This is a genomic window from Flavobacterium silvaticum (assembly GCF_012911565.1).
Lineage (GTDB): Bacteria > Bacteroidota > Bacteroidia > Flavobacteriales > Flavobacteriaceae > Flavobacterium > Flavobacterium silvaticum.
Genome location: NZ_JAAMPU010000100.1, coordinates 57,672 through 173,014, shown reverse-complemented (window position 1 = coordinate 173,014; position 115,343 = coordinate 57,672). Strand labels below are relative to the sequence as shown.

The window sequence follows — 115,343 nt, the reverse complement described above, 5'->3', positions numbered from 1 at the left end:
TCGTGCATTTCCCAGAATTTCCCCTGGCGCGCGGCAGCTTCGGTAGCTATGGCGGCAGGTTTTGCCAGCGGATGGATGTTTTCGAGCGGAAAATTCCGGAACACCAGTTTGAGGTTATCCCCAAATTCACGCTGCCATCTTTTCACGATATAATACGCCTTTTGGCAATGCGGGCATTGGTAATCACCGTATTCGACCAATTCAATGGCCGCATGTATGTTTCCTTCTATATGGTCGTCTGCATCGACAGGTTTACGTAAAGCCATAATTATTTGGTATTAAGTTGTTCCAATGCATCAAGAATTCCATCCGCACCGGGGTTTACTCCTTTAGGCGACAGATAACTCCAGGCAATTACGCCTTCTTCATCGATTACATAAAGCGCGCGTTTCGATTCGCCGGACGCTTCGTCGAATACGTCATACAATTTTGCGACCGCTCCTTTGGGTTCAAAATCTGCGAGAAGCGGAAAATGAAGCTTCCTGTCCTGGCTGAATGCCGTGTGGCACCATTTTCCATCCACTGAAATTCCCAACAGTTCCGCATTATGCTGTTTAAAGAATTTGAGCATTTCGTTATAAAGTGCCATCTGGTCGCCACATACAGGGCTCCAATCGGCGGGATAAAAAGCCAGTATGACCCTTTTGCCTTTGAGCTCGGAAAGGCTGAGGAACTGGTCAGGCGTCACAGGTAAAGAAAATTCAGGGGCAATTGATCCGGTTGCGAGCATAATCAGGGTAGCTTTATGGTTTTTCCTAAAGTAGTAAAAAAATCTATCTGCACGTTTACACATTTCCTGTTTACAAAATTTTGTAAACGACACTTCCGTAAACAATGCCATTGGCACGGACTTCCAATCCGTGACAAAAAACTGGCAGTTGATAAATATTCTTATATTTCCAGCATTTCAAAATGCCATCGGCACTCACAATCTATGAAAATCCAATACCAATTCCTGTTACTATGCTGGTGCATGGTTATCGCGCAACATCCTGCAAGGACATCGATCGACCTTTCCGGAAAATGGGAAATGGCGCTGGATCCAAACAATACAGGAACGGCACAAAAGTGGTTCGCCCATACATTGGAAGATACGGTCCTATTCCCCGGGACACTCGATTCCAACCAAAAAGGAACGCGCAACAAAGACACTACCCTGCTCCACCTGAACCGGTTGTACATGTATGAAGGCATTGCCTGGTACAGAAAAAAGATTACCATCCCAAACAACTTCAGGGATAAACACATTGAGCTATTCCTCGAACGCACCAAGTCTTCCAAAATATGGATCGACGGAAATCCGGTGGGTTCTTCGCGCCTGCTCGAGTCGCCACAAACCTTCGATGTCTCTGCTTACCTGACTCCCGGGGAGCATTACATCTGCATCCGGATCAATAACGATTTAAAGCTGACGCCGTACGGAAATGTCCATATCTATTCAGACGACACGCAAACCAACTGGAACGGCATCATTGGGAAAATAGCACTTGAGGCATCGGCGAAAAACCATATCACGAACCTTCAGGTATATCCCGATGTAGAAAATCAAAAGATTGACATCGAACTTTCGGTAAACAAAAAACCAAAGGACAAAACCATTTCGGTCGAACTTTATCTGGAAAAGACACACAACGGCAAAACCGTAAAACTGAATCCAAAGAAGGTCACTGTCCCAAATAGCGACATCATAAAACTCGACTATACTTTCACAGGTTCCGATTTGGATTTGTGGGATGAATTCAATCAGCCGATGTATCAGTTGAAAGTCGTCCTTCCGGATTATCCCGATGACAAGACCGTCTCGTTCGGGATGCGCAGTTTCAAGGCTGACGGAACCAAATTCACTGTCAATGGCCGGACGGCTTTTTTACGCGGAAAACACGAAGCCGCCGTTTTCCCGATTACAGGTTACACGCCGACGGATGTAGCCGATTGGGTAAAGGTCTACCGCATTGCCAAAAGTTATGGGATCAACCACTACCGGTTCCATTCGTATTGTCCGCCCGAAGCCGCTTTTACGGCCGCCGATCAGGAAGGCATCTACATCCAGGTGGAACTTCCGTTTTGGGGCGGGATGGAAACGGATTCTGTAGCCACAATGCAAAAAGAAGAAGCGTTTGCCCTGCTCAAAGCATACGGGAACCATCCGTCTTTCGTATTGTTTTCGCCCGGCAATGAAATATGGAGCGGACACGACAACGTCGAAAAGAACATGGTTGCGATAAAAGCATTTGACCGCCGTCATTTGTATGCGATTGGTTCCAACAACAATATTGGTTATACCGAACCGCGTTCGTATGCTGACTTTTTCATCGGGGCACGGACACCTTACGACGGCGATTCCCAATCGGCACACACACGGCTGACCCACGCTTTTGCCGACGCGGATCAGGGCGGCATACTGAACACACGAATCCCATCGACCGACAGGACTTTCGATTATGCCGTTTCAAGATTGAAGATTCCGCTCATCAGCCACGAAATAGGCCAATACCAGATTTATCCCGATTATTCCGAAATCACCAAATACACCGGCGTACTCAAACCGTGGAATCTGGAAACGTTCCGAAGCAAACTCAAAAAAGCCGGCATGTTGGATCAGGCAGGCGCATTCCAGAAAGCTTCCGGCGCATGGGCTGCGCTGTGCTACAAAGCAGAAATGGAAACGGCCATCCGGACGAAAAATCTCGCGGGCTTCCAGCTTCTGGATTTGCAGGATTTCCCCGGACAAGGCACCGCGCTTATTGGTGTGCTTGATGCATTCATGGCATCGAAAAACGTCATCAGTCCGGAAAATTGGCGGCAATCCTGTGATGCCATCGTGTTGCTGCTTGAATTCCCGAAATACTGTTATACATCGGGAGAAGAATTCAGATCAAAACTCGTCGTCGCCAATTATTCGGCACAAAACATAAATAAAACGGTTCGTTGGGAAATCAAAAGAGCGGATGGAAGCGTATTCAGACAAGGTTTTTTTCCATCGGCCGAAATCAAAAACGACGGCTTGTCTGGACTTGGGGAAATCACGGCAGATCTATCTTCCATTACAAAACCCGAAAAACTGACCGTTTCCGTTTCATTCGGCCAAACTGATATTTCCAACACCTATTCCATTTGGGTGTATCCGAAACCGACGACCGTCCGAATTCCAAAAGGTATTTCGATAGCTGAAAAATTAGATCAATTGACTTTAAAGAAACTGGCTCAGGGCGAAAAAGTCCTGTTGTTTCCCAAAACAGCCGATGTCGCCAAAAATAGTTTCGCCGGACATTTTCCACCCGAATTCTGGAATTACGGCATGTTCAAAAGCATCAGTGAATCGAATAAAAAACCGGTTTCGTCCGGAACTTTAGGATTATTGATGGATCCGTCACATCCTGTTTTCAATTCCTTCCCGACAGATTCCCATACCGACTGGAACTGGTTTTCAATAGTCAAAGCGAGTAATTCACTGATGCTCGACGAGACCGAAAACAGCTATCGGCCCATAATCCAGGTCATCGATAATCTGGAGCGCAACCACAAACTCGGATTGGTTTTCGAATTCCGTGTAGGGAAAGGAAAATTGCTGGTATGTATGTCCCGGCTTCCGGATTTACCTCAAGTTCCTGAAGCGACACAGCTGTATCGTTCGTTGCTCGACTATATGGAATCGGGAAAATTCAATCCGACTTACCAAATTTCGCCTGAGAAACTGTCGCTGGTATTCGGTCACTGATTTAAAATCCGATTCTTTAATTTCCTATCATATTTTGACAATCGAATATCTGTAATTGGCAATCCAATACGGTATTTTTACGATTATGAAAAATATATCGTTTTCGCTGATTGCCCTGTTCCTTGTTTCGGCAATCCACGCACAATTCAGGGCCGATGGCCGTACCGATGCCTTGCCCGATGGAAGCATCACACTTATCGGTGCCGCATCTTCCGTCAGTTACACCACGCCCGATGCTACGATTCGGTTTGTCCTCAAAAGCGGTGACGAGCATCATGCGTATGCCTCGATTGAAATCGACGGTGTCTATTCGGGCCGCATCCGTGTAGAGAAAAACCAAAAAGAATACAGCCTCAAAGCCCCAAATGATGCCAGGGCGCATCTGGTAAAAATCTTCAAGGCGACCGAAGCGACGAACGGGCCTTTGTATTTCATAAGTTCCCCGAATACATTATTGGACGAACCCAAGCCCTTAGGTAAAAAGAAAATCGAGTTCATAGGCAATTCCATCACCTCCGGAATGGGCAACGATGCCGCCGAAATCCCTTGCGGAACCGGCGAATGGTTCGACCAGCACAACGCCTATTGGGCTTATGGGCCTATTTTGAGCCGAAAACTCAACGCGCAATTCCTGTTGAGTTCGGTTTCGGGAATCGGCATGTACCGCAACTGGAACGACGAGCATATAGACGAAGCGATTATGCCCGACGTCTACGATAAATTGTACCTGACCAAAGAATCGACCAAGGCTTTTCCGGACACGTTCCAGCCCGATCTTGTCAGCATCTGCCTGGGCACGAACGATTTTTCAGATGGAGACGGAACCAAGCCACGGCTTCCGTTCAACCGACAAAAGTATATTGCCAATTACATTGGATTCGTCCGCAATATCTATCGCAAATACCCAAAAACACGGATTATTTTGCTTAACAGCCCGATGGTCAGCGGTGCAAAGAATGAGGTTTTCGTGAGCTGCCTCAAAGAAGTCATCGCCGCTTTTGCATCAGATAAGAACCACAAGCCCATAAGTCTTTTCGAATACGGGCCGATGGTTCCGAAAGGTTGCGGTTCTCATCCGGATATCGAAGACCATAAAAAAATGGCGGCACAACTCGAAGCCACATTCAAAAAATTACTCGATGAATAAAATCCTACTGCTTATCGTGATGCTTATTTCCGGTTTTACTGCCGATGCGAATATTGTACTTCCGGCCGTGATATCGGACAATATGGTACTGCAACGCAACGCTACGGCCGCCATTTGGGGCTGGGCACAACCGAATGAGGAAATCACCATAACGACCGGATGGGACAATGCCGTTTACAAAGTCAAATCGAACGCCGAGGCCAATTGGTCGACCCAGATAAAAACCCCGAATGCAGGCGGGCCGTTTGCCATCACGCTCAAAGGCTACAATGAAATCACGCTCAAAAACATCCTGATAGGTGAAGTCTGGCTGTGTTCCGGTCAATCGAATATGGAAATGTCTGCCGATTGGAAAATCGATAATGGCGACCACGAAATAGCGAATGCCACAAACCCGAACCTCCGATTATTCTCGGTTCCCAAAAGATCCGCCTTATATCCGCAGCAGGATTTACAGGCGCAATGGACACTGTGCACGCCGGAAACCATGCGGTATTTCAGCGCCGTGGGTTATTTCTTCGGACAAAGGATCAGTGCCGGACTCAACAATATTCCAATCGGGCTGATCCAATCGGCCTGGGGCGGAACTCCGGCTGAAATCTGGATGCCAGAAGATGCCGTTTCGTCAAATCCCATCGTCAGGGAAGCTGCCTCAAAACTGTCTCCGATAGATTGGGGGCCGACATTGCCGGGACGCGCTTACAATGCCATGATCCATCCGCTGGTTCCGTTTACGATCGCCGGCGCGCTTTGGTATCAGGGCGAAAGCAATACCGGATCTGATGTGTACGACCAAACGCTTACCACTTTGATACAATCGTGGAGAAACGCGTGGAAATCTGATTTTCCGTTTTACATCGTCCAGATCGCTCCGTATAATTACGAGAACAACCCGCACGGAGGTGCAGTCATAAGGGATGCACAACGCAAGGTGGCACAGACTGTCCCGAATACCGGCGTTGTCGTAATCGGAGACGTTTCGCCTTTAGACGACATCCATCCGAAAGACAAAAAAACGGTCGGGTTGCGGCTGGCGAATCTGGCTTTGGCAAAACACTATAAAGTTACCGATGCCGTCGTAAACGGGCCACTCATCAAAAAGGCAACATGGGAAAAAGGAAGCGTCACACTTTCATTCGACAACGCTAACGGACTTTATTTCACGAACAAAAAAAGCCAGTTGTTTGAACTCGCGGGCCAAGATGGGAAATTCTATGTGGCTACTGTGACACTTTCCGGAAATACCATAAAAGTACATTCCAAAGATGTGAAAACACCACTGTGGGCGCGGTATGCATTTAAAAGCAACGACGTTCCCGATTTGTTCAACAGCGACAAACTTCCGGCTTCTACCTTTTTAGTTTCAGTTGAACCCTGATCGCATAATCTTCGATTCAAAACATAAAATATGACCTTACGATATTTCCCCATCATACTGCTTTGCACCCTTATGAACGCACAACAAAGACCCTGGAACGACAAATCAAAAACCATCGACCAACGTATCGCGTTGCTTCTTAAAGAGATGACGCTCGATGAAAAAATCGGGCAGATGAACCAATACAACGGTTTTTGGGATGTCACCGGCCCAGCGCCCAAAGGCGGAACCGCAGAACAGAAATTCGAAGCGCTCAAAAAGGGAAAAATCGGGTCAATGCTTAGTGTCCGTGGGGTCAAAGAAGTACGGGCCGTCCAAAAAATAGTGACCGAACAGACACGTTTGGGAATTCCGCTCATCATCGGGTTTGATGTGATCCACGGATACAAGACCTTATCTCCTATTCCACTTGCCGAAGCTGCGAGTTGGGATATGGACGCCATCCAAAAATCTGCGGCCGTTGCGGCAGATGAGGCCTCGGCGGCCGGAATCAACTGGACGTTCGGGCCCATGGTGGATATTTCGCGAGACGCCAGATGGGGCCGCGTGATGGAAGGTGCAGGTGAAGATCCATACCTGGGTGCAAAAGTAGCAACTGCGCGTGTCAAAGGTTTCCAGGGGACAGATTTGTCTGCGCCGAATACGGTAGCCGCATGCGCCAAACATTTTGCCGGTTATGGTTTTGCCGAAGCCGGACGCGATTACAATACGGTCGATATAAGCAATTCCACCTTATACAATATTGTGCTGCCACCTTTCAAAGCCGCCAATGCCGCAGGTGTGCGTACCTATATGAACTCGTTCAACATACTCAACGGAGTGCCTGCCACCGGGAATTCATTCCTGCAGCGCGACATCCTCAAAGGGCAATGGAAATTCAATGGGTTCGTGGTCTCGGATTGGGCTTCGGTGCGCGAAATGGTCGCCCACGGTTTTGCAAAAGATGGGGCCGAAGCAGCCAAATATGGTGTGACTGCCGGTTGTGACATGGATATGGAAGGAAACCTCTACGTGACCGAATTAGCCAAACTCGTGCAAGACGGCAAGGTATCACAGGAACTGATAGACGATGCCGTGACACGGATTCTTCGCGTCAAATTCGAGCTGGGTTTATTCGATGATCCGTACAAATATTGCAGCGAGGCACGCGAGAAAACCATCGGGCAGAAACAGAATCATGAAGCCGTACTCGATATGGCTAAAAAATCGATCGTGCTGCTGAAGAATGACAACCAACTGCTTCCGCTTAAAAAATCAGGGATGAAGATTGCGCTTATCGGTGCTTTGGCAAACGATAAGAACAGCCCGCTCGGTTCGTGGCGATTGGCTTCGGATGACAATACCGGCGTAAGCGTACTCGAAGGAATGAATGCGTACAAAGGCAACCAGCTTGTTTATGAAAAAGGTGCCGATTTGATCACGAAACCAGCTGCCTTCACCCAGGAGCTGGTTTTCAACGTCAGCGATAAATCTGGCTTCGATGCCGCAAAAAAAGCCGCGAAAGCTGCCGATGCCGTCGTCATGGTACTTGGCGAACACGGCTTCCAGAGCGGTGAAGGCAGAAGCCGGACGAATCTCGATTTGCCCGGATTGCAACAGGAATTGCTTGAAACGATTTATGCCGAGAACAAAAACATCGTATTGGTCCTGAACAACGGAAGACCGCTCGCCATCGAATGGGCCGCGGCACATATCCCTGCCATCGTGGAAGCCTGGCATTTGGGAACCGAAACCGGAAATGCCGTCGCACAAGTGTTATATGGCGATTACAATCCGTCCGGAAAACTGCCGATGTCGTTCCCAAGGAATGTGGGCCAGGTGCCAATCTATTATAACAATTACAACACCGGGAGACCGACCGATGCAGACAATAACGTGTTCTGGTCGCACTATACCGATGTTCAAAAAACACCGTTGTATCCGTTCGGATTCGGGTTGAGTTATACGTCGTTTGCCTATTCCGACTTGAAATCGGACAAGCCTTCGTACAAAAAAGGCGAAACAGTAAACGTATCGGTTACCCTTAAGAATACCGGAAATTTCGACGGCAAAGAGGTCGTGCAATTATACATTCGCGACGAAGCCGGAACGTTGGCCCGTCCGGTAAAAGAACTCAAAGGTTTTGAATTGGCCGAACTCAAAAAAGGCGAATCGAAAACCGTCCATTTCAAACTGACGAATGACGAACTCGGGTTTTACGACAACAACGGAAATTACAAAGTCGAAGCGGGTTCGTTCAAAATCTTCGTCGGCGGAAGCAGCAATGATGTTCTGGAAACGAGTTTTGTCCTGACAGAATAAAAAAATCCGGATTATAATTTCCGGATGTTGCGGTTGTATTTTTTGATGAGTTGCAGCGTAGTTTCATCTGTAGAAAAAACGGCGTTGAGTCCTTGCGGTTCCTGAGGTGGATCGGCGGTAAATGCTTCGCCTTTTTCCCATTTACCGTTTTCGTGGACTGCCCTGCCCTCGCCTCCGTATCCCCAAAAATTGACGGCTTGCAGCGGCTGTTTGTCTTTGATACTTTTGGACAACCGGTCAAAAAACACCTCATAGAAAGCATTGCGGCTGCTGACATCGCTAGTTGGCAACAGGCTTTCATCTCGACGTGGCAACCCGAATTCCTCAATCACGATTGGCCTGTTTAATTTTTGGGCCGCCGAGATATGTTGTTCGATATAGTCAGTGGCTTTCGCGATGGCCGTCGGCAGTGTTCCTTTTTCGTTTTTGTAATCATACCACGACCAGTTCTTGGGCCAGATGTGCATGGTCAGGTAATCTATTTTCGGGTTCTGGTGCGTGCGCTCGAATGCCGCGATGTCATCGTTCGAACCTGCTTTGCCTTCAGATCCGGTACAAATCAAATGATTCTTGTCCAGTGAATCGATAAGGTTCACCGTCTCGTCGAGCCAATTCGTGAAAGCCTTTTCGTTCTCGACTTTGAAAATGCGCGGTTCGTTGGCAACCTGCCAGGCCATGATGGTCGGATCTTCGGTATACTTCGTTTTGGTATAGGCATTCGTCCGGCCAATTACATATCGGATATGCTTTTCAAGTGCTTCCTTACACGCTCCACAGCTGTGGAATTGGGAAACGTAATCCATGAATTTGGGCCAGGTGTTTTCCGGCTTGAGGTTCGGATTCGGGATTTCGCCATATCCGTTCCATTCGAGGTATTGGGACATGCCACCGCTCCATTCCCAGTTGTTGGTAAGATACAATACGGCAACCATATCGCGTTTCTTCATTTCGCTGAGCAGGTAATCGAGTCCGTCGAGGACTGCGGCATCGTACTGTCCCTGCTTTGGCTGCAGCGCATACGGAACGGTATAATCGTATGACCCGCCATCGGCACCGACCAAGACACGCAGGTTGTCCATGCCGTTGGCCTTGAGCTGATCGAGTTCGCGCAAAAGCCGTTTGCGGTCGCCATATTTTTCAGATGCCAATAAAGCACCATACCAGTAATTGGCACCTATGTAATGATAGGCTTTCCCATCGCGCAAAAATTCGGTTCCTTTTACGGTGACAAAATTTTGGGCCGAAGCCGAAAGACAGCCGAGCAATAGCATACAGATACTTTTTTTCATAGAAATCATTGGGTGAATTGATACAGTTCCGGCAGGTTGTTTACCAGCTGCATTCCGGGTTTTATGGAGAAAGATATAAAGTCGGATGCGTTCGGGCTCGACGGTATCGGCACATAATATCCATCTGCCGAATTATTCCAGAACATCACGTAAGCCAGTTGTATGTCGTGCTCATTCATGGCGGCGTACAGATAATCGGTAAACCAGCCATCGACCGGCGGAATCGTATTTGTAACGCGATAACCTGTTTCTGTAAGTGCCGCGATCTTTACTTTTTGATATGCCAATGCAGAAAGATATTCCAGTTTAGCGGCCGCATTCAAAATACCGCTTTGCGTGCCGTTCATATCGCCGTAATTATCCATTCCGAGGACATCGACAAAATCATCGCCGGGATAACGCGTCAGGTAAGCCGTTTCAGAAGTATATGAATTATCGGGCGAAAACGCATACAGCACATTATGAACGCCTTTGACATCACGCAGGTATGTCACCACGAATTGATAGGCTTCTTTATATTGTGCATCGGAACAATAGTCTTTTCCCCACCAGAACCAGTTGCCGTCGAATTCATGGAACGGCCGGAAGATTACCGGAATCGAAACGCCATCCGAGTCTTTTAGGTCGTTAAGCACCTGGGCGACTTTGTCGAGTTTGGCCTTGAACCAGTCGTGATGGATGCCGCCGGGCAGGATTCCGACAAAAGCAGTCTGCTTTTCTTCATCGGTCATATCGGCAGCGTAAAAGGATACTTCGTGGTTCGGTTCGCGCAAATGCCAACAGAAGGTGTTTATCATTCCTTTGGAGTACGCTTGCCTGGCATCTGAAATGATTTTTTGTTCCTGCTGGAAGAACCAATTATTCGGTTGTCCGTTGTTGTCGGCATCTGTGATGAACATGAAATCGGAACCTAACAAAGCCGGATCATGGCCCGTGGTTTTCTTCATATCCGAATCGCCTTCCGCTCCGTAAAAACTACCAAAGGCATCCTGTTGGCCAATGGCCGTATTGACAGCGGAATTTTTTTTCAGGTTGTAGAACAAGGCTGTAGCTTCGGCTGTTGCCGCGGCATCGACCATATAAGTACGCACATTGGCCGGAGTCAATATATCGTCAACAGGCACTACCTGGGTCGGTTGGGATGCAGTGTCTTTGTCGGAAGAACAATTGGCCAAAAACAACAAAGCGATAAGTTGCGGCAAATACGTTTTCATAGCTTCGAATTACAAAAAACAAGATAAAATTTCAAACGATTTCGCTTTTCTCCTATTTTGTCAAAAACAGGTAGTATTTTACCAGATGGTTATTGTGTATCTGTTGTGGGTTTATTTGATAAATGCTACGTTGATGTCATCCGCGAGAAGCGTTCCCTGGCATTGGCTCAAGGCCAGCATGATGCGGATTTTTTTGGTTCCGGCGGGAATTTGGATGACGCGTTCAAAAAACGCCCAGTCGGTAGTTTTGGTAACAGATCCTATGAGTTGATCGGGCATGGTTTTTTGTGTTCCGTCCGATGTCAGCTCGATAATAAAAACACCGTTGTTCCAGGTTTCTTTTCCCTGTCGGATGTTTTGCGCCCTGAGCCAACCGGATACGGAAATGGACTTTGCATCCTGCGGTATGTCTGCAGATTGATCGGACGCGACCCAGTCAAAATTTTCAGACGATACTTCAAGTGCCGACGTACCTTCTTTTTTATCAGACGACAGTTTTCCGTTGCCTGTCCAATATTGTAACCCGTTCTCGAAGTTGCCGTTGGAGAATAGTTTTGAGGCTATCGATGATTCGGATGGAGCTGTAAGTTTTGCATATTCTTCTGCAGTAATTCCCATGGCCCGGATCTCATCGAAATACAATACGCCACTGGTTTGGGCTAGCGCCAGCATGATCCTGATTTTAGACGTATTCGGGGGAAGTGCCACCAGATTTTTGAATTGGGTCCACGCAGAAGTGCCGGAAACCGAACCGATGTTTTTTGTGCCGAGGCTTTTGTCGGATGCATCGAGGAATTCCACAGTGTAAACACCCGTATTGTATGTTTCTTTTCCCACGGCAATACCATCGGGACGAAGCCATCCGCTGAAATTGATCGCGGCGACATTCTTGGGAACAGTCGCGATCTGGTCGATGCCTTTCCATTCCTGACCTACATATTGCTGGATGAAACCGCTGCCGTTTCCCATTTTTTTATCATAAGGGGAAATGGTCGCCGAACCGCGCCAGAAATTCGTATCGGTCTCAAAACCTCCATTGCGGATCAGGTTTTGGGCGAATGCATCTGAAATGGAAATGGTGGCGAGCAACAGGAAAAAGTATTTCATTTTCGCAACGGGTTATAGTTGGGCGATAAGTTCCAGACAGCCGCGTGTGTTATGGTACGGACATTTCCAAAAACCGGCTTTGTCTTTTTGTATGGCGGAATAATCGGCGTTGATTCCCCAGATCCATTCTCCGTTTTCCAGATCGACAAGATACTTTTTGGTGAATTCCCAGTTTTTGAGGACAATGTCGAGGTAAGTCCTGTCACCCGAAATTTTCCAGGCCGTGAAATAGCCAACCTGCATTTCAGATTGTGGCCACCAGTGTTTTTCGGCCATGAGCGTGTGTTGGACTGCATCGTATTCATACCACAAACCACCATCTGAATCGATTCCGGTTTTCGTGGCATCGGCAATCAAAATGGCATTGGTACGCCAGGCTTTTATTAGGATTTCATTGCCGAGGATTTCAGCACAACGCAACAGCAACCAGGCAGCTTCGATATCGTGCCCGTATGAAATGACATCTGGTTTTTCGATCCAGTCTTCGTTGAAAAACAATTTAAAATTGCCGGTTTCTTTGTGGAGGAAAACGGTGTCGAAAAGCACAAGCAGGTTCTCGAGTTTCCAGCCCAATTCCTTATCCGGCCATACCGAATACAAGGTGGCATACGCTTCTGCAATATGCAAATGGGTATTCATGGTTTTCTTTTCGTTGGCATCTTTATCACTCAGCCGTAAATCTGCAATAGGCTGCCAATCGCGCGTGAAGGCCTCAAAGTATCCGTTTTTGGTTTTGTCGAAACTGTGTTCCTCTATTTTTAGGTACAGCGAAATGGCTAAATCCAATGCTTCCGGATTCGAAAAAGCGGCGTAATATTCCGCCAAACCATATATGGCGAAAGCGATGGCGTACACCTGTTTTTTGGTCTCCGCCGGATTTCCATCTGCAGAAACACTCCAGAAAACACCGCCGTGCCATGTATCGTGAAAATGACTTGTGAAATAATCGAATGCCCGATTAGCTGCAATTTTATATTCTTCCTTGGGAAATTGACGGTAAGCCGAAGAAAACGTCCACAGGATACGTGCGTTCAACACGGAACCTTTATCTGCTTCGGGATGTTTTTGGTTGTTGAAATCGATCTGTCCTAAAAAGCCACCGTTGACCGTATCGACCGCTTGCGTCGCCCAAAACGAAAGGATGCGTTTTGCTTCATGGATCAGTTCCGTTTTAAAGACATTGATTTCCGATTGCATCAGCCGTTTTTATTTTTATCGATCAGGTTCAGAATCGATTGTACCGAACCGGCTGAGGTAAATGTATCTTCGGGCGTATTCATGGCGTAATCGACCAGTTTGTCTACAGATGAAACCGCTACGTGCATACGCATATCTGATGAAGCGTAATAGATATAGACCGTTCCGTCCGGATCGTCAATCCAACCGTTGCTGAACAATACGTTGCTGACATCGCCAATGAATTCATCGCCTTCCGGAGCCATGAAATGACCTGCCGGAACATGGGTGACTTTTGATATATCGATGAGATCTGTCATGAAAATATACAAGGTGTATCGCAACCCTGCAGCCGTATTCCGGACGCCGTGAGCCAGATGCAGCCAGCCTTTCGGTGTTTTTATCGGAGCCGGCCCGAGGCCGTTCTTCAATTCGTAAATGGTGTGGTATTTTTTTCCGAAGATGATGTGTTCGTCCACAACGACCGGATTGTTCATATCGGTCACAAAACCAAGCCCGATGCCGCCACCGGAACCTACATCTATAAAACCATCCTGAGGACGTGTATATAAAGCATATTTCCCGTCGACGAATTCCGGATGCAGTACCACATTGCGTTGTTGCCCTGTCTTTGAAACCAAATCCGGCAGTCGTTCCCATTCGAGCAAATCTTTGGTACGTACGATTCCGGCATTGGCGACGGCGGCGCTTGTATCTCCGGGTTTTGCGTTCGGGTCTTTGCGCTCGGTGCAGAAAATACCGTAAATCCAGCCATCTTCATGGTTCGTAAGCCTCATATCGTAGACGTTGGTATCGGGTTCATGCGTTTGCGGAATGACGATTGGCTTTTCCCAAAAACTGAAATTATCGGTTCCGTTAGGGCTTTCGGCTATGGCAAAAAACGATTTCCGGTCGACACCTTCCACACGGACGGCCATGATATAGTTGTCGTTCCATTTCATAGCGCCTGCATTGAACGTCGCATTGATCCCGATGCGTTCCAGGCCAAGCGGATTCGTTGACGCATTCAAATCATAACGCCATTCCAAAGGTGTATGTGCGGCTGTAAGCACCGGATTCTGGTAGCGGGTATAGACGCCGTTGGTAGCTGCCGGGATATTCGGCCGGCCAAGCAACGATTTATGGCTTTTGAAAAGTTCCTCAAAATTGTGAATCTTTTGGGCGGACTCGGTATTCATAGGTTATGTGTTTGTATTAAAAATCATTTAAGCGTTTCCACCATGTTTTTCGCATGACTGCCACAATTACGGCGAGCAATGCCAAAACCAGCCCCAATGCACTCCATTTGGATAGAATGAAATACATGGGCAGCAAGGTGAGTAAGATTTGTCCGGCCATGCCCAGCCCGACATTGAACATGTTGATCTTGAAATTTTTGTTTTTTTCAAACGACGGATCTTTGGCTACTGCCAGCTCATGCACCGGTTTCCAGAATCCCCACGGACGCACCGTTTTGTAGAATTCAAGCAATGTTTCCGGATTTGTAGGAGGTGCCGAATACGAACCGATAACACAGGCTATAAACTGGATGAGGATGAAAACCGGGAAGAAATACAGCATCCGGGTTCCATCGAAATAATTCGTGATGCCGCTGACCGAAAGAGCCGGCGGAATGGCACTGGCGATGATCCCGAACAGCATTCCGTAGAAGAATCCGTTGGCATTGAAGCGCCACCAATACCATTTGAGGACATTGGCACAAACGAATCCGCCATAAAGACCTGCCGTGATGATGTTGAAAATCATGTTCACATCGCGTATCATCAATCCTAAACCGACACCCAGGATAACCATGACCGTTCCGGAAATATATCCCATGTTGATGATTTGTTTACGAGACGCATCGGGCTTTACGAATTTGAGGTAGATGTCGTTCACGATGTAAGCCTGTCCCGCATTGAGCGTTCCGGAAAAATTACTCATGAAAGCCCCAAGGAATCCGGCAAGCACAAGGCCCACAAGCCCGACAGGTAAATAGTTGTTGATGACGGCCGGCATGATGCTTTCGAAATTGACACCGTCGGCGGTTTTGTGCAAATCGAGTTCGGCGAAATAGATGATTCCGAGCACGCAAAGTCCCATGGTCATAAAGTATCGGATCGGAAGCAGTATTATCGATATGAAACCGCTCATCTTACTGGCTTCTTCCGGCGATTTGGTACTGAGGATTTTTTGGCAGTCATAATTCGGAGCCGGACCTGCAAGACTTTTGAGTACGCCAGAAAAGAACATCATTCCAACAATCGCCATAAATAACTTGTAGCCGTCTTTGCCTAACTTGACCGAGGCGTCTTTGAGGATTCCGTCCCAATTGAGCCCGAGTTCCGTACCGAACAAGGGTGTGTCCCAACCAGTAGGCACTTTATCCATGATGTTGATTCCGGAATGGGCCAGATGCGTCATGGCAATCGTACCGACACAAATGGAACAGAAAATCATAATCATATATTTGATGAAATCGGCCAGGACGATACCGTGCATTCCGCCGACGATACTATAAAAAGTAGCTACAATACAAATGCTTACACCGTAAAACTGGGCCGTAGCTGATTTGGCTGCCGATAAAGCCGTTTCAAATTCAGGACTTCCCGGAACCATCGTTTCCAGGTGCTTATCCAAAAACGGCACGACTTCTTTTACCGATTCATATGGGATAAAAATCTCAAGGAATTCACCTACTCCAACAAAAGCATATGCCATATAACCCACACACAACATCAACGCGAACGCAACGACTACCGCATGGCTTTGACGCACGCCTTTGTCTGTAAGCCCAAAACGTGTCCCAAGCCATTCCGCTCCTGTCGTGGCATTGCTCCTGCGCAGCCATTTGCTGAGGAAAACCATGAGGAAAACCTGGTTGAAAACGGGCCACATCCATGGAATCCACACACTTTTGAATCCGTACAAAAAGGCCATGCTCACCAGCAGCATAGTTCCTGAAATATCGAACATATCACTCGCATCGCTGAGTCCGAGCATATACCACGGCAGTTTTTTTCCGCCCATGAGATAATTGTCTTTGCTCTTTTTTGCGCGGTTTTTCATGATGAATCCAATTACGATCATCAGGACAAAATACGCGGCGATTATGATAAGGTCAACGGAGGCTAATTTCATAAGCGATGGGAAAATCAGTTCCCGTATAATTTTTGTTTGGCGACATCTTTTTCGAATAAGATATGGCCGGTTTTATAAAAATCGATAAAATCCTGTTGGGAAACCTGGCCTTTGAAAGGCGCGTAATAATGCATTCGCGGCGGATCCATATATTCGTTCCAACCGTGGTTTCTCCATACGAGTACATAAGACAATTTATAATCGCCAATAGCTTTCAACAACGTTTGCGTCCACCATTTTGGTTCGGGGATCGCTTCAAAACCGGTTTCGGCAATGGCGATTGGCTTTTTCTTTTGTAATGCGATTTCGTCCATGTCGTGAAGTTGTCGCAAGGTATTTTTTACGAATGGATCTTCGGCTGAACTTTTCATCTGGTAACAGTCGAAACTGAGCATATCGGCCGCATCGTCTCCCGGATAATACTCCAGAAAATCGGCTTTGTCCTTAAAATCGGACGTATTGTAAACATAGATAAGCTGATGGACATTTTTGGATTGCAGATACGACATGGTAAATTTCCACAACGCCTTGAACTGATCCGGCGTACCGTTGTTTTTGCACCACCAGAACCAGGTTCCGGTTAGCTCGTGGTATGGCCGGAACAGCATCGGGATTTTTTTTCCCTGATCGTCCGTAAGTGAATTCAGATACACAGCCGCTTTATCCAGCCAAACTTTAAAAACATCATGTTTGCTTCCGCCGGGAAGCACCGAAGCAAGTGAATTTGGAGTAGTATCCCACGCATTTTTCCCTGTGAACGGATTATCCATATGCCAGCTCATAGTGATGATTCCGCCACGTATTTTGCCTTCCTGTATAAAACGGCGCATATCTGAAAACGGAATTCCGTCGATATTTTTATCAGAGTCTTTTTCCAGTCCGCCGAGATCCCAACCGTAAACAGCGGGATAATCTCCTATGGCATCTTTTACATCGCTGCGATCCTTTTCATATTTCCAGTTGACGCCGTAAGCCAGATCATCCTGATGACCGAACATGATACCTTTTTGAGTCAGTTTTACCAGATTATTATAAAGTACGACTGTCTCAGCAGTTGCCGATTTGTCGCAAAGAGCATTTTGAGCCGAACACGAATACGTCAGCATAACCACTAAATTGAAAATGACGTATCGCATAGTGTGAAGTTTTGCGGAACTGTTCTGAAAATATAAATTATACATCAAACTTGAAAAAAAGACAAAAATCAGAATCAATAAATACATATATAATTATTGGACATAACTAAAAATGATGATTTATCAATTTCAAATTCCAAATATAGCCTTACTAGTGCGTGATGATTAATATTATTTTATCAAATATATATGTTATAATTGCACAAAAATCCACATTATATGGCTGCAGCAAAGAATTTCTATCGTGAAGTCGCCCCTCTTTCCGCGGGTGACAGCTTCCTGGTTTTTGACCGAGTGAAGGAAAAATTCGACTTCCCGATACATTACCATCCGGAATTCGAGCTCAATTTCATACTCAATGCCAAGGGTGTCCGAAGAGTCGTGGGCGACAATATAGAAGAGATCGAAGACGTGGAATTGGTACTCATTGGCCCTAACTTATACCACGGATGGGAACAACATAAATGCAAGTCAAAAACCATCCATGAAATAACGATACAGTTCCACAACAACCTGTTCAGCGAAAGCCTTTTGTCACGCCGGATCATGTATCCGATACGCGACATGTTCAACCGATCCGTGCATGGCATATTATTCTCAAAAAAGACAGCTTTGGAACTCAAACCACGGTTCGTCCGCATATCTAAATTAGACGGAATGGACTATTTCCTGGAACTGATATCCATACTATACGACCTTTCCAACTCCCGAAACCAAAGGCTTTTATCTACATACACCGTCGATTCGGAAACATTTGAGGACAGTGATAAAATGAAACTCGTGTATGATTATGTCCAGAAAAATTTCTCTGGGAAAATCTCTCTTGAAGAAGTATCAGATCTGACCAACATGAGTCCGGTTTCATTTAACAGATTCATAAAAAAAAGAGCCGGAAAAACCTTCGTCAATTACCTCAATGACATCCGCGTGGGATATGCTTCGCGCTGGCTTGTGGAGAAAGACCTGAGCATTTCTGAAATCGCTTTTAAATCTGGCTTCAACAATATTGCGAATTTCAACCGCATCTTCAAAAGCATCAAAGGAACAACACCGAGCCAGTATCGGGAAGAATTCTACGGAATGAAACGTTTCCTTTAACTATCAGGCAGTTACCAAACGCCTTCAAACCTCTGTTCGGACTCATTTTATAGTGATACGATTTTATCATATTCTGTCAAAATAATTACGAAATCGATAGAGAAAATAGTATCGCGAGATGATAAAATAATATTAACTTTTGGTTAACAGGCCCGCTAAATTTGATTTTCAGAAATATTAATCTGATATAATTGTCTATATCGGAAAATTAAAGGGTTTTTATTTCAGAATAACTAACTAATAACAAAACAAATTATGCATGAATTAACTCACCCAATCGGAGGTGGCGGCATCAGGAGGCTGCTCACCCTGATTACCTTTCTGTTTGCCCTTTCTGTTTCTTATGCGCAAAACACAATTACCGGAACTATTTCTGAAAAAGGAGGAGTCACTATTCCCGGTGCCAATGTGACCATAAAAGGAACAACCAAGGGCGTAACTACGGATTTCGATGGTAAATATGCCATTCAGGCCGGCCCACAGGACATTCTTGTAGTGACCTTTATAGGGTTCAAAACCCAGGAAATCAAAGTGAACAACAGAACGTCTGTCAATGTACAACTTGAATCTGAATCACAAAGTCTTGACGAGATTGTAGTGATTGGTTACGGATCACAGAAAAAAGAAGATGTAAACAGTTCCGTTTCCTCTATCAGGAGTAAGGATCTTGAAAACATCAAACAGGTTAGCGTGGATCAGATGATTCAGGGCAAGGCTGCCGGTGTTCAGGTTTCCAATAACAACGGACAACCGGGTAGTGCCACTTCAATACGGGTTCGGGGAACAACTTCGATAAGCGGTACCAACGAGCCTTTATATATCATAGATGGCGTGCCGATTTCTGGAGATGCACAAAACATCGCCTTTAGCGGACGCCCTATTTCCGGTAACGATTTTTCTTCAAACGGAGGTGCGGGTAACAATGCGGTTAGCCCGTTGTCTATGATCAATCCTAACGACATTCAATCCATCGACATACTTAAAGATGCTTCCGCGACCGCAATCTACGGTTCGAGAGGCGCTAACGGGGTTATCATCATCACCACGAAATCTGGAAAAAAAGGTACCGGAAAAGTGACTTATGAAGGATATTCTTCTATAGCCAACGTCTACAAAAAGCTGGATGTGATGAACCTTCAGGAATATGCTGTCCATCAAAACAAGCTTACTGAAATATTTGGCCTTGATGCACAGGTGCGTCCTGAATTTCAGCATCCGGAATTGCTTGGCCCCGGAACCAACTGGCAGGACGAAGTGTACCAAACCGGATTCGGACATAGTCACCAGCTCTCTTTTTCAGGGGCAAACGAAGTGACGAGCTATTATTTGTCAGGCGGTTTCCTGGATCAGGCAGGTACGGTTCTGGGATCTGGTTTCAAACGCTATAACATGAGGCTCAATCTCGATTCTAAAGTAAAGGACTGGCTGCGTGTGGGCGGAAACATCACCACAGGGATTACCAATGAAAAACTTACGGTCAACCAAAGCTTCAACGGTCTTATATCAGGAACGTTGCTTATGGCTCCGGACGTTCCGGTTCGCAATGCGGATGGCAGTTTTGCAGGACCTACAGACGGACAGACAGGAGGTACTTACTACAATCCGGTCGCTCTTGCCCTTAGCCGTGACAATACCCTTTCACGTAAAAATTTCCTTGGTAATATTTATGCCGAAGTCAACTTATTCAAAGGACTTAAGTACCGTGCGGAATTTGGTGCCAACACGGAATTTTCTTCTCACACAGATTATCTCCCATCTTATTATTGGGGCGCCCAGTATAATGCATCCGGGGATTTGAATGAGCGCCGTCAGAACTGGTATTCGACTAACCTCAAGAATTTACTCACGTATGACCGTACTTTCGGAAAACACCATATAACATTGGTTGCAGGCCAGGAAGCCAATGACTCTCATTGGGAAGGTATTTATGCGTATGCTACCGGTTTTCAGGCAAATGACCCACACACCATAAACCTGGGAGATCCGGCCCAGAGTACTGTTTCGGGTTATAAAGGAAGCTCTTCCCTATGGTCTTATTTTGGCCGACTTATCTATGACTTCGATGATCGCTATAGTGTATCTGCTTCTTTCCGGGGCGACCGATCATCCAAATTTGATCCAGCCATACCGAATAATCAATGGGGTTATTTCCCTGCGGTTTCAGTGGGTTATAAACTATCTTCTGAAAAATTCATGGAAGGTACCCGCGATTATGTAGATAATATCAAGTTCCGTGTCGGATATGGGGAAACAGGCAATCAGCAAATTCCGAACAATGCGTATGCGGCTATGCTCAACCAACAGAATTCAGGTCTGGGTTCAGGATTCCTTGTACAGAATATACCAAACCCTGCCCTAACGTGGGAATCGATGAACCAAACCAACATAGGCCTTGATTTCACGCTGTTCAAAAACAGATTGTCTGCAACGATTGACTGGTACAAAAAAGAATCTACAGGCTTTTTATTCCAGGTTCCTTTACCGGGATACCTTACTGGTGGAGGCGCACAATACGGCGGTATCAATTCACCATACTCGAACATTGGGTCAATGGAGAACACCGGATACGACGTTACCCTGACATACAATACCAGAGGAAGCGGAGATTTCAGCTATAATGCAACCCTCGTACTTTCGCAGTACAAGAATAAGCTGACAGAAATCCAGGCAGGCCTGCCACTTACGATGGATATAAACACAAACGGATATATTCCGGTACCGGTTACCAATACCCTGGTGGGCTCTCCTGTAGGTACTTTCTACGGCTATAAAACCGATGGTCTTTTTACCAGCCTCGACCAATTGAACGCCGCTCCACTTCAATTCGGGCAAACAGTTGGTACCAATGCCGGTCAGACTTATTTGGGTGATGTTAAATATGTAGACTTAAACGGAGACGGAGTAATCAATGAACTTGACAAAACTAATATTGGAAATCCGGCTCCAAAATTCACCTTTGGGTTTACCAATAACTTCAAGTACAAGAATTTTGACCTGTCAATTTTCCTACAAGGTGTAAGCGGAAACGATGTGCTTAATCTTACGGAAAGGATGGGTACGAACAACGCCACATTGTATCAGAATATGCTGGTTTCGGCATCTGATTTTTATAGTGCAGACAATCCAAACTCATCCAATCCGCGACCTATCAACAGTTTAGGAAATCCGAATCTCGAGATTTCCGACAGATATGTAGAAGATGGTTCGTACCTTAGAATACAAAACGTCACCCTGGGATATAGTCTTCCGACAGACATTATATCAAAACTTAAGATGTCACGTGTCCGTTTGTATGCCACGGCCCAGAACCTTTACACGTTCACGAATTACTCCGGCTACGATCCTGAGATTGGTTCTTTCAACCAAAGCGCACTATTATCTGGTATTGACAACGGCCGATATCCATCTCCACGCACTTACACCTTTGGTGTCAACGTTGAATTTTAAAAAAATTGAAAATGAAAAAAAGAATAGTTAAACAAATGCGTCTGGCCGTTGCTGTCGGTGCATTGGGGTTAGGTTTACTGTTTTCGTGCAGCGAAGACTTTACAAACAGACCTTCTGAAGACGGGATAAGCCTTGACGATTATTACAGCACGAACGAACAGGTTGCGTCTGCTACAAACGGTATGTATGCCAGAACCTGGTTTCAGTTCCACAACAAGTTTTTCTTTGCGGTTGCAGAAGTCGGATCAGGTAATATGTACACCAATTCAAGCGATGTCAATTCCATGAGAAACTTCTCTATCACCGGAAGCGATCCTGAATTGTATAACGGATGGAATTCTCTTTGGGCGAATGTGGCACAGTCTAATGCAATCATCAATTTTCTTCCGGACAGAGTCGGGCCGGCCGTTTCTGAAGAAGTGCTGGACAACACCATAGGAGAAGCCTATTTCATGCGGGCGACAGCTTACTTTTATCTGGTAAGGCTTTGGGGGCCGGTTCCTATCATCGAGAACAACCTTGCCCATGTAGATCAGCCTCAATTGAACACCAATCGCGTTGAGGATATTTACACGCTCATCATAAACGATTACCAGACGGCTATAGAAAAACTTGTCGAGAAAAACCGGGGAGCCAACTACGGAGAAAACGGGCACGTGTCAAAAGGTTCCGCGAAAGCCATGCTGGCGAAAGTATACCTCTATCAACAGAATTACACCATGGCAAAACAACTTGCCGAAGAAGTCATCAATAGTGGCGAATTCAAATTGTTAGGAGGATCGGCAGTTCCCGGAAAGAGTTTTTCAGACTTGTTCACGTATCCGAATAACAACAACGAAGAGTCAATTTTTGCTTTACAGTGGATAACAGACGGTAATTATGGATCTGCAAGCAATTGCAACACGCAGTTTGGCATCAGTACGGCTGCAATAACGACATCTAATGCCAGCTATGGTGGCGTCTTTGCTCCTTCTCAGGACGTTCTTTCCCTGTTCGGTCCTGGTGATGTAAGACGCAAGCAAACCATTATGCTGCCCGGCGATGAATATCCGGAAATCAAGGTAAAACTGGGCGAAGATGACGGTACGCTGATAGTACCTGCCGCCGACCAGATTGGAGGTCAGGGAGCCGGTGCGGCAATCAAGAAATACTGCATTGGTATTGAGAACGGAACCACCACAGGCCCTATTGATGCATGGGCCATGATGGAAAACAACACCTACATCATGCGTTATGCAGAATTATTGCTGATACACGCCGAAGCCGTACTTGCCGGAGGAGGTTCATCAAGCGATCCTGCTGCTTTGGCATCGTTGAACGCCGTAAGAAACCGTGCCGGTCTTGAAAGTGTCTCTTCGTTTACATTTGAAGATCTGTTTACAGAAAGGCGCAAAGAGTTATGCTTTGAAGGTGATTATTGGTTTGATTTGGGACGTATCCCACGTACACAGGCCATCAATATAATGGCTGCCCAGAATCGCGGCAATCAATGGGGTGCAGAGTATTTCACACCGGAAGACTCAGACTTTTTGTTGCCGTATCCAAGCACCGATGTAGCTAAAAATCCAAAACTGCTGGAACCTCCTGTTCCATATGAATTCTAAAAAAAACGACTATGAAAATTATTAAAAACGTTAGGTTGGGTGTAGCCGCAGCAATAGTCATGCTGCTTGGCATAACTGCGGTTTCCTGTACTGATTCAGACGAGAAAGTCATTGGTGAAGTCGCTTCGCCCGAAATTGAAAATGTATTGGTTGCCGATACACTTGACATAGTTCCGGTGACAATAGGCTATGCAAATAATATGTATATCATTCGGGGAAAGGCATTTGCCACGACTCAGAAGGTTTATTTCAATGATGTAGAATCCTATTTCAATCCGGCTTTGGGTACAGACACATCCATTTTTGTAACCATAGATGTAAACACGCCTTACGAAAACGCACCGAACAAGCTTCGTGTGGTTACTAAATATGGTGTTGCCGAATATGATTTCGTAGTGGCTCCTCCTGCCCCTTCGGTCCATAGTTTCAATCCCATCAACACGGCAGACGGTGGCGAAATAACTATCTACGGTTCGTTCTTCCTCGATCCTGTCGTAACTGTAGGCGGCACTCCGGCTGAAATTGTGTCAAGCAGCCTCACGGAAATCCACGCCATATTACCGGTTGGTTCACAATTGAAGAAGGTAGAGGTAACTACAATTTCCGGTTCATCTGAATACGGAACGGCCGTAGGGACAGCCATATATGATGATGTATTCTACAGCCCATGGGACATCGAATCCTGGAACAACCATGAATACGTAAACAATCATGCGTTGGCTGCCCAAGGAAATGTGTACATCAAAAAATCTATAGACGGATGGGGTAACATCCAAGGTAATTGGGGCTGGAATGATCAGCTTTCAGGCTATACCGGAATCCATTTCTTTGTGCGTTCAGATGATGAAGGCAAACTGGTCTGGATCTTTAACGGAAACGGATGGGGAGATTCGACCCATGTGATCAATACAACGCCTCAATGGCAGGAAGTCCGGTTGAGCTGGGCTGATTTAGGCAATCCGGCAGCAATCCAAAACCTTTCTTTCCAGGAATTCACCGGAAGCACACACGTGTATTACCTCGATAATATTGGATACACGGTAGATTAAAAATAAAATTTGGGTTAGTTTTATTGATTGACAAGCCTCGGAATAATTCCGGGGCTTGTTTTTAACATACACAACTTCATAAATGAAATATTTAGCAACACTGATTACGGCCGCGACGGTTTCGCTTGCATCGGCACAGGGAAACACACACAAGCAGGAATCCGGAAAATTCGAAGGCCTGGCCATGACTCCGCCTATGGGTTGGAATTCCTGGAACAATTTCGAAACAAATATCAATGAAAAACTCATCAGGCAAACGGTAGACATCATGGTCTCGTCCGGATTGAAAGATGCCGGTTACAATTACGTGGTACTTGATGACGGATGGATGACGAAAGAACGCGATGCGAACGGAAACCTGGTTCCGGATCCGGAGAAATTCCCATCGGGTTTACCAAAACTAATCGAATACGTACATTCCAAAGGACTGAAATTCGGATTGTATAATTGTGCCGGCACCAAAACATGCGGCGGTTATCCAGGAACACGCGGTTATGAATACCAGGATGCGCGTTTTTATGCCTCCCTGAACATTGATTATCTCAAATACGATTGGTGCAATACAGAAGGCATCACCGCCAAAGAAGCCTATACCACCATGAGCAACGCCTTGAAGACGGCCGGCAAACCGATTGTTTTCAGCCTTTGTGAATGGGGCGACAACCAACCGTGGGAATGGGCGAAACCTGTCGGGAACTTGTGGCGTATTTCGGGTGATATCTCTCCATGTTTCGACTGCGAGGACAATCACGGATCCTGGTCTTCATGGGGTTTTCTGCGCATTGTGGAAATGCGTAAAGATATCCGCAAATATTCCGGACCGGATCATTGGAACGACTTTGATATGATGGAAGTCGGGAACGGAATGACAGCAGCCGAAGACAGGTCGCACTTTGCCATGTGGTGCATGATGGCTTCACCCCTGTTCTGCGGGAACGACTTTGGAAAAATGACACCTGAAACATTAAAGACGCTTACCAATAAAGAACTCATTGCCGTCAATCAGGACAAACTCGGAATCCAGGGCTTTAAATATTCAGATGAAAACGACATAGAAGTCTGGCTTAAACCTTTGGAAAACGGATGGGCCGTCACGTTCCTTAACCGATCTGATAAACCTCAAAAAATCAACTTCAAGTGGAGCGACAAGCAGTTCAAGGATCCTGATTTTGGTAACGAATTGAACCTGACGACCACAGCGGTGAACGTCCGTGATCTGGGCCAGGGTAAAAATATCGGCACAACCAAAAAAGACTTTGCATCTGCCATCGGCGCCCACGATGTCATCACATTAAAAATCGGGAACTGATGTATTTTTCCAGACTTTTTATCGGCTTACTATTTTTTGCAGGAACATCGATGCAGGCCCAGTTTGTCACAAAACACGGAAAACTTCACGTTGAAGGCACGCAACTTACCGATTCGAAAAACAGTCCCGTCGTGCTTCGCGGTGTCAGTTTTGGATGGCATTCATTCTGGCCTCGGTTCTACAATGAGCAAACGGTGAAATGGTTGGCAGACGATTTCAAGGCAACGGTTGTCCGTGCCGCGATAAGTGCCGAGGTTGGCGACAGGAATTACAAAGACGATCCACATTTTGCCACCCAAAAAGCAAAGGCCGTAATCGACGGTGCGATTAAAGCCGATATTTACGTGATCGTCGATTGGCACAGCCATAACATCAATCTGGAAAATGCGACCCTTTTTTTCGATGAAATTTCAAAACAATACGCCGGCAAGCCCAACATCATTTACGAAGTGTTCAACGAACCCGATGAAGAAAGCTGGCCACAGGTTAAGGCATATGCCGAAAAAATCATAAAGACCATCCGGAAAAACGACCCCGACAATGTCATATTGGTAGGTTGTCCGCATTGGGATCAGGACATCAATTTACCGGCTGCAGACCCGATCCTCGGGCAAAAAAACCTCATGTATACCATGCATTTCTACGCTGCGACCCATGAAAAATGGCTTCGCGACCGCACCGACGAAGCCATCGCGAAAGGATTGCCAGTTTTCATTTCGGAATCTGCAGGAATGGAAGCCACCGGCGACGGGCCGTTGAACAAAAAAGCGTGGCAGGAATACATTGACTGGATGGAGCAGAAAAAACTGAGCTGGGTTACGTGGTCGGTATCGGACAAACTGGAAACATGTTCGATGCTGAATACTTCTGCCTCATCTACAGGAAATTGGAAAGATGAAGATTTGAAAGAGAGTGGAAAAATGGTGCGGACTTACCTGAGGTCGTTTGCAAAAAATCCAGAAAAATAATTAAATTGTCAATTTCATTCAAGCATATTCTGTACGATGACAGCTAGTTTTCAGTTTTTTACCTATTTAATATGAGGCGGTAAATCATCGGCCGCAGCCTCATCTGCCAGCCAGATCAATTCTCCCGAAACAGGTTTTAAAAGTTGCGACGGATATTTCTCCGGATTATATGCTCCCGCTATAACCTGTCCGAAGGCCTGGGCTTTGTTCGCCCCAAAAACCAACACCACATTTCGTTTTGCCTTATTGATCAAAGGAGCCGTGAGTGTAATGCGAAACATATGCTGCGACGCCAGATAGTAAGCGGCAACCCATTTTGTTTTCTCGTGCAGCACTTCGGTTCCGGGAAACAGTGAAGCGGTGTGTCCGTCTTCCCCCATTCCGGAAAGGATCAGGTCGAATTCCCCCGAATCTCCCAAATGTTTACGCAGCAATTGTTCATAATGTTGCGCCTGCTCTTCAGGTTCCAACAAGGCTGACCACATAGGAAAAACATGGTCGTTAGGAATATTTATCTTATCCAAAAACACTTTATTGGCCATTCCGGCATTGCTTTTTTCATCTTCTATAGGAACCCACCTTTCATCACCCCAGAATACAAACGTCTTTTGCCAGTCCACTTTGTCCCGATATTCTGGAGCGGATAACAATTCATATAGTTTTGCCGGGGACGAACCGCCTGTCAGTGCCACCGTAAATTTTCCTCTTTTGGAAACGGCTTCGTGTGCGGCGGAAACAAAAATTGCTGCCGCTGCCTCGCTCAGTTGAACGGAATCTTTAAATACCTGGATCATCATTGTGTTTTTTCTGTGTCGTATGTGCATTAAGCGACCACACATGTCCTTGTCTTGCAATCAATGCCTCGGCACTTTCCGGCCCCCAGGTTCCTGCAGCATAATTTGGAAAATCGAGTGAATCCCGTGTTTCCCAGGCCTCGAGTATTGGCGTAATCACATCCCAGGCTTCTACGACCTGATCGGAACGCATGAACAACGTAGTGTCACCGTGCATCGCGTCCTGCAGTAAGGTTTCATAGGCTTCCGGTGTCTGGGTCGAACAATCGTCATAATCAAAAATCATTTCCGCAGGATTCAGGTTCATTTCAAGGCCTTGTTTTTTGGACATGAAACGCAAACGTATATCCATGGACGGTTGGATATTGATCGTCAAGCGATTTGCCATCAGGCTGTCTTCCTGTGTCTTTGAAAAAGTCGAGTGGGGCACCGGACGGAACTGGATGGTAATGGAAGATATCTTTTCCTGCATCCGCTTTCCGGTACGCATATAAAACGGAACATCCTGCCAGCGCCAGTTGTCCAGATAGAATTTAATCGCAGCGAAGGTTTCTGTATTCGAATTGGGATCGACCTGGGGTTCATCGCGATACGCCTGTACTTTTTTACCTTGTATCCAACCCGCATCGTATTGGCCACGCACAGCATACCGATGCACTTCTTCCGGACGGATTCTTCGGATGGCACGCAACACATCGACCTTTCTGTTCCGGACTTCTTCTGCATCGAATGAAACCGGCGGTTCCATGGCGACCATGCATAAAATCTGCAGTAAATGATTCTGGATCATATCGCGTAAGGCCCCGGCACCTTCGTAATAGCCGCCGCGTTCTTCCACACCGACTTCTTCGGCTACGGTAATCTGGACATAATCAATGTAGTTCCTGTTCCAAAGCGGCTCGAAAAGCGTGTTCGCGAAACGGAAAGCGAGGATATTCTGGACTGTCTCTTTCCCTAGATAATGGTCGATACGATAAATTTGTTGTTCCTCAAACGTCTTGACAAGCAGTTCGTTCAGGGCAATAGCAGTTTCCTTGTTGTGACCGAAAGGTTTTTCAATGATGATACGATCGGTTTTTGGATGATCGGCGAGCTTTGACTTTTTGATGTAGGTGGTTGCGGCTTCAATGAACTGTGGCGCCACCGATAGATAAAACAGTCGTTCCGCGCGCAAGCCCCATTCTTTATCGATGGAATCCATCTTAACGGCAAGTGCCTTATAGGATTCAAGGTCATTGATGTCAGAAACGAAATAACTGACCGATTTCCGGAAAGTTTCCCATTGTTCTGATTCCGGTTTTCCTTTGCGCGAAAATTGGGTCAGCCCTTCAAAAAGATGCGCGGCATAATCGTCATCGTGCATCTTGGTTCGCCCGAGCCCGATCAAAGCGAATTTCTCCGGCATCCAGCCATCGAGATATAGATTATAAAATGCCGGAAGCAATTTGCGGTTGGCAAGATCTCCGGTGCCGCCAAAGATGACGATGATAGTTGGGTTGGTATGTTTAGCAGAAGCCATTGTTGTGTCTGTTGGTTTAAAATGTGGCGGTTATTCCCAGATGGTATGGAAGAAACCTTCTTTGTCGATGCGTTCGTAAGTGTGTGCGCCGAAAAAATCGCGTTGTGCCTGAATCAGGTTCGTCGGTAAAACCGCGCTTCTGTAGCCATCGAAATAACTGATCGAAGACAACAAGACTGGAACCGGAATGCCTTTATCGATGGCGAGTTTCGCGATGTCGCGTGTGGCTGACTGACGATCGAGGACTAATCTGGCGATATTGGCATCCAATAGTATATTCTGCAATCCGGAATCTGCGGCAAATGCTTCACGGAAACTTTCGAGGCAAGCGGCGCGTATGATACAACCGCCTCTCCAAATCTTGGTGACTTCTGACAGGTCGATTTCATATTGATATTCTTTGGAAGCAATGGCCAACTGGGCCAATCCCTGTGCATAGACGTTTATCATTGCAAAATAATAAGCATCCTTAAGCGATTGGCTGATGGACGAAATGTCGGTTTTCGAATCCGGAGAAACGTTACCGAGGATTTTGGAAGCTTCAAGGCGTTGCTCCTTATGAGAAGAAAGATTCCGCATGGTTACGGCAGAATCAATGGAAGGAACCGGTGCCTGCAAATCCATCGCGTTTTGTGAAGTCCATTTTCCGGTGCCTTTGGATCGGGCCCAATCGGAGATTACATTCACAAGCAAATGACCTGTTTCATCGTCCTTGACTTTAAGTATTTCACCAGTGATTTCTATAAGGAACGATTGGAGTTCGCCCTGGTTCCAGTCGGCGAATAATTCCTGTATATCGGTATCTGCCACACCCAATCCGCGTTTGAGCAGATCGTAGATTTCGGAAATTAGCTGCATGATGGCATATTCGATTCCGTTGTGCACCATCTTGACATAATTCCCAGCCGAACCATTGCCCATATAAGCTACACATGGTTCGCCGTTTACTTTTGCCGCAATCGCCTCGAATATCGGACGCAATCTTTCATAAGCCGACTTATCGCCTCCCGGCATCATGCTCGGCCCGAAACGCGCACCGCTTTCGCCACCGGAAATTCCCATCCCGAAAAAATGGATGCCTTTTTCTTTGAGTGAGGCAAACCTGCGGTTGGTATCGGTGAAATACGAATTGCCGCCATCGATTACGATATCGCCTTGTTCCAGGAATGGCAACAGGCTTTCGATGGCAAGATCTACCGGTTTTCCTGCCGGAACAAGCAGCATAATAGCGCGTGGTGTTTTGAGTGATTTGGCAAAAGCCTCGGCGGAAGTGGTTCCAAAAACAGATTGACCCGGTTGTCCGGCGGCTTCAAACGCAGCGGCTTTTTCCGGACTTAGATCAAGACCGGCGGCAGCGAAACCATGGTCGGCCACATTGAGCAGTATGTTGCTGCCCATTACGCCTAGACCTACGGTTCCAAAATCATATTGGTTCATGTGATGAGATTTATGTATTAGGGTTGTGTTTGTTTTCAAGTGCGACGACTTTATCGAGCCTTCTCTGGAAACGCTCTCCACCGTCGTATTTTGCATGGAGGAATGTTTGTATGAGTTCGAGAATCAGGGCTTGGCCCAAAACGCGTCCGCCGAGGCACATGAGGTTCATATCGTCGTGCTCGACGCCTTGGTGGGCCGAATAATTCTCGGTAATCAAAGCCGCACGTACGCCTTTGATTTTATTGGCTGCTATGGAGACACCAACGCCACTGCCGCAAATGGCAATTCCTTTGTCAGCTTCACCTTTGGAAATCGCCTGGGCGAGCGGAACTATGATATCCGGATAATCATCGGCCGCATCATATGTAAACGCACCGTAATCAGTAACGTCGAATCCGGCGTCGAGAAGTTGTTTGAGGATACTTTCCTTTTGTTCGAATCCGGCGTGATCGGCAGCGATTCCTATCTTCATTTTTTGTTGATTAGACAGCTTTGTATGTTTCAATTGTCGCTATCATAAAAATTGTCCTGCATCAGAGATCTGTCAAGCAGAAAGCCTATTTACCGTAACGACTATTCTATCTTCCAAATTTAAGACTTGCTTTGGTGAAATGCACAACGTATTCCGACAAATTTCAGACATGTTTGTTTTGTTTACGTAAACATTTAAAACTACGGACGAATGGATGATTCATAACATCATATTGTCCTATGAATTCAACGAATCTTTATCTGTACAAAAGACCAAACCACTATAGACTTAAAGCCCATAGTGGTTTAGTTACTGATCATGAAGAGAAATGACTATCTTAATATGCGATTAATGTTTTTCGGTCAATGTGTCAACCTAAAAGGTATAACCCAGGCCAAGTGAAATGGATTGGGCCGACATTCTATAATTGTCTTTATCTCTGTCCAATACATTAAAACCATATTTGCAGGTGGCATTTACCTGTAACCGCGAACTGAGTTCGTAACCGATGTTGGCGGCAAGACCGTTTGAAAGGCGCTTCATTTCTGGTTTCTGTCCGTTATACTTTTTGAAGACATCGATATCGCTTTCTTTGTATTTTCCGGAGAAGCCGAATCCGAAATATGGGCCTGTCCCAACAAAGAAACGTCCGCCAGAAAGTGTTTTCCATTTTACCATCAGATAGATAGGAACTTCGGTCCCAAAATATTGAAAGGTATCTTTCACCCCGTTGTTTTCCAGGTCCGAAGTATGGTAAACAAACATAATGTCTTCCTGGATGGCAAAATGATCGGAAACATTGAAACGTATAATGGTACCGAGTGCTCCGCCTGCACCAAAGTCGCTTTTCAAAGCGGGATTTTTTCTGATAGTAAAATCAGAGGCACTGCCTTCCACTTTTACACCAAGGTCAAGTTTTTCTTTAATTTTTTGAATGGTACTTTGCCCATTGGATTGTTGGATACCTGCACACAAAACCCCTACTAAAAACAATAAATACTTCATACTTTTTGCATTCTAAATTTTAAGTTTATAAAATCCCGCAGTGTTATCATCCTTATTCTTTTCTGAAAACATCTGCACCAATCTGAATGGCAAAAGTAGATTGCAACCCAAATGTACGACAGGTGTGAAATAGATATTATTGTCCATTATTAGCTTTTATGATACCGGAAATAATGTTTTAGAGGTATATTTAGTCTTTTATTAGATATGCCATGAAAAATATACTTGCCTATAACCTTTTTGAATCTTTGAATAAACGGGAAGATGTTTATAAGATCGAGAATGAGATTTACATATCTGAAACAGGGCAAATCGACTCGAACGGATTATCCTATCCGCTGAAAACCAAATACACCGTATGCTGCATTTGCATCAAAGGTGAATTGACTGGAAAAATTGATCTGAAGGAATACCATATAAAAGCTCCCGGCATGGCCATTTCATTACCCGGACAAATCCTGGAACATGGAACCAGCAGTGCAGATTTTTTGGGAATATTAATTTATATGTCTGAAAGTTTCACCAAGAATTTCAATCTTCTTATGGGGCATTCCATAGCCATTTCCATAATGGACCGTCCTTATGTAAAACTGACTGATAAGCAGCTCGAGGCAATGCTGGCTTATTGTGATATGGCGAAGAGTGTGATGCTTACCAAAGACAATCCACATAAATTAGCTACGATAACTCATTTAACAATAGCCTATTTTTATGGCATTGGTTATTTTTTGCACCAAGTCGACGACGTGGAATCTAAATCCAACGATAAAATAATTACCGACAGGTTTCTGCATGAAGTGAGACAACACTTTAAAAAAGAACGCCGGGTAGAGTTTTATGCCGAAAAATTGCAGCTGAGCCCAAATTATCTATCCCATAAAGTGAAAGACGTAACTAACAAAACTGCCGGTCAGTGGATTGATGAGTACATCGCATTAGAAGCGAAGGCACTGCTTAAATCAACCAATATGACCATACAGCAAATTGCCGATGAACTGAATTTCCCTTCCCAATCATTCTTTGGAAAATTCTTTAAGCGTGTTGTTGGCATCTCACCGAAATATTATAAATGAGTAACAGTTGGTTTATGCCATGTTCTTTTCTAAATCTGAATGCCTTCTGCATCATACATTCGGGAAATCCAAAACCTCGCGTTCAATTAATAGCCTTTGAAACCAATAGCCACCTGAATTTCAGGTCTTTCGGCTCAAGTCATAAGGCTCGATGCAAAGCGAAAACCCACCAAACTGCGATAGGCCAGTTTGTTTTGGCTTTAAACCCATAACTTTGCGATAGCATAATTTTAATATATGGAGGTTGATATTGATATCTTTTTAAAATCAGTCAGGGCAATTTGTCCTCATATATCAGATTTTGAATTGTCTCAATTTGCTTCACAACTAACCATCAACGAATTAAAAAAGAAAGCGTATTTCCTTGAATCAGATACTGTTCAGGCAGCGATAGGCTTTATTACAAAAGGACTGGTTCGTTCATTTTATATTGATGCTGACGGAAATGAAATAACGGTCGGCTTTTATCCTGAAGGTGATTATGCTACACACTTTGCTTCTTTTATCAAACAGGAACCCAGCAAATATTCCATTCAATGTTTAGAAGATACGACCCTGGTGTGTCTTTCTTTGGAAGGCATGAATTGGATATATCAGCAAGCCCCTGTGTTCGAAAGGTATGGAAGACTTATTGCAGGAGGAATTTTAACCCGCCAACAAGACCGTATTGAGAGTTTTATATTTCAATCGTCAGAAGAGCGTTACCTTGACTTTATCAATAATCACCCAGGACTGTTCAACCGAATATCGATATCGCATCTCTGCAGCTACCTGGGAATTGAAAGACAAACGCTTACCCGCATTCGTCACAAATTAGCACACCAATGATTTTTTGACACATTTGTGTCAGGTACCCCCTCTTCATATTTAAAATCTTTGCTGTATCAAATTAACGGATACAGCAATGAAAAATATTTTAGTAATACTCGGTCACCCTTCTGAAAATTCATTTTGCAAAGCGTTGCTTGACGCTTATATGGCCGGAGCCGAAAAAATGGGTGCACATTGTCAGGCAATTTATATTTCCAGACTCACTTTCAATGTAAATCTTGCCGATGGATATAGATCCGGGGAAACACTGCAATTAGAAGAAGATCTCGCCAAATCTCAGGAACTTATCAAATGGGCAGATCACGTTGTCATGGCCTTTCCAAACTGGTGGGGCTATATGCCCGCCATCACAAAAGGATTCATAGACAGGATGTTTCTACCGGGATTCGCTTTTAAAAATCATTCAGGGAAAAATTTTCCAGAGCAGTTACTCAAAGGAAAAAGCATGAGGGTATTCGTAACCATGGACACTCCTAAATTCTGGTTTTATCTCGTACACCGCGCATCGCTTTACCGTATCCTTAAAAAAGTCGTATTCGGCTATGTCGGCTTCAAACCTATCGGCTTTTCCACTTTTGGATTTATGAGAAAAACTACCGATAAACAACGCAAAAAGTGGCTTAAAAAAGTGGAACTGTTAGGCACCCAGTTTAAATAAATAGTAATTCTAAAAATCAGAAATCATGACACATGCAACACGCAGCAATGCTGTACACTTCAATCCTAAAAAAGCATTCAGGATACACTTATTGGTTATCCTTTTGACGACACCCTTTATCTGGATCATTTGGCACCTGACCGAAAAAAGCTATCCATGGCCAATTTGGCCAACACTGGGATGGACACTGGGAATCATTTTCCACTACCTGGGAATAACTGTTTTCAAAAAAAATCCAAACAACTAAATAGATAGAAATCATGGACAAACAAAAAACATTCAGACGCATTGTAACAGGGCACAATACTGATGGCATGGCAATTATCATTTCAGATGCACCGCCCGTACTTTCGCAACTTATAGGCGGACAGGGCGGCCCAACGTTCTTCGAAGTATGGCACACACTGGAAACACCTGCCTTAATCCATACCCAACCAGATGACACAGACGAGAAAGCTTTAGTCCTGCCCCCACCTGCCAATGGAACACGCATGCGGATAATCGAATTTCCTCCTGAAGGAGATGAAATCCGCAACCTTACTTCTGCAGACGCTGCCGCTAAGTTCAAATCAATGGGAGATGAAAAAGCGTCGACATCAAATGAAGAAGCACCGCATCCATTAATGCACAAAACCAAAACTGTCGATTACGGAATTGTGCTCGAAGGAGAAATAACATTAGTACTTGACAAAGGGGAAACAACCATTCAGGCAGGTGATGTTGTTGTCCAAAACGGCACCAACCACGCCTGGGCTAACCGTTCAGGTAAAATTTGCCGCATGGCTTTCATACTGATTGACGGAGAATTCACGGGAGATTTTAAAACCAATTGAAAGGCATCATGAGACTTCAACCTTTATCACCCGAAACATTAAGTGCCGAAGTACGATACGTACACGATGAGATTGCGAATCTTATTGGTAACAGTCAAAGCCAGGTGAATATGATGAATGCCGACGGCGCATTGTTAGGCCCTTTCATTCCAATGCTACATTACCCTCGATTTGGCATACCTGCATTAAGTTTTATAAGGACACTCGATATTCACGCGACACTTCCAAAATCTTTACGTGAAATCGCCATCCTGACAGTTGGTGGCTTTTACGGAGCCCGTTTCGAATTGTATGCCCACGAGATTATGGCAAAAGTATTCGGCATTCCACAAGGCACAATTGCAACACTGGCAAGCAGTGGACACCCGGCTACATTAAATGTTCAGGAAATCATTGTACATGATATAGCTTATGCATTGATTACGGGACGTGTTATCCCCGATTCAACCTACAGCTATGCCATTGAACTTTTTGGGCAGGAAGGCGTGGCCGAACTCTATTTTCTTATAGGCGGATATTCCCTGATTGCAATGATGCTGAACGGATTTGACATCCCTGCGCCCGGTCATCTGGAAGGCTGAAATCACCAATTATAGAAATAATAAAAACGGAATAGCCGAACACCGTACAAAAAAGTAGGCAGTAAATTAAAACTCAATAAAATGAAAAAAACAATTTCTTCGCTGCTGACTGCGGTATTCGCATTTACAGCATTCGGATTTAACTCTACTGATGAGAGCACAAATTCAAAACCCCAAACCTATGTTTTGGTACATGGCGCCTGGCAGTCTCCTTATGTTTGGGATACGGTTCGTACCAATTTGGAAAAAAAGGGAAATCATGTTATTGTTGTCGAGCTTCCGGCTCACGGAACTGATGCAACACCCGTACACATCCTAAGCATAAACGCTTATAGGGATAAAGTCATTGAAGCCATTTCAAATGTAGATGGAAAAGTCATCCTCGTTGGGCACAGCATGGCTGGAGCAGTCGTAACCGCTGTGGCTGAAAGCATACCATCGAGAATCACCAAACTGGTTTACATTGGCGCTTTCTTGCCTGCATCAGGGCAATCCATTGGTGATTTAGCGATGTCTGATCCGGATTCAAAATTAGGTCCGTCTCTCGTAGAATCCGCAGATAGGTTGACACTCGATGTAAAAGCAGATCAGTTGACCAATCTGTTCATAGCAGATGGAAATGCATCGGTTAAACAAAAAATCATCGATAATTATCGTGCGGAACCTGCTATCCCATTCGGCGATAAAATTATCGTGACTGAGAAAAATTTTGGCAGTGTACAAAAAGCCTACATCAAAACACTTCAGGATGTAGTTATTTCGCCACGGCTTCAGAGCCAGATGATTGCCAATGCCAGGATTACAACTGTTTTTGAGGTCAATACAAGCCATTCCCCGTTTTTATCACAACCTGAAACAGTGTCCGATTTGCTACTTCAGATTGGAAAATAACCCTGTGCCAATCATGAAAACACAAACGAAAAATCCTGTGATTGTTTTGTTCATTTTGGCTTCAGTATTTCTATTATGCAGTCCATTTATCCGCGCACAAAATTCACCAGTCGCTAGTATAACTCGCTTCGACGTAAAATCGGAATATCAGGAACAGTACAAAAAAATTCTTGGCAATTATGTCCTAAACGCTCTTTCGTACGAACATAATATTATGTCCGAGGCTTATGTTGAGCAGGAAAACCAATCGGTAATTTGGTTGTTCGAACGGTGGGATAGCAAAAAGGAATTTGATGCATTCCGGAAAACAGCTACTCCTAAAGCTTTAAATGCATTAGCGAAAACGGCGTTAACAAAGCCTGAAAAAACTATTGCAGTAAACGATTTGGAGCCAATTACCAAAGAGCAATGGCGAACGGCTTCAAGAAAAGAAGACAGTCAACTTACGGTCATGCTCTTTGTCGATGCAAAATCCGGAACTGAAGCAAATTTTATAGAGATATATCATGCTGCGATGCCCGAATTCAGAAGTGAGCCGGGAGTAGTGACCTACCAATTATCCCAATTCGAAGAAGACAAAACACAATTCGTCACCTTTGAAAAATTCCGAAGCAAGGATGCATTCCAATATCATCTGAACTTCCTTCCGATTCAACCGGTAATTGATTACCTGAATACGAGTATAAAGAAACAACCATTTCAGGATGAGCTTCACTCCCTTATTGAATTCGCTCCGCTGATACGCGAGTAAAAAATAATTATTAAAAAGTAAAAAATGAAAACAAGTAAAAACTTCGTCATCGCAGGTATGTTAAGCTTACTTGCCGTCGTAAATGTGATAGGTCAAACCGTTGTAAAAACAAAAGAAATGAATGCAAATTATGTCTATGAATTAGAGATCGCAAATAAATTGTCAACGCGGTCGGCAGTTGTAAATATGCCGGTCACCCAACTATTGAATGCGCCTGGAAATGAAGGATTACGGGACTTCTTCTTTACACCTGTAAAAAACAAAACGGCGCTAAAAGGTAAAAAGATTGCCGTCATCGTTGCGGATGGATTTGAAGAAATTGAACTCACGGGCCCCGTTTGGTATTTCAGGGAATTAGGTGCCGAAGTAGAAATCGTTGCCCCAAAATTCAATCCGGCTCCGGAAAGATATGGTTTGGTGTATCCTGAAATGTCAAAAACACATATCATGGCAATTCAGTATCTCCAGCCAGTCGGGTGGATCAAATTTGACAAAACAGCTGATCAGATAAAGGTCGATGATTATGACGCGGTATTTATTCCTGGCGGTGCGTGGAATCCGGATAATTTACGTGCCGACGAAGACGTCATTAAATTCATCCAGGATTTCAACAAGTCAGGAAAACTAATTGCAGCTATCTGTCACGCTCCCGTAGTACTGGCCTCTGCCGATATCCTGAAAAGCCGGAAATTAACAGGATATTGGAACATTCAGTCAGATCTCAGAAATGCTGGTGGCATTGTTACAGAAGCATCAGTTGTGACAGATGGAAACATCATTACAAGCAGGCATCCTATCGATGTAGCCGACTTTTCAAGAGCGGTTGAAATCTGGCTTGCCAAAAAGTAATTAACGTAAGTTCAGATATACAAGAAGTGTAAAATCTTCATTTTCTGAACTACCTGATTTCTCATGGATTTCCAGACGATTCGGTGTCTGTTGAGACTTCATTTCCACAAACACCGAATGAGAGACCTCGAAAATTGAATTCAGTTGGTATTATTTGAATTCAAACCAAACAAAAAACCCTCTAAATCATACGATTTAAAGGGTTTCGGTGTGCTTTAGAAGCTATTCAGCGGAGAAAGAGGGATTCGAACCCCCGGACCTGTTACAGTCAACAGTTTTCAAGACTGCCGCAATCGACCACTCTGCCATTTCTCCAATTGGTCTGCATCCCTTTCAGAATGCGGATGCAAATATAGTAAGGCATTTTGGTTTTCCAAACAATTTCTGGAAAAATAGGATATTGATTTTTAGTTGTAAAATAAAAGGTTGTTTATCAACCTTTAACATATTGTCTTTTTCAAAAAAAGTAACAGTATTTATATCATGGACGAGAGACATGTAAAAGAAAAGTCTATTCCATAGTTTAAAATTTAATTTTAAAGAAAGCAAAATCAGATAGGTGATTTTTTATCCTTAAAAAACTTATCTATCTTCTTGAAGCTATCGTATACGTATTGAAACCTGCTGTCGATATTCAGGTCGTAAGACACTACGCCGCGAACCACCCAACACTCTTTGATTTCCTGGTCAAGAAGAGTTATATCTGTAAAAAAATCATTTTCACTTCTCAATGAATAGTGTCCTTCTGAAAAAGAAGATTTTTCGAGCCTGTTCAGGAATATGCCTTTATTGTTTGTAACCACAAGGGCTATTTGTCCATCTTTTATGGATTCGAGTGACGATTCTTCGCAAAGCACGAAAGAATTCTCAACCAGTACCGGATACATATTGCTACTGACCACTTGGAATGCAAGGGTATTGTGAGATGTCAGGAAAGGAAAGCTGAATTTAGGAACGATTTCCATAAGGTTTTCCCTGTCTGCGCCCGATGCATATTGGAACTGTACTTCACGGCTAATAAGCGGAGTCTGGGAAGTGGCACAGGTAACAGGCTTTTTATCAAGGAAAAGTGCATTCAGATCGAGTTCGTACAACTCGCAAATAGATATGATTGTCTCATAATCCAGGCTATTGCGCTTTTTCCATGTAGATATGGTATTGGGCTTGATATTGAGTAGTTCGGAAAGCTCAATATCAGTCTTAACTTTCAGCAGCGATTTAAGTCTTTTTATGACGTTATTCGCATTTTGTGAATTATTTTCTTGCATATTCGCAAAATATCATTATCTTTATTTGGCAAAATAAAAATATGGTTATGAATTCCTACAAAATTCGCCGTATCAATTGTTTCGTCTGGGGCTGAACAATTCAATATAGCGGCTGGTCATATAAGGCCTTGATTATCAGAATGTCGTTTTTTCACATTAATTCACAATATGCGAACTAAAGGTTGTTTTTGAAATATGGGATACAAGGATTTTTCGTGGTAAAAATCATCAAATCCATACAAATATAAGATTTTACACATATAGCAACTATAAAGATTACTTAAATATTATAAAAAAACATGGAAATTATGTAAAAGCTTATCCTCAGTTGATCCCCCAATTCTTGTTTAACTAACACTTATGCTTATGAAACTAAATTTTACATTTAAAAAAATGTACGGATTTAAGTATGTTTTTTTGGCCATTTTACTGCTTTATTTTTCGCAGGAAATACATTCTCAATCGGTTAGAGTTTATGCACAAAGTATTTCATCTCAAAGTAATACCGATAACGCCTCCAATGCTACAGATGCTAATTTAACTACCCGCGCAAGGGTTCGTGCCAGTTCCGGTCTTGCTTTAGGTATTGGAGCGTATTCCGGCCATCTGGAGCTTCAGTATCCTGCAACAGTACCTGCCAACACCACATCTTATATCAAGATACAGACAGATGACGAACTCCTTCCGTCATTGTTAGGAGGAAGTCTTGGCGGTTTACTCGCAAATGTAGCCGGCGCGGTCCTTATCGGAAATCAGGAATTTACGATCCAGGCCAAGAATAACTCGACCGTTGTACTCCAGGGTGACAGCCAGGATATTGGAGAGTTTTCCACGAACCGGCTTCGCATCGTTACTGATCCTACAGGTGATTATTACATTGCCATCACGCCAGCACAGGCATACAACCGCGTTCGGTTTACCAATCGCATAGGGAGTTTACTGGGGCTTTTCAATGTGCGTAACTTGGATGTATATGATGCCTTCTATATATCTTCGGCAGACAATTGCGGCAGGCCATCCTACACTTCTTATGACGGAAGTGGAATTACGCTCGATTTGCTCAACCTCAGCGGCGCTGGTGTAACCAATGCTCAAAATGCCATCGACACTAATCTTAACAGTTATTCTCAGTTAAGCCTCGGCATCCTTGGCGTTGCGGCATCAATAGAACAAACGGCTTATTTCGATGGCCCTTCAAATGCCAACGACCAGTTCAACATCCGCATGCGGCTTGATCCTTCCTTGCTCGAAGTCGGAGTAGCTAACAGCATTCAGCTTGTTGCGCAAAACGGACCGAATACCGTGCAAACAATTACTTTAAGCTCTTTACTGAACGCCGAACTTCTTACCCTTTTACAAGGAAATCAGATTGTAACCATACCGTTCCAAACCGTTTCACCCGCCAACAAAATTACGGTGCGATATAATGGATTAGTGAATATCGGTTTGAATCAAAGCCTCGATTTGTTCGACATAAGCCGCGTACCTCGTCCGCCGGTCATAATAGATGCTTTTACACTTGACCCAAAAATATGTTCCGGAAGCACTGCTTCACTCATTGCAATGACAAGTTCCGGCTATGAATTACAATGGTTTTCCACTGCTCAAAGCGGTTCGCCGTTAGCCACGACACAATCGGGACAACCTTTTGTTACACCGGCGTTGAACTCTGATACTTCTTATTACGTGGCGGCTATCCGCACTGGATGCACAGAGTTGTCAAGCCGCATCAGGGTTCGCGTCCACGTGGTTACCGTTCCGACTGCTGCAGATATTTCCGTCTCGAGTCCATTATCTGCCTGTCAGGGAAATATCACCATATCGCCTACCACCAGTTTGCTGAATTCGTCGATAAAATATTTCACAAGCCAGGATATGACTCAGGAAATCACGACTGGCTATTCCGGAAATCCGGGAGTTACTTATGTTAAGAATACAACGACCGGAACGCTTTCGATAAGCGGACTCACATCTGCCAATTCCCCATATCATTACTTCGTGGCGCTTCAGGTTGAAGGGCTTTGCACGAATACAGCCGGGACTTTGAAAGAAGTTGTCGTCAATTATTCCCAGCAGCTCGTAGTCAGTGTCAATTCAAATTTACAGGGTTGTAATTCGGTAAATCTTGCTGATGCGATCCTGAATTTCGATCCGAATAACACCTACACTTTCTATAATGGGTCGGGAACCGCAATTACTGCCGAAGCCGCAGCATCTATCACAACCAGCGGAAACTATTCCATACAGGCTCAAGGCCCTAACGGAACCTGTGCTTCTACCCTGACTCCTGTGATCGTAACAGTAAACCAACAACCGCAGATTACTTTGTCATCGAATGCTTTGGTCACTACGGTTGGGAACAGTGTCACGCTTAACGCCACCACATCTGCCGGAACAATTGTTTGGTATAATGCGTCAGGTATTGCGTTAGCGTCAAATACAACCCCAGTATTTACAGCCACCGGTGTCTATTCATTTACCGCGGTTGCAACCAATGCCGGATGTTCTTCAAGTGCCGCAATAACAGTCACCGTACTTGATCCGGCCAGTTGCCCGCCACTCACACAACCTGATTTTGCCACTATGCAAAGCTGGAGTTCGATTCTTACGGGAGGCGTTTCGAATGCCCCGAGTGCAGTCGATGCCAATCTGCAGACCTATTCCACAATTACAACAGGCGTCGGATTGCTCGGCGTGGGAACAACCTGGCAAACGCTCCAATGGGAAGAAACCATTGCTGCCGGGACTCCGGTCACTATTAAACTGGGGTCACAATACAGCGGGTTGACGCTTATTGGCGGATTTTCGGTGATCGGAACCAAGCGGAATGCATCGGGAGTACCACAAACCATAGGAACACTACAGGCCGTATCTGGCTCGCTCGTCGATCTGCTTCCGGGACAAAACACGTTTGAGTATACTTTTGTTCCTTCAAACACTTCGGGTCCACAGGCTTATGACGGCGTACGAATCGTAATCGGCTCAACCGTCAGCGTGGCCCAGAATGCAAAGGTCTTTGATGCATATTACTACACAGCCGCGACACAAGTAGCTTGTGGAGACGATGTGAGAGACGTTCTTTATGGTGCTGTAGACCTCGGAGTCGGTGCATTGACCTCTACCGTCGGCGTCAACGATCCGTTCCAGGCCATCGATAACAGCACTACGACTGCTGCTACCATGTATAGTGGTCTTGGCGTACTTGCTGCCGCTGAACTGACCGTAGTGTTCAATACGCCATCCATCCAGGGCGACCAGGTCCGTATGCGGTTGTCAAAACCGGGAACTGTGTTGAGCGCAGGAGTTTTAGCCGGGCTGACAATCCAACCCATGTTAAACAACGCTGTTTCCGGAACCGCGATATCATCTGCGATCCTTTCTGTGGAATTGCTCAACGGCGGACAATCGGCACTCGTGACCTTTACGCCAAATGCTACATTTGATCGTCTCAGAATCCGGTTCGGTGGTGTAGCCGGTGTACTTGAATTTCTCAATGTACACGATGTGGAACGATTGGCCAATACGCATGTTCTCAATGCCGATGTAAATAACAACATCACGGCATGCCAGGGCCAGACCATTTCACTTGAAGCCGCATCTGTACCATGTACGTCATTCATTTGGTACGATAGCGAAACCGGGGGAAATGTAGTGGCTACTGGGAATTCATTTGCTATTCCGGCTACATTGGCTGCGGGGCCTCATACTTTTTGGATCCAGCCGATACGATTCGGGTGTTCGTTCCTTAGCCGCGGAAAAGTGACGGTAAATGTTACCGAAACCGCTCCGGAAAATGCCATACAGTCCATAAGTATCAACGGAAGTGCGCAGACTTCTATTTGTGCGCCGAATGGAAATGTGACGCTGCTTGCGACGCTAAATTCCACACTTACCATAACCAATCCGGTATTCTACTGGTATGCATCCAACGGAACTACGCTTACGCAGATTGCGAACCAAACCGGAAGTTCCTTGCCGCTTACTGGACTGGCACCGGGAACATATACGTATTTTGTCGGCATCAGTTCGAATGAATACTGCCAGACTGCTGCAGACGACAGAACCCAAATCACGTTCACCATTTTGCCGCCTTCCTCAGCTGCTGACATTTCGGTAGCCGATGTGGGAATATGCCTTAACGGAACCGTCGTCATTACACCTACAAGCTCATTGGCTTCTGCCCAATTTACCTACTATTTTTCAAACAATCTTTCTCAATCGATTGCGGATGGACAAGTCGTCGGGACAGCAACATTCGATATTGCCGCCGACGGAAGTTCGCTGACCATAACCGGTCTGTCAGATACGTCAAGCCCGTATACGTTCTATGTAGCCGTGACAAGCGCTTCGACCTGTATCAACCAGGCCGGGAACCTCGCAGATGTAGTCGTAACGGTAGGAAGCCTGCCAACTCCAACCACGAATAGCACGACCCAGAATTTCTGTTCCGGAAACAATCCGACTGTAGCCGATATTCAGGTGAACGAATCCGGAGTGTTGTTTTACACCGCTTCAACCGGAGGAACATTGCTGTCTGCTTCTACACCACTCGTCAATGGAACTACCTATTACGCCTCATTATCGAATGGTATTTGCCAAAGCACGACACGATTGGCCATTACGGTAACTATCGGTAATCCGGCAACGCCTACGACAGAAGCCGCTTCACAAAATTTCTGCGCCGTCGACAATCCGACCGTAGCCGATATACAGGTCAATGAAACCGGAGTCGTTTTCTACAACCTCCCTGTCGGTGGAACAGCTTACGCATCTGCAAGCCCACTTACAGCAGGAACATATTATGCCGCCATTATCGACGGAATCTGCCAAAGTACTTCGCGTCTGGCCATTACCGTCACGATAAGCAATCCGGCAACTCCAACGACTTCGAATACAGCACAGGAATTCTGCGCAGGGAACAATCCTACGGTTGCAGATCTCGACATCAATGAGTCGAACGTGACTATTTACGATATGCCTGATGGCGGACAAGCACTTGCCGCGGAAACACCATTGGCATCAGGAACGTACTATGTAACCCAGGTTGAATCAGCAACCGGTTGTGAAAGCAGCGTACGGCTTGTCATCGACGTCAATGTCACTACTGTGCCAACTCCGACAACTTCAGATGACAACCAGGATTTCTGTCTCGCCAATGCTCCTACGGTAGCCAATATCCAGGTCAACGAAACCGGCGTTGTTTTTTACGATGCGGCAAGTGGCGGGAATTCTTATGATCCGACTGCTCCGTTGGTTTCGGGTATCTATTATGCCGCATTGATCGATGGGATATGCGAAAGCGACATCCGTCTGGAAATCACGGTGAATGTGAATGATCCCGCAACGCCTACTACGGATAATGCAACCCAGATTTTCTGTCTGTCAGATAATCCTACCGTAGCGGACATCCAAGTAAATGAAACGACTGTTGTATTCTATGATGCCGAAACCGGTGGAACTATAATTGATCCGGCTACTCCACTCACAGCAGGAATGTATTATGCCGTAAATGTGGAAAACGGATGCGAGAGTTCGATGCGTCTTGCCATAACCATCGACATCCAGGATCCTGCGACGCCAACGACAGATAAAGTGGTCCAGAATTTCTGTGCTGCAGATAATGCGACCGTTGCCGACCTTGATGTGAACGAATCTAACATAAACATATACGATGTCGAGACCGGCGGACAGCCTTTACCGACCGACACGGTTTTGGTTTCAGGAACATACTATGTTACCCAGGTAGATCCCCAAACAGGTTGCGAAAGCAGCATCCGTTTGGCTATTACCGTCAATGTTACTGCGGTTGGAACACCAACCACGACTGACGATTCCCAGGATTTCTGCCTTATCGATACACCGACGGTTGCCAACATACAAGTCAATGAGGCCGATGTCACTTTTTATGATGCCGCTGTCGGAGGAAATGCGTTCGACACAACCGAACCGTTGATTTCAGGTATCTATTATGCCGGCTTTACGAATGGACTTTGCGCAAGTGACGTTCGTTTGGCAATCACTGTGACCGTGAATGATCCGGCGGTTCCTACGACGAATAACACTACACAGATTTTCTGCCAGGGCGATAATCCTACGGTTGCAGATATCCAGGTCAACGAAACAGCAGTTGTCTTTTATGATGCAGCAAATGCCGGAAACGCAATTGATCCATCGACACCGCTTGTTGCCGGAACCTATTATGTAGCACATGTTGAAAACGGCTGTGAAAGTTCCATCAGGCTTGCCATTGCAATTTCAATCGACGATCCGGGAACACCGACTACGAACAGCCCGTCGCAACATTTCTGCGCCACGGACAATCCGACTGTCGCCTATCTTCAGGTAAATGAGACGAATGTGGTCTTCTTTGATGCAGCCACCGGCGGAAATCAACTTGATAGTAATACACCTCTGACTGACGGAATATATTATGTCGCTTTTGAGAATGTCATCTGCGCAAGCGCCGTCCGGCTCGAAATCAGCGTTACGATCGGTAATCCCGGAACACCAACAACCAATTCCGTAAGTCAGGCATTCTGCGCTTCAGATGCTCCGACTGTCGTTGACATACAGGTCAACGAATCAGGTGTTGTTTTCTTTGATGCGGCTGTGGGTGGAAACATGATCAATCCGACCGAGATCTTGACGAGCGGTACCTACTACGCCTCTATTTCCGATGGAAATTGTGAAAGCAACGTGCGCCTGGAAATTACCGTAACCATCGTCAATCCGGCAACACCGACGACGAACGATGCGTCACAGGATTTCTGTCTGTCCGACAATCCGACCGTAGCCGATCTTCAGGTAAATGAGACCAGCGTTGTCTTTTACACATCGCCAACCGGAGGAACTGCTTTGGAACCTACGGCAGCTTTATCGGCAGGAACTTATTATGTAGCGTTTGTAGAAGGAACTTGTGAAAGTACTATTCGTCTTGAAATTGCCGTTTCAATCGGAAATCCGGCAACGCCTACGACTTCAAGTGCGTCACAGAACTTCTGTCAGGCAAACAATCCGACAGTCGCCGATCTGGACGTAGCGGAAACCGATGTGGTTTTCTACACGACTGCTACAGGCGGAACACCAGTATCCGCGACAGCAGCTCTACTAAGTGGAACCTATTATGTTGCATTGGTCGAAAATGGATGCGAAAGCAGCGTAAGGCTTGAAATAACAGTTACGGTTTCAGGTTCGGCAACGGCAGAAATCACTGGCGGTTCAGCCCAATCCTGTGTTTCTGAATCAGTGACATACACTACTGCGCCGGGGATGATCAATTACATCTGGACAATCATTGGCGGAACCATAACTGCCGGCGGATCCGTATCAGACAATACCGTAACCGTTGAATGGAACGTTGCGGGTACAGCTAGCGTCGCCGTTTTGTATACCGATGCGACTTGCGGCAACACGGCATCTGCCTCGCTTGATGTGACGCTTTCCGTTTGTTCCGATCTGACCATAACCAAAGTCGTCGATGTATTTACGCCCGGTATAGGAGAAGAAGTAACATTTACGATAACAGTGAACAACAGCGGTGTGACACACTTTACCGATGTCATGATAAACGAATTGCTTCCGACAGGTTATACATTGGTCCGCTTCGATGCCACTGCCGGGGTTTATGTTCCGGGAACAGGCATATGGCTCATTTCTTCGCTGTTGGGCAATACTTCTGCAACGCTGACCATTACGGTGATCGTGAATGGAACAGGCGATTATATGAATTCCGTGACCATAGATGATTCCGTACCGGACGATTCCAATGTGCTGAACAACGGGGCTGAAGCCTGGGTTGAACCTATCTGCCTTGTCGTATTCAACGAATTCACCCCGAATGGCGACGGACAAAATGAAACCTTCCGTATAGACTGTATCGAAAATTACCCGAACAGCGTGCTACAGGTTTTCAACCGATACGGCGTACTCGTCTACAAAATGCGCAATTACCAGAACAATTGGGACGGTATGGCCAACCAAAACTCACCGGTGAACCAGGATAAGATGCTTCCTGCCGGAACGTACTACTACGTACTCGAACTGGGTGACGGAACCGAAGCCAAACAAGGATGGGTATACCTCATGCGCTAACAGGAAAATTGTCCAACATAAAATTTGTAAACATGAAACGCAACATATATACAATCAGTATGGCATTTTTCCTCGCGCTGTCGATTAAGGGAAATGCCCAACAAGATCCGGGTTATACGCAATACATGTACAACCAACTGGTCATCAATCCGGCCTATGCCGGGTCAACAGGAAGCCTTGAAGCTATTTTGCTTCACCGCTCGCAATGGGTCGGGATTGACGGAGCTCCTGAAACACAATCGCTCACAGTCCATAGTCCGTTGCGCAACGATAAGCTCGGACTTGGTTTCTCTGTCGTCAATGACAAACTCGGGCCTTCGAGCGAAGTCTACATCAACGGATCATTTTCGTACACCATCAACCTGAACCACGATACCAAACTGGCTTTCGGGCTTAATGCCGGTGCGCGGATAATGAATATCGACTGGTCAAAAGGACGATTCTACGATGAGAATGATGCCTTGCTCAATCAGAACATCGACAATAAATTCATGCCTCAGATTGGAGCCGGAATGTTCCTTTACAAAGAGAATTGGTACGTCGGATTGTCTGTCCCAAGTTTTATCAAAAGCGATTATTACGATGATATCGCGGAAGAAGTCGATCCGGACCGACTCCACTACAATTTATCTGCGGGCTATGTTTTCGATTTATCGGACAACCTCAAGTTCAAGCCTGCTGCCTTGATTCGTGTGGTAACAGGCGCGCCGGTCACCTACAACCTGTCGGGCAACTTTATGTTCCTGGAGAAATTCGTACTCGGAGCGGCGTACAGGTTCAACGATTCGGTTTCCGGATTGGCCGGTTTCCAGATTTCGCGTGATTTTTTCATCGGATATGCTTACGACCATACCGTGACCGATCTCAACAAGTACAACAACGGTACACATGAGATTTTCATCCGATTCCAGATGAACCAGAAATCGTCCCAAATCAAATCTCCCCGATTCTTCTAAATCCCTACCCCATGAAAAAGCTACTTACTTTACTGATGTGCCTCACGTTGCTTACAGCGTCGGCACAATCGAAGCTGAGAAAGGCCGACAAGCTTTTCCGGCAATACTCCTTCACCGAAGCAGCCAGGTTATATGACGAAGCGCTTTCGGAAGAACAGCAACCCGGTGTCGAAACACTCAAAATGGCGGGCGATGCGCATTACAACATCCACCAGAAGCGCGAGGCTTTGACGTACTACCAGAAATTGTACGACATCCAGGGCCCGACCATGCCCGAGGATTATTTCATCCGGTATACCGAATCGCTCAAAGCCGTGCTCGATTACGCCAAGGCAGATAAGGTCACCAAGGAATATCTGTCTGCCAAAGGCGATAACCGGTTGATGACGCTTTATGCCAACCAGAAAAAGCAGATGGACAGCCTGGCAAAGGAGAAACCGTTGTATACAGCGAAGCTTTTGGATGTCAATTCGACCAAATCTGATTTTGGGACGGCATTCTATGGTGAGAGGATCGTCTATGCATCTGCAAAAGACACCACCAAATACAATGAAAAACTGTACAATTGGAACCAGCAGCCATTCCTGGATTTGTATGTGGCCGAACGCAATGTCAACGACGGGACTTTGTTTAATGCACAGCCTTTATTTCCCGAATCGATGACCAGATACCACGATGCATCGGCCGCTTTCACCCCAGATCTCCAAACGGTTTATTACACGAGGAACATCGTCAAGAACAACAAGAAACTGGTCAACGACAAAAGTGGGACGAACCAGTTCAAGATTCTTCGTGCCAGGATCACCGACGGGAAATTGGGCGCTCTCGAAGACCTCAATTTCAACAACACGGCCTATTCCACAGGTCATCCGGCGTTGAGCAATGATGGGAAATGGCTGTTTTTTGCTTCCGATATGCCCGGCGGTTTGGGCGGTTCAGATATCTATGTAGCCGAAGTCGATGCTGCAGGAACGGTCGGGCCGGCACGTAACTTGGGAAGCGTCATCAATACGCCTGGGGAAGATATGTTCCCGTTTTTCAACAATGGCGTGCTGTATTTTGCTTCCGACGGACATTACGGCTGGGGCGGCCTCGACATTTACGAGGCCAAAATGAAACCGGATATGACGTTTTCTGAACCGAGGAATCTTGGCGCTCCCATCAACAGCAATTGGGACGACTTCGCCTACATTGTAGACGCTACGGACAAATACGGCTATTTCTCTTCCAACAGGGAATCGGGCAAAGGCGATGACGATATTTATTCGTTTACGAAAGTTCCGGCTCCATGTGACGAAATCGTGTCGGGAAAAGTCGTCAATGCCAAATCGAAACTTCCGATTTCCGGTGCCACTGTCAGCGTTTCTACCTTGATGGACGATGCGGTTACGGCTGCCAGTACGGACAGTCAGGGAAATTACAAGGTTTCCGTTCCTTGTGGAAAGACATATAAATTCGCAGCTACAAAAGCGAATCACAGCCGCGAGGAAAAACAGATCGACATCGGTAAGAAAAACGGAAACGAGACCAAGGATTTCGACTTCGAGCTGACCAATTACGACGACCTGATCGTAAAACAAGGCAATACCGAAAAGATCGCCATCAACCCTATTTTCTTTGAATACGACAAATGGAACATCACGCCTCAGGCAGCGACAGAACTTGACAAAGTAGTGTTCGCGATGACCAAATTCCCGCATTTGAAGATCAAGATCGAATCACATACCGATTCACGCGGGAAAGATGCCTATAACCTGAAACTTTCAGACAACAGGGCCAAATCTACACGTGATTACATCATATCCAAAGGAATCGATGCCAGCCGGATCGAAAGTGCCATAGGTTACGGTGAAAGCCGATTGACCAACCGGTGTAAAAATGGCGTAAAATGCAGCGATGCCGAACATTTGGCCAACCGACGTTCGGACTTCATCGTTATCGATAAGTAAGTGTTAGGGGACTTACTTTTGGGGACTGAAAGCCGCCTGGCCTGGGCGGCTTTCTATTTTTATAAATTTTCAGGGACAAAAAAATCCGCAGCCAAAAGACCGCGGATTCATTATTAATTGTTCATTGTTAACTACAAAGTCGCCATATCAATCACAAAGCGGTAACGCACGTCACCTTTTTGCATACGGCTGTACGCTTCTTCGATGTCTTTGATGTCAATCATCTCGATTTCAGAAACGATTCCGTGTTCGGCACAAAAATCAAGCATTTCCTGAGTTTCCGGCAAACCGCCAATTCCTGATCCTGCCAAAGATTTACGCCCGCCGATTACGCTGAAGTGATGGACAGGCTGTGCATCTGGTGGAACACCCACCACACAAAGGACACCATCGGTACGGAGTAAGCCAAGGTAAGCGTTGAGGTCATGAGGTGCGGAAACCGTATCGAGAATAAAATCGAAATAACCGCGAACGCTTTTCATCTGGTCCGCATCTTTGGTAACGACGAATTTATGTGCACCGAGTTTTCTGGCGTCGGCCTCTTTGTCTGCAGATGTGCTCAATACAGTGACTTCGGCCCCAAAAGCAGCGGCGAACTTTACGCCCATATGGCCCAATCCGCCCAAACCAACCACGGCAACTTTATCGCCCGCGCCCACTTTCCAGTGACGCAACGGTGAATAGGTCGTGATTCCGGCACAAAGCAAGGGAGCTGTTGCGGCAAGGTCGAGTTTGTCTGAAATCTTTAAGGTGAAATCTTCGTGGACTACAATCGTACTTGAGTAACCTCCGTAAGTTGGAGTGACTTTGTCCTGTTCGGTGCTGTTATAGGTTCCGGAACCTCCGTTCTCACAATACTGTTCGAGACCTTTTTTACAATTGTCGCAGGTGCGGCATGAATCTACCAGACATCCGGTTCCTGCAAGGTCGCCTACTTTGAATTTTGTTACCTTTTCTCCGACGCCTACTACGCGTCCTACGATTTCATGTCCCGGAACCATCGGGAATACTTCGCCTCCCCATTCTCCCCTCGCCTGGTGCAAATCTGAGTGGCAGACACCACAAAAAAGAATGTCGAATTGAACGTCGTAAGGTTTTAGGTCACGTCTCTCGAAAGTCCACGGAGCCAGAGGAGTTGTTGCCGTTTGTGCGGCGTATGCTTTTGCTGTTGTTGTCATGTGCTGTAATTTTTTGTTGCTAATGTACCCGTAAAAATTTGAATAGGCGTTTCCTTAAAAATAAAAATGACCAATTTAATTTATCCCGAAAATTAGCCATAAAAGAATCTTTAAATGTGCATAGATTCAGATAAAAATACCTTACAAAAACACTACAAAGCTATTTTGATTTATTTCCAAACAATTGATTCACAAATAAATGAAACACAAATAATAGGTATTGATTCCACAGACACCACTACAACGCTTTCGTAAACTGACGCGTTTACCTACTTTAGCATAAAATAGCTTATCAAAAACATGAAAAAGTCTTTATTTCTTGCGGCTTCGGCTTTGATTTTCCTTATTGGCTGTTCGAGCAGCAACGATGGCGGAACTCCGGATCCGGTTGATCCTACAGATGATACACCTATTGTAAATGAAGTCGATTTTTGGCTGACACAGTCGAATCAGTCCGTACTTTTGGCTAAACAAACCAATCCGATTGCATTCGGGACTTCAGGAAATACGAACGGTTTTGTAGACATTGATCCTTCACAAACTTTCCAGACCGTTGATGGATTCGGTTATACTTTAACTGGTGGCAGCGTACAGGTAATCAATATGCTGTCGTCTGCAAAAAAACAAGAATTATTACAGGAAATATTCGGGACCGATGGCATTCGCGTATCGTACCTTCGACTCAGCATTGGAGCATCCGATTTAAATGCGGATCCATTCACTTATGATGATATGCCGACCGGTGAGACAGATGAAACACTGGCGAATTTCAGCCTATCGAATGATTCAGCAGTCATCGGCCTTCTGAATGAAATCCTCGCTATAAATCCGAATATTAAAATTATCGCCGCGCCTTGGTCTGCACCTGTCTGGATGAAAGACAACGGAAGTTTTACGGGCGGATCACTTCAGCCACAATATTATGGGGCCTATGCCAATTACTTCGTGAAATACATTCAGGGAATGGCGGATAATGGTATCACAATAACTGCAGTCACACCACAGAACGAACCTGAAAACCCGTACAATACGCCAAGTTTGGTCATGACTTATGAACAACAGCGCGACTTTATCAAAAACAACCTCGGGCCTGCTTTCCAATCAAACGGATTGAGCACGAAGATTGTCATATTCGACCACAATTGCGACCATCCGGTTTATCCAATCAGCATTCTCAACGACGCTACGGCAAAATCTTTTATAGACGGATCGGCATTCCACCTTTATGCAGGAGAAATTTCCGCCATGAGTACCGTACACAATGCACATCCGGATCGTAACGTATATTTTACCGAACAATACACACCTTCAAACGGAGACTTCGGCGGCGATTTAAGATGGCATGTCAAAAATGTAGTGATTGGATCGATGCGAAACTGGAGCAAGGCTACTTTTGAGTGGAATCTGGCAAACGATTCCAATTACGGCCCACACACAACTGGCGGCTGCACCACTTGTAAAGGTGCCATCACCATAAACAGCAGCAGCTCTTACCAGAAAAATGTGGCCTATTATATCATTGCCCATGCTTCCAAATTCGTTCCTGCAGGTTCGGTCAGGATTGGCAGCACCGAAATCGGGACCGTAAGCACGGCCGCATTCAAAACTCCTGAGAATAAAATCGTGCTGGTCGCGATCAATTCTAGCGATGCTACTTCACAGGCATTCAACGTGCGTTACAACGGTGAATGGTTCAGCACTTCACTTGCGGCTGGATCGGCAGCGACATACGTGTTCAATCAGTAAGCTTCGGTAAATAGACTATCAGAAATTTGGACAGTTATCCCGTAAATTCCAAGCCTCATTATCAGATTCTTGACGGATTAAGAGGCGTTGCTGCCATAATGGTAGTCATTTTCCACATTTTTGAAGCACACGCCACAAGCCATATTGATCAGTTGATCAATCACGGTTATCTAGCCGTCGATTTCTTTTTCCTGTTATCGGGATTTGTGATTGGTTATGCCTACGATGACCGTTGGGCTGATATGTCTGTAGGAAATTTTTTTAAAAGACGTGTAAGCCGGCTGCAACCTATGGTAATAATGGGGATGGTCATTGGTGCCATCTGCTTTTATTTCCAGGATTCCGTTCTCTGGCCGGGTATCCATGACGTACCTGTATGGAAAATGTTATTGGTAATGATCATCGGATTCACACTTATTCCCGTACCAAGCTCGATGGATATCAGGGGCTGGACAGAAATGCATCCGTTAAATGGCCCGGGCTGGTCGCTGTTCTATGAATACATCGCCAACATTTTATATGCACTGTTCGTCCGGAAATTTTCCAAAACGCTACTGTCTATTCTCGTTGTGGTTTCCGGAATTGCATTGATCCATTTGGCTGTAACAAGCCCGAATGGAGATATCATCGGAGGCTGGTCACTCGATCCGGAACAACTCCATATAGGTTTTGCACGGGTCATGTATCCGTTTTTTGCCGGATTGTTACTTTATCGTACCGGCAGATTGGTTCGGGTGAAACAGGCGTTTTTGATTTGCAGCTTACTTTTGGTCGTTGTTTTTTCTATTCCCAGGATTGGTGGAGAACAAAACCTTTGGCTCAACGGCATCTATGACAGCCTGACGGTAATTTTGATTTTCCCACTAATCGTTTTTCTTGGAGCAAGCGGTGGCCAGATGCAAAATGGATTCTCTTCTAAAGCCTGTAAATTTTTAGGCGATATTTCGTACCCGATATACATCACACATTATCCGTTGATTTATATCTATACCGGTTGGGTCGCTACGAACAAAATCAGTCTGAAAGATGCTTTGCCAATAAGCCTTTTGCTTTTTATTTCCTGTATTGCCCTTGCCTTTGTCTGTCTGAAATTTTATGATGAACCGATAAGGAAATGGCTCAAAGCAAAGATTGCCGTGTGAAGTTTTATTATCTGTGATAAGTCAGGTGTAAAGATGTAGTTTCCATTTTCAGCGAAACATCAGCCCCGAATTCCAACGCAATATTCCTTCCGGTGCTATGTCCAACAGCCAATCCGAAGACAATCGGGAAATCATATCCTTCAAAAAAATTGAGGATCATTTGGCGAAACGCAAGCTGGATAGTTTGGTCTGTCGGTGACGGATATTCAGCCACCATACAATTACTGGTCTCGTTGTCTTTTACCGGAATCAGGAAATCGCCAAGCAACAAGGCTTTGAGCCTGTCGAATTTGCCCGAGCGTTTCATGGCCCAAAGCATGCGCTCGACACTTGTCAGGTTTTCAAAAACGTCTTCAATCACAAGTATTTTTCCATCGGCACTCATATCGGAATCCGTACCGATTATGGTGTGTAATATTGACAGATTCCCGCCAATCAATTCGCCTGATACTTCTTTGAAATTGTAGCTTTCAACATTGGCAAAAACCTGTAAACGAGACTTTCCGAACAGAATATTTTCCAACGATTCAAAATCGATTTTACTAGCCGTCGCATAAGCAGATAACATCGTGGCATGAACCGTTGCAATGCCAAAATTCTGGTTGATATGAGAATGCAGATATGTGATGTCGCTGTATCCGATAAGCCATTTTGGGGAATTTACAAACGCAGAAAAATCGATCCGGTCGAGAATCTGTACCGTTCCGTATCCGCCGCGCAAAAAGAAAATCGCTTTGACCGATACGTCGTCCAACGCTTTTTGCACATCTGCCAGTCTATTGTCTGCCGTATCGGAAAACTGGCAAAAACCTTTGGCGGTTACCGTTTCGCCAACAATCACCGAAAGCCCCCATGAATTCAGGGTTTTCTCAACAACACCGGCATCGTAAATTCCTTTGCGGGCAATATTGACAAGGTATACGGAATCGCCCTTTTGTAAATGCGGAGGAAAAATCATGTTTCGGTTTAGCTTGATCCGACACAAATGTAACGGATATTTTAGTCACGAAAATAAATGCTTTTTACCGTAAAGCTTTTGGCATTTTTCACAGAAATAACTTTTGCGTCGGGTTTTTCCGGTTTCTTTCACCGTCATTTTTCCACCGCAATCACATTCTTTTTGCGAATAGACTTTGAGATTCTTTTGTAGCTCGTTCCGCTTTTTCCATTTTAGGAAGTCAAAACTGAAATCGCGGACATCATTCAGGAGCTGTCTCAATTTATCTGACGGAATTTCAGAAACGATAGATTCCGGATGGATTTTCGCGAGATACAAAGCCTCATTTTTGATTATGTTTCCAGAACCTGCCACAATATTCTGATCGAGCAACATATCGCAAATCATGGCATCGGGATGATTCTTTATTTTTTTGATGGCGGCAGACCGATCCCAATCATCTGACATGATATCGGCCGACCAATCATAATACGCATTGACATTGCCTTCAAAAAGCTTTACTTGTGAAGCGTAGAAATACAAATCGCCCGTGTTGAAATGCAACCCGAGACGCACTTTCGCTTTTCCTTTTTCGTCAATCGAATAACTCCCGATCATGAGGAAATGCACGCGCACATAAAAACCGTTGAAGCAAATCAGGAAATGTTTCCCCCATGTTTTCAATGCTTCAGCGGTCTTATTATTCAACCTGTCGATGTCGATCTTCGCGTTGCCTGTAGCTTCAAGGACTTTCTTTCCCTCAAATTGGCGCGTTTGTTCCCACAGGATTCTTAAACTCGGACCTTCAGGCATTAAGGCTTGGTTTCGCTGTTAACCTGTTTGATATAGGCATCGGTATCTTCTATGAGCCTGTCATAGATTTTCGGATCGCCTCCAACTCCTTTTGCCTTCTGGAACGCTTCTTTTGCCACACCGTAATGTTTGACCGAATTGGTGTAATCGCGATCCTGATAGAGAAATCTGGCAAGCCCGACTTCGGCATCGCCAACCTGACGATAGGTAGTTTCAGATTTGTCTCCATGATCTACCAGATACCCTAAATCCGTAAGCGCCTGAACATAATTCTCAGGTGTCGGTTCTCCTTTCAAGGCGGCCGAAACCCGGATTTTGCGGCATTTGGAATTGTCCGGATCTTTTACCAATGCCCGTCCTACCGCTTTCATGGCATCCTGGTATTTTCCCTGATCCAGGAAAGTCTGTGCCTGTGTACAAAAATCGGTTCCCGTTTGCGCGAATGACGCCGTACTAAAAGCCAGAAGCGCCAAAACATAAGTCAGTTTCATAAAAATCTATTTGTGTTTATTTAAAGGTAATTCATTTTTCAAATCGTGTATTGCATGTTAACATAGATTTTTAGGGCGCCGCGGCGGAACAAGCTGCTTTCTTGAATTGTAACAATCTGCCGCCGTCTGGTTGACAGTATCAAGCTGGTTATCCAAAATCAGCATTCTGAATAAAAATCGGAAAAAGAATGTACATCAACTTTCATTGGACAATTTGGTTCAGATTAATCCGTAGAAACATGGTAAAAATTAAACCTTAAACCAAAACGCTGAAACAGAAACTGGCCACGCGGATTCGTATATTTAACCGATGGCAAAAAAAAACGAAAAAGCGCTGCTCTGTTTTAACGACAAAGGCATCTATTGTGAAATAGCCAATGTGTATCTCGATCCGTGGAAAGCAGTCGAAAATGCCATCATCACCCACGGCCACTCTGACCATTCGCGATGGGGCCACAAAAATTACATCACCCATCATTTCAACGTACCTATAATCCGTCACCGGCTTGGCGATATCAATGTCGCGGGTGTTGAATGGGGCGAATCGTTTATGGTCAACGGCGTAAAATTTTCGTTGCATCCGGCCGGACATATAGTAGGAAGTTCGCAGGTGCGCGTGGAGTACAAAGGCGAAGTATGGGTTTTTACAGGCGATTATAAAACAGAAGACGACGGAATCGCGACTCCATATGAAGTCGTCAAATGTAATACCTTCATCACCGAATGTACGTTCGGATTACCCGCTTTCAACTGGTTGCCGCAAAAGGAAGTCTTTACCGACATCAATTCCTGGTGGGCCGAAAACAAAGCAGAAGGCAAAACATCTGTCATTTTTGGCTACACACTCGGAAAGGCACAACGCATCATCAAAAACTTAGACACATCGATTGGGAAAATCTTCACCCATGGAGCCGTCGAAAATATGAACCAGGTGATCCGGACGATTACCGATTTGCCAGACACCGAACTCGTCACACGAGACACCAAAAGAGAAGAACTTCTCGGAAATATCGTCGTTGCACCGCCAAGTGCGCACGGTTCGCCCTGGCTGCGTAAAATGACGCCTTTTGTTACTGCTACTGCTTCGGGATGGATGGCATTCCGCGGCGCAAGGACCAGACGGGCAATCGATAAAGGTTTTGTACTGTCTGATCATTGCGACTGGTACGGATTACTTGACAGCATCAAGGCGACCGGAGCGGAAAAGATAATTTCGACCCACGGCTATTCCGACATCTTCTCAAGGTATCTGAGGGAAATCGGATACGATGCCAGAACCGCCAGGACACAATACGAAGGCGAATCGGCAGAAATGGGAAGTTCGCATGAAGCAGATGAATCGGATGAAAAAGCATTTGAGGACGTTTTAAAAACAGAAGCGCCACAGTCAGATCAGGGTGACAGCATCAAATCATTCCTCAAATGAAAAACTTCGCCAACTTGATAAAAGCACTTGATGCCACTAACAAGACAAACGTCAAGGTCGACGCATTGACCGAATATTTTCGGCATGCCAGTGATGAAGATAAAGTCTGGACCATTGCGATTCTGTCCCACAGACGGCCGCCACGTCCGGTAAACACCACTTTGCTTCGGATTTGGGCGAATGAACTGGCGAATATCCCCATGTGGCTTTTTGAAGAATCGTACCACATTGTAGGTGATCTGGCCGAAACCATTGCGCTCATCGTTCCCACGACACGTGAACATTCGGATAAATCATTGACCGAATATCTGCGTGAAATCATCGCTCTTCGAAAAAAATCCGATGAAGAAAAACGGGCTTACCTGCATGAAAACTGGCTGGCCCTTAATTTTTACGAACGATTGGTTTTCACGAAACTGATAACCGGAAGTTTTCGTATCGGGCTGAGCCAGAAATTGATGACAAGGGCATTGTCCAAAGCGGTTTCCGTAGATGAAGACCTCATTGCGCACAAACTCATGGGCGACTGGAACCCGAATACCGTCAGTTTCCGGGAATTGATCCTGGAGGAAAAAAGTTCCGATTATCTGTCCAAACCGTATCCGTTTTATCTCGCTTATGCCATTGAAGGAAATGTTGCCGATCTGGGCGACGCAAAAGACTGGAGCATTGAGCACAAATGGGATGGTATCCGTTCACAGACGATTATCCGTGACGGTGAAATTTTCGTCTGGAGCCGTGGAGAGGAATTGGTTACCGATAAATATCCGGAGTTCCAGAACTTCATTGGTGTCATTCCCGACGGAACAGTAATCGATGGGGAAATCCTTCCGTACAAAGACGATACGATTGGGTCCTTCAATGATTTGCAGACGCGGATCGGACGTAAAAATGTATCTGCATCCGTCCTCAAAAACAATCCGGTAATCATCAAAGCTTATGATTTGCTGGAATGGAAAGGGGAAGATATCCGGACAAGAACGTATGCGGAAAGACGGCATTTGCTTGAAGTTTTGTTTGCCGATATTCCTACGGGGACAATTCCACTGCATTTATCGGAACGCATCTGTCTTAATTCCTGGGAAGATGTAGTTGCCGAAAGAGAACGCTCGCGCGACTTGCATTCAGAAGGATTGATGATAAAGCGCAACGATTCCATCTATCAGGTCGGACGCAAAAAAGGCGATTGGTGGAAGTGGAAAATCGAACCGCTTGCTATTGATGCCGTTCTGACGTATGCCATGCGCGGCCACGGAAGGCGATCGAATCTATTTACAGATTATACCTTCGCCCTTTGGCAGCAGAATGAAAACGGTGAACGTGAATTGGTAACGTTTGCAAAAGCCTATTCGGGTTTGACCGATGCGGAATTCAGGCAAGTCGATAATTGGATCCAAAGAAACACATTGGAACGATTCGGGCCGGTGAGAAGCGTGACGCCTGAATTGGTTTTCGAGATTGGATTTGAAGGGATTTCGTTATCAAAACGACATAAAAGCGGCGTGGCGACACGTTTTCCGAGGATTTTGAGATGGCGGCATGATAAGAAGATTAACGAGGCGAATTCGATTGATGATTTGAAGGCGTTGATTTGTTAGTTGACGATTGAAGTTAAAATTTATGAGATTAAAATTTATGATTTTATACATGAAATCTGTATCTGAGGTATCGGCGGAACAGCTACCTTGTCTGACGGGGAGGGGCCAGTGGTGTTCCCTACAAAATTCTGAAATAAAACTCATACAGAAAATCTGCCGGAATTGTTAAATATTTTGTTTATGTCTTCCCTCTTGACCATTCAATATATTATCGTGAATAATTCACTATCCTGAAGTATACTTTCAATAATAACATGTACGATCCCATCCTCACTTAAGATTTTCACTTCCTAATAGTAATCAGAATTGAACCGAAACCAACTTTTTTCCCTCGCCGAATCCTGGTTTGCTTCCCAAAACTGGACACCTTTCCCATTCCAGAAAGACACCTGGACAGCCTTTCTCCAAGGCAGGAACGGTCTATTGAATGCTCCGACAGGAAGCGGAAAAACATACGCGTTATGGGTTCCAATCATACTCGATTACCTCAAAAAGGCAGAAGGAAAAAAACATAAATCCGGTTTGAAAGCCATTTGGATTACTCCGTTGCGCGCACTATCCGTCGAAATAAAACAAGCGGCCGAACGATTGATCGAAGGTCTCGAAGTTCCGTTTGAAGTGGCAATAAGATCCGGCGATACTTCGGTCAGTGAACGGGCCAAACAGCTCAAAAAAATGCCCGATTTATTGATCACGACACCCGAAAGCCTGCAATTACTGCTTGCCACAAAAGGGTACGAAAACATCCTGAAAGATTGTTCTGCGATTGTAGTTGACGAATGGCACGAGCTTCTCGGCACCAAACGCGGCGTCCAGATGGAACTCGCCTTATCACGAATGAAAACCGTTTGCAAAAATCTTCGCATATGGGGAATTTCGGCGACAATCGGAAATCTCGAACAGGCAAGGCAGGTATTGCTCGGCCCGGATTCAGAAGCATACCACAATTCGGTTTTGGTCAAAGCAGTATTGCACAAAAAAATCAACGTGCAATCCATCATCCCTGAAAAAATGGAGAGCTATCCATGGCGTGGCCACATGGGTTTCCATCTGATAGGCGAGGTCGCAAAAATCATCAAGGAAAGCCGGACAACTTTGATCTTTACAAATGTCCGGTCGGCCTGTGAGCTTTGGTATCAGCGGCTTTTGGATTACGAACCGGATTTTGCCGGCGAGATTGCCATGCACCACGGAAGCATCGACCGTGATGTAAGAATCTGGGTCGAAAATGCCATCCGCGATGAAAAATTAAAAGCTGTCGTATGTACATCGAGTCTTGACCTTGGGGTCGATTTTGCGCCCGTGGAAACCATCATCCAGATTGGCGGCCCAAAAGGTGTCGCCCGGTTCATGCAACGCGCAGGCAGATCCAACCATAAACCCGGAAAGGAAAGCCTGATTTATTTTCTGGCGACGCATGCGATTGAACTCGTGGAAGCATCGGCACTAAAAAAAGCCGTTGAAAAATCTGTGGTTGAAGATCGTATCCCGTATTTGAATTCGTGGGATGTTTTGGTCCAGTATTGCAACACACTCGCCGTTTCGGACGGATTCTTCCCGGATGACATTTTCAACGAAGTCAAAACGACATTCTGCTATCAGGCCATGGACCGCGACCACTGGCAATGGATTTTGAATTTCATCACCAAAGGAAGCCAGAGCCTGCAGGCGTACGACGAATACAAGAAAGTCGAAATCGAAGCTGACGGACGTTACAAAATCAATAAAAAATCGATTGCCACGCATCATCGCATGCAAATCGGGACTATCGTGGGCGATGCCGTCATGCAAGTCAAATTCATGAGCGGAGGCTTTATCGGATCTATCGAAGAATGGTTCATATCCAAATTAAAACCGGGCGATGTGTTCCAGTTCGCCGGAAAACAGCTCGAATTATACCGCGTCAAAAACATGCAGGTACTGGTCAAAAAAGCCAGTCGCAAACCAACGCGTTTCGCTTCATGGATGGGCGGCCGATTGGCGCTATCGGCACAAATGAGCGAATTGCTCAGGCAGGAATTGTACGGTGCCAACCACGGCAAAAAATCGCCGGAACTTGCCGCGATGGAACCAATCTTCAAACGACAGCGCAAAGAATCGATCGTGCCGGAATCGACGGAATTCCTTATCGAAACCTTCAAGACGCGCGAAGGCTATCACGCCATTTTTTATCCATTCGAAGGCCGTTTCGTGCATGAAGCCCTGGCATCACTCCTCGCCTATCGCATCTCGCTTCTCGAACCTATTACCTTTTCGCTGGCTTATAATGATTATGGTTTCGAATTGTTGTCTGATAAGGAAATAGACATGCAATCGGTCATCGACAACGATTTGTTTTCAACTTCCTATGTCCATCACGATTTGCAGAAAAGCCTTAATGCGACCGAAATGGCACGGCGTAAATTTCGTGATATCGCCGTAATCGCCGGATTGGTCTTTACGGGTTATCCGGGAAAAATCGTCAAGGCCAAACATTTGCAAAGCAGCAGCCAATTGTTGTTTGAAGTTTTCAGGGATTATGAGCCCGATAACCTACTTTTGCAACAGGCCTATCGCGAAACGTTCGAACACCAACTGGAAGAAGGCCGGTTGATCCAGGCTTTGGAACGCATACAATCACAGGCAATCGTATGGAAAGCATGTGAAAAACCCACGCCGTTCAGCTTCCCGATCATCACCGACCGTTTGCGCGAAAAACTGTCAAGCGAATCATTGGCCGAACGCATCGCGAAAATGACGGCGTCTTATATGAAAGGGATTTAGGTTGGAAATCAGCATCGAAAAAAATCATTTTGAACTGCATCATTCCGGAGCGATTTTCTGGAAGGAAAAATCGATGTTGCTTATTTCAGACGTCCATCTGGGAAAAGTCTCACACTTCCGCAAACATGGCATAGCCGTTCCGGAAAATGCTTTTCTGGCTAATTTCCGCCGGTTGACTGAAGTCGCCGATTATTTCGGGGCGGAACTCATCTGCTTTCTCGGCGATCTTTTCCACAGCAAAAAAAACAAGGAGTGGGACATCTTTTGTCATTGGACACAGTCGCGTCCGGAAAAAATCCTGTTGGTCACCGGAAACCACGATATCCTGAAACCGGAAGCCTACGCACAGGCCAGAATCATTGTGACATCTGAATTCGTGACCGACGCGTTCCTGTTCACCCACGAACCTGAAATACGCGAAAATCATTTTACCTTTTGCGGACATATTCATCCGGGCGTGACGTTGAGAGGTGTAGGCCGGCAGTTTATGAGCCTTTCGTGTTTTTATCTCGAAAAGCAACAGTTGATTTTACCTGCATTCGGGGAATTCACGGGAAAATGGATTGTTGAACCTCAGCAACATGCGCGCATTTTTGCCCTGACGCCCCGGAATGTGGTGGAAATTACGCTGCTGGAACGAAACGGACGGTAGTTTTTCCGACAATCCTTTTGTATATTTACTTTATGCCGAAAATCCAATTGCGACACATCAACGTCACCAGATACATTCTCCCATTACGCGAAGGCGGTTCATTGCCTGCGTTGGCCGATGGTGACGACGGATTCAAATATGTACTCAAATTCCGGGGTGCAGGCCACGGTGTAAAAGCGCTCATAGCCGAACTCATAGGTGGAGAGATTGCGCGGATTTTAGGGCTTCGGACGCCTGAATTGGTTTTCGCGGATCTCGACGAGCGCTTCGGCCAAAGCGAACCTGACGAAGAAATACAGGATCTTTTAAAAGGAAGTCAGGGATTGAACCTCGCGATGCATTACCTGGATGGTTCCATCACGTTCGACCCGGCTGTAAATACTGTCGATGCGGAAACGGCATCGAGAATTGTATGGCTTGATTCCTATCTGACGAATGTCGACCGGACTTTCCGCAATACCAATATGCTCATCTGGCACAAAGAATTATGGCTGATTGACCACGGCGCGTCTTTGTATTTCCATCATGCGTTCACGGATGTCGAAGGCCATGCAAAATCGCCTTTTGCAATGATTAAGGATCACGTGCTTTTGCCACAGGCATCTGAACTGGAAAAAGCCGATGAAGCCTTCAAAAAAATCCTGAATCGCGAAGTGCTTTCAGAAATAGTAAACCTGATTCCGGATGACTGGTTGCATTGGGAAGAATCCGATATGTCGCCCGAAGCCATCCGCAAAGCCTATCTCGACTTCCTTTCCATCCGACTGGAACATTCCGCCATTTTTATAAAGCAAGCCAATGACGCCCGAACTTCACGTGTATGAGTACGCGGTGATTCGCGTGGTGCCAAGCCCGGAAAGAGAGGAATTCCTCAATGCCGGCGTGATTCTTTTCTGCAAGCGCAAAAAGTTTTTAAAGGCAATCTGTAAATTGGATACAAACCGTTTTGAAGCAGCTTTCCCAAATTGTGATTGTGAAACCGAAGTGATACGGAAGAACCTGGAATCGATCGTAAAAATAGCTGACGGAGAAAAAAATTCGGGGCCGATCGCTGCCATGGAACTATCGGAACGTTTCCGGTGGCTTACTGCCGTGAGAAGTACCATCATCCAAAGTTCCAGGCCGCATCCGGGATTGACCGATGATCCCGAAGCCACACTTCGCAACCTAATGACAAATCTTGCCTGAATCATGAGTACAGCCATACCCATAGACGACCATTTTAGAATAATCGCAGATACCGCACCGGTCTTGATATGGCTCTCAGATGCCGACGGCACATGCGTTTACCTGAACAAAGAATGGCTCACATTTACAGGGAAAACCCTTGAAGAACAACTGCAGAACGGCTGGCAGGAAAGCATTCATCCGGACGATATTTTGCTGGTTACCGAAACATTCCTGTCTGTTTTTGAAAAACGGCAGGTATTCGAAATGGAATTCCGTCTGAGACGGCACGATGGAATTTACAGATATGTCAAGAGCAAAGGCGTGCCCCATTATGGAAAAGAAGGCCAGTTCAAAGGCTATTCCGGCAGTTGCATGGATATTCAGGATCGGTACGAAACGAATGAAATCCTCGAAAAAAAAGTTACCGAACGCACAGAAGAGCTGCGACTCAAAGCCGAAGAACTACGTAAGCAAAAAGATTTCTCCGAAAAAGTCATCAATGCATCCGTAGACATCATGATCGTGTACGATAATCAGATGAACTTTATCAGCATGAACAAAGCAGCCCGGAAATTATATGGGCTCGGAACTGAAATAATCGGCAAAAACCTGTTCGATATTTTTCCGCAGGTGCGCAATTCGCCGGGACATTTGGATACGCTGCGGGCACTTTCGGGCGAAACGGTGCACAATCCGGTCTATAAATCTGCCGTGACTGAAGCCTGGTTCGAAGATTTTATCATTCCATTACTGGATGAAAATGAAAAGATTTATGGCGTACTTGTCGTAGCGCGTGACATCACCCAACGTATCCGCAAAGAAGAAGAACTCAAGTCGCTCAACCACAAACTGATTGACCGGAACAACGAACTGCAATCAAGCAACGAAGATCTGGCATCGTTCAATTACGTCGCTTCACACGATTTGCAGGAACCATTGCGAAAAGTAAATATTTTTGCCAGCCGCATTCTTGAAAATGAGAAAGATACGCTTTCAGATCAGTCGCTCCAGTATTTTGACCGCATCAGTTCGGCCATTGCACGCATGCAGAACCTTATCATGGCATTGCTCGAATATTCACGTACGGAATCTGAAGAAGTCAAACGCGTAAAGACCAATCTCAACCGTCCATTGAAAGAAGCCATTGCCGGTCTTGATGAAGCCATCCGGACAAGCAATGCGAACATCGAATGGGACGACTTACCTATGCTCAACGTTATTCCGTTGCAAATCCAGCAGCTGTTCCACAACCTGATTTCCAACAGCCTGAAATATGCAAAGCCTGATGTTGCCCCGCATATTTCCATTTCTGCAACCGAGTTGGAACTTCCGGAACGCGACAACCAGCCTTTCTGGAAAATAATGGTGACCGATAACGGAATTGGGTTCGATATGGAATACCGCCAGAAAATATTCGAGTTATTCCAGCGGCTCCACGGTAAAACCAAAATCGAAGGAACGGGTGTTGGATTGGCTATATGCCGCAAGATCGCCAACAACCACAACGGATTCATTACCGCCGAAAGTGAGCTTGGAAAAGGTTCTACATTTTCGGTGTATTTACCTGCTAAAATTTAGAGGATACATAACTGAATATTCGATTTAATAGTTATTTTTACGTCTGTAAACTCCCTTTTATGATCCACGAGAAAAACATCGTTGAAATCCTGTTGGTAGATGATGACCAGGACGATCGCAGCATATTCAGCGACGCCCTAAGCGAGTTAAAGATTGAAACGAGCCTGAACATGTTGGAAGATGGACGCGACCTGGTTGCCTATCTCGACGATGCGAAAAACAAATTGCCGGATATTCTTTTCCTCGATTTGAACATGCCGTATAAGTCAGGTGTTGAATGTCTTAAGGAAATCCGTACGATTCCAAAGTACAAAGATTTGTCGGTTGCCATTTATTCGACTTCCAACTCCGAGAAAGATATGGAAGATACGTTCATCAATGGCGCCAACATCTACATTCGCAAACCAAATGATTTCACCCAATTGAAAAAAGTATTGACCGAAGTGTTAAGCATCAACTGGCAATTCCACACGTCAGCACTGAACAAAGAAACCTTTTTGCTCAATATTTAAATTGGTAGCCAAGAATTCAAAAGCCTTTCTGTACAGAGAGGCTTTTTTTATGGAAATCCTGCAAGTGCGAACCAGATTGGTATAATTACAACTGATCAATATGACGGATTTTTGTAGGTGATTTCATATCAAAACATTGTCTGGACGATGTAATGAAAAACAGAAACCGTATCTTTAAAAAAAGCTGGCTCGTTGAATCGCTACGTAAAAAAGAGTCTTAAGATAACTGCCTGGATCATTGGAAGTGTGATCGGGCTTTTTCTGTTGATTGTAGTACTGATCCAGATTCCAGCCATCCAGAATGTCATCCGTGAAAAAGCCGTTACCTACCTTGAGGAAAAGATTGGAACTAAAGTGCGAATCGACAGAATCGAGATCGGTCTTCCCAAAAAAGTCATCATAGAAGGTTTTTATTTTGAAGGGCAGGATAAAGACACCTTGCTTTCTGGCGATAAGATTGCCGTCGACATCAGCCTTTTCAAGCTTATGAGCAATGAAGTCGAAATCAATTCCGTATCGCTCGAAGGCATAACCGCGAAGATTTCCCGAAGCCGCGATTCCGTTTTCAACTTCGATTACATCATCAAGGCATTCGATTCGGGCAAACCGAAAGACACGACTTCGGCTCCTTTGAAAATATCGGTCAGGAACATCAATCTCGACCGTATCAAAGTAGATTTCAATGATGCCGTCACCAAAAACGACCTTGGTTTTACATTGAATCATTTCGATACGAAATTCCGCAAATTCGACCTCGACAAATCCGACTTCGATATTCCGAAAATTGCAATGAACGGATTGAAACTCAAACTCCGTCAAGGTGAGCTCGTACGCGAAATCGGAGAGAATACAGCCAAAGTCGCCGATTCACTTGCCGCAGACTCAGGCTTTTCACTCGCACTTGGGGAAATTGATTTTTCGAAGATTTCCATCGGATACGACAATCAGGGTACAAAACTCAATTCGGGTCTGAGCCTCAATAAGCTAAAAGCAAAATTCAACAAGACCGACATCCGCGGACAACAGATTTTAATCGATAATTTCGAACTCGACGGACTCAAAGGTGGTTTCGCACTGGGAAAAGTCAACCAACCGAAACGGAAGGAAACCGAAGCAAAATCTGCTGTCGCAAACAATCCGAAAGGTTGGGATGTGCAACTTAAAAAAGCAGCCATCACGAATGTCGATTTCAAATTCGACGACCAAAATTCCGCTCCGGTCGCCAAAGGGATCGATTACAAACATCTGGATTTATCGGGGGTTCATCTGTCTGCCAAAAACCTGAAATATAATTCCGAAGCGATTTCAGGCCGCGTCGATTCGTTCGCCATGAAAGATAAAAGTGGTGTCGATATCCAGGAATTCCATGCTGATTTCCTGTATGGGCCAAAGCAATCGTATCTCAAGGATTTCTATCTGCAGACACCAAAAACACTGCTCAAAAATGAACTGTCGGCCGGTTATGAATCGATAGAAACACTGTCTGACAATCTAAAAGACCTAGAAGTCAACGCTAACCTCGACCATAGTAAAGTGGCGTTCAGCGATATTTTGCTTTTTGTACCGAACCTTGAAAACTCCGAACCATTCAAAGGCAACAAAGACGCAATCTTAAAAATCAACGGCAAAATCAACGGCAAGGTTTCCGATTTATATATTCCAAACCTTGAAGTCAGCGGCATCGGATCTACATCAATCGCCGCGAGTGCCCACATCATCGGTTTGCCTGACGCCAAAAAGGCATGGATGGATTTCGATATCAGAAAAGTAACGACGACATCAAAAGACATTTATTCGTTTGTGCCGAACGGAACCATTCCGGACAACATAAAACTGCCGGCGAACATTTCCGTCTCAGGCACATTCAAAGGTAAACCTGACAACCTTAACGCCGATGTCCGGTTGAATACAAGCTATGGCGGTGCTAAAATCAAAGGTTATTTTGACGGACGGAAGAAAAATGCCGAGGTGTATGACGCCATGGTTTCGCTCGATAATTTCAACGTTGGTAAATTAATCAGCAACGATTCAATAGGACGCTTCAGCCTCAACGCGAAGGTCAAAGGAAAAGGCCTCGACCCGAAAACGGCTATCGCTGATTTGAATGGAAAACTGGTCAAGGCGGAATTCAACGGTTATACTTACAAAAACCTCAACCTCAAAGGCGATATCAAAAACGGGAAGTTCAACGTCGTGGCTTCCATGGCCGATCCAAATTTGACCTTCGATATGATCGCGAGCGGAAACTTCAGGGACAAATATCCGGCAGCCGTACTGAAGCTCAATGTAGACATGGCCGACCTGGATAAACTGAACCTGCACGCCGGCCCGATGAAACTCAAAGGGAAAGTCGATGCCGATTTTACTTCAACCGATCCGGACAACCTCAACGGAACGCTGAATGCCTATCATTTTGTAATCGCTAATGAAAAAGACCAGTTCCAGCTCGATTCTATAAACGTCGTCGCGGTTTCTACTGCGGACAGCAATTCCATCAGCCTCAAGTCACAATTCCTAAAGGCGGAAGTCAAAGGAAAATACCAACTGACCAAGCTGGCAGCTTCCATCCAGAAAACCATTTCCAAATTCTACAATACAAAACCGGTTAGCGAAGCACGTGAGGAAGACACCGGAAACCACAGGCTCAATTTTCATCTCACGGTCAAAAACGATCCGGTGCTGGTGAAACTGCTGCCTGACCTTACACGTCTTGAACCGATAGAATTCCGGGGCGGCTATAATTCCGCAACGGATTCTCTTGCTGTTTCCGGAACGATCCCGCGTTTGGTATATGCCGGAAATACCATCACGGGAACCGCGATCGATATTCACACGGAAGCCGATTCACTTGCTTACATCATTGACATCGACCAGGTTGAAAACCAATCCTTCGAGCTGTACGACACCCAATTGTATGGTTCGGTCAAAGACAATAAAGCTTTGTATACGTTGAGGGTACGCGATAAAAAAGGAAAGGAACAATACCTGATTGCAGGTAATTTCAACGCAAAGGATCAAAAATCTGAAATCCACCTCAATAACGATGGATTGGTCCTGAATTATGATGCGTGGAATGTTGATCCGGCAAACCTGATACGCATCGGAAACGGGATTTTTGCAGATAAATTCGACATATCGCGTGAGGGAAGCCAACTATCACTTCAATCTCAAAATGAAAATACCAATGCACCTTTGGACGTGACCTTCAAAGATTTCGAGATCGGTACGATTACAAAAATGATCCAGAAAGAAACCGATGACGGATTTGAGGTTTCCGGAAAAATCGATGGCGGCGTGCATCTGGTCGATTTGATGACGAATCCGGTTTTCACCTCAGATTTGACCATCAAAGATTTAAGTGTCAGCCGGGATACCGTTGGAAATCTGAGTATAAAAGTCGATAACAAAACAGCCAATACGTTCAACGCCGATGTTGCTATATCCGGTTATGATAACTATGTGAAAATTTCAGGAACGTATAGCAGCACCAATAAAGCATTGAACCTTGACCTGAATATGGCTAAACTCCAGATGAAAAGTGTACAGGCATTCACGTTTGGCGCTTTGGCCGACAGCGAAGGTTACCTGGACGGAAAACTCAGAATCATGGGAACTACCGATGCTCCTAAAATTGACGGCGACATCAATTTCAGGGATGTAAAGTTCAAGGTGACCGAAATCAATTCTGCGTTTACAGTCACTGACGAAGTCATACGGTTCAATGAGGAAGGAATCCGGTTCGACAACTTCGGATTGGTCGATGAAGAAGGCAACAAGCTCAACATTAACGGAAAGATCCTCACGCCCGATTACCGAGATTATGGCTTTAACCTCGCTGTTCGGGCCAATAATTTCCGGGCCGTGAATTCGACAGAAAAAGACAACGATTTGTTCTACGGACAATTATATCTTGACACGCGTCTCAACATCAAAGGAACCATGGATCAACCCGTTGTGGACGGCAGTTTGAAAGTAAACGACAAAACCAAAATGACCGTCGTGCTGCCACAGACAGACCCGGGAATCGTCGACCGTGAAGGCGTGGTCGAATTCATAGACCAGGATCATCCGGAACTCAATGAAAATCTCGTGGTCAACGATTCGCTTGTCAAAACCAAGTTCAAAGGATTCGATATAGATGTGAATATCGAAGTCGACAAAAACGCCGAGCTTTCGATGATCATCGATAAATCGAACGGCGACTATCTCAAGCTCAAAGGAGAAGCAAGGCTCAACGGAGGCATAGATCCATCGGGCAAAACGAATCTCACAGGCCGGTATGAACTCGAAGAAGGCTCGTATGAAATGTCGTTCAACCTGATCAAACGCAAATTCGACATCCAGAAAGGAAGTTATTTGTTGTGGACGGGTGAACCAACAACGGCCAATATCAGTATAACCGCTATTTATACGGCAAATACGGCCCCTATTGACCTTATCGGGAACCAGCTCGATACCAAAGGACCTGCAATCCAGAATCAATACAAGCAAGTCCTGCCGTTCCAGGCACTGCTCAAAATGAATGGTGAATTGCTGAAGCCGGAAATTACGTTCGATATTCAGTTGCCGGATAAAAACTATGGAGTTTCTTCTGATATAGTGGATGCATCACGGACAAAGCTCGAGCAATTACGTCAGGATCCAAACGAATTGAACAAACAGGTGTTTGCGTTACTGTTGCTCAATCGGTTCATTGGCGAAAATCCGTTTTCAAGCGAAGCCGGAAGCGTCACGGCCGAATCTATGGCACGCCAGAGTGTCAGCAAGCTTTTATCGCAACAACTGAACAACCTCGCCGGCGATCTTATCAAAGGTTTTGAAGTCGATTTCGGATTGGAATCTACAGATGATTACACCACAGGCCAACGTGAAAACCGAACCGACCTCAACGTAGCTGTTTCCAAAAAACTATTCAATGACCGGTTGAAAGTGACCGTGGGAAGCAATTTCAACCTCGAAGGCCCGCAACAGGCAAACGAGCAAACCACGAATATAGCCGGAGACGTCGCGGTAGATTACATGCTCACACGCGACGGACGCTATTCGGTGCGTGCCTATCGCAAAGACGAATACCAGGTGGCTTTACAAGGCCAGGTCATTGAAACCGGCGTGGCGTTCGTGATTACCATGGATTATAACCTGTTCCGTGAGTTGTTCCATAGGACGGCCGAAGAGAAAAAACTGATCCGCGAGGAAAAACGCCAGAAAGAAAAGAAACGCCAGGCGAAAAAGAAAGCGGCTGAAAAACCTGAATCTAACCCAACAGACGATGACTCCGAGAATTAAAATATTCCTCCTTTTTGGATTTGTCCTTACACTCTGGGCGTGCAGCAACACAAAATACCTGCCCGAAGGTGAATTGCTGTACACAGGTGCAAGCGTCAGGGTCAAAGACAGCACCATGCCCAAAAAAGAGCGCAAGGCACTTGAAGCCCGTTTAGAGGAATTGTTGCGGCCTAAACCTAATAAGAAATTCCTCGGGTTGCGCCCAAAATTATACATCTACAATCTTGCGGGCAAACCTAAAAAAGAGAAAGGCCTCAGAAGCTGGTTGCGCAATAAAGTTGGCGAGCCTCCTGTTTTGTTCAGCCAGGTCAAACTCGATTACAATGCAGACCTGATCCAGAACAACGCACAGAACCTGGGTTATTTCAAGGCTATGGCTTCGGCAGATTCCACGCGTTCCGGCAAAAAAGCGACCGCCGATTACACGATTGAGCCCGGCCCGAGGTATTACATCAAATCGGTTACGTTTCCATCAGATTCTACCGCTTTGGACAGCACGATAGCCAGTTATGGTTCCGAATCGTTACTCAAGGTTGGAGCCGGATATGATCTGGACATCATCAAAAGCGAACGTTCGCGAATCGATGCACGACTGAAGGAAAAAGGCTATTATTTTTTCGGGCCCGATTATTTGAAAGTCCAGGTTGACAGCACGGTCGGGAAACATGAAGTCGACATGATCGTTCGTGTCAAAAACGAAACTCCCGAATCGGCCAGAAAGATTTATAAGATCAACGATATTTTCATCTACCCGAGTTTTACCGTGCGTAAGGATACCGTCGGAATTGATTCTACAGATGTGACCTACTACCGTGATTTTGTCATCATCGATAAACAAAAACTTTTCAAGCCCCGCATTTTTGACCGGACTTTGTATTTCGAAAAAGGAGATTTGTATAACCGCACGGCGCATAATCTGTCGCTGAACCGACTTATCAGCCTTGGGGTTTTCAAATTCGTTAAGAACGAATTCAGGGTTGTCGATGATGAAGAAGGTGACAAACTCGATGCTTTTTACTACCTGACGCCACTGACCAAAAAGTCAATCCGTACGGAGGTTCTTGCCAAAACGAATTCCGCCAATTACGCCGGAACCGAACTCAACGTCAACTGGAGCCATCGCAACGCTTTCAAAGGAGCCGAATTGTTACAGGTTTCTGCTTTCGGCGGATTGGAAGTTCAGTTTTCAGGCCAGAACAAGGGATACAATATTTATCGGGTCGGATCTGACGTAAGCCTGACGTGGCCACGTTTCCTGACACCATTCACCATTGAGAGTTCGAGTGGTTTCGTGCCTAAAACGAAAGCAAGCATCGGTTACGAATACCAATTGAGGTCGCAATTGTATTCGCTCAACAATTTCAAGGCTTCTTTTGGCTATTCGTGGAAAGAAAACATCAGGAAGGAACATCAGTACAATGTTACCGAAATCACCTATGTGAATCCGGGTTTTGTGACCGATGAATACCAGCAGCGAATAGAGGCCGATTCCACCGGGACACTTAAAAGAGTCGTCGAGAAACAACTTATTTTCGGCCCGACCTATTCCTATACGTATACCAATACCATGCAGGCCGAAAAACGAAATACCATCTATTTCAAAGCCGGACTTGACGTGGCAGGAACAATCGCTGGATTGGCCACCGGTGCAAATGTGCGTGACGGAAATGAAAAATCTGTGTTTGGCGTTCCATTCAGCCAGTATGTGAAACTCGAAGCCGAATTCAGGCATTACCTCAGGCTCGGCAAGAATTCCAAACTGGCAAGCCGCTTACTTACAGGCTATGGTTATGCATACGGGAATTCCAAGGAAATGCCTTATATCAAACAATTCTTTATTGGCGGAACCAACAGCATACGGGCTTTCCGGGCGCGATCTTTAGGCCCCGGGACGTTTAGGGAAGATACGGACCCGAATGATTTCCTCGCCGACCAATCTGGTGATATAAAACTGGAACTGAACACTGAATTACGGACAAAGATTTACAGTGTCGTAGATGGAGCCTTGTTTGTGGATGCCGGAAACATCTGGCTCAGGCAGAAAAATCCGGATAAACCCGGAGCCGAATTCAGCAGTGATTTCCTGAATGAACTCGCCGTAGGAACCGGAGCGGGTATACGCGTCGACCTGTCGTTCCTTATCCTTCGCCTAGACCTGGCTTTCCCAATACGCAAACCATGGCTTCCTGATGGCAGTCGATGGGTAATCGACCAGGTTTCGTTTGGTGATTCGTCATGGCGCAAAGAAAACCTGATATTCAACCTGGCGATAGGTTATCCGTTTTAAACCGGAAGGAAAATACAGAACTCCGCCCCTTTTCCGGGTTCGGACGATGCGGTTATGTTTCCTCTGTGATTCTCGGCGATTTTCTTGCACAGGGCCAAGCCGATTCCGGTTCCTTCGTAGGTGGACTTGCTGTTGAGGCGTTGGAAAATGGTGAAAATCTGTTCGGCGTATTTCTGTTCGAAACCAATTCCGTTGTCTTTGATGCAAATGCGATAATATTCTTTCTTTACATCCAATTGGCTCACCGATCCAAGCATTTCCGCATCGGCTTTTGAACAACCAATCGTAATACGTGGTTCTTTCTCGCAGAACTTAAGCGCATTGCCGATAAGGTTGGAAAACAACTGTGTCATTTGAAGCGGAATGGCGCGTAGTACAGGCAAAACATCACACAGGATTACCGCTTGTTTTTCCTCTATCAGCAATTCAAAATCAGATAATACATGGGAAACAATCTGGTTCAGGTCTATGGTTTCGAACTTGTTCTCGGTCTTGTCGAGCCTGCTGTAATTAAGTACCGATTGGATCAAATCACTCATTCTTGCCGCCGATGATTCGATCTTTTCGTAATATTTCGAAACCAATTCGCGGTTATCCAGGTTATCGGCCAGCATTCCTGTAAACATCCGGATTTTGCGCAGCGGTTCCTGCAAATCGTGTGAGGCGATATAGGCGAATTGCTCGAGTTCCTGATTGCGGAATTCAAGTTCGGCCGTGTATTGGCGCAATTGGTCTTCGGCCAGTTTCCTTTCGGTCAGGTCGCGTGTCACCTTTGAAAAGCCGATGACTTCCCCGTCTTCATCATGGATGGCGGTGATGGTGATACTGCCCCAAAAAACAGTTCCGTCTTTGCGGATGCGTTCGCCTTCATGTGTGGCACGTCCCTTTACAGAGGCGTCGCGGATGAGTTTCTCCGGAAGTTTATTCCTGCGGTCTCTGGGCAGATAAAATTCAGTGATGTTTTTACCGACGATTTCATCTTCTCGATAGCCTTTGATCTTTTCCGCTCCTTTGTTCCAGTTCAATATGGTTCCGTCAAGATCCAGCAACAGAATGGCGTAATCTTCCACCTCTTCCGTCATGCGCTGGAAACGCAGTTCACTGGCCTGGAGTTCGCGGTTTTTCCTTTCGAGGCTTTTTGTCCTTCTTTGTACGAGTTCCTTGAGCAAGGCAGCGTGTTCGCGTTGTTCGGTAATGTCGAGTACCATCCCGTACATTTTGATGGCTTCTTCGTTATGGCGTTCCACTTTTCCGCTCAACCGTATCCAATGGATGGAATTGTCGGGCCAGATGATACGGGCTTCGTAAAACAGCGTATCGGTCTTCATGGCTTTTCGTATCGCTTTATCGCGTATGTCGCGGTCTTCCGGATGAATCAGTTCTATAAAATGTTCCTGCCTGAATTTGGTGTTTGGGTCAAGCCCGAAAATCTGGGGTAATCTTTCGGAATAGATAAATTGCGAGTCATTGAAAATCCATTCAAAGCTGGCCATGTTTGCAGCCTCAATTGCCAATTTATTGCGAATTTCATTGGCTTCCTTATATTTCCTGGCAGTGACGCTTTGGGTGATGTCTTCCGCTATGACCATTATTCCCATTACGTTCTCTTTTTCATCGCGAATGGCCTGATAGATAAACTTGACGAATCTATGGTGGGTGACACCGTCGGTAGTTACATCTATCGGCATTTCGTTAGCGATAAATGTTTCACCTGTTGTGAACACCTTTTCAAGAATGGATTTGAAACCTTGGATAGCGGCCTCTGGCAAACCTATAAATAATGGTTTATTGAGGACCATTTCTGAAGTCTTCCCCCATATTTCCAGAATACCGGAATTGGCAAACGTAACCACTAAATCACGGCCAGTAAGTACACACATGGCGACGGGCGCCTGATGGAATATATTGATGAGTTGCGGGCCAAGAGTAGCTTCGCCAACTTGCAAGCCAAACGAATCGGGCGTGCCGGAAATGGAATGATCAGGTCTTGACATGGATTAAGTCAGGACAAAATACGCTCAAGCAACGCCCGCATTTCGCTGATGGACGATGGCTTGACGAGTAGATCCTGAGCCCCTAATGTACGAACTTCATTCAATAATTGGTCATTTGACGAAGAGGAATACATATAAATACGGCTTTTAGCCAAATGCTCCATTTTAGCAATCCGAGCCAGGCATTCCGGTCCGCTCATACGCGGCATATTCATGTTTATGAATATAAAATCGGGGATGAAATTCTCGTTGTCTTCGAGTTTGTTGATTGCCTGGATGCCATCGTCTGCGAAAAAACATTCCATGGCTGGATCAATAAATTTGACGGCTTCGCAAAAGAAATCCTGATCGTCCGCATCGTCGTCTATGAAAAGGCATTGACGTGTGTAATCCATGTGTTTTGTGATGTGGGCGTAGTCGTTGGAAATTCAGTTACCGGCCTCGTGATTTGCCGAAATGCAAAGTTTACGAATAAGCATTGTTACAGTTTACACAATTGTTCAGCTTTGTTACACCATTATCATATAGGTGTTGGAATCGCCGTATATCAAATGGAATTTGCCGCCCAAAAACTATAAAAAAGGTTTAAAATATTATAAAGCATTACCAGCTTTATTGTATGAACTTCATAAAAAGTATTGATTATGAAGGCACTTTGGAAAGGCGGAATCAGCTTTGGTCTGGTAAACATACCGGTGAAATTATACAGTGGATCTGTGACACATAGAATCGATCTGGATATGATCCGCAAAAAAGACCAATGCCAGATTGAGTATGTACGTATTTGCCGCAAAGACGGAAAGGAAGTTCCGTGGGATGAAATAGCAAAAGGGTATAGAAAGGAGAACGGCGATTATGTGGTTCTCGATAAAGATGAAATTGCGAAAGCGATGCCTGAAAAAACACAGACCATAGACATTTTCGAATTTGTCATAGAGAATGAGATTCCGTCCAAATATCTGGAAAAGCCATATCTGATCGAACCTGAAAAGGCTGCGGCCAAAACCTATGCCCTGTTACGTGATGCACTGAAAGAATCCAAAAAGGTAGGTCTGTGTAAATTCATCATCAGATCAAGCGAGCATATCGGCATCCTGAAACCTGAAGAGGATGCGATCCTTTTAATCCAGATGCGTTTTGACCAGGATTTGCGCGATCCGAAAGAACTCAAACTTCCGGGCAAAACAGTTTCCGCCACCAAAAAGGAAATCGATATGGCCATGACGATCATCGACCAGCTCACCGATAAATTCGAACCGGAAAAATACAAAGACACCTACAAAGACGAATTGCTCAAACTCATTAAAAAGAAAGCCGCCGCAAAAGGAAAAAAAGTGGTCGAAAAAGCTGTTCCGGCCAAAAAGGAACGCCATCCGGCCGATGACTTGCTCGATCAGTTGCGGGCAAGCCTGGAAGCTATAAAAAATTAGATTATCCCTTATGTCGCTGACCAAATACAACCAAAAACGTGACTTCAAAAAGACAAAAGAGCCTGAAGGAATCAAAAAAAAATCCAAAGGAGCTTTGCGTTTCGTAGTCCAGAAACACGCGGCTTCCCATTTGCATTATGATTTCCGACTTGAAATCGATGGCGTTCTGGTAAGTTGGGCTGTTCCGAAAGGTCCGTCTGCAAATCCGGCAGACAAGCGATTGGCGATGCATGTGGAAGATCATCCTATGGATTACATCGATTTTGAAGGAACCATCCCGCAAGGCGAATACGGAGGCGGAACGGTCATGGTCTGGGACATTGGAACCTATCATGCCGAAGCGAACGACGATGTTTCAAAGGACAACGCCTTGATGAAAAAACAACATGCTTCAGGTTCGATCAAAATCGTGCTTGAAGGTGAAAAACTCAAAGGTTCGTGGGCGCTTGTCGAAATGCATGGACGGGGTGAAAACCAATGGTTGCTGATCAAGCACAAAGATGAATTTTCGGGTACTGACATTACATATGACCCATATTCAGTTTTGACCGGGCGCGATTTCGATGCCATTTCCAAAGGTGATGACGTATGGCAAAGCAATCGGAAGAAATCATCGTCAACTCCAAAAAAGATCAAAAAGAAAGATGAAAGCGCGTTCTCCGCAGCAGATTTAGCCAATGCAAAAAAACTTACAAAATTCCCTTCCGGCTGGCGGCCGCAACTCGCAACACTGGCCGACACGCCTTTTGATAATCAAGAGTGGCTGTTCGAAACCAAATTCGACGGGTATAGAAGCACAGCCGAAATCCACAACGGAACTTGTCATTTGATATCACGGAATGGTTTGTCCTTCGATAAAAAATATCCGGAAATAGCCGATGCTTTATCAGGGCTGAAACAAAATATGATTCTTGACGGGGAAATCGTCATGGAAGATACCAAAGGCAAGAGCCACTTCCAATGGCTGCAGAACCGCGAAGACAATCCGGACCGAGGCAAACTCAAATTCTATGTTTTCGATATTTTGTACTTCGGCGGATTCGATTTGCGAGGGCTCGATTTGCTACAGCGAAAGAAAATCCTCCAAGCCGTTTTGCCTAAAGTCGATTCGGTGATTTACTCCGATCATGTTGTCGGAAACGGACAACAGGCATTCAAAAAAGCACAGAAGCAAAGCGGCGAAGGCATTATTGCCAAACGCATCGCATCGGCTTACGACACCAACAAACGCAGTAAAGACTGGCTCAAGATCAAAACCGGAAAAGTCCAGGAAATGGTCATTGGCGGCTATACCGAACCTTCCGGAAACCGCATCGGGATCGGAGCACTATTATGCGGCTATTACCAGAATGGAAAACTGATGTATTCGGGAAAAGTCGGAAGCGGTTACACAGACGATATTTTAAAAGACCTGATATCGAAACTCGAAAAAATAGAGCGGCAATCGTCGCCCTTTGAAAATCCGCCAAAGGAGAAAAAGGTACATTGGGTCACGCCGAAATTAGTGGCCAACATCAAATTTTCGGAATTCACCGAAACGAATTCCATGCGGCATCCGGTGTATGAAGGCCTTCGGACAGATAAAGCGGCCACGGATGTCAAACTGGAATTACCGGAAATAACTGCTTCAGAAAAAGACGAACCGAAACCATCGGCTAAAAAACCAACCAAAAAAATGGCAAAAGAAACCAAATCATACACGGTCGCCGATTTGAAGAAATTCTCCAAAAAAGTCGAATTTTCTAATCCCGATAAAATCTTCTGGCCCAAAGAAAAAATCACTAAGGGCGATGTGATTGCATACTATAACGCCATTGCAGATTACATCCTTCCTTATCTAAAAGACCGTCCGCAATCTATGCGTCGTACGCCCGACGGTATCAAAAGCCAGGGATTTTTCCAGAAGAACGTCGCCGGTTTGGTTCCCGATTGGACAAAGACCGCGATAATCAAAGCCGATTCCAAAAGTGAACCTGTCGAATGGCTCATATGCAACAACAAAGACACGTTGCTGTATATGGTGAATATGGGTTGTATCGAAATCAATCCGTGGAGCAGCCGGATCAAAACACTTGATAATCCGGATTATATTATTTTCGACCTCGATCCAAAAGGCGCTCAGATTGAAAATATCGTCAAAACCGCCAAAGTCCTTAAGGAAATCCTTGATGGGCTTAAAGTTCCGGCTTATATCAAAACCTCCGGCGGAAACGGGTTGCATGTCTTCATTCCCGTCAAACCAAAGTATTCTTATGAACAGACGCGTGAATTCTCCCATATCATAAGCCAGATGGTCCACAAGCAACTGCCAGATATCACAAGCCTGGAACGTCTGCCAGATAAGCGGAAGAAGAAAGTTTATCTCGATTTTTTACAGAACGGCCGCGGAAAGACCATGGCGAGCATCTATTCGCTACGACCGCGTGAAGGAGCCGGAATCAGTACGCCTTTGGAATGGGATGAGATTTCGGATGGTTTGAAATTATCAGATTACAACCTGTTCACGATTCCGCAACGACTCAAAGAAAAAGGTGATCTGTGGAAAGGATTTTTTGAGGATGCGATTGACCTGAAATCAGTATTGAAATCAATGTGACGTGTATCAATTTTTATAAAGCAAGCCTGCAAGCCTTTTATCCCGACTATAAATATCATCAAAGAAAGCCACATTCCCATGTTCGTCTGCCCAAGCGGTGAAATACGCGAGGTAAACCGGAATTTTTCTGTTTAAGGAATATTGCGTCTGGTCTTTGGCATGCATGGCTTCATCGATTTTTTCAGACGTCCAGTTTTTATCGTCTTTAAGGATCAGGTTCGCGAGTTCCTTTGCTTTCTGGACACGAACGCAGCCGTGGCTCAACGCGCGTTCCTCTTTGTTAAATAAGGCTTTGGCTGGTGTGTCATGCAGATAAATGTTGTTGGTATTCGGAAACATGAATTTCACAAGGCCAAGCGAATTCTCATCACCAGGTTTCTGGCGGATGTTGCGTCCGTTATTGTAATATTCCATATGGTGTTTCGACAGATAATTCTTGTCTTTTTCGATTCCCGGAAGAATTTCTTTTTTGACGATGCTTTTCGGGATGTTCCAATATGGCGCAAAAACCAGATAGCTCATTTTTCCGCTGAAAACGACAGTTTTATTGAGCTCTTCACCCACGACGACATTCGATTCCAGGGCTGTTTTCGAATCTTTGACGTAATTCAGATGGAACTCGGGAATGTTGACGAAGACATATTCTTTATTTTTTTCAAAATCCGAAGGAATCCAGCGGCAGCGTTCCATATTGACCACAATAGTCTTGATGCGTTCCGATATGGGTATATTCAAATCGGCAACCAAATCTGAATCGATCCCTGAAAATTCACGATGACGACGTGCTTCGAAAGTCGTTATGGCATCAGACAATTCCTGATCGAAAACCGCGCTTCCGGAATCAGACTTCAAGTCGCCCGACAGTGCCAACCGTTTGCGCACCTGTCCGATTACGGGATCTGAATCGCCTTTTTTAAACGCTTTTTTTCCTTTTGAAAAAGCAATGGTTTGCCAGCCGCCTTTTTGCTCAATCGCCCGATATTTCTCCAATGCTTTTCGTAAATTATTGTATTGGGAAAACCGCTCGGCATCTTTCTCCTTGATTAAATCGGGAGATTTGAGCAACGTATCGAGATAAGCCACGTAAGACACTTTATCTCGGGGCAAAAACCAGCCTGTACTTCTGCTCTGCTTCGTATCGACACCCGAAATTGCTTTTTTGGCGTAGAAAAAATACATGGCCGAAATCATGAGGTCGTCTTCGGGTGACGGCTTTTTGGTATCACGCATTTCGAAAATATCGTCGAATTCCGATTTGTATGGCAATGAAACCGGAACACCTTCAGATTCGAGTTGCGCCGTCTGGTCGAACAAGACTTCGGCGAAATCGACTCGTCCGTCCTTATCGTACCATATCATTTTATTCGCGTGTTTGGCGTATAAGGCTTCGAGGTCTTTTTGGTACGGTTTGAATTCCGGATGCTTCTGGAAAAATGGCCGAAGTTCAGATTGTTCAAGCGTGTAGCGGTCTTTTGGATCCGATGACAATTGACCATCGTTTTTTTTACATCCGACGGTTATGAAAAAAAGGGTTACGATTGAAAAAAGGATTTTGGATTTGAGGGCCATATGTATTGATTCTTGGGTGATTAAAGTTTGATGTTACCTTCTATGGAATCATCTATAGTTTTACCAATAGCGGCACCAATGAGGCGTTTGGCAAAAGCGACGGCCATATTGTGTTTCGTATCCCAATAATAACCTTCAGTCGGTTTGAATTGAAGAACGGTAATCCTTGGATCGTCCTTGCCTTCCGTAAACCAGGCTTTCATTTGGGCATCCCAGAGTTCTTCGATTTTTTGCCTGTCTTTAGAAATTTCGACGGTTCCATACAAACTCATAAAGTCGCTGTAAGATGAACCCTGAAACAGCAATTGGGCATGTGAATCTTGTTTCAATTCTTCATTTTTATGGCTGTCGGAAGCACTTAGGAACCAGAAATTCCCTTCTTCATCTATCCTTTCCGGAGCCATCGGACGGGTCGCGAAAGGCTTTCCGGTTTCGATATCGGTGCAAAAGAAACAGCCGCCGGATTTGGAAGCGAGGTCCTTGATTTTTTGGATTGCCTCTGATCCGAATATATTTTTGAAATTGTCTTCGGTTTGGTTGGTATTGATACTGTCCATGAGAATTGTGTTGATTTTAATTGTTGCTCTGATTTCAAAAATAGAATCTGTGTTTGTTAAGAATTTTACATCAATTCCGTCAGTTCTTTCAAGGTTGCCGCCAACGTTTTCAGGGTGTAACAATATCTGCACATCCTGTAAACCCGAATGTTTATGACGCGACTAACTTTGGTAAAGCACATTAAATTCTATCCAAGATGAAAGCGACTAAAACCAATGATACGCGGAACTTTTCCAGAATAGATCCATCAGGCACAGACCCGAACAGATATGCATCGACAGTAAAACCGGAATCTGAACCTGCCCAAAAACCATTCAATTTAAAAGTCAATATTTCCACTGTCGAAAGAGTTGCCATGATCGCTGCCGGCGGTTATTTGCTGTATAAGGCCTTGTCATCGAAGAAAAAAAGCATTCCAAAAGCAATTGCCGGTGGTGCTATGCTGGTTCGTGGTGCCGGAGGTTATTGTCCTATGTACGATGCGATGGACAACAACCCAAAACTCTCAGGTAAAAACATCAACATCGATTCCAATTTCACTGTCCATAAACCGGCTATGGAAGTCTATCGAAATTGGCGCGACTTAAAGAATCTTCCGGAATTTATCAAGCATTTGAGTGAGGTTCGTGAAATCAACAGAATCGAATCGGAATGGACGGCAAACGGCCCCGCAGGAATAGGAAAAATAACATGGAAAGCCCATATTTTGATGGATGAACCCGGAAAAGTACTGAGTTGGCAATCGCTTCCGGGCGCATCGGTCTATAATACCGGAAAAGTAACCTTCACGGAAATTGATGCTGAAAATACAGAAGTCCGTGTAAATCTTTCCTACAAAGCGCCTATGGGAATTGCCGGTGAAACGGCCGCGAATTGGTTGAATCCGCTCATCGAAAAAGGAATCACCAATGACGTCCAGAATTTCTTGAGCCAGATAGAGAATTCAAAACCGGAATTGTCAAATTAAAATTTCCCAATAATTTATAAAGCACCGATTGCCTTCTTTCGGTGCTTTTTGTGTAAACTGCATTCATGTTCAAATCGTTACGACATATACAGTGGAAAGATGTAGGCAGCATCTTCAAACGCACGTTTCAGGGTTTTGTGAACGACCGCGCGCTCAAACTCAGTGCTTCGTTATCCTATTATACGGTTTTTTCAATGGCGCCGCTGATTTTGTTGGTCATTTCATTAGCCGGATTTTTTTTAGGTGAAGATGCCATCCGTGGACACGTTTTTCATGAACTAAACGGATTGTTGGGCAATCAGGCCGCAGCACAATTGCAGGAAGTCATCAAAAATATGGAACTTTCCGGAAAGACCACTACGGCTTTGGTAATTGGTGTCATTACGTTAATCGTGGGTGCGACATCGGTATTTGGCGACATACAGGATTCGATCAACATCATCTGGCGTGTCAAGGCCAAACCAAAACGCGGCTGGGTCAAAATACTTAAAGACAGATTGCTTTCTTCATCGCTCATCATCGGATTGGGTTTCCTCATGGTTGTCACCTTGCTCGTAAACGGAGCTCTTGTCGCTTTGAACGGATGGCTCCAGTCTTATTTTCCCGAAGTGACGATGATATTGTTTGAAATCATCAACATTGCCATCGGATTCGGTGTCATCTGGTTGCTGTTTTCGGTGATTTTCAAAGTGTTGCCCGATGCGGAAATCCGATGGAAACACGTACGCCTCGGAGCCTTTTTTACGGCTTTGTTGTTTATGTTGGGCAGATACCTTATTTCAATTTACATCCAGACTTCGGGCGCCGGTTCTGCTTATGGAGCTGCGGGTTCGCTGATCGTGATTCTGGTTTGGGTCTATTACACAGCCGCAATACTATATTTTGGAGCTGAATTCACACGCGCATTCACTGAATTCACCGGAGCCCATATCAAGCCATCGGAGTTTGCGGTTTACGTCGAAGAACACGAACGCGAACGTGATGTATCGGAAATTCCACCAAAAGAAATCGTCAGATAAAAAATAAATTGTTATGGAAGATAAAAATCATCGTGTTGACAGCAAGGAAGAAGTTCAATCTGGTAGAATCGCACCTCTGCGAAAAGAAATCAACGATTCCGACGACCGCGACCAAAAAGACAGCTCAGAAGACTGGGATGCCGAGAACAGTCGCACGGGCCGGCACAAATAATCCAAAATCAACTAACTCAATGCAAATCGCCGATTCCTCATGGGTCGGCTTTTTTATTTCCAATGTTATTATACAACTTCATTTTTTCGTGATACAGCCAAAATTTCTACATTTAGGGCTTAATCCCGATCGATATGAAACAACTTACACTATTTGCGTTGCTGTGGTTCGGACTCAATGCGACGGCCCAACAGAAACCTGAGACGAAAAAATCGGCAGACAATACCAAGGAAGCCAGAGCCAAAAAACAAGAGGCACAACAGGAAGTCCAGAAAGGCCGGGCCGAAAAAAAACAAAAAATGGAAGAGGCCAAACGCAACGTCAAGGAAAAAGTGGCCCGCGATACTTCTAAAACGTCAACAGCTGCCAAATGAAAAAACTACTGCTCTTTGTTGCTATTACCGCTTCGATCCAAATCAATGCACAACTACGCACCATTTCTTATAACGACAAATCCCAACAGCTCAACGGCATGGGAATCGCACCGGAAAAACCGTTGCCCGGAAAACCCGGAATATTGATCTTACCGGCCTGGATGGGAATCACACAACACGAAAAAGATGTTGCCACGGAACTTGCTGCCGCGGGTTATTATGTCTTTATCGCCGATATATACGGGCTTGGACATTATCCGACAAACACACAGGAAGCCGGAGCCGAAGCCACGAAATACAAATCCAACCCTGAACTATACCAGCGCCGTATCAAATTGGCCCTGGAGCAATTGCCGGGACAAGGAGCCGATTATTCGCGTCTTGCGGCCATCGGATATTGCTTTGGTGGTGCGGGCGTACTTGAAATGGCGAGAAGCGGAATGGGCGTCTGGGGCGTAATCTCGGTGCATGGATCATTGGGTAAGGATGCCTCGCGCAAAGATTCAAAAATCAAGGCAAAAGTACTGGCGCTGCACGGTGCCGATGACCCGTATGTAACACCTCAGGAAGTAGCTGCTTTTGAACAGGAAATGCGCAACTCCAAAGCCGATTGGCAATTGGTTTCTTACGGAAATGCCGTACATGCTTTTTCGGACAAAGCTGCCGGAAACGATAATTCCAAAGGTGCGGCATATAATGAATCGGCCGATAAACGATCCAAAAAAGCAATCCTTGATTTCCTTGAGGAACTTTTTGCAAAAAAATAACCCATCAATTTACTGACAATAAATGTCCAAACACGAGCCTATCCGCAACGACAAAACATGCCTCAATTGCAGCCATGTGGTTGAGGAAAGATACTGCACTCATTGCGGACAGGAAAACACCGATACCAGGAAGACGTTCCATCATTTGTTCTTCCATTTTTTTGAAGACCTGACGCATTACGAAAATGCATTCTGGAGGACAATCCGGCATTTGCTTACAAGACCGGGACGGCTCACAAAAGAATATTTGTCGGGAAAACGCCTGTCCTATCTGGCTCCGATACGGCTTTACATCTTTATTTCATTCATTACCTTCTTCCTTTTTGCAGTTGTCCCGAGCCATGAATCAGACGATGTATCGAGTGAGGATATTGTAGAGATTGGCGCTGATAAAAAGCAAAAAGAACAACAAGAAGCAAATCTTGTTATTGACTCTTTAGCGCTTTCACAAAAGGCGAACATCGACAAAATGGTCGAACAGGGCTATATGACAAAAACCCAGGCCGATTCCATCATTGCGAACATGAAGAATGGAAGGCATATCACAAGTTCTGCGAATTTCCTTCAGGCTAAATACAAATCAGTCGAGCAATTGGATTCCGTACAGAAATATGCAAAACCTAAAGACAGATATGCACCTTGGGAATATTGGATTTACAAACGATACATAAACGTAACCTCGCACAACACCAAGGAAGAAATGTGGGAAAAATTCAAGGAATCTTTCATGCATAATTTCCCCAAGGTTTTGTTCATCTACATGCCCATATTCGCCTTTTTCCTATGGCTTTTCAACGATAAAAAGCGCTGGTATTATTTTGAACACGGAATTTTCACCCTGCATTATTTTTCGTTCCTGCTGCTCATTATACTGATCAATTTTTTATTGAGCTGCCTGTTTTCTTATATGGGAATCGTGGGTGAATGGCTTGACGGTCTTATTTCGTTTGCCATATCCATTTGGTTCCTGTACTATTTTTTCCCGGCACATCACTGGTTTTATGGGGATTCCAGATTGATATCGTTCATCAAAAGCATAGGATTGTTATTCATAAATACGTTTCTCATTATGATCATCATGATTCTTTATTCCGGTTACACATTACTCTATCTACATTAAATGAAAAAAATTCTGATTCCTGTTTTGTTCCTTGCTTTAGCGGGTTGCAAAACCACCAAAAATGACAGTTCGGCTATATTGGAGCCAAAATATATGAACCTGATTTCAGAAGATAAGCTGCGCGCCGATCTTACCGTGGTCGCTTCAGATGAAATGCAGGGACGTGAAACCGGTTCCGAAGGCCAGAAAAAAGCGGGAAAATATCTTATTTCGCAATACCAGGCTGCCGGAATTCCGTTTCCCAAAGGCGCTACCGATTATTATCAGCATATTCCCGCGACTTTCCTCAATGCCAAACGGAATGAAGGATTGAATGATTCCGAAAACATCTGGGCTTTTATAGAAGGTTCTGAAAAACCGGATGAAATAGTCGTGGTTTCGGCCCATTACGATCACGTAGGCGTCCAGAACGGCGAAATCTATAACGGTGCCGATGATGACGGATCGGGAACCGTGGCGCTTTTGTCTATCGCACAGGCGTTCCAGAAAGCTAAAAAAGACGGACACGGGCCAAAACGCTCCATCTTGTTCCTTCATATAACAGGTGAAGAACACGGTTTGCACGGCTCGCGGTTTTATTCGGAGAATCCGTTATTCCCCATTGCGAATACGGTTGCTGATGTCAATATCGATATGATCGGAAGACGCGATGACGAACATGCCAATACCAATAATTACATTTACGTGATTGGTGCCGACAGGCTTTCAAGCGAACTCGACCAGATTGTGCGGTCACAGAATGAAGCCTGGGTGAAACTGGATCTTGACTTCAAATTCAACGAACGATCTGATCCGAACCGATTCTATTTCAGGTCCGATCATTACAACTTTGCCAAAAACGGAATCCCGTCGGTGTTCTTTTTCAGCGGTGTCCATGCCGATTACCATAAACCGGGCGATGAAGTCGAAAAGATTGAATTCGATGCGCTGAAGAAACGTGCCCAATTGGCGTTTGTGACACTATGGGAACTCGCGAATCGGGAACAGAGAATCCGCGTCGATAAGGACGGAAAATAGTTCCATTTTAAAATAAAAAATCCGCTGTGCAGCAATTGTAAAGCGGATTTTTTGTTTGAACTATTTTGTGTCAGATGGTTTCGTTCTTGACAATCTGGACTTTTCCGGTAGGGACAGAATCGGTATTGTCTGAAATGATCAAAACTCCAAAAAGTTTGAGCGGTAGATCCGGAACTTCATCCGATGCATTTTTGGCTTCCTGCAACACGTGCATATAATCTGAAGCATTCAAAACTATGGTATCGCCCTGATCCACGCGATGTGTGATAAGATAGTCCCTGATTCCGGCAATGGATATTTCGTGTAAAAAATTGAATGTAGACATGGCTTTTTGTTTTGATTCAAGTTACACCAAACAAAACCGCTTGCCTTATAGCATTCTGGGAAAATTGTACGTTTACGTGCGCTTCTTATATTCGGCCAGCAAGGAATCTGAAAAGAAAAGGGAGTTGTACGCATCGGCCTGCTTCTGGTCTGTCTGCTCGTATTTGGCAAGTGCGTCGGAGTATTTTTTTAGTTGTTCCGGCGTCAACAGTTTTCGGTAATCGTCTTCCTGACGAATCAGCGTCTTGACAAAAAGCTTGGTATCGTTATCGTCATAACTTTTGATCATCTTGTTGTATATAGGCAGTAATTCGCGGTATTGGGCAATGAAAAGATCCTTGAAAGTCACATTCTGTTCTTCGGTGTAATTTACGATGGCGAACGTGACACGGCCTTTGGTCTGCCAGAACGATTCTTCGCCCTTATCTCCCATATGCACAAAATTCTGCATCATCATCACCTTGGTCTTTATGGTACGATCCATGCGGCTTTCCTTGGGCTGGGCGAAAACCAACGATGTGGTAAGGATAAAAAAGGCAAGCAGGTTCCGTATCATTGCGAAGTGTTTCGGCAAAAATAAAAAAAGCCCCGTTTGAAACGAGGCCTTTGCTGTAATTTATGATTCAGATCAGAACTGATACCCGATTTTAAGTCCCACGCGCGGCGTCCATTCGTCGACATTCTTATTATCGACATCACCTTTTCCTTTGACCTCAAGTTTCCACATCACACCGGCAAACGGATCGATGGCGATTGGTCCGGCCTTAATCTTGAACCCGACTTCGGGACTGAAAAAGGAGAAGTAGGAATATGTCCCTTTAAAATTCGGAAAAAGACCAAAATCCTCATCGTATTTGATGTTTCCGTAAGACAGGTAATTCGCCATATAAACACCTGAATTTTTTGACGAAAAGTAAGTGCGCTGGCCAATTTCTATGACAAAGCCGTTTCCGTCGATATCATCTATCCCGAGGGCGTTGAAATCGTACTTCATCATTCCGTAAGCCACATTGACAATTTTGGATGAATAGTAGCTGAAGCTTTTGTCGTTCATGGATTTCGTCTCCTTGTTCCCAAGAAATTCGACGCTCAGGCCAACCTGGTTCAGTTCTATGAATGATCCGTAAGCCGAAACGGTCACGTTTTTATCATATTGGCTCGTCGTGGTTGATGTCGTGGTTTTTCCATCTGACGTAGTCGTTGTGGAAGTCGTGGTCGTAGTTTGTGCCGATGTCGCCAGAAAGCATCCAAAAGCGGCAAGTGAGAGTAGTTTTTTCATGTCGGTTATGAGTTAGTTTCAAACGAAGGTAGATGGTTCAAATTATTCCTACAAACAATCTTGAAATGTTGGAACGACTACGGGTTAAAGTGTAAATCAAAATTCCAACATCCAATTGGTAATGTTTTGGTAAATCGCAGTAAACAAGGGAATTTGTATGTTTGCGCAAAATTTCAAAGCGACAGATGCGTAAAATTACCTTTCTTATTTTCACCATTCTTTTTGGATTGTGTTTCCAGATTTCAATCGCCCAGACCACAATCCTTGACCAGTCATTGCTTACCGAAGGCAGTTTCAATACGTTTTCACCCGTAAGCGTGACAGGAACGCAAGGTTGGTATTTCAGTTCCCAATACGGGGCTGTGTGCAACGGATACGCCGGCGGACAGAGTTTTTCAAATGAAGATTGGCTTGTAAGTGAGTCGATCGATTTGTCCCAGGCTGATAATGTTTTGCTTACGTTCAGCCATACCCGCGGAAGTGCATCAGTCCTTAACGTCGGGGTAAGCCAAGGCTGGTATAAGGTTTTCGCTACTGCAGCTTATACCGGCGATCCGGCCAGTACAACATGGGTTGAAGTGACCGGAATGAACCAAAGCGTCCCGAGTGCGTGGCAGTATATCTCATCGGGCGAACTTACTATTCCGGAAGCAGCGAAATCGGCAGCAACCAGGATTGCGTTCCGATACATCAGCAGCAATACCCAAAGTGCTACGTGGGAGATAAAAAACGTAAAAGTCACTGGCGATTTACAGGGAATCAACTCTTTCAAGGTCACAAATTGGAATACAGAATGGCTGGGTTGTACGCAGTTCGGGCCTGACGATGAGGGGCAGCAGATGGAAAATGTCGCCTCTGCCATGATTTCCATGAATTCAGATGTCTATTGCCTACAGGAAATCACCGGTAGCCAATCGACTATAAATACATTGGTTTCACTTTTGGGCGACGGATGGGCCGGGAATATTGTTCCGGTAAATACTGAAAATTGTGACCAGAGACAAGCTATTATCTACAAAACCTCGAAAGTACAATTCGTCAGTTCCTCTCAATTAAGCAGCGGAAATTCGGCCCAAGGCAATTCGTATTCCTATAACTGGACAAACGGTCGGTTTCCGGCAGTATATAATTTGAATCTGATCAATGGCACTTCCAATATTCCCGTAACTATCATCAACATACATGCAAAGGCAGAAGATGGTGAAGCCATGAGTTATACGCGACGATTAGGTGCGTCACAAGCATTGAAGACCATTCTCGACGGATCGAACTACAATTCAAAAAACCTGATTCTCATTGGCGATTTCAATGATTATCTTATTGGCACATCAAGCAACGCGTGTTCTTGCACCGATTCTCCTTATAAAAATTTTATTGATGATGAAGCCGATTATAAAGGCATTACCAAAGATTTAATTAACGTGAATTCCGGTAATCCCGTGATTGAAAATTTTATTATTTCCAATGAACTTTTTGCCAATTATGTGACGCAGAACGCAGCCCAGGAAATCAATGTGGCCAATAGCATAAGCAATTATTACAACACGACTTCCGATCATTTGCCTGTAAGCGCGACGTTCCAGTTTTCTACGTTGGGAACGACCGAATTCGTACAAACCGACAGCAAGTTGAAAATCTACCCGAATCCGGTTAAAACTGAATTGAGGTTGTATTCAGGGCAATTCAAATCAAATGCAACTATTTACATCTATGACCTTACGGGCAAACTAGTACTTCACGATAAGACATCTGCAGAAACTATAAATGTCAGCTCATTACCTTCTGGACTTTATCTTTTGAAGCTTGGCGACAAGACTGCGAGGTTTATAAAGGAGTAATTCAAATACCGTCTTTGCAATAAAACGTAAAATAAAAAAGCCCGCAGGAAAATCCTACGGGCTTTGCATTTATTGAGGGTGAATGAGGGGTCTCGAACCCCCGACCTTTGGAACCACAATCCAACGCTCTAACCAACTGAGCTACAATCACCATTTGTTTTGCGAGTGCAAAGATAACTTTCTAAGCCTTTATTCCAAACAAAAAACTAAAAATTTATATCAGGTCGAACAGGCTTTGTACGCCCGGGTAACGCTCTACCGTAAAGCCTTCGCCTAAATCGACACCAATCAGCCGGCCCAAATCCTGTGCTCTGTAATCAAGGCTTTCGCGGAAATTTTTGGTTGAGATTGGAGTTTCCGGATCGTTGCTGTCAGGGTCGTAAAACTGTGAACCGTATGCCAGAATCGCTTCTACCCGCTTGGCATTGAAGCCCGTAATATCCACAACCACATCCGGCTCGATAGGTTGCCATTGAATGTAATGGTAGACCGCTTTTGGTCGCCAGGCTTGCTGTAATTTTCCATCCAAAAAGGTTTCGATACGACGAAGACCGGATAAAAAGCAAGAATCAGAAACCAGTTTGCTTCCTTTTCCGTGATCGATATGACGGTCATCAATGGCATTGCACAACACTATTTCCGGCCGGTATTTGCGTATCGCCTGGATGACTTTCAACTGATGCTCCTCATCATTGACAAAAAAACCATCGCGCATTCTCAGGTTTTCACGAACAGATACACCCAGGATTTCAGCAGCCGCAGCCGCTTCCTTATCACGTATTTCAGCTGTGCCGCGCGTTCCGAGTTCGCCTCGTGTCAAATCTATGATACCTACTTTTTTACCGGCGGCGACTTCTTTGGCAATCGTTCCGCCACAACCGAGTTCCACATCGTCGGGATGCGACCCGAAAGCGAGCATATCTAGTTTTATATTGTTCATTGTATTGATTTGTTTGTTGATGCGTTGATTTGAAACTCTAACTGTTAATTTTCAACACCCTTTTCATCGTTAGTGACTTATTGACTGTTTCAAAGAATTCCTTTTCCGGATTGCTTTCTGCCGTGATTCCACAGCCCATGAAAAGTTCGGCCTGACCGTTTGAAATCTTCATGCACCTCAGGTTGACGAACAAATCGCAATGGTTTTCACCTCTTTCCCCAAGGAATCCTGAATAAAATTCCCGGTCGTAACCTTCATTTTCTTTGATGAATAGGATGGCATTTTCCTTTGGCAGGCCGCAAACAGCAGGCGTCGGATGCAACGCTTTGGCCAAATCGCCAAGTGTGGTTGCGTCACGCATCTGACCCGAAATATCGGTCTTGATATGCAACAGGTTTCCTGCCCGATGCGTATGTGGTTCCGATAATACCAGCGTTTGGGTCAGCGGTTCAAGCGTATTCCAAATATAATCGGTCACCAATCGCTGTTCTTCACGCTCTTTTTTAGGCCATTCCACACTTTCATCGCCCTGGAATTGTTGTGTTCCGGCAAGCGCCATCGTCTGGAACTCCTTGTTTTGTCCTTTGAGCAGACGTTCGGGTGTAGCGCCAATCCAGCATCCGGTTTCAGGATGATTCCATAAGGAGACGAAAGCATTCGGATACACCGAAAGCAACCTTGAAAAAATTTCAAATGCAGATTGACCCAGCGTTACGACTTCCTTTCTCGAAAGCACGACTTTATCGAACCGGCCTTCTTTTATGGCATCCACAGCTTTTGCGACTATCGATTCAAAATGTAGCTTCTGATCCAAATCAAAAGACAATTCCGGTGTTTCAGCCGACCATTTCGCATCCCATTGATTTGTTTCGAAACGATCACAATCAGACAAATCCAACTCATAAGATTGCCCGTCAAAAGGTGTAAATACAAACGAATCCGAACCTTGGGATTCCATCGGCCTGTCATTCCTAAACAATGAAATCACCTTTTTTTCTCCGGGCTTTCTGTAAATAACGAAAGCCGAATGTGCCTCAAGACCGGCTTCAATGCGCTTTTGAATAGCTTCCATCAGCGACGCGGCATGACCATATTGGTCAGTTTACAAATAGATATCAGGCTGTCGTTTTCATCTGTGATGCGGATTTCCCACAAATGGATCGATCGTCCCTGATGAATGATTCTCGCTGTTCCGTAAACCATTCCATCGCGTTTGGCTTTGACGTGATTGGCAGATATTTCTATGCCGCGGACTTCAAGCTTATCTGTGTTGATGAACATCAGTGAAGCTGCACTTCCGACACTTTCAGCCAGCGCAACCGATGCGCCTCCATGAAGCAAGCCCATTGGCTGATGCACTTTTGGATTAACGGGCATTTTTGCTTTGAGGAAATCGGGACCGGCATCGATGAATTCCATATCGAGGGTTTCCATCAGGGTGTTTTTGCAGAAAGCGGCGCACATGGCAAGTATTCGTTCTTTATCGAACTCCATCAGATCGTAGTTTGAGGCAAATTTACTAAGATGTTCCCAGAATAAATTGTAAAAAAATTCGTTTATTTGGTTCACATTTCTACTTTAAACGACGTACATGCGCACGTATATCCTCTTATTTGTATCGGCTATTTTAATTTCCCTGTCTTCTTGCCGAAGTGATTTTGAATTCAGTTCATCCACCGGTCAACTTGGTTTTTCAAAAGACACGGTTTATCTGGATACGGTTTTTACGAACATCGGATCGAGTACCTATACGCTTAAAGTTTACAACAAGACCGACAGGAATATTTCAATACCGACCATTCAGCTCGGACGTGGCATGTCGTCCGGTTACAGGATCACAGTCGATGGCATGACCGGAAACAACAACCGCGAATTCCACAACGTAGAGATGCTCGCCAAAGACAGCCTTTTCATTTTTATTGAAACCACTGCCGATGTAGCCCAGGCCAATCCCGACAATTTCTTATATACAGACCAGATCCAGTTTGGCGAAACCGGTAATTTCCAGACCGTCGAACTTGTTACGTTGATCCAGGATGCTGTTTTTCTGTTTCCGAACCGCGATTCAGATGGGACAGTTGAAACCATTTTGTTAGGTATAGATGAAAACGGACAGGAAGTGCGTGCGGACGGTTTTATGCTCGACAACAGCGAATTACACTGGACCAATGAAAAACCTTATGTCATTTATGGATATGCAGCCATTCCAACCGGACGTACCCTTACTATTGATGAAGGTGTGCGGGTCCATTTCCATGACTCTTCGGCCCTTGTCGCTTACAACGGCTCTAACCTAAACATCAACGGAACACCATCACCGGATGCGGCCAATCCGGTCAACGAAGTAATCTTTGAAGGTGACAGGCTGGAACCCGAATACAGCGATATTTCAGGCCAATGGCTGGCGATATGGATGATGGCCGGTAGTCGCGGAAATTTCAATAACCTGACGATTAAAAATGCGACGATCGGGATTTTTGCTTCGGGTTACAACACCTCGGTTCCTTATTCGCTAAATCTTAATAATGTTCAGGTTTACAACAGTGCTTCAACCGGAATCTGGGGACAAACGGCACATATACGAGGAAAGAACGTAGTCATAAATACGTCCGGTTCTACCAGTTTGTTGTGTTCTTATGGCGGAAAATACAATTTTGTCCATTCTACGTTCAACAACAGCCTTAACAGTTCCAGCCATTCCGCGCTTACGATAAGCAATTATGCGCAAGGCCAGACTCCCGAAGTAGAACCTATCGACGAAGCGACTTTCCGCAACTGCATCGTCTACGGATCCAATCCGACCGAAGTGATCCTGTATAGAAACAGTCCTACCGATGTCTTCAATTATTCGTTCCAGAATTGCCTGCTCAAGATAAACCCGTACAGTTCATCCATTGCTAACGATCCGTTATATCAGAATACGTCGGCTTTCTTGAATTGCCTGATTGCCGAGGATAATTTTACGAACCGTCCTTTTTTCTGGGATGCGAACAACAACAAACTCAACATCACGACGGAATCTGCGGCCGTAGGTCAGGGTGATGCCGCCGCAACGAACGAAGCTCCGAATGATATCCTTGATGTATTGCGTCCTACCGCGGCAGATTTAGGCGCCTACCAGGCATTCGACCAGCCTACGGATTAATTCCCGAAACCCTAATTTTTAGGTTTTGATTTCGATATAAATCGGTGTAAATTTGCACGCGAAACAACACCTATTACCATGATCCACTTTTTCGGGAACCAAAGCGACATTGTTTTTGCAGTCCAAAGCAACGACGCGCTCTCACAGGAAACCGTATCTAAACTCAACTGGCTTTTTGGCGACGCACATAAAATAGAAAAATCCGCTCTGACGGATTTTTTTGTTGGCCCACGTGCCGCCATGATTACGCCCTGGAGTACGAATGCCGTAGAAATTACCCAGAATATGGGAATAGAAGGCATCATCCGGATTGAGGAATTCTTAAAAGTCGATTCGTCTTACGATGGATTCGACCCGATGCTTTCCCAAAAGTATCCAACTCTGGACCAGGATATTTTTACAATCGATATCAAACCGGAACCAATCCTTGAAATCGACGATATCGCCGCCTACAATTTGCAGGAAGGTTTGTCTTTGAGTGCCGATGAAGTAGAATATTTACAGACACTTTCACAAAATATCGGACGCAAACTGACCGATTCGGAAGTGTTCGGGTTTTCACAGGTCAATTCGGAACACTGCCGCCACAAAATATTCAACGGGACTTTCGTGATTGACGGAGAAGAGAAACCGGTTTCGCTTTTCAAGATGATCCGCAAGACATCTGAAGCCAATCCAAACGAAATCGTTTCGGCCTATAAAGACAACGTAGCGTTCATCAAAGGCCCGCGCGTAGAACAATTCGCCCCGAAATCTGCCGACAAACCGGATTTTTACGATAAAAAAGATTTTGATTCGGTCATTTCAATCAAGGCCGAAACCCATAATTTCCCCACAACGGTAGAACCTTTCAACGGAGCCGCAACCGGTTCAGGCGGAGAAATCCGCGACCGTTTGGCAGGTGGACAAGGTTCGTTACCATTGGCCGGAACCGCCGTTTACATGACAGCTTATTCACGCTTGGAACAAGGCCGTAACTGGGAAAACGGTATGGCTGAGCGTAACTGGCTATACCAAACCCCAATGGACATCCTGATCAAAGCGTCTAACGGTGCTTCAGACTTTGGAAACAAATTCGGGCAGCCCCTTATTACAGGTTCGGTTTTGACATTCGAGCACGAAGAGGAAAACCGCAAACTGGCTTTCGACAAAGTCATCATGCTTGCGGGCGGTATCGGCTACGGAAAAGCAGATCAATCCAAAAAGCAGAAACCACAAACCGGCGACAGGATCGTTGTTTTGGGTGGTGAAAATTACAGAATCGGAATGGGCGGCGCTGCGGTTTCATCTGCCGATACGGGAGCATTCGGTTCCGGAATCGAACTCAATGCCATCCAAAGGTCAAATCCTGAAATGCAAAAACGGGCCGCAAACGCCATACGCGGACTTGTCGAAAGCGACCACAACCCTATCGTTTCCATCCACGATCATGGAGCAGGCGGACATTTGAACTGTCTGTCGGAGCTTGTCGAAGAAACCGGCGGAACCATAAACCTCGATAAACTTCCAGTCGGCGACCCGACTTTATCTGCCAAGGAAATCATCGGCAACGAATCACAGGAAAGAATGGGTCTTGTGATTGGCGAAAAAGATATCGAATTCCTTCAGAAAGTAGCCGATCGCGAACGCTCACCTATGTACAATGTTGGTGAAATCAAAGGCAATCAACGTTTTACGATCGCATCAGAAACGACAGGCCTTGCCCCTATGGATCTGGCAATCGACGAAATGTTCGGGTCGTCTCCAAAAACCATCATGGAAGACAAGACTGTTGCACGTAACTATGCATCAGCCGATTATGATATAAATCAATTACAATCTTACGTCGAATCTGTTTTACAACTCGAAGCCGTTGCGTGTAAAGACTGGCTCACGAATAAAGTCGACCGTTGCGTCGGCGGAAAAGTCGCCAAACAACAATGTGCCGGACCTTTGCAGCTTCCACTCAACAATGTTGGAGTTATGGCATTGGATTTCAACGGAAAAGAAGGCATTGCGACCTCAATTGGCCACGCTCCTGCTACCGCCATCATAAATGCCGCTGCCGGAAGCCGTATCGCCATTGCGGAATCATTGACCAATATCATCTGGGCGCCGCTTAAAAACGGACTTGACGGTGTTTCACTATCGGCAAACTGGATGTGGCCTTGCAAGAATGAGGGTGAAGATGCGCGCTTATATGAAGCCGTCGAAGCCTGTTCACAATTTGCAATCGAACTGGGCATCAACATCCCGACCGGAAAAGATTCACTGTCGATGAAACAGAAATATCCCAATGGTGACGTACTTGCTCCCGGAACAGTGATTATTTCTGCCGGTGCAAATTGTACCGATATCACGAAAGTCGTAGAGCCTGTCGCCAAAAAGAATGGCGGTGCAATTTATTTCATGGATTTTTCACAGACGGATGTTTCTATCGGAGGTTCCTCGTTTGGACAAATACTTAATAAATTAGGAAACGACGCTCCGGATATTACCGATGCCGCTTTGTTCAAACGCAAGTTCAATGCGATCCAAAAGCTGATTGGAGACGGAAAGATACAGGCTGGTCACGATATTGGAAGCGGCGGTTTGATCACGACACTTTTGGAAATGTGTTTTAGTGATACAGAATTAGGTCTAGACATCGATTTGTCCGGTTTGAATCAGGACGATACCATAAAAGTTTTGTTCGCCGAAAATCCGGGGATAGTTTTTCAGGCCGATGCATCGGTCGAAGAAGTATTGGGCAATCAGGATATTCCGTTTTTCAAGATTGGAAATGTGACGTCGGATGCTGTCGTATCAGTAAAAAATCAATCGGAACGACATGCATTCGATGTGGTTACATTGAGAGACACGTGGTTCAAAACGTCCTATCTGCTCGACAAAAAACAATCGGGAGAACAAAAAGCAAAGGAGCGTTTCGAAAATTATAAGAACCAGCCGTTGCAGTTTACTTTTCCTGAACACTTTGACGGAAAAGCACCTGTAACACCGACAAATCGTCCAAAAGCGGCAATCATACGCGAGAAAGGTTCGAACTCTGAACGCGAAATGGCAAACGCCATGTACCTTGCCGGTTTCGATGTGAAGGACGTACACATGACCGACCTGATTTCGGGTCGTGAAACGTTGGAAGACATCCAGTTCATTGGTGCCGTGGGAGGTTTCTCGAATTCAGACGTATTGGGATCTGCCAAAGGTTGGGCCGGCGCTTTCTTATATAACGAGAAAGCAAAATCGGCTTTGGAGAATTTCTTCAAACGTGAAGATACGCTGTCGGTCGGGATCTGTAACGGATGCCAGCTATTTATCGAACTCGGCCTCATCAATCCGGAACACGATGTGAAACCGAGGATGCTGCACAACGATTCGGCCAAACACGAAAGCGGGTTTACATCGGTCAAAGTCCAGAAAAACAATTCGGTGATGCTATCCACCCTTGAAGGAAGCACGCTTGGCGTATGGATTTCACACGGAGAAGGCAAATTCGAACTGCCGTTTTCAGAAGAAAACTACAATGTGGTGGCTAAATACGGATACGAGGGTTATCCTGCCAATCCAAACGGTTCCGCTTATGAAGTCGCGATGATGTGTGATGCTACAGGACGCCATTTGGTTACAATGCCGCATATAGAGCGCTCGACTTTCCCATGGAACTGGGCATATTATGAAGACGGACGCCAAGATGAGGTTTCTCCTTGGGTGGAAGCTTTTGTCAATGCCAGGAAATGGATTGAAAACAAATAAACGATGACAAATAAGGCTTTCAAATACGAAAGCCTTTGTCTATTATTGCTGAATTCGCGACGCGCCCCAAAAGACTATGAAGAAAGAACTCTCCGGGCTATTTGAAACCTGGGATAATGACCCGAATCGAGGCATAATAGGAACAGAACGCAATGTTTCTTTCAACGAACTGGCAAGTTCAATTATCAGCCTTGGCCCTTTTTATTATTATGTGATCGATTTTACCGATATGTCCTTATCGAATATCCATCCGGCCATGGAAGATATTCTCGGTTTTGATGTAAATAAGGTTCGTTTCCAGGACATTCTGGAAGCTTTTCATCCGGACGATGTAGATTACATAACGCGTATGGAAGCATTCATGGGACAATTTTTCCATAAGAACGTGCATCCGTCCAAACTCATGAAGTACAAATCCAACTACAATTTCCGGATCCGTCTGAAGAATGGAGCATATGCGTTGTTCAATCACCAGTCGCTCATGCTAACGCTTGGGCCAAACGGCGGCTACGGCAAAGCGATCAACATCCATACACGGATAGATCACCTGACCGACTTCAACAATCTCAAACTTTCGCTTATAGGGCTTGATGGGGAACCGTCTTTCCTGAATCTTTCAATGGAAGAAGAAAATACGCCTTCATTGCGTTTTTCACCAAAGGAAACAGAGGTCATCCGGTTACTCGGTGATGGATTCGACAGTGAAGAGATTGCAGATCGTATGTTCATAAGCCCACATACTGTAAAGAAACATCGAAAAAACATCCTTGAAAAATCGAAGTCAAAAAACGTGGCACATCTAATCAAGATGTGTGTCATGCAAGGTTTGGTCTGACAAAAAAGCATTACAGAATCGACTACACTTTCAGATTTCCCAATATTTGAAGGATTTATAAAGGCTTTACCAAATTCGGAAGCCTTTTTTTAATAATTTACCGAAAATTTCAAACCCAATGTCAGCTATCAAACGACTGTTCGATTTTCCCTATCATCAGCAAAAGAATTATAAAATTGCCGATTCACTGGTGACCAAGAAAAATGGCCAATGGATCAATACTTCGACAGATGAATATCTGGCAAAAGCCAACGCCATCTCACGCGCCTTGCTTCGTTTGGGAATCAAAAAAGACGATAAGATTGCCGTCATTTCTTCAAGTAATCGAACCGAATGGCACATTCTGGACATCGGAATTTTACAGACAGGCGCACAGAACGTTCCGGTTTATCCGACTATTTCAGAAGAAGAATACCACTTTATCCTTGAACATTGCGGCGCTTCCTATTGTTTTGTGTCAGATGCCGAATTGCTCGGAAAAGTCAATCAGGTGCGCGACCGGCTTCCGGAATTAAAGGAAATCTATTGCTTTGACGATATCATCGGATGCAAAAACTGGGAAGAATTGCTCGAACTGGGGAAAGACGAAAGTAACCAATATGAAGTCGATGCCCGTAAAGATGCCATTCAGACTGAAGATCTGGCAACGATTATTTACACTTCAGGAACCACCGGACAACCCAAAGGCGTTATGCTGTCGCACCAAAACATCGTCGCGAACGTATTGGGAAGCGAAAAACGGATTCCCTTCAATGCCGGCGAAACCATCGCGATGAGCTTCCTGCCTATCTGCCATATTTACGAACGTATGGTAGTTTATCTGTATCAATATTACGGTGTTGGGATTTACTTTGCCGAATCGATCGAAAAAATCAGCGAGAACATCAATGAAGTCCATCCAAACGTGATGACAGTCGTTCCGCGTCTTCTGGAAAAAGTCTACGAAAAAATCCACGCCAAAGGAACCGAACTGACCGGAATCAAACATAAATTATTCTTCTGGGCACTTTCTCTGGGCGAACGTTTCGAACCATATGGAAAAAACGGCTGGTGGTATGAATTCCAGCTCGGTATGGCCCGAAAGTTAATTTTCAGCAAATGGAAAGAAGCGTTGGGCGGGGAACTCAGCCTGATGGTTTCGGGAAGCGCCGCATTGCAACCACGACTCGCACGGATTTTTGTAGCCGCCGGATTACCAGTCATGGAAGGTTACGGGTTGACTGAAACGTCTCCGGTAATTGCCGTCAACGACTTACGACATGGGAATTTCCGCGTCGGAACTGTGGGAAAACCGATTGATAACGTCGAAGTCAAAATCGCTCAGGACGGAGAAATCCTGGTCAAAGGCCCGAGCATTATGATGGGTTATTACAAAGCTCCGGAGAAAACGGCTGAAGTTATTACTGATGGCTATTTCCATACCGGCGACATTGGCGAAATCGACAAAGACGGATTCCTTAAGATCACCGACCGCAAAAAGGAGATGTTCAAGACATCGGGCGGAAAATACATTGCGCCTCAATTGCTCGAGAATGCACTCAAACAATCGCGTTTCATCGAACAGGTCATGGTGATAGGTGAAGGTGAAAAAATGCCGGCCGCTTTTATACAGCCGAATTTTGGATTCGTAAAAGACTGGGCGCGCATCCATCATGTGGAAATCACGGACAAACAGGAAGATATTGTTTGCAATGAAGCGGTTTTGAAACGCATTTCGGAAGAAGTCGAGAAAATCAATGACAAGTTCGGGAACTGGGAAAAAGTCAAAAAATTCGAATTAACACCAAACATCTGGTCTATCGAAGGAGGCGAACTTACCCCGACACTGAAATTGAAAAGAAAAAATATCCTTGAAAAATACAAAGACCTGTATCAGAAAATATACGGTCCAAAATCATAACTCCTCATGGGAGTTATTTTTTTAAGTCACCGTTAAATTTTATTATTTATTATGCACGCATAATACTTTTTGTTATATTTGAAATCGATTTCGTATGAAAGAACGTACTATAGATTATATCCTCAGGGCCACTTGGCAGGCCGTTTCCAGAATGTATAATGAGGAAGCTGCCAAATACGGTGCAACAATGGCAACAGGTTTTGCCTTGCTGAGCATAGATCGCGAAGAAGGAACACCATCAACAGCCCTTGGGCCTAAAATGGGAATGGAAGCCACAAGCCTCACCAGAACATTGAAGTCTATGGAAGACAAAGGCCTGATCGAACGCCATAAAAATCCGGACGACGGCCGCGGGGTTTTGATCCGATTGACGGAATTCGGGCGTGAAAAAAGAGATTTGTCGCGCAACAACGTGCTTCGCTTCAACGAAAAGGTCAAAGAAAAACTGACAGAAGAACAATTGCGTCATTTTATAGAAGTGACAGACGTGATCAACGAACTCATACAGGAAAAAAATATTTTCAACGAAGACAAATAAGTCACTAATGAAAAGAAGTATCAATAAGGTAGCCGTCGTCGGATCCGGAATCATGGGATCCGGAATCGCCTGCCATTTTGCCAACATCGGCGTCGAAGTCCTGCTGCTCGACATCGTACCTAAAGAATTGACAGAGGCCGAAACCAAAAAAGGCCTGACGCTTGAATCCAAAGTTGTCCGAAACAGAATCGTCAACGATCATCTTCAGAATGCCTTAAAAAGCAAGCCCTCGCCTATTTACCATCAAAAGTTCGCTTCGAGGATTTCAATCGGAAACACTACTGATGATATGTCCAAAATCGCCGATGCAGACTGGATCATAGAAGTCGTAGTTGAAAGATTAGATATCAAGAAACTCGTTTTCGAGCAGATTGAAAAATACAGAAAACCAGGCACACTCATCACCTCAAATACTTCCGGAATCCCGATTCATTTTATGAGTGAGGGCCGATCCGAAGACTTCCAGCAACATTTTTGCGGCACCCACTTTTTCAACCCACCACGTTACCTAAAACTTTTCGAAATCATTCCCGGTCCAAAAACCGATGGCGAAGTATTGTCGTTTTTAAACGGATACGGAGAAAAATTCCTTGGAAAGACGACCGTTGTCGCTAAAGATACACCGGCATTTATCGGAAATAGAATCGGCATCTTCGGAATCCAGCATTTGTTCCATCTCGTGAAAGAAATGGGAATGACGATTGAGGAAGTCGATAAATTGACCGGGCCTGTTATCGGACGACCGAAATCGGCAACTTTCAGAACTGTAGATGTTGTCGGATTGGATACGCTGGTCCATGTTGCCAACGGATTATACGAAGGCGCGCCGAATGACGAAGCCAGGCCGTGGTTCCAGTTGCCCGATTTCATCAAGACCATGATGGAAAACAAATGGCTCGGAAGCAAGACCGGACAAGGCTTTTACAAGAAAGTCGACAAGGATATTTTGTCGCTCGATTTGGATACGATGGAATATCGGCCGCAGAAAAAAGCATCGTTTGCCACGCTGGAACTGACCAAAACCATCGACAAGCCAATCGACAGATTCAAGGTTTTGATTGGCGGAAAAGACAAAGCCGGAGAATTTTACCGCAAGAGTTTCGCCGGAATGTTCTCTTATGTTTCAAACAGAATCCCTGAAATCACTGACGATTTGTATAAAATCGACGATGCCATGAAGGCCGGCTTTGGTTGGGAAAACGGTCCGTTTGAAATATGGGATGCAGTCGGCATAGAAAAAGGAATCGAGCTTCTAAAAGCCGAAAACCTGACGTATGCTTCTTGGATCGACGATATGCTGGCATCGGGCAACACATCATTCTATACCATTAAAGACGGAGCGACATGCTATTACGATATTTCATCGAAATCACAGAAAAAAGTTCCGGGACAAGATGCTTTCATTATCCTGAACAACATTCGCGAGACCAAAAAAGTCTGGAGCAATTCAGGCGCTGTCATTGAAGATTTGGGCGATGGCATCATCAATCTTGAATTCCGTTCCAAAATGAATACGATTGGTGGCGATGTGCTGACGGGAATCAACAAAGCAATCGACCTTGCCGAGAAAGATTTCCAAGGACTTGTCATCGGCAACCAAGGTGCGAATTTCTCCGTTGGAGCCAACATAGGAATGATTTTCATGATGGCTGTAGAACAGGAATACGACGAACTCAATATGGCAATCAAACTGTTCCAGGATACAATGATGCGTGTACGCTATTCCGGAATTCCGGTTGTCGTGGCACCTCACGGAATGACCTTGGGCGGCGGCTGCGAAATGAGCATGCATGCGGATAAGGTCGTTGCGGCTGCAGAAACCTACATCGGTCTTGTTGAATTCGGTGTCGGTGTGATTCCGGGCGGTGGCGGATCAAAAGAAATGGCGCTTCGTGCTTCAGATCAATTCCATAAGAACGATGTCGAACTCAACGTGCTTCAGGAATACTTCCTTTCTGTGGCGATGGCGAAAGTATCGACTTCGGCTTATGAAGCATTCGATACCGGAATCCTGCAAAAAGGAAAAGACATTGTTGTGGTCAATCAGTCACGACAGATTGCCGAAGCGAAAAAACACGCTTTGATCTTGGCCGAAGCCGGTTACACCAAACCAATCAGACGCAAAGACGTAAAAGTCCTCGGAAAACAAGCCCTTGGAATGTTCCTCGTTGGAACCGACAGTATGGAAGCCGGACATTACATTTCGGAACACGATAAAAAAATAGCGAATAAACTGGCTTATGTGATGGCTGGAGGCGATTTGTCAGAAGCGACTTTGGTAACGGAACAATACCTGCTGGATTTGGAACGAGAAGCTTTTTTATCGCTGTGCACCGAAAGAAAAACGCTCGAAAGAATTCAGTTTATGCTCACCAAAGGCAAACCTTTAAGAAACTAAAATGAAAACAGCATATATAGTAAAAGCATACAGAACCGCAGTCGGGAAAGCACCTCGCGGGGTTTTCCGGTTCAAACGCCCGGATGAATTGGCTGCAGAAACCATTGAATATTTATTGAAAGATATTCCGCAATTGGATAAAAAACGTATCGATGATGTCATGGTCGGAAATGCCATGCCGGAAGCGGAACAAGGCCTGAACTTCGCCCGATTGATTTCTCTGATGGGCTTGAAAATAGACGATGTTCCGGGAGTTACGGTCAACAGATATTGCGCTTCCGGCCTCGAAACAATCGGCATGGCAACAGCTAAAATCCAAAGCGGAATGGCCGATTGCATCATTGCCGGAGGTGCGGAAAGCATGAGTTTCATTCCAATGGGCGGATACAAACCCGTGCCCGATTTTGCAGTCGCAAAGGAAGGACATGAAGATTATTACTGGAATATGGGATTGACGGCAGAAGCTGTCGCCCAACAATTCAATGTTTCCCGTGAAGATCAGGATGAATTTGCATTTCAATCGCACCAGAAAGCCTTGAAAGCTCAGGCTGAAGGAAAATTCGACGGCCAGATCGTGCCGATTACAATCGATGAAGTTTACATAGACGACAAAGGCAAAAAAGCAACACGTTCCTACACGGTCACCAAAGACGAAGGCCCACGTGCCGACACATCACGTGAAGCATTGGCAAAGTTGAAACCTGTTTTCGCAGCCGATGGATCTGTCACTGCAGGAACATCTTCCCAAATGAGCGACGGAGCAGCTTTCGTGCTTGTCATGAGCGAAGAAATGGTCAAGGAACTGAATCTGGAACCGATTGCGCGCCTGGTCAGTTTTGCATCGGCCGGAGTGGAACCTCGGATTATGGGAATCGGACCGGTAAAAGCAATTCCAAAAGCCTTGAAGCAAGCCGGAATGGATTTGAACCAGATCAATCTTTTCGAACTGAATGAAGCTTTCGCAAGTCAATCGCTGGCCGTTGTCCGTGAACTCGGCATCAATCCGGAAATCGTAAATGTCAACGGTGGTGCTATTGCATTGGGGCATCCACTTGGTTGTACAGGAGCTAAATTATCGGTGCAACTTTTTGATGAAATGAAACGACGCGGCGACAAATACGGAATCGTGACGATGTGTGTGGGAACCGGACAAGGCGCGGCTGGTGTGTATGAACTACTTTAAACTTCGTGGCAAAATCAAATAAAATTATGGAGACTATCGAAAAAAATGTAACCCGCGGCGGTCAATTCCTGGTAAAAGAAACCAAAGCCCAGGACATTTTCACCCCTGAAGATTTCACCGAAGAACAACTCATGATGCGTGATTCCGTCAAGGAATTCACCGATAAGGAACTTTGGGCACACAAAGACAAATTCGAGCATAAAGACTATGCGTATACCGAAGCTTCGATGCGTAAAGCCGGCGAAATGGGTTTTTTGAGTGTTGCAGTTCCTGAAGCTTACGGCGGAATGGGCCTCGGATTTGTCGATACAGCTTTGGTGTGTGACTATATTTCAGGCGCGACCGGCTCGTTTTCGACTGCTTTTGGCGCTCATACGGGAATCGGGACTATGCCGATTACATTATATGGAACCGAAGAACAGAAACTGAAATACGTCCCTAAACTTGCTTCGGGTGAATGGTTCGGTGCCTATTGTTTGACGGAACCCGGAGCCGGATCTGATGCGAACTCGGGAAAAACGAAAGCGGTATTATCTGAAGACGGAAAATACTATTCGATTACCGGCGCCAAAATGTGGATTTCAAACGCCGGATTCTGCAGTGTCTTTATCGTATTTGCAAGAATTGAAAACGATAAGAACATTACAGGCTTTATCGTAGAAAACGATCCGTCGAACGGAATCACTTTAGGTGAAGAAGAACACAAACTTGGGATCCGCGCCTCTTCTACACGTCAGGTTTTCTTTAACGAGACTAAAGTTCCGGTTGAAAACATGTTGTCTGAAAGAGGAAACGGTTTTAAAATCGCTATGAATGCCCTGAACGTGGGCCGGATTAAATTAGCCGCCGCTTGTCTCGATGCCCAAAGAAGGATTACGACAGAAGCTACTAAATATGCCAACGAACGTATCCAGTTCAATACTTCGATTTCCAATTTCGGAGCGATAAGATCTAAATTAGCCCAAATGGCGACTTCTTGCTATGCCGGAGAATCTGGCGTTTACAGAGCCGCGCACGACATTCAGGAGCGTATCGCTGCGAGGGAAGCTGCGGGTGAATCGCATCAGGATGCCGAACTAAAAGGCGTTGAGGAATACGCAATCGAATGTTCGATTTTAAAAGTTGCCGTTTCAGAAGACGTGCAGCATTGTTCCGATGAGGGAATCCAGATTTTTGGAGGAATGGGCTTTTCAGAAGAAACACCAATGGAGAGTGCCTGGCGCGATGCCCGTATCTCAAGGATTTATGAAGGAACCAACGAAATCAATCGTATGCTCGCCGTTGGAATGCTTGTCAAAAAAGCCATGAAAGGCCATGTCGATTTGCTCGGGCCTGCCATGAAAGTCCAGGAAGAATTGATGGGAATCCCGGATTTCGAGACACCGGATTATTCGGTTTTATTCTCGGAAGAAAAAGAACTGATTGGTAAATTGAAAAAATCGTTCCTTATGGTTGCCGGAGCCGCAGTCCAAAAATATGGACCGGATCTGGATTCGCATCAGCAATTATTGATGGCCGCTGCCGATATGCTGATCGAGATTTATCTGGCTGAATCAACGGTGTTGAGAACAGAGAAAATGGTTGCAACCAAAGGAGAAGCTGCTTGTGAAGCACAGATTGCGATGGCAAAATTGTACCTGTACAACGCCGTTGATACAATTGCTCAAAAAGGCCGTGAAGGAATCGCATCTTTCAGCGAAGGAGACGAGCAGCGTATGATGCTCATGGGCTTACGCAGATTCACTAAATACCAAAACCTACCGAATGTAGTGGCTTTACGCGAAACGATTGCCGCAAAAGTGATAGCAGATAACGCATACACTTTCTGATTTTCATAATCATAACTTTAGATAAAGCGCCTCTTTTCCAGAGGCGTTTTTAATTGCGGTGGAATCGCATGGTTGCAATATCGCCCATGATGAGTGTGAGGGTTTTTCCATCTTCAGAAATGGAATAACGGCTTATTTTGGACAATTCGGCCATATATGTCTTTTCACCATCGCCGGGACAGAACATTCGGGTTGAAATAAATTGGGCCGTTCCGAATAAAGCTGTTCCGTTTTCCATTGCTACTGTTCCGCTGTAACTGTTACAGCCGTTTTTACCAGAGACGCGTTTGTCTGCGGCTGAATACTGAAGCGTCGGTTTGTTTTCCGGATATAGATCTTCGATGGTTTTTCCGGGTGCCGATATGAATTCGAGTTCCCAGTTTCCGTCGGCGGTTGAATTTACAGATAAAGTTCCCGACGATTTACAACCGATTGCCAACACGGACAATCCCAAGAATATCAGTCTTTTCATGATGCACGCATTTAAGTTATCTTAAATTTAAGCAATAATGATTTGCACGGATTCAAAAGAGTTGTTTACTTGCCTAAAAATCTCAAACTATGAAATTACTTGGAATAGGCTCGCGAATCAATCATCCGGAATACGGAAAAGGTGTAATCACAAACGTTTCGTCCAAAGATTATTGGGTCACATTTATAGATAACGGACTCGAAACGATTGCACTTGACGACACGTTTGAAGTCATAGAAGCATCGGAGAATGAAGTCGATACAATAAGCCTTTATGATGTGGAAAAAACGCTTAAATCAATCCTGCGCCGTTGGTCAGATACTACCGAAGCGGTTCCTATGGCCGACAAATGGAAAAACGGGAACCTCAAGCTTGAACCCGGACAAAGTGGCGTACAGGGAAAAGATGTGCCGATTGACACATTCTTCAATAAAATCGTAATGGTTCGTGACCGGTTGCGTGTGATGGAACAAAAGATCAATGCGAGCAACTTGGATAATTCTGAAAAGGTTGAATTGCAACAATATATCACACGGATTTATGGATCGTTGACTACTTTCAACGTATTGTTCAAACTTCAGAGCGATTACTTTGTGGGCGAAAAATCGAAATAGTCCAACATACATCAAAGCCTAGCCCGGACGCAAGCGCAAAGCTTGTTGCACCGGGCTTTTTGTTTTTAGCGGCTTTTGCAAAGCGACCAACGGAAGCTCTTGCAAAACCGACTAAAAACAAAAGCGTGGAAAACAACTTGAAGCGGCCGGCCGGAACATGCTTCTGAATTAAATTATTTAACCCGATGTTTCCCAGGCTTTTCAGTCTTTTCTGACTTTCCCGACTTTTCGGTCTTTCCTGTCTCTTCCGAACTCCCGATCTTCCGAACCAAAAACTTACAAAATAAAAAAGCGGCCTTGAGGAAGTGGCCGCTTTTACTTGCGAAACGTGTTTTGAGTGACAACGCTTCAGCAAAAACCAAACAAACATTTATTGTAGTCCCTTTGAGATATTGATGATCTACATTACAAAGATGGGTCGATTGGCGTTCACATTTGTTACACCATTCTTTTGAATGCTTACAGAATTTTAAACTGGGACAATTTTATTGCATAAAAAAACCTGACATTGCTGACAGGTCTTCCCGATTTTGCTTTGTGGTTATACCGATTGTTTTACAGCATCAGCCCCGTTTTGCACGGCACGTTCAGCTTTTCCAGTATAATCGTTGAATTTAGATTTTACAGCGTCAAGTTTGTCTTGTGCCGCACTTACAATATCATCGTATTTGCTCGTAACGTCGTTTTTGAGATCGTTGCCTTTGTCTTTGATTTTTTTGCGGGTTGCGCTTCCTTTATCCGGTGCGAAAAGTACGCCTAACGCTGCTCCTATCGCAACTCCTGCAAACAGGCCTATAAGTGCTTTTTGATTGCTCATGATTTCTATGAATTAAATTAATGAATGTTTCTTTTTAAAGTGGTTTTTTGCCCTGAATGATTCTGAGCAATACAACTATAATCGCAATGACAAGTAAAATGTGGATTATTCCACCGGTGTAAAATCCGCCTAAAAAACTAATTGCCCAAATAATGACAAGAATTACGGCGATGGTGTACAATAGATTTCCCATGATGAATTTTGTATTTAGTTATTGATGTGTTGTTTCTGGAAGCCGGATTCGCGACCAGCTTCTTTTACAAAATTGGGATTCTTTGCATCGCTATCCGTTACAGGATATCTGATAATCCTTACAGACTTTTTGCTTGTTTAATTGAGACGGATGATTTTTGGCTGGCTTTTTACGGATGATTTCCAATTTATCAGAAGCATTTCTGCCACGACCTGTTTCAACGAAGAAAAATCATTTGGCTTTTTGATGTATCCGTTAGCTCCGATTGCAAATGCGTCGGCAACCTGATTCTCGTCTCCTGAAGTAGAGTAAATAATGACGACCAAGTTTTTTAAATGGGCCGCTTCGCGAATTTCCTTAAGACATTCTTTGCCATTTTCACAAGGCATGTTCATATCAAGGAACAAAATATCGGGAAGTGAAACCGAAGAAACTGATAAAAAATCCATCAGCCGTTGTCCGTCGGAAACAGAGGTTATGTCTACAGACGAATCAATTTCGCGAATAGCATCACAGAAAAAAAGACGATCATCCTCATCGTCATCTGCCAAAAGCACCCGTAAATTAGATAAAGACATTTGTACCTGATAGTTAGGCACTAAATTTACAGAAATTTACTTCGTGTCGGCCCTCTTTTTTATGATACGCTGGAAAGAAGTCGGTGTAAGCCCCGTTGTTTTCTTGAATTGATTCGACAAGTGGGCCACACTGCTGTAATTGAGCTGATATGATATTTCTGTCAATGTAAATTCACCATCTATGATAAGCTGTTTGGCGCGCTCGATTTTCTGGATGATGATAAAGTTTTCTATGGAAGAATAAGTGACTTCTGAAAACAGGTTTGAAATATAACCGTAGCTGTGGTTGAGCCTGTCAGCCAGATACGTTGAGATATTCGTGCTAGGCAGTTTTTCCTTTTCATAAATCATTTCGACGATAATGTCCTTTGTCTTTTCAATAAGCGTATTCTTATGATTGTTGACCATCCGGATGCCGTAATGCTCGAGCGCAGCTTCAAGGTTTTTCTGGACATCGGCAGGTAAATTACCTTTGATTTCCACTTCGCCCAATTCCTTGAGTTCATAGTCGATTCCGAATTCCTGCATCTTTTCCTGCAAAATAACGCGGCAGGCATGGTTGGTGTCAAATTTTAAGTATAATTTCATTGAGGAATGATTTTATGTAAATATAAGTGAAATTTCGACGAGGTGCTTTAATACAATTTCTCGTACTTTTTTAACAATTTAAAGATAGCGTTTTATGCCATTATCGTTACAGTCAAATCCCGGTTTAGATATCCTCAAAATGTTCAAAGGAGATGAAGATTGGACATTCCATTGGGAAATAGTCATTCGGACAGCGATTATGTATCTGGTAATCCTTGCGGCTTTGCGTTTTCTGGGAAAAAGGGGCGTAAAACAATTATCGGTCTTTGAATTGGTCATCATCATCAGTTTCGGATCGGCAGCCGGTGATCCCATGTTCTATAAAGAAGTAGGCTTGTTGAATGCGGTCATGGTGTTTTTCGTCATCATCCTCATGTATAAACTCACCACCTATTTGGTTTTCAAGAATGAATATATAGAAAAACTGATAGAAGGTGAATCCATATGCCTCATCGACAACGGAAAATTCTCGATTGCGAATTTTGACAAAGAACCGCTGGGTTATGATGAATTTTTTGCAGAGATGCGACAAAACAGCGTTTCGCATCTGGGTCAGATCGAAAAAGCGATCATCGAAGTCTCCGGCAACATAAGCCTGTTTTATTATGAAGACGAAAAGGTAAAGTACGGACTTCCGATTTGGCCGGAATTGTATGCCGAACGTCATTTGCAGATACTTTCAAAAGGAATTTATTCGTGCAGTTTTTGCGGACACACCGAAGAGATAAAGCCGACCGATGCCCATATTTGTCCTTCTTGCGGCAAACGGGAATGGGTCATTTCAATCAATAAAAAACGCATCAGCTGAGATTCACCTGCCAAAAGAAAACAAATCGACATCCGGATTTTCGCGTCCGGTTAAAATATCGGCAAGGATAACCGCGGCGACCTGGCTGAACGTAATTCCGTTTCCGCCAAAGCCCAAAGCGAAATAAGCGTTTTTATAATCCGGATGCTTACCGATGTAAGGCAATCCATCTTTAGTAGATCCGAATGTTCCTGTCCAACTGAATTCGGGGATGAATGCTTTGTCGGGAAACAGTTTTTGGAAATCCGAAGTTAATTGACGCACTTTTTTCGGAAGCATCTTATCGCGTTTGGCCGGATTGTAGAAGTCTACGTCGCGTCCGCCGATTAATATCCGTCCATCAGAAGTCGTCCTTAAATACAAATACGGATCGGCTGTGTTCCAAAGCAATGTGCCGTCATTCCAAAAATCGGATTTGTTGTATTGTTCGCTAATCACGGCATAGGTTGATAATAATTTCACGACAGAAGGCCCTAGCATCTGTTCCACTTCATAACCCGTGGCATAAATAAGCGTCTTGCATTTTATGGTGTTTCCCGATGCTGTCGTCAGCGTCACGCCTTTGTCATGATGGTCGACCTGAACCACAGGCGTACGGTCAAAAATGCGGCAATCGGGGCATTGTTGCAACAGCGAATGGGCAAACGCATAGGCATCGAGTTGGGCGCCGTGATGGGACAAAATCGCAGCCGGACTTGAAAAACCAAATGCATCACGTACCTCTTTTTCATCAATCCATTTCACATTGAAACCTGCCTGTTTCCTGGCTTCAAATTCCTTTTTAAGAAAAGGGACGTCTTTTTTATACGCTGCAAAATACAGGCTGTCCTTGTATTCAAAATCTGAATGGCCTATTTTATTGGCGATGGATGCAATATCGGTTATGGACTGATTGCACAAATGAAACGCCCGGTCTGCTTTTTCGATTCCGATCATTTCGCGAAGCTGGTGCAACGGTGTATCGATTTCATATTGAAGCAGCGCTGTACTGGCGCAGGTGCTTCCCAAGCCAATCGTTCTTCCATCGATCAGTACGGGATCCAAGCCGGCCTGAATCAAACTGTATCTTACCAAAGCGCCGGAAATGCCCCCGCCAAGAATCAATAGGTCGCACGAAATGTCTTTGTCTAATTTGGGATACGTAAACGGAAGTCCGTCGCGAATAAGCCAGAAAGGGTAACCTGAATTTAATTTCATCTAAAGCGTATTGATACTTAAATGTACTCTTTGCTGATTGACCGACACGTTAAAGCCGTGTTAAGCCGACCAAAGCCAAGCGGTATATTTCGTTACTTTTGAGAAGACACTAAATAACAAAATCATGAAATATCTGCTACTCATACCTTGCGCCATCGGTCTTTTGACAAGCTGCAATTCAGGCACAAAGGACAAATCGTCAGCTACACCTTCGAAAGAAATTACGCTCAAACTCGAACCGAAAAGCGGTAGTAACGTATCCGGTGACGCCAAATTCACCGAAAAAGACGGACAAGTCACGTTCACAGCAAACATCACAGGCCTCAAACCCGGAATCCACGCCATCCACATCCATGAAAAAGCAGATTGTTCAGATCCCAAAGGCGCTTCGGCCGGCGGGCATTGGAACCCGACTTTCAAGAAACACGGAAAATGGGGTTCGGGTGAATACCACAAGGGCGATATAGGAAATTTTGCAGCAGACGAAAACGGAAACGGTACAGTAACGCTAACTACTTCCGAATGGTGTATCAGTTGTAACGACGAAACAAAGAACATTGTTGGCAAAGGGTTAATCGTTCACGAAAAAGCCGACGATTACGTTACCCAGCCTACAGGAGATGCAGGTGGACGGGTAGCCTGTGCGGGAATCATCAAATAATAACATTGGGATCGCGAACAGCGGTCCTTTTTTTTGCAAAGGAAAGCCGTAGCTTTGTGGCCATGATAAACCCATCGGTACATGGCTGGATCGACAAATTCTTTCTACTTGAAGGCACAGATGGCCCGTCGGCGAATCTCAGCGAATTTTACAGCGATGTAAGGAAAACTGGTTTTATATACGGATACATCCTTTCCTTTTACACCGAAAAAGATATCGATGCCTCGGGCTGGCTTGACGATGAAAAGTCAAAACTGGCCTTATTGATTGTATTGTATCGGCTTCATTTGTATTTCCGGCCGAATGCGACTGCAGATGAATTTATCTCAAAGACCGTCTCTTATTACCGGGAAATGAATCCCAAAGGTTTCAATTTCATTCATAAAATACTTCCCGGAAATCATAAAAGTGCACAGCTGGAACGCATCCTGGATGACCGTGTCCAGACCAATGACAATATCGTCAGCAAGAACTTTTCGCATATTGTAACGAATGCGTTGTTGTTTCTCGACGTTCTTGGTTATCAGAAATTTCTCGAGCACGAGCAACTTCCGGCCAAATACCTGAAACGATCTGAAGAACTTATTATTTCAATCGTTTCTATTGCGCTCCAGACCAAATCCGGTAAATCGAGTTATGATGAACTGCTTATCAAATTGCTTGATTCTTCGTTGCGGTTCGGCAGTTATTCTGAAATCTCGAAACGCACGCCAGATACGCTTCCGCTTGATTTTTTCACCTCGGAACTCGAGCGGTATTACCTGCTGGACATGGCTGGATTGGCTTTGTACAGCGATGCCGTCGTTGAACCACAGGAAAGTATCTTTTTGTTCCAGCTGGGCAAATCAATCGGCTTATCTGAAAATCACATCCGCGAAAGCCTCAAAACTTCAGATGCCTTCATAACTGAAAATAAATCGCGTATCTCGTATTTCCGGTATTCGAATCCGGTCAAGCATTTTTACGATCACATGAGCGATAATGTGACGGTACTCATCAATCGGAACAAAAAACGCCTTGCACGCGAAATCAGCCAGAGCGGGGAATTGGTAAAATTGCTTGCGGCTTCCACTACAAGAGATTTGGATGAAAAGGAAAAGAAAAAAGTACGCAAACAGTTGCTCGACATTTGTAAAAGCATTCCGTCACTGACCATATTTTTATTACCCGGCGGAAGTTTATTGATGCCGATCCTGATTAAATTCATACCGCAACTGCTTCCATCCGCTTTTAACGAAAACAGCGAAACGGAATAAAAAAACCGCCTGTTAC

91 protein-coding genes and 2 tRNA genes (1 of these 93 only partly in view) are annotated in these 115,343 nt (G+C 45.0%); 56 read left to right on the top strand and 37 right to left on the bottom strand.

Annotated features, from left to right (window positions below; genetic code table 11):
• A protein-coding gene (locus G6047_RS05215) for a DsbA family protein (RefSeq protein ID WP_169526423.1) crosses the window boundary here: on the bottom strand, positions 1–266 show its 5' portion. It extends 253 nt beyond the left edge of the window; the window shows 266 of its 519 coding nt (coding positions 1–266); it begins with the start codon at positions 264–266; its stop codon lies beyond the left edge, outside the window.
• A gap of 2 nt (positions 267–268) precedes the next feature.
• The gene (locus tag G6047_RS05210) at positions 269–730 is read right to left on the bottom strand and encodes a redoxin domain-containing protein (protein WP_169526422.1); all 462 of its coding nucleotides are present in this window, start codon (positions 728–730) and stop codon (positions 269–271) included.
• A 204-nt stretch (positions 731–934) separates the two neighbouring features.
• Between G6047_RS05210 and G6047_RS05205 the strand changes: the two genes are divergently transcribed.
• From G6047_RS05205 to bglX, 4 genes are all read left to right on the top strand, one after another.
• Positions 935–3,718: a sugar-binding domain-containing protein gene (locus tag G6047_RS05205; RefSeq protein WP_169526421.1), complete on the top strand. Its 2,784-nt coding sequence runs from the start codon at positions 935–937 to the stop codon at positions 3,716–3,718.
• 85 nt (positions 3,719–3,803) lie between these two features.
• On the top strand, positions 3,804–4,865 hold the full coding sequence (locus G6047_RS05200; protein ID WP_169526420.1) for an SGNH/GDSL hydrolase family protein: 1,062 nt from the start codon (positions 3,804–3,806) through the stop codon (positions 4,863–4,865).
• Entirely contained in the window at positions 4,858–6,243 is a 1,386-nt protein-coding gene (locus tag G6047_RS05195) for a sialate O-acetylesterase (protein ID WP_169526419.1), read from the top strand. Before G6047_RS05200 ends, G6047_RS05195 begins: the two co-directional genes overlap by 8 nt.
• Positions 6,244–6,273: 30 nt before the next feature.
• Positions 6,274–8,544 carry a beta-glucosidase BglX gene (gene bglX, locus G6047_RS05190; protein WP_169526418.1) on the top strand — a complete coding sequence of 757 codons (2,271 nt, stop codon included), beginning with the start codon at positions 6,274–6,276 and terminating at the stop codon, positions 8,542–8,544.
• An 11-nt stretch (positions 8,545–8,555) separates the two neighbouring features.
• On the opposite strand, the gene G6047_RS05185 is transcribed toward bglX, so the two are convergent.
• From G6047_RS05185 to G6047_RS05155, 7 genes are all read right to left on the bottom strand, one after another.
• On the bottom strand, positions 8,556–9,833 hold the full coding sequence (locus tag G6047_RS05185; protein ID WP_169526417.1) for a glycoside hydrolase 5 family protein: 1,278 nt from the start codon (positions 9,831–9,833) through the stop codon (positions 8,556–8,558).
• A 5-nt stretch (positions 9,834–9,838) separates the two neighbouring features.
• Positions 9,839–11,047 carry a glycoside hydrolase family 26 protein gene (locus tag G6047_RS05180; RefSeq protein ID WP_169526416.1) on the bottom strand — a complete coding sequence of 403 codons (1,209 nt, stop codon included), beginning with the start codon at positions 11,045–11,047 and terminating at the stop codon, positions 9,839–9,841.
• A 111-nt stretch (positions 11,048–11,158) separates the two neighbouring features.
• Positions 11,159–12,154 carry a carbohydrate binding domain-containing protein gene (locus G6047_RS05175; protein ID WP_169526415.1) on the bottom strand — a complete coding sequence of 332 codons (996 nt, stop codon included), beginning with the start codon at positions 12,152–12,154 and terminating at the stop codon, positions 11,159–11,161.
• Between the two features lie 12 nt (positions 12,155–12,166).
• Complete coding sequence (locus G6047_RS05170; RefSeq protein ID WP_169526414.1) at positions 12,167–13,351, bottom strand: AGE family epimerase/isomerase; 1,185 nt, start codon at positions 13,349–13,351, stop codon at positions 12,167–12,169.
• Positions 13,351–14,529, bottom strand: a complete 1,179-nt coding sequence (locus tag G6047_RS05165; protein WP_169526413.1) for a glycoside hydrolase family 130 protein — start codon at positions 14,527–14,529, stop codon at positions 13,351–13,353. The genes G6047_RS05170 and G6047_RS05165 overlap by 1 nt, the downstream gene beginning before the upstream one ends.
• Before the next feature lie 16 nt (positions 14,530–14,545).
• A complete protein-coding gene (locus G6047_RS05160; RefSeq protein WP_169526412.1) occupies positions 14,546–16,471 on the bottom strand; it encodes a sodium:solute symporter family protein in 1,926 nt (641 codons plus the stop codon).
• Positions 16,472–16,485: 14 nt separating this feature from the next.
• Positions 16,486–17,607, bottom strand: coding sequence for a glycoside hydrolase family 26 protein (locus G6047_RS05155; RefSeq protein WP_169526411.1), 1,122 nt, complete (start codon positions 17,605–17,607; stop codon positions 16,486–16,488).
• A 219-nt stretch (positions 17,608–17,826) separates the two neighbouring features.
• Between G6047_RS05155 and G6047_RS05150 the strand changes: the two genes are divergently transcribed.
• The 6 genes from G6047_RS05150 to G6047_RS05125 all read left to right on the top strand — a co-directional run bounded on the left by G6047_RS05150 (position 17,827) and on the right by G6047_RS05125 (position 27,082).
• Complete coding sequence (locus tag G6047_RS05150; protein ID WP_169526410.1) at positions 17,827–18,705, top strand: helix-turn-helix domain-containing protein; 879 nt, start codon at positions 17,827–17,829, stop codon at positions 18,703–18,705.
• Between the two features lie 255 nt (positions 18,706–18,960).
• Positions 18,961–22,152, top strand: coding sequence for a SusC/RagA family TonB-linked outer membrane protein (locus G6047_RS05145; protein ID WP_169526409.1), 3,192 nt, complete (start codon positions 18,961–18,963; stop codon positions 22,150–22,152).
• A gap of 11 nt (positions 22,153–22,163) precedes the next feature.
• Complete coding sequence (locus tag G6047_RS05140) at positions 22,164–23,756, top strand: RagB/SusD family nutrient uptake outer membrane protein (protein WP_235946497.1); 1,593 nt, start codon at positions 22,164–22,166, stop codon at positions 23,754–23,756.
• Positions 23,757–23,767: 11 nt separating this feature from the next.
• Positions 23,768–24,805: an IPT/TIG domain-containing protein gene (locus G6047_RS05135; protein WP_169526408.1), complete on the top strand. Its 1,038-nt coding sequence runs from the start codon at positions 23,768–23,770 to the stop codon at positions 24,803–24,805.
• Between the two features lie 82 nt (positions 24,806–24,887).
• Complete coding sequence (locus tag G6047_RS05130; protein WP_169526407.1) at positions 24,888–26,114, top strand: glycoside hydrolase family 27 protein; 1,227 nt, start codon at positions 24,888–24,890, stop codon at positions 26,112–26,114.
• A complete protein-coding gene (locus tag G6047_RS05125) occupies positions 26,114–27,082 on the top strand; it encodes a glycoside hydrolase family 5 protein (RefSeq protein ID WP_169526406.1) in 969 nt (322 codons plus the stop codon). The genes G6047_RS05130 and G6047_RS05125 overlap by 1 nt, the downstream gene beginning before the upstream one ends.
• A gap of 62 nt (positions 27,083–27,144) precedes the next feature.
• Here the strand turns inward: G6047_RS05125 and pgl are convergent, their stop codons facing one another.
• The 5 genes from pgl to G6047_RS05100 all read right to left on the bottom strand — a co-directional run bounded on the left by pgl (position 27,145) and on the right by G6047_RS05100 (position 32,309).
• Positions 27,145–27,879 (bottom strand): 6-phosphogluconolactonase, encoded by a 735-nt coding sequence (gene pgl / locus G6047_RS05120; RefSeq protein WP_317168271.1) that lies wholly within the window; start codon positions 27,877–27,879, stop codon positions 27,145–27,147.
• Positions 27,860–29,395 (bottom strand): glucose-6-phosphate dehydrogenase, encoded by a 1,536-nt coding sequence (gene zwf / locus G6047_RS05115; RefSeq protein WP_169526405.1) that lies wholly within the window; start codon positions 29,393–29,395, stop codon positions 27,860–27,862. The genes pgl and zwf overlap by 20 nt, the downstream gene beginning before the upstream one ends.
• A gap of 30 nt (positions 29,396–29,425) precedes the next feature.
• On the bottom strand, positions 29,426–30,832 hold the full coding sequence (gene gndA, locus G6047_RS05110) for an NADP-dependent phosphogluconate dehydrogenase (protein WP_169526404.1): 1,407 nt from the start codon (positions 30,830–30,832) through the stop codon (positions 29,426–29,428).
• A 10-nt stretch (positions 30,833–30,842) separates the two neighbouring features.
• Positions 30,843–31,304, bottom strand: a complete 462-nt coding sequence (locus tag G6047_RS05105; RefSeq protein ID WP_169526403.1) for an RpiB/LacA/LacB family sugar-phosphate isomerase — start codon at positions 31,302–31,304, stop codon at positions 30,843–30,845.
• A gap of 375 nt (positions 31,305–31,679) precedes the next feature.
• Positions 31,680–32,309: a porin family protein gene (locus G6047_RS05100; protein WP_169526402.1), complete on the bottom strand. Its 630-nt coding sequence runs from the start codon at positions 32,307–32,309 to the stop codon at positions 31,680–31,682.
• Positions 32,310–32,521: 212 nt separating this feature from the next.
• Between G6047_RS05100 and G6047_RS05095 the strand changes: the two genes are divergently transcribed.
• From G6047_RS05095 to G6047_RS05055, 9 genes are all read left to right on the top strand, one after another.
• The gene (locus G6047_RS05095; RefSeq protein ID WP_169526401.1) at positions 32,522–33,382 is read left to right on the top strand and encodes a helix-turn-helix domain-containing protein; all 861 of its coding nucleotides are present in this window, start codon (positions 32,522–32,524) and stop codon (positions 33,380–33,382) included.
• A gap of 237 nt (positions 33,383–33,619) precedes the next feature.
• A complete protein-coding gene (locus G6047_RS05090; RefSeq protein WP_169526400.1) occupies positions 33,620–34,210 on the top strand; it encodes a Crp/Fnr family transcriptional regulator in 591 nt (196 codons plus the stop codon).
• A gap of 76 nt (positions 34,211–34,286) precedes the next feature.
• On the top strand, positions 34,287–34,871 hold the full coding sequence (locus tag G6047_RS05085; RefSeq protein WP_169526399.1) for an NAD(P)H-dependent oxidoreductase: 585 nt from the start codon (positions 34,287–34,289) through the stop codon (positions 34,869–34,871).
• A gap of 25 nt (positions 34,872–34,896) precedes the next feature.
• Positions 34,897–35,118, top strand: coding sequence for a 2TM domain-containing protein (locus G6047_RS16970; protein ID WP_169526398.1), 222 nt, complete (start codon positions 34,897–34,899; stop codon positions 35,116–35,118).
• Positions 35,119–35,131: 13 nt separating this feature from the next.
• Positions 35,132–35,704, top strand: a complete 573-nt coding sequence (locus G6047_RS05075) for a cupin domain-containing protein (protein WP_169526397.1) — start codon at positions 35,132–35,134, stop codon at positions 35,702–35,704.
• An 8-nt stretch (positions 35,705–35,712) separates the two neighbouring features.
• Complete coding sequence (locus tag G6047_RS05070) at positions 35,713–36,285, top strand: carboxymuconolactone decarboxylase family protein (protein ID WP_169526396.1); 573 nt, start codon at positions 35,713–35,715, stop codon at positions 36,283–36,285.
• An 81-nt stretch (positions 36,286–36,366) separates the two neighbouring features.
• Positions 36,367–37,176, top strand: coding sequence for an alpha/beta fold hydrolase (locus tag G6047_RS05065; RefSeq protein WP_169526395.1), 810 nt, complete (start codon positions 36,367–36,369; stop codon positions 37,174–37,176).
• The gene (locus G6047_RS05060) at positions 37,166–37,927 is read left to right on the top strand and encodes a putative quinol monooxygenase (protein ID WP_169526394.1); all 762 of its coding nucleotides are present in this window, start codon (positions 37,166–37,168) and stop codon (positions 37,925–37,927) included. The genes G6047_RS05065 and G6047_RS05060 overlap by 11 nt, the downstream gene beginning before the upstream one ends.
• A gap of 24 nt (positions 37,928–37,951) precedes the next feature.
• Positions 37,952–38,776: a DJ-1/PfpI/YhbO family deglycase/protease gene (locus G6047_RS05055; RefSeq protein WP_169526393.1), complete on the top strand. Its 825-nt coding sequence runs from the start codon at positions 37,952–37,954 to the stop codon at positions 38,774–38,776.
• Positions 38,777–39,006: 230 nt separating this feature from the next.
• Here the strand turns inward: G6047_RS05055 and G6047_RS05050 are convergent.
• Both G6047_RS05050 and G6047_RS05045 read right to left on the bottom strand, forming a co-directional pair.
• Positions 39,007–39,091, bottom strand: a tRNA-Ser gene (locus G6047_RS05050).
• Between the two features lie 236 nt (positions 39,092–39,327).
• Positions 39,328–40,044 (bottom strand): LexA family transcriptional regulator, encoded by a 717-nt coding sequence (locus tag G6047_RS05045; RefSeq protein WP_169526392.1) that lies wholly within the window; start codon positions 40,042–40,044, stop codon positions 39,328–39,330.
• A gap of 366 nt (positions 40,045–40,410) precedes the next feature.
• Here G6047_RS05045 and G6047_RS05040 point away from each other — a divergent pair, with 366 nt between their 5' ends.
• Genes G6047_RS05040 through G6047_RS16900 form a run of 3 tightly spaced genes read left to right on the top strand, consistent with a single transcriptional unit; the run spans position 40,411 to position 51,040 of the window.
• Positions 40,411–48,135, top strand: coding sequence for an Ig-like domain-containing protein (locus G6047_RS05040; protein WP_169526391.1), 7,725 nt, complete (start codon positions 40,411–40,413; stop codon positions 48,133–48,135).
• 32 nt (positions 48,136–48,167) lie between these two features.
• A complete protein-coding gene (locus G6047_RS05035; RefSeq protein WP_169526390.1) occupies positions 48,168–49,091 on the top strand; it encodes a PorP/SprF family type IX secretion system membrane protein in 924 nt (307 codons plus the stop codon).
• 11 nt (positions 49,092–49,102) lie between these two features.
• Positions 49,103–51,040, top strand: a complete 1,938-nt coding sequence (locus G6047_RS16900; protein WP_169526389.1) for an OmpA family protein — start codon at positions 49,103–49,105, stop codon at positions 51,038–51,040.
• A 131-nt stretch (positions 51,041–51,171) separates the two neighbouring features.
• Here G6047_RS16900 and G6047_RS05025 read toward each other — a convergent pair whose 3' ends face one another.
• Complete coding sequence (locus G6047_RS05025) at positions 51,172–52,218, bottom strand: NAD(P)-dependent alcohol dehydrogenase (protein WP_169526388.1); 1,047 nt, start codon at positions 52,216–52,218, stop codon at positions 51,172–51,174.
• A 300-nt stretch (positions 52,219–52,518) separates the two neighbouring features.
• Between G6047_RS05025 and G6047_RS05020 the strand changes: the two genes are divergently transcribed.
• Together G6047_RS05020 and G6047_RS05015 are read left to right on the top strand one after the other, a co-directional pair.
• On the top strand, positions 52,519–53,964 hold the full coding sequence (locus tag G6047_RS05020; RefSeq protein WP_169526387.1) for a glycoside hydrolase family 30 beta sandwich domain-containing protein: 1,446 nt from the start codon (positions 52,519–52,521) through the stop codon (positions 53,962–53,964).
• A gap of 26 nt (positions 53,965–53,990) precedes the next feature.
• Positions 53,991–55,106: an acyltransferase family protein gene (locus G6047_RS05015; protein ID WP_211165384.1), complete on the top strand. Its 1,116-nt coding sequence runs from the start codon at positions 53,991–53,993 to the stop codon at positions 55,104–55,106.
• Positions 55,107–55,113: 7 nt separating this feature from the next.
• Here the strand turns inward: G6047_RS05015 and G6047_RS05010 are convergent, their stop codons facing one another.
• Genes G6047_RS05010 through G6047_RS05000 form a run of 3 tightly spaced genes read right to left on the bottom strand, consistent with a single transcriptional unit; the run spans position 55,114 to position 57,347 of the window.
• A complete protein-coding gene (locus G6047_RS05010; RefSeq protein ID WP_169526386.1) occupies positions 55,114–56,064 on the bottom strand; it encodes a S66 peptidase family protein in 951 nt (316 codons plus the stop codon).
• 45 nt (positions 56,065–56,109) lie between these two features.
• Positions 56,110–56,856, bottom strand: a complete 747-nt coding sequence (locus tag G6047_RS05005; RefSeq protein ID WP_169526385.1) for an endonuclease — start codon at positions 56,854–56,856, stop codon at positions 56,110–56,112.
• Positions 56,856–57,347, bottom strand: coding sequence for a hypothetical protein (locus G6047_RS05000; protein WP_169526384.1), 492 nt, complete (start codon positions 57,345–57,347; stop codon positions 56,856–56,858). Before G6047_RS05000 ends, G6047_RS05005 begins: the two co-directional genes overlap by 1 nt.
• Positions 57,348–57,657: 310 nt before the next feature.
• Here G6047_RS05000 and G6047_RS04995 point away from each other — a divergent pair, with 310 nt between their 5' ends.
• The 10 genes from G6047_RS04995 (at position 57,658) to tamL (ending at position 74,619) form a co-directional block, all read left to right on the top strand.
• Positions 57,658–58,773, top strand: a complete 1,116-nt coding sequence (locus G6047_RS04995; protein ID WP_169526383.1) for a ligase-associated DNA damage response exonuclease — start codon at positions 57,658–57,660, stop codon at positions 58,771–58,773.
• A complete protein-coding gene (locus tag G6047_RS04990; protein ID WP_169526382.1) occupies positions 58,770–60,371 on the top strand; it encodes an ATP-dependent DNA ligase in 1,602 nt (533 codons plus the stop codon). The genes G6047_RS04995 and G6047_RS04990 overlap by 4 nt, the downstream gene beginning before the upstream one ends.
• Before the next feature lie 306 nt (positions 60,372–60,677).
• Positions 60,678–63,134: a ligase-associated DNA damage response DEXH box helicase gene (locus G6047_RS04985; protein ID WP_169526381.1), complete on the top strand. Its 2,457-nt coding sequence runs from the start codon at positions 60,678–60,680 to the stop codon at positions 63,132–63,134.
• A gap of 1 nt (position 63,135) precedes the next feature.
• Entirely contained in the window at positions 63,136–63,786 is a 651-nt protein-coding gene (gene pdeM, locus G6047_RS04980; RefSeq protein WP_169526380.1) for a ligase-associated DNA damage response endonuclease PdeM, read from the top strand.
• Between the two features lie 32 nt (positions 63,787–63,818).
• Entirely contained in the window at positions 63,819–64,610 is a 792-nt protein-coding gene (locus tag G6047_RS04975; RefSeq protein WP_169526379.1) for a HipA family kinase, read from the top strand.
• Complete coding sequence (locus G6047_RS04970; protein ID WP_169526378.1) at positions 64,585–64,974, top strand: DUF3037 domain-containing protein; 390 nt, start codon at positions 64,585–64,587, stop codon at positions 64,972–64,974. Before G6047_RS04975 ends, G6047_RS04970 begins: the two co-directional genes overlap by 26 nt.
• A gap of 3 nt (positions 64,975–64,977) precedes the next feature.
• A complete protein-coding gene (locus tag G6047_RS04965; RefSeq protein ID WP_169526377.1) occupies positions 64,978–66,534 on the top strand; it encodes a PAS domain-containing sensor histidine kinase in 1,557 nt (518 codons plus the stop codon).
• 59 nt (positions 66,535–66,593) lie between these two features.
• Positions 66,594–67,046: a response regulator gene (locus G6047_RS04960; RefSeq protein WP_169526376.1), complete on the top strand. Its 453-nt coding sequence runs from the start codon at positions 66,594–66,596 to the stop codon at positions 67,044–67,046.
• Between the two features lie 192 nt (positions 67,047–67,238).
• Positions 67,239–72,332, top strand: a complete 5,094-nt coding sequence (locus tag G6047_RS04955; RefSeq protein WP_169526375.1) for a translocation/assembly module TamB domain-containing protein — start codon at positions 67,239–67,241, stop codon at positions 72,330–72,332.
• A complete protein-coding gene (gene tamL / locus G6047_RS04950) occupies positions 72,316–74,619 on the top strand; it encodes a translocation and assembly module lipoprotein TamL (protein ID WP_169526374.1) in 2,304 nt (767 codons plus the stop codon). Before G6047_RS04955 ends, tamL begins: the two co-directional genes overlap by 17 nt.
• On the opposite strand, the gene G6047_RS04945 is transcribed toward tamL, so the two are convergent.
• Both G6047_RS04945 and G6047_RS04940 read right to left on the bottom strand, forming a co-directional pair.
• Complete coding sequence (locus G6047_RS04945) at positions 74,616–76,613, bottom strand: PAS domain-containing sensor histidine kinase (RefSeq protein ID WP_169526373.1); 1,998 nt, start codon at positions 76,611–76,613, stop codon at positions 74,616–74,618. The genes tamL and G6047_RS04945 overlap by 4 nt on opposite strands.
• Positions 76,614–76,621: 8 nt before the next feature.
• Complete coding sequence (locus G6047_RS04940) at positions 76,622–77,008, bottom strand: response regulator (protein ID WP_169526372.1); 387 nt, start codon at positions 77,006–77,008, stop codon at positions 76,622–76,624.
• 249 nt (positions 77,009–77,257) lie between these two features.
• On the opposite strand from G6047_RS04940, the gene ku reads away from it, so the two are divergent.
• Entirely contained in the window at positions 77,258–78,043 is a 786-nt protein-coding gene (gene ku / locus G6047_RS04935) for a non-homologous end joining protein Ku (protein ID WP_169526371.1), read from the top strand.
• Between the two features lie 10 nt (positions 78,044–78,053).
• A complete protein-coding gene (ligD, locus tag G6047_RS04930; protein ID WP_169526370.1) occupies positions 78,054–80,639 on the top strand; it encodes a DNA ligase D in 2,586 nt (861 codons plus the stop codon).
• Positions 80,640–80,645: 6 nt separating this feature from the next.
• On the opposite strand, the gene G6047_RS04925 is transcribed toward ligD, so the two are convergent.
• Positions 80,646–82,208 carry a L,D-transpeptidase family protein gene (locus tag G6047_RS04925; RefSeq protein ID WP_169526369.1) on the bottom strand — a complete coding sequence of 521 codons (1,563 nt, stop codon included), beginning with the start codon at positions 82,206–82,208 and terminating at the stop codon, positions 80,646–80,648.
• Positions 82,209–82,228: 20 nt separating this feature from the next.
• Positions 82,229–82,765 (bottom strand): pyridoxamine 5'-phosphate oxidase family protein, encoded by a 537-nt coding sequence (locus G6047_RS04920; protein WP_169526368.1) that lies wholly within the window; start codon positions 82,763–82,765, stop codon positions 82,229–82,231.
• 197 nt (positions 82,766–82,962) lie between these two features.
• Here G6047_RS04920 and G6047_RS04915 point away from each other — a divergent pair, with 197 nt between their 5' ends.
• From G6047_RS04915 to G6047_RS04885, 7 genes are all read left to right on the top strand, one after another.
• A complete protein-coding gene (locus G6047_RS04915) occupies positions 82,963–83,733 on the top strand; it encodes an SRPBCC family protein (RefSeq protein ID WP_169526367.1) in 771 nt (256 codons plus the stop codon).
• Between the two features lie 65 nt (positions 83,734–83,798).
• A complete protein-coding gene (locus G6047_RS04910; RefSeq protein ID WP_169526366.1) occupies positions 83,799–84,752 on the top strand; it encodes a YihY/virulence factor BrkB family protein in 954 nt (317 codons plus the stop codon).
• Positions 84,753–84,765: 13 nt separating this feature from the next.
• Entirely contained in the window at positions 84,766–84,924 is a 159-nt protein-coding gene (locus tag G6047_RS04905) for a hypothetical protein (protein ID WP_169526365.1), read from the top strand.
• A 134-nt stretch (positions 84,925–85,058) separates the two neighbouring features.
• Positions 85,059–85,298, top strand: a complete 240-nt coding sequence (locus tag G6047_RS04900; RefSeq protein WP_169526364.1) for a hypothetical protein — start codon at positions 85,059–85,061, stop codon at positions 85,296–85,298.
• Positions 85,295–86,065 carry a dienelactone hydrolase family protein gene (locus tag G6047_RS04895; protein WP_169526363.1) on the top strand — a complete coding sequence of 257 codons (771 nt, stop codon included), beginning with the start codon at positions 85,295–85,297 and terminating at the stop codon, positions 86,063–86,065. The genes G6047_RS04900 and G6047_RS04895 overlap by 4 nt, the downstream gene beginning before the upstream one ends.
• Before the next feature lie 22 nt (positions 86,066–86,087).
• Positions 86,088–87,185 (top strand): DUF3667 domain-containing protein, encoded by a 1,098-nt coding sequence (locus G6047_RS04890; protein WP_169526362.1) that lies wholly within the window; start codon positions 86,088–86,090, stop codon positions 87,183–87,185.
• Positions 87,186–88,202 (top strand): M28 family metallopeptidase, encoded by a 1,017-nt coding sequence (locus G6047_RS04885; RefSeq protein ID WP_169526361.1) that lies wholly within the window; start codon positions 87,186–87,188, stop codon positions 88,200–88,202.
• Positions 88,203–88,272: 70 nt separating this feature from the next.
• On the opposite strand, the gene G6047_RS04880 is transcribed toward G6047_RS04885, so the two are convergent.
• The 3 genes from G6047_RS04880 to G6047_RS04870 form a co-directional block, all read right to left on the bottom strand.
• Positions 88,273–88,527: a hypothetical protein gene (locus tag G6047_RS04880; RefSeq protein ID WP_169526360.1), complete on the bottom strand. Its 255-nt coding sequence runs from the start codon at positions 88,525–88,527 to the stop codon at positions 88,273–88,275.
• 72 nt (positions 88,528–88,599) lie between these two features.
• Positions 88,600–89,082 (bottom strand): hypothetical protein, encoded by a 483-nt coding sequence (locus G6047_RS04875; protein ID WP_169526359.1) that lies wholly within the window; start codon positions 89,080–89,082, stop codon positions 88,600–88,602.
• Between the two features lie 72 nt (positions 89,083–89,154).
• Positions 89,155–89,805, bottom strand: a complete 651-nt coding sequence (locus tag G6047_RS04870; protein ID WP_169526358.1) for a hypothetical protein — start codon at positions 89,803–89,805, stop codon at positions 89,155–89,157.
• Positions 89,806–89,990: 185 nt separating this feature from the next.
• On the opposite strand from G6047_RS04870, the gene G6047_RS04865 reads away from it, so the two are divergent.
• Positions 89,991–91,643, top strand: a complete 1,653-nt coding sequence (locus G6047_RS04865; protein WP_169526357.1) for a T9SS-dependent choice-of-anchor J family protein — start codon at positions 89,991–89,993, stop codon at positions 91,641–91,643.
• Positions 91,644–91,719: 76 nt separating this feature from the next.
• Here G6047_RS04865 and G6047_RS04860 read toward each other — a convergent pair.
• The 4 genes from G6047_RS04860 to G6047_RS04845 all read right to left on the bottom strand — a co-directional run bounded on the left by G6047_RS04860 (position 91,720) and on the right by G6047_RS04845 (position 94,077).
• Positions 91,720–91,795: transfer RNA gene (locus tag G6047_RS04860), tRNA-His, on the bottom strand.
• Between the two features lie 62 nt (positions 91,796–91,857).
• Positions 91,858–92,574, bottom strand: a complete 717-nt coding sequence (gene bshB1, locus G6047_RS04855; protein WP_169526441.1) for a bacillithiol biosynthesis deacetylase BshB1 — start codon at positions 92,572–92,574, stop codon at positions 91,858–91,860.
• Positions 92,575–92,620: 46 nt separating this feature from the next.
• Positions 92,621–93,655 (bottom strand): chorismate-binding protein, encoded by a 1,035-nt coding sequence (locus tag G6047_RS04850; protein WP_169526356.1) that lies wholly within the window; start codon positions 93,653–93,655, stop codon positions 92,621–92,623.
• Positions 93,655–94,077, bottom strand: coding sequence for a PaaI family thioesterase (locus G6047_RS04845; protein ID WP_169526355.1), 423 nt, complete (start codon positions 94,075–94,077; stop codon positions 93,655–93,657). Before G6047_RS04845 ends, G6047_RS04850 begins: the two co-directional genes overlap by 1 nt.
• Before the next feature lie 97 nt (positions 94,078–94,174).
• Here G6047_RS04845 and G6047_RS04840 point away from each other — a divergent pair, with 97 nt between their 5' ends.
• The 8 genes from G6047_RS04840 (at position 94,175) to G6047_RS04805 (ending at position 108,143) form a co-directional block, all read left to right on the top strand.
• Positions 94,175–95,728, top strand: a complete 1,554-nt coding sequence (locus G6047_RS04840) for a hypothetical protein (RefSeq protein WP_169526354.1) — start codon at positions 94,175–94,177, stop codon at positions 95,726–95,728.
• A 78-nt stretch (positions 95,729–95,806) separates the two neighbouring features.
• Positions 95,807–99,460, top strand: coding sequence for a phosphoribosylformylglycinamidine synthase (purL, locus tag G6047_RS04835; protein ID WP_169526353.1), 3,654 nt, complete (start codon positions 95,807–95,809; stop codon positions 99,458–99,460).
• Between the two features lie 76 nt (positions 99,461–99,536).
• Entirely contained in the window at positions 99,537–100,295 is a 759-nt protein-coding gene (locus G6047_RS04830; protein ID WP_169526352.1) for a LuxR C-terminal-related transcriptional regulator, read from the top strand.
• Positions 100,296–100,413: 118 nt separating this feature from the next.
• Positions 100,414–102,195 (top strand): AMP-dependent synthetase/ligase, encoded by a 1,782-nt coding sequence (locus G6047_RS04825; RefSeq protein ID WP_169526351.1) that lies wholly within the window; start codon positions 100,414–100,416, stop codon positions 102,193–102,195.
• Between the two features lie 94 nt (positions 102,196–102,289).
• Positions 102,290–102,733 (top strand): MarR family winged helix-turn-helix transcriptional regulator, encoded by a 444-nt coding sequence (locus G6047_RS04820; RefSeq protein WP_169526350.1) that lies wholly within the window; start codon positions 102,290–102,292, stop codon positions 102,731–102,733.
• Between the two features lie 7 nt (positions 102,734–102,740).
• Positions 102,741–105,131, top strand: a complete 2,391-nt coding sequence (locus tag G6047_RS04815; RefSeq protein ID WP_169526349.1) for a 3-hydroxyacyl-CoA dehydrogenase/enoyl-CoA hydratase family protein — start codon at positions 102,741–102,743, stop codon at positions 105,129–105,131.
• A 1-nt stretch (position 105,132) separates the two neighbouring features.
• Positions 105,133–106,314 carry an acetyl-CoA C-acyltransferase gene (locus tag G6047_RS04810; RefSeq protein ID WP_169526348.1) on the top strand — a complete coding sequence of 394 codons (1,182 nt, stop codon included), beginning with the start codon at positions 105,133–105,135 and terminating at the stop codon, positions 106,312–106,314.
• 26 nt (positions 106,315–106,340) lie between these two features.
• On the top strand, positions 106,341–108,143 hold the full coding sequence (locus G6047_RS04805) for an acyl-CoA dehydrogenase family protein (RefSeq protein ID WP_211165382.1): 1,803 nt from the start codon (positions 106,341–106,343) through the stop codon (positions 108,141–108,143).
• Positions 108,144–108,192: 49 nt separating this feature from the next.
• Here G6047_RS04805 and G6047_RS04800 read toward each other — a convergent pair whose 3' ends face one another.
• The gene (locus G6047_RS04800) at positions 108,193–108,615 is read right to left on the bottom strand and encodes an META domain-containing protein (protein ID WP_169526347.1); all 423 of its coding nucleotides are present in this window, start codon (positions 108,613–108,615) and stop codon (positions 108,193–108,195) included.
• A gap of 89 nt (positions 108,616–108,704) precedes the next feature.
• Here G6047_RS04800 and G6047_RS04795 point away from each other — a divergent pair, with 89 nt between their 5' ends.
• Positions 108,705–109,229, top strand: a complete 525-nt coding sequence (locus G6047_RS04795; RefSeq protein WP_169526346.1) for a hypothetical protein — start codon at positions 108,705–108,707, stop codon at positions 109,227–109,229.
• 541 nt (positions 109,230–109,770) lie between these two features.
• Here the strand turns inward: G6047_RS04795 and G6047_RS04790 are convergent.
• From G6047_RS04790 to G6047_RS04775, 4 genes are all read right to left on the bottom strand, one after another.
• Positions 109,771–110,046, bottom strand: a complete 276-nt coding sequence (locus tag G6047_RS04790) for a YtxH domain-containing protein (protein ID WP_169526345.1) — start codon at positions 110,044–110,046, stop codon at positions 109,771–109,773.
• A 34-nt stretch (positions 110,047–110,080) separates the two neighbouring features.
• Complete coding sequence (locus tag G6047_RS04785; RefSeq protein WP_169526344.1) at positions 110,081–110,239, bottom strand: lmo0937 family membrane protein; 159 nt, start codon at positions 110,237–110,239, stop codon at positions 110,081–110,083.
• A 137-nt stretch (positions 110,240–110,376) separates the two neighbouring features.
• Positions 110,377–110,817, bottom strand: a complete 441-nt coding sequence (locus G6047_RS04780; protein ID WP_169526343.1) for a response regulator — start codon at positions 110,815–110,817, stop codon at positions 110,377–110,379.
• Between the two features lie 36 nt (positions 110,818–110,853).
• A complete protein-coding gene (locus tag G6047_RS04775) occupies positions 110,854–111,405 on the bottom strand; it encodes a helix-turn-helix domain-containing protein (protein ID WP_169526342.1) in 552 nt (183 codons plus the stop codon).
• Between the two features lie 94 nt (positions 111,406–111,499).
• Here G6047_RS04775 and G6047_RS04770 point away from each other — a divergent pair, with 94 nt between their 5' ends.
• Positions 111,500–112,213 carry a YetF domain-containing protein gene (locus G6047_RS04770; RefSeq protein ID WP_169526341.1) on the top strand — a complete coding sequence of 238 codons (714 nt, stop codon included), beginning with the start codon at positions 111,500–111,502 and terminating at the stop codon, positions 112,211–112,213.
• Positions 112,214–112,216: 3 nt separating this feature from the next.
• Here the strand turns inward: G6047_RS04770 and G6047_RS04765 are convergent, their stop codons facing one another.
• Complete coding sequence (locus tag G6047_RS04765) at positions 112,217–113,410, bottom strand: NAD(P)/FAD-dependent oxidoreductase (protein ID WP_169526340.1); 1,194 nt, start codon at positions 113,408–113,410, stop codon at positions 112,217–112,219.
• A gap of 124 nt (positions 113,411–113,534) precedes the next feature.
• On the opposite strand from G6047_RS04765, the gene G6047_RS04760 reads away from it, so the two are divergent.
• On the top strand, positions 113,535–114,071 hold the full coding sequence (locus G6047_RS04760) for a superoxide dismutase family protein (RefSeq protein WP_169526339.1): 537 nt from the start codon (positions 113,535–113,537) through the stop codon (positions 114,069–114,071).
• Between the two features lie 62 nt (positions 114,072–114,133).
• Positions 114,134–115,327, top strand: a complete 1,194-nt coding sequence (locus G6047_RS04755; RefSeq protein ID WP_169526338.1) for an LETM1-related biofilm-associated protein — start codon at positions 114,134–114,136, stop codon at positions 115,325–115,327.
• Positions 115,328–115,343: the final 16 nt, after the last annotated feature.

Coding starts and splice junctions, on each gene's coding strand:
- G6047_RS05040 (WP_169526391.1), top strand. CDS start 40,411: ATGAAACTAAATTTTACATTTAAAAAAATGTACGGATTTAAGTATGTT.
- G6047_RS04775 (WP_169526342.1), bottom strand. CDS start 111,405: ATGAAATTATACTTAAAATTTGACACCAACCATGCCTGCCGCGTTATT.
- G6047_RS05100 (WP_169526402.1), bottom strand. CDS start 32,309: ATGAAGTATTTATTGTTTTTAGTAGGGGTTTTGTGTGCAGGTATCCAA.
- G6047_RS04900 (WP_169526364.1), top strand. CDS start 85,059: ATGAAACAACTTACACTATTTGCGTTGCTGTGGTTCGGACTCAATGCG.
- zwf (WP_169526405.1), bottom strand. CDS start 29,395: ATGGCTTCTGCTAAACATACCAACCCAACTATCATCGTCATCTTTGGC.
- G6047_RS05160 (WP_169526412.1), bottom strand. CDS start 16,471: ATGAAATTAGCCTCCGTTGACCTTATCATAATCGCCGCGTATTTTGTC.
- G6047_RS04865 (WP_169526357.1), top strand. CDS start 89,991: ATGCGTAAAATTACCTTTCTTATTTTCACCATTCTTTTTGGATTGTGT.
- G6047_RS05105 (WP_169526403.1), bottom strand. CDS start 31,304: ATGAAGATAGGAATCGCTGCCGATCACGCCGGATTCGAACAAAAGGAA.
- G6047_RS04890 (WP_169526362.1), top strand. CDS start 86,088: ATGTCCAAACACGAGCCTATCCGCAACGACAAAACATGCCTCAATTGC.
- gndA (WP_169526404.1), bottom strand. CDS start 30,832: ATGAACCAATATGATTTTGGAACCGTAGGTCTAGGCGTAATGGGCAGC.
- G6047_RS04800 (WP_169526347.1), bottom strand. CDS start 108,615: ATGAAAAGACTGATATTCTTGGGATTGTCCGTGTTGGCAATCGGTTGT.
- G6047_RS05000 (WP_169526384.1), bottom strand. CDS start 57,347: ATGAAACTGACTTATGTTTTGGCGCTTCTGGCTTTTAGTACGGCGTCA.
- G6047_RS05005 (WP_169526385.1), bottom strand. CDS start 56,856: ATGCCTGAAGGTCCGAGTTTAAGAATCCTGTGGGAACAAACGCGCCAA.
- pgl (WP_317168271.1), bottom strand. CDS start 27,879: ATGATGATCCAGGTATTTAAAGATTCCGTTCAACTGAGCGAGGCAGCG.
- bglX (WP_169526418.1), top strand. CDS start 6,274: ATGACCTTACGATATTTCCCCATCATACTGCTTTGCACCCTTATGAAC.
- G6047_RS04790 (WP_169526345.1), bottom strand. CDS start 110,046: ATGAGCAATCAAAAAGCACTTATAGGCCTGTTTGCAGGAGTTGCGATA.
- G6047_RS04770 (WP_169526341.1), top strand. CDS start 111,500: ATGCCATTATCGTTACAGTCAAATCCCGGTTTAGATATCCTCAAAATG.
- G6047_RS04815 (WP_169526349.1), top strand. CDS start 102,741: ATGAAAAGAAGTATCAATAAGGTAGCCGTCGTCGGATCCGGAATCATG.
- G6047_RS04945 (WP_169526373.1), bottom strand. CDS start 76,613: ATGTCAAGACCTGATCATTCCATTTCCGGCACGCCCGATTCGTTTGGC.
- G6047_RS04785 (WP_169526344.1), bottom strand. CDS start 110,239: ATGGGAAATCTATTGTACACCATCGCCGTAATTCTTGTCATTATTTGG.
- G6047_RS04915 (WP_169526367.1), top strand. CDS start 82,963: ATGAAAGCGACTAAAACCAATGATACGCGGAACTTTTCCAGAATAGAT.
- G6047_RS04795 (WP_169526346.1), top strand. CDS start 108,705: ATGAAATTACTTGGAATAGGCTCGCGAATCAATCATCCGGAATACGGA.
- G6047_RS04840 (WP_169526354.1), top strand. CDS start 94,175: ATGCGCACGTATATCCTCTTATTTGTATCGGCTATTTTAATTTCCCTG.
- G6047_RS04965 (WP_169526377.1), top strand. CDS start 64,978: ATGAGTACAGCCATACCCATAGACGACCATTTTAGAATAATCGCAGAT.
- G6047_RS05065 (WP_169526395.1), top strand. CDS start 36,367: ATGAAAAAAACAATTTCTTCGCTGCTGACTGCGGTATTCGCATTTACA.
- G6047_RS04755 (WP_169526338.1), top strand. CDS start 114,134: ATGATAAACCCATCGGTACATGGCTGGATCGACAAATTCTTTCTACTT.
- G6047_RS05035 (WP_169526390.1), top strand. CDS start 48,168: ATGAAACGCAACATATATACAATCAGTATGGCATTTTTCCTCGCGCTG.
- G6047_RS04880 (WP_169526360.1), bottom strand. CDS start 88,527: ATGTCTACATTCAATTTTTTACACGAAATATCCATTGCCGGAATCAGG.
- G6047_RS04845 (WP_169526355.1), bottom strand. CDS start 94,077: ATGGAGTTCGATAAAGAACGAATACTTGCCATGTGCGCCGCTTTCTGC.
- G6047_RS05085 (WP_169526399.1), top strand. CDS start 34,287: ATGAAAAATATTTTAGTAATACTCGGTCACCCTTCTGAAAATTCATTT.
- G6047_RS04940 (WP_169526372.1), bottom strand. CDS start 77,008: ATGGATTACACACGTCAATGCCTTTTCATAGACGACGATGCGGACGAT.
- G6047_RS05130 (WP_169526407.1), top strand. CDS start 24,888: ATGAAATATTTAGCAACACTGATTACGGCCGCGACGGTTTCGCTTGCA.
- G6047_RS05200 (WP_169526420.1), top strand. CDS start 3,804: ATGAAAAATATATCGTTTTCGCTGATTGCCCTGTTCCTTGTTTCGGCA.
- G6047_RS05185 (WP_169526417.1), bottom strand. CDS start 9,833: ATGAAAAAAAGTATCTGTATGCTATTGCTCGGCTGTCTTTCGGCTTCG.
- G6047_RS05045 (WP_169526392.1), bottom strand. CDS start 40,044: ATGCAAGAAAATAATTCACAAAATGCGAATAACGTCATAAAAAGACTT.
- G6047_RS05125 (WP_169526406.1), top strand. CDS start 26,114: ATGTATTTTTCCAGACTTTTTATCGGCTTACTATTTTTTGCAGGAACA.
- G6047_RS05205 (WP_169526421.1), top strand. CDS start 935: ATGAAAATCCAATACCAATTCCTGTTACTATGCTGGTGCATGGTTATC.
- G6047_RS05145 (WP_169526409.1), top strand. CDS start 18,961: ATGCATGAATTAACTCACCCAATCGGAGGTGGCGGCATCAGGAGGCTG.
- G6047_RS05075 (WP_169526397.1), top strand. CDS start 35,132: ATGGACAAACAAAAAACATTCAGACGCATTGTAACAGGGCACAATACT.
- G6047_RS05155 (WP_169526411.1), bottom strand. CDS start 17,607: ATGCGATACGTCATTTTCAATTTAGTGGTTATGCTGACGTATTCGTGT.
- G6047_RS05180 (WP_169526416.1), bottom strand. CDS start 11,047: ATGAAAACGTATTTGCCGCAACTTATCGCTTTGTTGTTTTTGGCCAAT.
- G6047_RS04895 (WP_169526363.1), top strand. CDS start 85,295: ATGAAAAAACTACTGCTCTTTGTTGCTATTACCGCTTCGATCCAAATC.
- G6047_RS05020 (WP_169526387.1), top strand. CDS start 52,519: ATGAAAAAGTCTTTATTTCTTGCGGCTTCGGCTTTGATTTTCCTTATT.
- G6047_RS04780 (WP_169526343.1), bottom strand. CDS start 110,817: ATGTCTTTATCTAATTTACGGGTGCTTTTGGCAGATGACGATGAGGAT.
- G6047_RS04820 (WP_169526350.1), top strand. CDS start 102,290: ATGAAAGAACGTACTATAGATTATATCCTCAGGGCCACTTGGCAGGCC.
- G6047_RS05090 (WP_169526400.1), top strand. CDS start 33,620: ATGGAGGTTGATATTGATATCTTTTTAAAATCAGTCAGGGCAATTTGT.
- G6047_RS04760 (WP_169526339.1), top strand. CDS start 113,535: ATGAAATATCTGCTACTCATACCTTGCGCCATCGGTCTTTTGACAAGC.
- G6047_RS04970 (WP_169526378.1), top strand. CDS start 64,585: ATGACGCCCGAACTTCACGTGTATGAGTACGCGGTGATTCGCGTGGTG.
- G6047_RS04810 (WP_169526348.1), top strand. CDS start 105,133: ATGAAAACAGCATATATAGTAAAAGCATACAGAACCGCAGTCGGGAAA.
- G6047_RS04910 (WP_169526366.1), top strand. CDS start 83,799: ATGTTCAAATCGTTACGACATATACAGTGGAAAGATGTAGGCAGCATC.
- G6047_RS04805 (WP_211165382.1), top strand. CDS start 106,341: ATGGAGACTATCGAAAAAAATGTAACCCGCGGCGGTCAATTCCTGGTA.
- G6047_RS05025 (WP_169526388.1), bottom strand. CDS start 52,218: ATGACAACAACAGCAAAAGCATACGCCGCACAAACGGCAACAACTCCT.
- ligD (WP_169526370.1), top strand. CDS start 78,054: ATGTCGCTGACCAAATACAACCAAAAACGTGACTTCAAAAAGACAAAA.
- purL (WP_169526353.1), top strand. CDS start 95,807: ATGATCCACTTTTTCGGGAACCAAAGCGACATTGTTTTTGCAGTCCAA.
- G6047_RS04875 (WP_169526359.1), bottom strand. CDS start 89,082: ATGATACGGAACCTGCTTGCCTTTTTTATCCTTACCACATCGTTGGTT.
- G6047_RS04925 (WP_169526369.1), bottom strand. CDS start 82,208: ATGGCCCTCAAATCCAAAATCCTTTTTTCAATCGTAACCCTTTTTTTC.
- G6047_RS04830 (WP_169526352.1), top strand. CDS start 99,537: ATGAAGAAAGAACTCTCCGGGCTATTTGAAACCTGGGATAATGACCCG.
- G6047_RS04825 (WP_169526351.1), top strand. CDS start 100,414: ATGTCAGCTATCAAACGACTGTTCGATTTTCCCTATCATCAGCAAAAG.
- G6047_RS04905 (WP_169526365.1), top strand. CDS start 84,766: ATGGAAGATAAAAATCATCGTGTTGACAGCAAGGAAGAAGTTCAATCT.
- G6047_RS05055 (WP_169526393.1), top strand. CDS start 37,952: ATGAAAACAAGTAAAAACTTCGTCATCGCAGGTATGTTAAGCTTACTT.
- G6047_RS04995 (WP_169526383.1), top strand. CDS start 57,658: ATGGCAAAAAAAAACGAAAAAGCGCTGCTCTGTTTTAACGACAAAGGC.
- G6047_RS05135 (WP_169526408.1), top strand. CDS start 23,768: ATGAAAATTATTAAAAACGTTAGGTTGGGTGTAGCCGCAGCAATAGTC.
- G6047_RS05150 (WP_169526410.1), top strand. CDS start 17,827: ATGGCTGCAGCAAAGAATTTCTATCGTGAAGTCGCCCCTCTTTCCGCG.
- G6047_RS04765 (WP_169526340.1), bottom strand. CDS start 113,410: ATGAAATTAAATTCAGGTTACCCTTTCTGGCTTATTCGCGACGGACTT.
- G6047_RS05010 (WP_169526386.1), bottom strand. CDS start 56,064: ATGATTTTTCCTCCGCATTTACAAAAGGGCGATTCCGTATACCTTGTC.
- G6047_RS04920 (WP_169526368.1), bottom strand. CDS start 82,765: ATGGACAGTATCAATACCAACCAAACCGAAGACAATTTCAAAAATATA.
- G6047_RS04870 (WP_169526358.1), bottom strand. CDS start 89,805: ATGAAAAAACTACTCTCACTTGCCGCTTTTGGATGCTTTCTGGCGACA.
- G6047_RS05195 (WP_169526419.1), top strand. CDS start 4,858: ATGAATAAAATCCTACTGCTTATCGTGATGCTTATTTCCGGTTTTACT.
- G6047_RS04975 (WP_169526379.1), top strand. CDS start 63,819: ATGCCGAAAATCCAATTGCGACACATCAACGTCACCAGATACATTCTC.
- G6047_RS04960 (WP_169526376.1), top strand. CDS start 66,594: ATGATCCACGAGAAAAACATCGTTGAAATCCTGTTGGTAGATGATGAC.
- G6047_RS05095 (WP_169526401.1), top strand. CDS start 32,522: ATGAAAAATATACTTGCCTATAACCTTTTTGAATCTTTGAATAAACGG.
- G6047_RS04885 (WP_169526361.1), top strand. CDS start 87,186: ATGAAAAAAATTCTGATTCCTGTTTTGTTCCTTGCTTTAGCGGGTTGC.
- G6047_RS05170 (WP_169526414.1), bottom strand. CDS start 13,351: ATGCAATCGGAAATCAATGTCTTTAAAACGGAACTGATCCATGAAGCA.
- G6047_RS04850 (WP_169526356.1), bottom strand. CDS start 93,655: ATGGAAGCTATTCAAAAGCGCATTGAAGCCGGTCTTGAGGCACATTCG.
- G6047_RS05070 (WP_169526396.1), top strand. CDS start 35,713: ATGAGACTTCAACCTTTATCACCCGAAACATTAAGTGCCGAAGTACGA.
- G6047_RS04990 (WP_169526382.1), top strand. CDS start 58,770: ATGAAAAACTTCGCCAACTTGATAAAAGCACTTGATGCCACTAACAAG.
- tamL (WP_169526374.1), top strand. CDS start 72,316: ATGACTCCGAGAATTAAAATATTCCTCCTTTTTGGATTTGTCCTTACA.
- G6047_RS05175 (WP_169526415.1), bottom strand. CDS start 12,154: ATGAAATACTTTTTCCTGTTGCTCGCCACCATTTCCATTTCAGATGCA.
- G6047_RS05165 (WP_169526413.1), bottom strand. CDS start 14,529: ATGAATACCGAGTCCGCCCAAAAGATTCACAATTTTGAGGAACTTTTC.
- G6047_RS16970 (WP_169526398.1), top strand. CDS start 34,897: ATGACACATGCAACACGCAGCAATGCTGTACACTTCAATCCTAAAAAA.
- G6047_RS05140 (WP_235946497.1), top strand. CDS start 22,164: ATGAAAAAAAGAATAGTTAAACAAATGCGTCTGGCCGTTGCTGTCGGT.
- G6047_RS05210 (WP_169526422.1), bottom strand. CDS start 730: ATGCTCGCAACCGGATCAATTGCCCCTGAATTTTCTTTACCTGTGACG.
- G6047_RS16900 (WP_169526389.1), top strand. CDS start 49,103: ATGAAAAAGCTACTTACTTTACTGATGTGCCTCACGTTGCTTACAGCG.
- ku (WP_169526371.1), top strand. CDS start 77,258: ATGAAGGCACTTTGGAAAGGCGGAATCAGCTTTGGTCTGGTAAACATA.